The sequence below is a fragment of the Thermocrispum municipale DSM 44069 genome (assembly GCF_000427825.1).
In the GTDB taxonomy this organism is placed as follows: domain Bacteria; phylum Actinomycetota; class Actinomycetes; order Mycobacteriales; family Pseudonocardiaceae; genus Thermocrispum; species Thermocrispum municipale.
The window spans coordinates 1-115,343 of the sequence record NZ_ATYT01000003.1; the positions used below are offsets into that span (position 1 = coordinate 1).

General features: G+C 69.4%; 105 protein-coding genes (1 of these 105 running past the window's edge). 74 read left to right on the forward strand and 31 right to left on the reverse strand.

What is annotated here, in order from left to right:
- Positions 1-61: 61 nt before the first annotated feature.
- Together YWM_RS0100005 and YWM_RS0100010 are read right to left on the reverse strand one after the other, a co-directional pair.
- A complete protein-coding gene (locus YWM_RS0100005; RefSeq protein WP_028848974.1) occupies positions 62-784 on the reverse strand; it encodes an ABC transporter ATP-binding protein in 723 nt (240 codons plus the stop codon).
- 227 nt (positions 785-1,011) lie between these two features.
- Positions 1,012-1,605 (reverse strand): TetR/AcrR family transcriptional regulator, encoded by a 594-nt coding sequence (locus YWM_RS0100010; RefSeq protein ID WP_028848975.1) that lies wholly within the window; start codon positions 1,603-1,605, stop codon positions 1,012-1,014.
- Positions 1,606-1,623: 18 nt separating this feature from the next.
- Here YWM_RS0100010 and hisF point away from each other — a divergent pair, with 18 nt between their 5' ends.
- The gene (gene hisF / locus YWM_RS0100015; RefSeq protein WP_028848976.1) at positions 1,624-2,385 is read left to right on the forward strand and encodes an imidazole glycerol phosphate synthase subunit HisF; all 762 of its coding nucleotides are present in this window, start codon (positions 1,624-1,626) and stop codon (positions 2,383-2,385) included.
- Positions 2,382-2,735: a phosphoribosyl-AMP cyclohydrolase gene (gene hisI / locus YWM_RS0100020; protein ID WP_028848977.1), complete on the forward strand. Its 354-nt coding sequence runs from the start codon at positions 2,382-2,384 to the stop codon at positions 2,733-2,735. Before hisF ends, hisI begins: the two co-directional genes overlap by 4 nt.
- Before the next feature lie 2 nt (positions 2,736-2,737).
- Here hisI and YWM_RS0100025 read toward each other — a convergent pair whose 3' ends face one another.
- Positions 2,738-3,343 carry a TetR/AcrR family transcriptional regulator gene (locus YWM_RS0100025; RefSeq protein ID WP_028848978.1) on the reverse strand — a complete coding sequence of 202 codons (606 nt, stop codon included), beginning with the start codon at positions 3,341-3,343 and terminating at the stop codon, positions 2,738-2,740.
- A gap of 97 nt (positions 3,344-3,440) precedes the next feature.
- Here YWM_RS0100025 and YWM_RS0100030 point away from each other — a divergent pair, with 97 nt between their 5' ends.
- The 6 genes from YWM_RS0100030 (at position 3,441) to lgt (ending at position 9,479) form a co-directional block, all read left to right on the forward strand.
- Positions 3,441-4,973, forward strand: coding sequence for an anthranilate synthase component I (locus YWM_RS0100030; protein WP_028848979.1), 1,533 nt, complete (start codon positions 3,441-3,443; stop codon positions 4,971-4,973).
- Positions 4,970-5,431 carry a Trp biosynthesis-associated membrane protein gene (locus tag YWM_RS0100035; protein ID WP_028848980.1) on the forward strand — a complete coding sequence of 154 codons (462 nt, stop codon included), beginning with the start codon at positions 4,970-4,972 and terminating at the stop codon, positions 5,429-5,431. Before YWM_RS0100030 ends, YWM_RS0100035 begins: the two co-directional genes overlap by 4 nt.
- Positions 5,432-5,590: 159 nt before the next feature.
- Entirely contained in the window at positions 5,591-6,400 is an 810-nt protein-coding gene (gene trpC / locus YWM_RS0100040) for an indole-3-glycerol phosphate synthase TrpC (protein ID WP_028848981.1), read from the forward strand.
- Positions 6,401-6,447: 47 nt separating this feature from the next.
- Positions 6,448-7,653: a tryptophan synthase subunit beta gene (gene trpB / locus YWM_RS0100045; protein ID WP_028848982.1), complete on the forward strand. Its 1,206-nt coding sequence runs from the start codon at positions 6,448-6,450 to the stop codon at positions 7,651-7,653.
- Positions 7,650-8,435: a tryptophan synthase subunit alpha gene (gene trpA / locus YWM_RS0100050; protein WP_028848983.1), complete on the forward strand. Its 786-nt coding sequence runs from the start codon at positions 7,650-7,652 to the stop codon at positions 8,433-8,435. The genes trpB and trpA overlap by 4 nt, the downstream gene beginning before the upstream one ends.
- A gap of 48 nt (positions 8,436-8,483) precedes the next feature.
- Positions 8,484-9,479 (forward strand): prolipoprotein diacylglyceryl transferase, encoded by a 996-nt coding sequence (gene lgt / locus YWM_RS0100055; protein ID WP_028848984.1) that lies wholly within the window; start codon positions 8,484-8,486, stop codon positions 9,477-9,479.
- Positions 9,480-9,482: 3 nt separating this feature from the next.
- Here lgt and YWM_RS0100060 read toward each other — a convergent pair whose 3' ends face one another.
- The 3 genes from YWM_RS0100060 to YWM_RS0100070 form a co-directional block, all read right to left on the reverse strand.
- Positions 9,483-10,265 (reverse strand): ABC transporter ATP-binding protein, encoded by a 783-nt coding sequence (locus tag YWM_RS0100060; protein WP_028848985.1) that lies wholly within the window; start codon positions 10,263-10,265, stop codon positions 9,483-9,485.
- Complete coding sequence (locus YWM_RS0100065; RefSeq protein ID WP_084612153.1) at positions 10,262-11,224, reverse strand: FecCD family ABC transporter permease; 963 nt, start codon at positions 11,222-11,224, stop codon at positions 10,262-10,264. Before YWM_RS0100065 ends, YWM_RS0100060 begins: the two co-directional genes overlap by 4 nt.
- 68 nt (positions 11,225-11,292) lie before the next feature.
- Positions 11,293-12,237, reverse strand: a complete 945-nt coding sequence (locus tag YWM_RS0100070; RefSeq protein WP_043658996.1) for an ABC transporter substrate-binding protein — start codon at positions 12,235-12,237, stop codon at positions 11,293-11,295.
- 383 nt (positions 12,238-12,620) lie between these two features.
- Between YWM_RS0100070 and YWM_RS0100075 the strand changes: the two genes are divergently transcribed.
- Complete coding sequence (locus YWM_RS0100075; RefSeq protein ID WP_052344392.1) at positions 12,621-13,988, forward strand: class II 3-deoxy-7-phosphoheptulonate synthase; 1,368 nt, start codon at positions 12,621-12,623, stop codon at positions 13,986-13,988.
- A gap of 111 nt (positions 13,989-14,099) precedes the next feature.
- Entirely contained in the window at positions 14,100-14,618 is a 519-nt protein-coding gene (locus tag YWM_RS0100080) for a gamma carbonic anhydrase family protein (protein WP_028848989.1), read from the forward strand.
- An 85-nt stretch (positions 14,619-14,703) separates the two neighbouring features.
- Here the strand turns inward: YWM_RS0100080 and YWM_RS24985 are convergent, their stop codons facing one another.
- Both YWM_RS24985 and pknB read right to left on the reverse strand, forming a co-directional pair.
- Positions 14,704-15,324 (reverse strand): SPFH domain-containing protein, encoded by a 621-nt coding sequence (locus YWM_RS24985; protein ID WP_028848990.1) that lies wholly within the window; start codon positions 15,322-15,324, stop codon positions 14,704-14,706.
- A 61-nt stretch (positions 15,325-15,385) separates the two neighbouring features.
- Positions 15,386-17,311, reverse strand: coding sequence for a Stk1 family PASTA domain-containing Ser/Thr kinase (gene pknB, locus YWM_RS0100090; protein WP_028848991.1), 1,926 nt, complete (start codon positions 17,309-17,311; stop codon positions 15,386-15,388).
- Positions 17,312-17,355: 44 nt separating this feature from the next.
- Here pknB and YWM_RS0100095 point away from each other — a divergent pair, with 44 nt between their 5' ends.
- Entirely contained in the window at positions 17,356-17,724 is a 369-nt protein-coding gene (locus YWM_RS0100095; protein ID WP_028848992.1) for an Rv2175c family DNA-binding protein, read from the forward strand.
- 80 nt (positions 17,725-17,804) lie between these two features.
- Here the strand turns inward: YWM_RS0100095 and YWM_RS0100100 are convergent, their stop codons facing one another.
- Positions 17,805-18,593, reverse strand: coding sequence for an LLM class F420-dependent oxidoreductase (locus YWM_RS0100100; RefSeq protein WP_028848993.1), 789 nt, complete (start codon positions 18,591-18,593; stop codon positions 17,805-17,807).
- Positions 18,594-18,638: 45 nt separating this feature from the next.
- Positions 18,639-19,781, reverse strand: a complete 1,143-nt coding sequence (locus tag YWM_RS0100105; RefSeq protein WP_084612097.1) for a polyprenyl synthetase family protein — start codon at positions 19,779-19,781, stop codon at positions 18,639-18,641.
- A 42-nt stretch (positions 19,782-19,823) separates the two neighbouring features.
- Here YWM_RS0100105 and YWM_RS0100110 point away from each other — a divergent pair, with 42 nt between their 5' ends.
- Positions 19,824-20,708, forward strand: a complete 885-nt coding sequence (locus YWM_RS0100110; protein WP_028848995.1) for a methylenetetrahydrofolate reductase — start codon at positions 19,824-19,826, stop codon at positions 20,706-20,708.
- 42 nt (positions 20,709-20,750) lie between these two features.
- A complete protein-coding gene (locus YWM_RS0100115) occupies positions 20,751-22,430 on the forward strand; it encodes a DUF885 domain-containing protein (protein WP_043659001.1) in 1,680 nt (559 codons plus the stop codon).
- A 482-nt stretch (positions 22,431-22,912) separates the two neighbouring features.
- Here YWM_RS0100115 and YWM_RS0100120 read toward each other — a convergent pair whose 3' ends face one another.
- Entirely contained in the window at positions 22,913-23,470 is a 558-nt protein-coding gene (locus YWM_RS0100120) for a GNAT family N-acetyltransferase (RefSeq protein WP_028848997.1), read from the reverse strand.
- Positions 23,471-23,700: 230 nt separating this feature from the next.
- Here YWM_RS0100120 and YWM_RS25480 point away from each other — a divergent pair, with 230 nt between their 5' ends.
- The 3 genes from YWM_RS25480 (at position 23,701) to YWM_RS0100135 (ending at position 26,492) form a co-directional block, all read left to right on the forward strand.
- Positions 23,701-24,561 carry an SAV_6107 family HEPN domain-containing protein gene (locus tag YWM_RS25480; RefSeq protein WP_156914565.1) on the forward strand — a complete coding sequence of 287 codons (861 nt, stop codon included), beginning with the start codon at positions 23,701-23,703 and terminating at the stop codon, positions 24,559-24,561.
- Positions 24,561-25,325, forward strand: a complete 765-nt coding sequence (locus YWM_RS0100130) for a maleylpyruvate isomerase N-terminal domain-containing protein (RefSeq protein ID WP_028848998.1) — start codon at positions 24,561-24,563, stop codon at positions 25,323-25,325. The genes YWM_RS25480 and YWM_RS0100130 overlap by 1 nt, the downstream gene beginning before the upstream one ends.
- A gap of 774 nt (positions 25,326-26,099) precedes the next feature.
- Positions 26,100-26,492: a hypothetical protein gene (locus tag YWM_RS0100135; RefSeq protein WP_156914566.1), complete on the forward strand. Its 393-nt coding sequence runs from the start codon at positions 26,100-26,102 to the stop codon at positions 26,490-26,492.
- Positions 26,493-26,789: 297 nt separating this feature from the next.
- Here the strand turns inward: YWM_RS0100135 and def are convergent, their stop codons facing one another.
- Positions 26,790-27,290: a peptide deformylase gene (def, locus tag YWM_RS0100140; protein ID WP_028849000.1), complete on the reverse strand. Its 501-nt coding sequence runs from the start codon at positions 27,288-27,290 to the stop codon at positions 26,790-26,792.
- 36 nt (positions 27,291-27,326) lie between these two features.
- On the reverse strand, positions 27,327-31,922 hold the full coding sequence (locus tag YWM_RS0100145; protein WP_043659198.1) for an ATP-dependent helicase: 4,596 nt from the start codon (positions 31,920-31,922) through the stop codon (positions 27,327-27,329).
- 115 nt (positions 31,923-32,037) lie between these two features.
- Between YWM_RS0100145 and YWM_RS0100150 the strand changes: the two genes are divergently transcribed.
- The 9 genes from YWM_RS0100150 to YWM_RS0100195 all read left to right on the forward strand — a co-directional run bounded on the left by YWM_RS0100150 (position 32,038) and on the right by YWM_RS0100195 (position 40,668).
- A complete protein-coding gene (locus tag YWM_RS0100150; protein WP_028849002.1) occupies positions 32,038-33,939 on the forward strand; it encodes an Hsp70 family protein in 1,902 nt (633 codons plus the stop codon).
- A gap of 136 nt (positions 33,940-34,075) precedes the next feature.
- On the forward strand, positions 34,076-34,270 hold the full coding sequence (locus tag YWM_RS0100160; RefSeq protein WP_028849003.1) for a DUF3046 domain-containing protein: 195 nt from the start codon (positions 34,076-34,078) through the stop codon (positions 34,268-34,270).
- A 163-nt stretch (positions 34,271-34,433) separates the two neighbouring features.
- A complete protein-coding gene (recA, locus tag YWM_RS0100165) occupies positions 34,434-35,471 on the forward strand; it encodes a recombinase RecA (RefSeq protein WP_043659004.1) in 1,038 nt (345 codons plus the stop codon).
- A 3-nt stretch (positions 35,472-35,474) separates the two neighbouring features.
- Complete coding sequence (locus YWM_RS0100170) at positions 35,475-35,999, forward strand: regulatory protein RecX (protein ID WP_028849005.1); 525 nt, start codon at positions 35,475-35,477, stop codon at positions 35,997-35,999.
- Between the two features lie 363 nt (positions 36,000-36,362).
- Positions 36,363-36,656, forward strand: coding sequence for a hypothetical protein (locus YWM_RS0100175; RefSeq protein WP_028849006.1), 294 nt, complete (start codon positions 36,363-36,365; stop codon positions 36,654-36,656).
- Positions 36,653-37,456 (forward strand): hypothetical protein, encoded by an 804-nt coding sequence (locus YWM_RS0100180; protein WP_028849007.1) that lies wholly within the window; start codon positions 36,653-36,655, stop codon positions 37,454-37,456. The genes YWM_RS0100175 and YWM_RS0100180 overlap by 4 nt, the downstream gene beginning before the upstream one ends.
- Before the next feature lie 81 nt (positions 37,457-37,537).
- Positions 37,538-39,499, forward strand: a complete 1,962-nt coding sequence (locus tag YWM_RS21470; protein WP_052344394.1) for a fumarate reductase/succinate dehydrogenase flavoprotein subunit — start codon at positions 37,538-37,540, stop codon at positions 39,497-39,499.
- Complete coding sequence (locus YWM_RS0100190; protein WP_028849008.1) at positions 39,496-40,251, forward strand: succinate dehydrogenase/fumarate reductase iron-sulfur subunit; 756 nt, start codon at positions 39,496-39,498, stop codon at positions 40,249-40,251. Before YWM_RS21470 ends, YWM_RS0100190 begins: the two co-directional genes overlap by 4 nt.
- A 45-nt stretch (positions 40,252-40,296) precedes the next feature.
- Complete coding sequence (locus YWM_RS0100195; RefSeq protein ID WP_028849009.1) at positions 40,297-40,668, forward strand: hypothetical protein; 372 nt, start codon at positions 40,297-40,299, stop codon at positions 40,666-40,668.
- Positions 40,669-41,072: 404 nt separating this feature from the next.
- On the opposite strand, the gene YWM_RS21475 is transcribed toward YWM_RS0100195, so the two are convergent.
- From YWM_RS21475 to YWM_RS0100215, 4 genes are all read right to left on the reverse strand, one after another.
- On the reverse strand, positions 41,073-42,002 hold the full coding sequence (locus tag YWM_RS21475; protein WP_052344396.1) for an amino acid ABC transporter permease: 930 nt from the start codon (positions 42,000-42,002) through the stop codon (positions 41,073-41,075).
- A complete protein-coding gene (locus YWM_RS0100205; protein ID WP_028849010.1) occupies positions 41,999-42,685 on the reverse strand; it encodes an ABC transporter permease subunit in 687 nt (228 codons plus the stop codon). The genes YWM_RS21475 and YWM_RS0100205 overlap by 4 nt, the downstream gene beginning before the upstream one ends.
- Positions 42,686-42,777: 92 nt before the next feature.
- A complete protein-coding gene (locus tag YWM_RS0100210; protein WP_028849011.1) occupies positions 42,778-43,608 on the reverse strand; it encodes a glutamate ABC transporter substrate-binding protein in 831 nt (276 codons plus the stop codon).
- A gap of 64 nt (positions 43,609-43,672) precedes the next feature.
- A complete protein-coding gene (locus YWM_RS0100215) occupies positions 43,673-44,401 on the reverse strand; it encodes an amino acid ABC transporter ATP-binding protein (protein ID WP_156914601.1) in 729 nt (242 codons plus the stop codon).
- 323 nt (positions 44,402-44,724) lie between these two features.
- On the opposite strand from YWM_RS0100215, the gene YWM_RS0100220 reads away from it, so the two are divergent.
- The 4 genes from YWM_RS0100220 to YWM_RS0100235 are packed head-to-tail and all read left to right on the forward strand — an operon-like array spanning position 44,725 to position 47,354.
- Positions 44,725-44,958, forward strand: coding sequence for a ribbon-helix-helix domain-containing protein (locus tag YWM_RS0100220; RefSeq protein ID WP_028849013.1), 234 nt, complete (start codon positions 44,725-44,727; stop codon positions 44,956-44,958).
- Positions 44,958-45,305 (forward strand): type II toxin-antitoxin system PemK/MazF family toxin, encoded by a 348-nt coding sequence (locus tag YWM_RS0100225; protein WP_028849014.1) that lies wholly within the window; start codon positions 44,958-44,960, stop codon positions 45,303-45,305. The genes YWM_RS0100220 and YWM_RS0100225 overlap by 1 nt, the downstream gene beginning before the upstream one ends.
- Before the next feature lie 22 nt (positions 45,306-45,327).
- The gene (gene miaB / locus YWM_RS0100230) at positions 45,328-46,803 is read left to right on the forward strand and encodes a tRNA (N6-isopentenyl adenosine(37)-C2)-methylthiotransferase MiaB (RefSeq protein WP_028849015.1); all 1,476 of its coding nucleotides are present in this window, start codon (positions 45,328-45,330) and stop codon (positions 46,801-46,803) included.
- Positions 46,797-47,354, forward strand: coding sequence for an Rv2732c family membrane protein (locus tag YWM_RS0100235; RefSeq protein ID WP_245565864.1), 558 nt, complete (start codon positions 46,797-46,799; stop codon positions 47,352-47,354). Before miaB ends, YWM_RS0100235 begins: the two co-directional genes overlap by 7 nt.
- A gap of 46 nt (positions 47,355-47,400) precedes the next feature.
- Here the strand turns inward: YWM_RS0100235 and YWM_RS0100240 are convergent, their stop codons facing one another.
- Positions 47,401-48,732, reverse strand: coding sequence for a DUF349 domain-containing protein (locus YWM_RS0100240; RefSeq protein WP_028849017.1), 1,332 nt, complete (start codon positions 48,730-48,732; stop codon positions 47,401-47,403).
- A 229-nt stretch (positions 48,733-48,961) separates the two neighbouring features.
- Between YWM_RS0100240 and YWM_RS0100245 the strand changes: the two genes are divergently transcribed.
- Genes YWM_RS0100245 through YWM_RS0100265 form a run of 5 tightly spaced genes read left to right on the forward strand, consistent with a single transcriptional unit; the run spans position 48,962 to position 53,974 of the window.
- Positions 48,962-49,669: a class III extradiol ring-cleavage dioxygenase family protein gene (locus YWM_RS0100245; protein WP_028849018.1), complete on the forward strand. Its 708-nt coding sequence runs from the start codon at positions 48,962-48,964 to the stop codon at positions 49,667-49,669.
- A complete protein-coding gene (miaA, locus tag YWM_RS0100250) occupies positions 49,666-50,601 on the forward strand; it encodes a tRNA (adenosine(37)-N6)-dimethylallyltransferase MiaA (RefSeq protein WP_425426446.1) in 936 nt (311 codons plus the stop codon). Before YWM_RS0100245 ends, miaA begins: the two co-directional genes overlap by 4 nt.
- Positions 50,602-50,607: 6 nt before the next feature.
- The gene (gene dapF / locus YWM_RS0100255) at positions 50,608-51,432 is read left to right on the forward strand and encodes a diaminopimelate epimerase (protein ID WP_084612099.1); all 825 of its coding nucleotides are present in this window, start codon (positions 50,608-50,610) and stop codon (positions 51,430-51,432) included.
- A 42-nt stretch (positions 51,433-51,474) separates the two neighbouring features.
- Positions 51,475-52,944, forward strand: a complete 1,470-nt coding sequence (gene hflX / locus YWM_RS0100260; protein WP_028849021.1) for a GTPase HflX — start codon at positions 51,475-51,477, stop codon at positions 52,942-52,944.
- A complete protein-coding gene (locus YWM_RS0100265) occupies positions 52,925-53,974 on the forward strand; it encodes a hypothetical protein (RefSeq protein WP_245565865.1) in 1,050 nt (349 codons plus the stop codon). The genes hflX and YWM_RS0100265 overlap by 20 nt, the downstream gene beginning before the upstream one ends.
- Positions 53,975-53,981: 7 nt before the next feature.
- On the opposite strand, the gene lexA is transcribed toward YWM_RS0100265, so the two are convergent.
- Positions 53,982-54,716 carry a transcriptional repressor LexA gene (gene lexA / locus YWM_RS0100270; RefSeq protein WP_028849023.1) on the reverse strand — a complete coding sequence of 245 codons (735 nt, stop codon included), beginning with the start codon at positions 54,714-54,716 and terminating at the stop codon, positions 53,982-53,984.
- 209 nt (positions 54,717-54,925) lie between these two features.
- On the opposite strand from lexA, the gene YWM_RS25485 reads away from it, so the two are divergent.
- From YWM_RS25485 to YWM_RS21480, 5 genes are all read left to right on the forward strand, one after another.
- Complete coding sequence (locus tag YWM_RS25485) at positions 54,926-55,405, forward strand: LysM peptidoglycan-binding domain-containing protein (RefSeq protein ID WP_028849024.1); 480 nt, start codon at positions 54,926-54,928, stop codon at positions 55,403-55,405.
- Positions 55,406-55,966: 561 nt separating this feature from the next.
- Positions 55,967-56,470, forward strand: a complete 504-nt coding sequence (gene nrdR, locus YWM_RS0100280) for a transcriptional regulator NrdR (protein ID WP_028849025.1) — start codon at positions 55,967-55,969, stop codon at positions 56,468-56,470.
- Positions 56,471-56,518: 48 nt separating this feature from the next.
- Entirely contained in the window at positions 56,519-59,353 is a 2,835-nt protein-coding gene (locus tag YWM_RS0100285) for a vitamin B12-dependent ribonucleotide reductase (protein ID WP_028849026.1), read from the forward strand.
- Between the two features lie 620 nt (positions 59,354-59,973).
- Positions 59,974-60,402, forward strand: coding sequence for a CBS domain-containing protein (locus YWM_RS0100290; protein WP_028849027.1), 429 nt, complete (start codon positions 59,974-59,976; stop codon positions 60,400-60,402).
- Between the two features lie 315 nt (positions 60,403-60,717).
- Positions 60,718-61,764: a DUF4192 domain-containing protein gene (locus YWM_RS21480; protein ID WP_084612100.1), complete on the forward strand. Its 1,047-nt coding sequence runs from the start codon at positions 60,718-60,720 to the stop codon at positions 61,762-61,764.
- Positions 61,765-61,984: 220 nt separating this feature from the next.
- On the opposite strand, the gene galE is transcribed toward YWM_RS21480, so the two are convergent.
- Genes galE through YWM_RS0100310 form a run of 3 tightly spaced genes read right to left on the reverse strand, consistent with a single transcriptional unit; the run spans position 61,985 to position 64,858 of the window.
- On the reverse strand, positions 61,985-62,974 hold the full coding sequence (gene galE, locus YWM_RS0100300; protein WP_043659009.1) for a UDP-glucose 4-epimerase GalE: 990 nt from the start codon (positions 62,972-62,974) through the stop codon (positions 61,985-61,987).
- A 16-nt stretch (positions 62,975-62,990) separates the two neighbouring features.
- Positions 62,991-64,151: a galactokinase gene (galK, locus tag YWM_RS0100305; RefSeq protein WP_028849029.1), complete on the reverse strand. Its 1,161-nt coding sequence runs from the start codon at positions 64,149-64,151 to the stop codon at positions 62,991-62,993.
- A gap of 5 nt (positions 64,152-64,156) precedes the next feature.
- A complete protein-coding gene (locus YWM_RS0100310) occupies positions 64,157-64,858 on the reverse strand; it encodes an iron-dependent transcriptional repressor DtxR (RefSeq protein WP_028849030.1) in 702 nt (233 codons plus the stop codon).
- 322 nt (positions 64,859-65,180) lie between these two features.
- On the opposite strand from YWM_RS0100310, the gene YWM_RS0100315 reads away from it, so the two are divergent.
- The 5 genes from YWM_RS0100315 (at position 65,181) to YWM_RS21490 (ending at position 72,351) form a co-directional block, all read left to right on the forward strand.
- On the forward strand, positions 65,181-66,023 hold the full coding sequence (locus YWM_RS0100315; protein WP_028849031.1) for a sulfurtransferase: 843 nt from the start codon (positions 65,181-65,183) through the stop codon (positions 66,021-66,023).
- Between the two features lie 230 nt (positions 66,024-66,253).
- Entirely contained in the window at positions 66,254-67,456 is a 1,203-nt protein-coding gene (locus YWM_RS0100320) for an acetoin utilization protein AcuC (RefSeq protein ID WP_052344403.1), read from the forward strand.
- A 4-nt stretch (positions 67,457-67,460) separates the two neighbouring features.
- The gene (locus YWM_RS0100325) at positions 67,461-70,643 is read left to right on the forward strand and encodes a bifunctional GNAT family N-acetyltransferase/acetate--CoA ligase family protein (protein WP_084612101.1); all 3,183 of its coding nucleotides are present in this window, start codon (positions 67,461-67,463) and stop codon (positions 70,641-70,643) included.
- A gap of 55 nt (positions 70,644-70,698) precedes the next feature.
- Positions 70,699-71,238 carry a hypothetical protein gene (locus YWM_RS24995; RefSeq protein WP_156914567.1) on the forward strand — a complete coding sequence of 180 codons (540 nt, stop codon included), beginning with the start codon at positions 70,699-70,701 and terminating at the stop codon, positions 71,236-71,238.
- A 375-nt stretch (positions 71,239-71,613) separates the two neighbouring features.
- Complete coding sequence (locus YWM_RS21490) at positions 71,614-72,351, forward strand: M23 family metallopeptidase (RefSeq protein WP_052344405.1); 738 nt, start codon at positions 71,614-71,616, stop codon at positions 72,349-72,351.
- 404 nt (positions 72,352-72,755) lie between these two features.
- Here the strand turns inward: YWM_RS21490 and YWM_RS0100340 are convergent, their stop codons facing one another.
- From YWM_RS0100340 to YWM_RS0100355, 4 genes are all read right to left on the reverse strand, one after another.
- On the reverse strand, positions 72,756-74,417 hold the full coding sequence (locus tag YWM_RS0100340) for a fumarate hydratase (protein ID WP_028849034.1): 1,662 nt from the start codon (positions 74,415-74,417) through the stop codon (positions 72,756-72,758).
- Between the two features lie 249 nt (positions 74,418-74,666).
- The gene (locus tag YWM_RS0100345) at positions 74,667-75,629 is read right to left on the reverse strand and encodes a sigma-70 family RNA polymerase sigma factor (RefSeq protein ID WP_156914602.1); all 963 of its coding nucleotides are present in this window, start codon (positions 75,627-75,629) and stop codon (positions 74,667-74,669) included.
- Positions 75,630-75,887: 258 nt separating this feature from the next.
- Entirely contained in the window at positions 75,888-76,313 is a 426-nt protein-coding gene (dtd, locus tag YWM_RS0100350) for a D-aminoacyl-tRNA deacylase (RefSeq protein ID WP_028849036.1), read from the reverse strand.
- Positions 76,310-77,821, reverse strand: coding sequence for a DUF7782 domain-containing protein (locus YWM_RS0100355; protein ID WP_245565866.1), 1,512 nt, complete (start codon positions 77,819-77,821; stop codon positions 76,310-76,312). The genes dtd and YWM_RS0100355 overlap by 4 nt, the downstream gene beginning before the upstream one ends.
- Before the next feature lie 190 nt (positions 77,822-78,011).
- Between YWM_RS0100355 and YWM_RS0100360 the strand changes: the two genes are divergently transcribed.
- Positions 78,012-78,326 (forward strand): DUF3099 domain-containing protein, encoded by a 315-nt coding sequence (locus tag YWM_RS0100360; RefSeq protein ID WP_028849038.1) that lies wholly within the window; start codon positions 78,012-78,014, stop codon positions 78,324-78,326.
- Here the strand turns inward: YWM_RS0100360 and YWM_RS0100365 are convergent.
- Both YWM_RS0100365 and YWM_RS0100370 read right to left on the reverse strand, forming a co-directional pair.
- Positions 78,313-79,470 (reverse strand): glutamate--cysteine ligase, encoded by a 1,158-nt coding sequence (locus YWM_RS0100365; protein ID WP_028849039.1) that lies wholly within the window; start codon positions 79,468-79,470, stop codon positions 78,313-78,315. The genes YWM_RS0100360 and YWM_RS0100365 overlap by 14 nt on opposite strands.
- A 5-nt stretch (positions 79,471-79,475) precedes the next feature.
- Positions 79,476-79,958: a hypothetical protein gene (locus YWM_RS0100370; protein ID WP_028849040.1), complete on the reverse strand. Its 483-nt coding sequence runs from the start codon at positions 79,956-79,958 to the stop codon at positions 79,476-79,478.
- A gap of 150 nt (positions 79,959-80,108) precedes the next feature.
- Between YWM_RS0100370 and YWM_RS21495 the strand changes: the two genes are divergently transcribed.
- The 21 genes from YWM_RS21495 to YWM_RS0100475 all read left to right on the forward strand — a co-directional run bounded on the left by YWM_RS21495 (position 80,109) and on the right by YWM_RS0100475 (position 104,002).
- Positions 80,109-80,870, forward strand: a complete 762-nt coding sequence (locus tag YWM_RS21495) for a lysophospholipid acyltransferase family protein (protein WP_084612102.1) — start codon at positions 80,109-80,111, stop codon at positions 80,868-80,870.
- 75 nt (positions 80,871-80,945) lie between these two features.
- Entirely contained in the window at positions 80,946-81,449 is a 504-nt protein-coding gene (locus YWM_RS0100380) for a polyadenylate-specific 3'-exoribonuclease AS (protein ID WP_028849041.1), read from the forward strand.
- 180 nt (positions 81,450-81,629) lie between these two features.
- Positions 81,630-82,652, forward strand: a complete 1,023-nt coding sequence (locus YWM_RS0100385; protein WP_028849042.1) for a 6-phosphofructokinase — start codon at positions 81,630-81,632, stop codon at positions 82,650-82,652.
- 222 nt (positions 82,653-82,874) lie between these two features.
- Positions 82,875-84,362 (forward strand): UDP-N-acetylmuramoyl-L-alanyl-D-glutamate--2,6-diaminopimelate ligase, encoded by a 1,488-nt coding sequence (locus YWM_RS0100390; RefSeq protein ID WP_028849043.1) that lies wholly within the window; start codon positions 82,875-82,877, stop codon positions 84,360-84,362.
- Positions 84,359-85,840, forward strand: a complete 1,482-nt coding sequence (locus tag YWM_RS0100395; protein WP_028849044.1) for a UDP-N-acetylmuramoyl-tripeptide--D-alanyl-D-alanine ligase — start codon at positions 84,359-84,361, stop codon at positions 85,838-85,840. Before YWM_RS0100390 ends, YWM_RS0100395 begins: the two co-directional genes overlap by 4 nt.
- Entirely contained in the window at positions 85,837-86,919 is a 1,083-nt protein-coding gene (gene mraY, locus YWM_RS0100400) for a phospho-N-acetylmuramoyl-pentapeptide-transferase (protein ID WP_028849045.1), read from the forward strand. The genes YWM_RS0100395 and mraY overlap by 4 nt, the downstream gene beginning before the upstream one ends.
- A 1-nt stretch (position 86,920) precedes the next feature.
- The gene (murD, locus tag YWM_RS0100405) at positions 86,921-88,339 is read left to right on the forward strand and encodes a UDP-N-acetylmuramoyl-L-alanine--D-glutamate ligase (RefSeq protein ID WP_028849046.1); all 1,419 of its coding nucleotides are present in this window, start codon (positions 86,921-86,923) and stop codon (positions 88,337-88,339) included.
- The gene (gene ftsW / locus YWM_RS21500; RefSeq protein WP_084612103.1) at positions 88,326-89,753 is read left to right on the forward strand and encodes a putative lipid II flippase FtsW; all 1,428 of its coding nucleotides are present in this window, start codon (positions 88,326-88,328) and stop codon (positions 89,751-89,753) included. The genes murD and ftsW overlap by 14 nt, the downstream gene beginning before the upstream one ends.
- A gap of 91 nt (positions 89,754-89,844) precedes the next feature.
- Complete coding sequence (gene murG / locus YWM_RS0100415; RefSeq protein WP_028849047.1) at positions 89,845-90,915, forward strand: undecaprenyldiphospho-muramoylpentapeptide beta-N-acetylglucosaminyltransferase; 1,071 nt, start codon at positions 89,845-89,847, stop codon at positions 90,913-90,915.
- Entirely contained in the window at positions 90,908-92,389 is a 1,482-nt protein-coding gene (murC, locus tag YWM_RS0100420) for a UDP-N-acetylmuramate--L-alanine ligase (RefSeq protein WP_425426447.1), read from the forward strand. The genes murG and murC overlap by 8 nt, the downstream gene beginning before the upstream one ends.
- Positions 92,386-93,120 carry a cell division protein FtsQ/DivIB gene (locus YWM_RS21505; protein ID WP_043659015.1) on the forward strand — a complete coding sequence of 245 codons (735 nt, stop codon included), beginning with the start codon at positions 92,386-92,388 and terminating at the stop codon, positions 93,118-93,120. Before murC ends, YWM_RS21505 begins: the two co-directional genes overlap by 4 nt.
- A gap of 210 nt (positions 93,121-93,330) precedes the next feature.
- Positions 93,331-94,671 carry a cell division protein FtsZ gene (ftsZ, locus tag YWM_RS0100430; RefSeq protein ID WP_028849049.1) on the forward strand — a complete coding sequence of 447 codons (1,341 nt, stop codon included), beginning with the start codon at positions 93,331-93,333 and terminating at the stop codon, positions 94,669-94,671.
- 42 nt (positions 94,672-94,713) lie between these two features.
- Positions 94,714-95,421: a peptidoglycan editing factor PgeF gene (pgeF, locus tag YWM_RS0100435; RefSeq protein WP_028849050.1), complete on the forward strand. Its 708-nt coding sequence runs from the start codon at positions 94,714-94,716 to the stop codon at positions 95,419-95,421.
- Complete coding sequence (locus YWM_RS0100440) at positions 95,418-96,152, forward strand: YggS family pyridoxal phosphate-dependent enzyme (RefSeq protein WP_028849051.1); 735 nt, start codon at positions 95,418-95,420, stop codon at positions 96,150-96,152. Before pgeF ends, YWM_RS0100440 begins: the two co-directional genes overlap by 4 nt.
- 61 nt (positions 96,153-96,213) lie before the next feature.
- Positions 96,214-96,864, forward strand: coding sequence for a cell division protein SepF (locus tag YWM_RS0100445; RefSeq protein ID WP_028849052.1), 651 nt, complete (start codon positions 96,214-96,216; stop codon positions 96,862-96,864).
- A gap of 47 nt (positions 96,865-96,911) precedes the next feature.
- Entirely contained in the window at positions 96,912-97,196 is a 285-nt protein-coding gene (locus tag YWM_RS0100450) for a YggT family protein (RefSeq protein WP_028849053.1), read from the forward strand.
- 42 nt (positions 97,197-97,238) lie between these two features.
- Positions 97,239-98,072, forward strand: a complete 834-nt coding sequence (wag31, locus tag YWM_RS0100455; RefSeq protein WP_028849054.1) for a DivIVA-like cell division protein Wag31 — start codon at positions 97,239-97,241, stop codon at positions 98,070-98,072.
- A gap of 107 nt (positions 98,073-98,179) precedes the next feature.
- Positions 98,180-98,731 carry a hypothetical protein gene (locus YWM_RS0100460; RefSeq protein ID WP_028849055.1) on the forward strand — a complete coding sequence of 184 codons (552 nt, stop codon included), beginning with the start codon at positions 98,180-98,182 and terminating at the stop codon, positions 98,729-98,731.
- Between the two features lie 240 nt (positions 98,732-98,971).
- Entirely contained in the window at positions 98,972-102,148 is a 3,177-nt protein-coding gene (ileS, locus tag YWM_RS21510) for an isoleucine--tRNA ligase (RefSeq protein ID WP_052344407.1), read from the forward strand.
- A 120-nt stretch (positions 102,149-102,268) separates the two neighbouring features.
- Positions 102,269-103,702 (forward strand): penicillin-binding transpeptidase domain-containing protein, encoded by a 1,434-nt coding sequence (locus YWM_RS0100470; RefSeq protein WP_169720944.1) that lies wholly within the window; start codon positions 102,269-102,271, stop codon positions 103,700-103,702.
- Positions 103,703-103,723: 21 nt separating this feature from the next.
- Entirely contained in the window at positions 103,724-104,002 is a 279-nt protein-coding gene (locus YWM_RS0100475) for a DUF167 domain-containing protein (protein WP_211232396.1), read from the forward strand.
- Positions 104,003-104,451: 449 nt separating this feature from the next.
- Here YWM_RS0100475 and YWM_RS0100480 read toward each other — a convergent pair whose 3' ends face one another.
- Positions 104,452-105,423: a M28 family metallopeptidase gene (locus YWM_RS0100480; RefSeq protein WP_028849058.1), complete on the reverse strand. Its 972-nt coding sequence runs from the start codon at positions 105,421-105,423 to the stop codon at positions 104,452-104,454.
- A 155-nt stretch (positions 105,424-105,578) separates the two neighbouring features.
- On the opposite strand from YWM_RS0100480, the gene lspA reads away from it, so the two are divergent.
- Positions 105,579-106,148 carry a signal peptidase II gene (gene lspA, locus YWM_RS21515; RefSeq protein ID WP_052344408.1) on the forward strand — a complete coding sequence of 190 codons (570 nt, stop codon included), beginning with the start codon at positions 105,579-105,581 and terminating at the stop codon, positions 106,146-106,148.
- A 26-nt stretch (positions 106,149-106,174) separates the two neighbouring features.
- Entirely contained in the window at positions 106,175-107,089 is a 915-nt protein-coding gene (locus YWM_RS0100490) for an RluA family pseudouridine synthase (protein ID WP_028849059.1), read from the forward strand.
- 4 nt (positions 107,090-107,093) lie between these two features.
- Here YWM_RS0100490 and YWM_RS0100495 read toward each other — a convergent pair whose 3' ends face one another.
- Positions 107,094-108,095 (reverse strand): AsnC family protein, encoded by a 1,002-nt coding sequence (locus tag YWM_RS0100495; protein WP_028849060.1) that lies wholly within the window; start codon positions 108,093-108,095, stop codon positions 107,094-107,096.
- Positions 108,096-108,187: 92 nt separating this feature from the next.
- Between YWM_RS0100495 and YWM_RS0100500 the strand changes: the two genes are divergently transcribed.
- Both YWM_RS0100500 and YWM_RS0100505 read left to right on the forward strand, forming a co-directional pair.
- Complete coding sequence (locus YWM_RS0100500) at positions 108,188-109,885, forward strand: DUF885 domain-containing protein (RefSeq protein WP_052344409.1); 1,698 nt, start codon at positions 108,188-108,190, stop codon at positions 109,883-109,885.
- Positions 109,882-111,564: a DUF885 domain-containing protein gene (locus tag YWM_RS0100505; protein WP_043659231.1), complete on the forward strand. Its 1,683-nt coding sequence runs from the start codon at positions 109,882-109,884 to the stop codon at positions 111,562-111,564. The genes YWM_RS0100500 and YWM_RS0100505 overlap by 4 nt, the downstream gene beginning before the upstream one ends.
- A 112-nt stretch (positions 111,565-111,676) precedes the next feature.
- Here the strand turns inward: YWM_RS0100505 and YWM_RS0100510 are convergent, their stop codons facing one another.
- On the reverse strand, positions 111,677-112,306 hold the full coding sequence (locus YWM_RS0100510; protein WP_028849063.1) for an LmeA family phospholipid-binding protein: 630 nt from the start codon (positions 112,304-112,306) through the stop codon (positions 111,677-111,679).
- Positions 112,307-112,415: 109 nt separating this feature from the next.
- On the opposite strand from YWM_RS0100510, the gene YWM_RS0100515 reads away from it, so the two are divergent.
- The 4 genes from YWM_RS0100515 to YWM_RS0100530 all read left to right on the forward strand — a co-directional run.
- Positions 112,416-112,823, forward strand: coding sequence for a hypothetical protein (locus YWM_RS0100515; RefSeq protein WP_028849064.1), 408 nt, complete (start codon positions 112,416-112,418; stop codon positions 112,821-112,823).
- A 13-nt stretch (positions 112,824-112,836) separates the two neighbouring features.
- Positions 112,837-113,634 carry a metallophosphoesterase family protein gene (locus YWM_RS0100520; protein ID WP_028849065.1) on the forward strand — a complete coding sequence of 266 codons (798 nt, stop codon included), beginning with the start codon at positions 112,837-112,839 and terminating at the stop codon, positions 113,632-113,634.
- A gap of 135 nt (positions 113,635-113,769) precedes the next feature.
- Positions 113,770-114,213: an SRPBCC family protein gene (locus tag YWM_RS0100525; protein WP_028849066.1), complete on the forward strand. Its 444-nt coding sequence runs from the start codon at positions 113,770-113,772 to the stop codon at positions 114,211-114,213.
- Positions 114,214-114,227: 14 nt separating this feature from the next.
- On the forward strand, positions 114,228-115,343 hold the 5' portion of the coding sequence (locus YWM_RS0100530) for an ArsA family ATPase (protein ID WP_028849067.1). The gene runs 63 nt beyond the window's last position; the window shows 1,116 of its 1,179 coding nt (coding positions 1-1,116); it begins with the start codon at positions 114,228-114,230; the stop codon falls past the right edge of the window.

The following is a 115,343-nucleotide window of genomic DNA, read 5'->3' on the forward strand; positions in this document are numbered from 1 at the left end:
CCCGCCAGCCCTACCAACCCGACTACCGGCGAAACACGGCTACCGCTGCTTGACAAACACATTAGGCAGCCACCTCGCTTTCTCGGATGAGTCGCAGGAAGGCCTGCCCGAGGTCCTCCGCCTGGGTGCGGGTGCGCAGCGCTTCCGGGGTGTCGGTGGCCAGCAGTCGCCCGTCCCGCATCAACAGCAGGTGGTCGCACCGGCTCGCCTCGTCCATCACATGGCTGGACACCAGCAACGTGACGCCGTTGCCGGCCAGCGAGCGGAACAGGGCCCACAGCTCGTCCCGCAGCACCGGGTCCAACCCGACCGTCGGCTCGTCCAGCACCAGCAGCTCGGGCTTGCCGAGCAGAGCGACCGCCAGGTTCGCTCGGCTGAGCTGACCGCCGGAGAGCTCGCCGACCATGGCGTTCGCGTGCGAGGTCAGCCCGACCTCGTCGATCACCCGCCGGACGTCATCGGCCGGCGCGCCCAGCACCGCGGCGAAGTACCGCAGGGCCTCGGAGACTCGCAGGTCGGGATAGATCGCCGGGTTCTGGGTCGCGTATCCGATGCGGCGGCGCAGGTGCTTGTGCCCGGCGGGCAGGCCGAGCACCGTGACGTCTCCGCCGGCGACGATCTGGACCCCGACGATGGCGCGCAGCAACGTCGACTTGCCGCAGCCGCTCGGCCCGAGCAGGCCGGTCACCGAGCCTCGGTCGAGCGTGAAGCTGACGCCCTTGATCACCTCGCGGCCACCTCGTCGCACGTGGAGGTCGTTCACCGCGACGGCTGAATTAGTCATGTGTTTAATTTTGCGCGCGTGCGGGAGGGCGTGTCAACCGCGGAGTTCCGGGGCGGGACGGTCGTGCCGGATTGCCGGGGGGTTGTACTGGGGCGGCGGCGCCGGGCATCGACGAGCGGGACGACCGCGCCGAGCACTGAGTAGAACGCGGGTCGGCCGCGGCGCGCCTGGCGGCGTCAAGGCGGCGGCATCGGGCCCCGCGTGCGGGCGTGGGGCGCGCCGAGCCCTCAGGTGTCGGCCGCTTGGCGCCCAGCGTCGATGTGCTGCTGGATCGACGGTGCGACCAGCGCGATCACGTCCTCCGGCGTGGCCGACGCAAGCGGTTCGAGCTGCACGATGTAGCGCAGCAGCGCCACCCCCATCAGCTGCGAGCCGATCGCGGTCATCCGCAGCTCGCCGACCCCCAGCGCAGGCCCGAGTCGGTCGACGATCACCCGGTGGAGGAATTCCCGCATCATCCGGGCCGCTTGCTCGGACGAGGCGACCGAGCGCTGCAACGCGAGGAACGGACTGCGCGAGTCCGGCCCCTCCCACACCCCGATGAACAGTCGCAACAGCCGCTCACCGGCCTGCTCGGGCGGTCCGTCGGCGACGACGTCGGCGATCGCGTACGGGTTGACCGGCAAGTGCAGCGATTCGGTGAACACCCGGTCCTTCGAGCCGAAGAAGTGGTGGATCAGCGCCGGGTTCACACCCGCTTCGGCGGCGATCGCGCGGATCGTCGTGCCCTCGTATCCCCGTTCGGCGAACAGCTTCCGCGCCGCCGCCATGATCTGTTCCCGTGTCTCGGTCTGTCCCGGCCTCCGGCCCGCGCGCGCCATGCTCGTAGGCTAAACGGCGTGGGTGTAGCTGTGCGGGTCATACCGTGTCTGGACGTCGACGCCGGCCGCGTGGTCAAGGGCGTCAACTTCGAGAACCTGCGGGACGCGGGTGATCCCGTCGAGCTCGCGGCTCGCTACGACGCCGAAGGCGCGGACGAGCTGACGTTCCTCGACGTCACGGCGTCGTCCGGCGACCGCGAGACGACCTACGACGTCGTCCGGCGTACCGCCGAGCAGGTGTTCATCCCGCTGACCGTCGGCGGAGGCGTCCGCACCTGCGACGACGTCGACCGGCTGCTGCGGGCCGGTGCCGACAAGGTCTCCGTGAACACCGCAGCGATCGCCCGGCCCGAGCTGTTGCGGGAGGCCGCCCAGCGGTTCGGGTCGCAGTGCGTCGTGCTGTCCGTCGATGCCCGCCGGGCAGAAGGCACGCCGTCCGGCTTCGAGGTGACCACGCACGGCGGCCGCCGCGGCACGGGCATCGACGCCGTCGAGTGGGCCGCGCGTGGCGAAGAGCTCGGCGTGGGGGAGATCCTGCTCAACTCGATGGACGCCGACGGCACGAAAGCGGGCTTCGACCTGGAACTGATCCGCAAGGTCCGGGCCGCCGTCCGGGTTCCGGTGATCGCCAGCGGGGGAGCGGGCGAACTCGAACACTTCCCGCCTGCGGTGCACGCAGGCGCCGACGCCGTGCTGGCCGCGAGCGTGTTCCACTTCGGTCACCTGTCCATCCCGGACGTCAAGAAGACGCTGCGTGCCGCAGGGATCGAGGTTCGATGAGCACGCTCGACCCGGCGATCGCCGACCGGCTCAAGCGCAACGCGGACGGCCTGGTCGCCGCGGTCACCGTGGATGCCACGTCCGGTGCGGTCCTGATGCAGGCGTGGATGAACGACGAGGCGTTGGCGCGCACGCTGGAAACCCGGCGCGCGACGTACTTCTCCCGGAGCCGCGGTCGGCTGTGGGTGAAGGGCGAGGAGTCCGGCCACACACAACACGTGCGGGAAGTGCGGATCGACTGCGACGGGGACACCGTGCTCCTGCGCGTCGACCAGGTCGGACCGGCATGCCACACCGGGACGCCCACCTGCTTCGACGGGGCTGACCGGGTGCTGCTTGCCGACGAGTGACGTCAGTCCAACGGGCCGGTGATGTAGCGCTGCAGGGTCGGGCCGATCGCGGCGGCGACCCGCGGGATGTCCGCCGACGCCAGCGGTTCGAACTGAGCGACATAACGCACCATGCCCAGGCCGATGATCTGCGAAGCACACAGCGTCGCGCGCAACTCGATGTCGTCCGCTCCGGCCTTCTTGGCCAAGCGGCCGAACAGGTGGCGCAGGAACAGGTCGCGCAGGGCGTGGATCGCCTGTTCGTGGGCGGTGACGCTGCGCACCAGGGCGGCGAACACGCCACCGCCCGCGCTGTCCCACACCGTCAGGAACCGGGTGACGGCGCGCTTGCCGATGTCGTCGATGCCGCCGCTGGCCAGTTCGTCGGCGATGGTCTTGGGGTTGAACGGCAGCTGCAGCACCGCTTCCCCGAACAAGCCCTCCTTGCCGCCGAACCAGTGGTTGACCATGGCCGGGTCGACGCCTGCACGCTGGGCGATGCCGCGCACGGTCGCGCCGTCGTAGCCCGACTCGGCGAAGACTTCCCGCGCGGCCGTGATCAGGGCGGCACGGGTGTCCTCGCCGCCGGGGCGGCGGCCACGGCGTTTGCGCGATTCGGGTCCGGACACACCGCCATCATGGCGCTTCGGGCCCGGATATTTCCACCAGGGTTGAATTCTGTCGCGATGTGAGGCGGTGCACGCCGCGGAAGACGTCACCGGCAGAATGGCCGACGTGGCCAACAGCAACTCAGTCCGCACACCGCTCGGCGCGGTGGGCTTGACCAGGGACGAGTTCCGCGAGCTTGCGCAGGGCCGCCGGGTCATCCCGGTGACGCGCAAGCTGCTCGCCGACGCGGAAACCCCCGTCTCGCTGTACCGCAAGCTCGCCGCGAACCGCCCGGGAACGTTCCTGTTCGAATCGGCCGAGAACGGGCAGTCCTGGTCGCGATGGTCGTTCGTCGGTGTGCGCAGCCCGGCCGCGCTGACCGTGCAGGACGGGCGTCCGGTGTGGCTGGGTACGCCACCGGTCGGGTTGCCCACCGAAGGCAACCCGCTCGAGGTGCTGCGCGAGACGCTGATCGCGCTGCGCACCGAGCCGCTGCCTGACCTCCCGCCGCTGACCGGTGGGCTGGTCGGCTATCTGGCCTACGACGCGGTCCGCTGGCTGGAACGACTGCCGGAGCTGGCCGAGGACGACCTGCGGCTGCCCGAGCTGATCATGCTGCTGGCCACCGACTTGGCCGCCTACGACCACCACGAGGGCACGGTCACGCTCATCGCCAACGCGGTGAACTGGGACAACTCGCCGAAGCGCGTCGACGCCGCGTACGACGACTGCGTGCGCAGGCTGGACGAGATGACCCGGGAGCTGGACACGCACGCCCCGCCGACCGCGGTGTCGTTCCACCGTCCGGAGCCGGAGTTCACCCGGCGCCGCGACAAGGCCGAGTTCCACAAGGTGGTACACGAGGTCGTCGAGGCGGTGCATGCCGGTGAGACGTTCCAGGTCGTGCCGTCCCAGCGGTTCGAGATGCGTACCGAGGCGGACGCGCTGGACGTCTACCGCGTGCTGCGCAACACCAACCCGAGCCCGTACATGTACCTGCTCCGGCTCGACGGGTTCGACATCGTCGGCTCGAGTCCGGAGGCCCTGGTGACGGTCCGCGACGGCCGGGCCACGACGCACCCGATCGCCGGGACGCGGTGGCGCGGCGCGGACGAGGAAGAAGACGCGTTGCTGGCCAAGGATCTGCTGGCCGACGACAAAGAGCGTGCCGAGCACCTGATGCTGGTCGACCTGGCCCGCAACGACCTGGGCCGGGTGTGCCGCCCCGGCTCGGTGCACGTCGTCGACTTCTTCACCGTGGAGAAGTACTCGCACGTCATGCACATCGTGTCGACCGTGACCGGGTTGCTCGCCGACGACAAGACGGCGTTCGACGCCGTGGCGGCGTGCTTCCCGGCGGGCACGCTGACCGGGGCGCCGAAGGTGCGCGCGATGGAGCTGATCGAGAGCCTCGAACCGACCCGGCGTGGGCTCTACGGCGGTGTCGTCGGCTACCTGGACTTCGCCGGTGACGCCGACACCGCCATCGCGATCCGCACCGCGTTGATGCGGGACGGTGTCGCGTACGTGCAAGCGGGCGCGGGCGTGGTCGCGGACTCGGACCCGGACTACGAGGACAACGAGACGCTCAACAAGGCGCGGACCGTGCTGTCGGCCGTGGCCGCCGCGGAGACGATGCGAGAGCCGTGAAACGCCTGATGTGGACGGTGACCGTCGCGCTGGTGCTCGGCGCGGCGGCGCTGTGGGGTGCGGGCAGGCTGGTGTGGTCGGACGACGAGCAGGACCTGGCGTGGCCCACTCCGCTGGCTCTGCTCGTTCTGGCCTCCGTCGGCGCCATGTTCGCGCTGCGCGCGGTCGGCAGACGACTGCTGGGCGGTGTGCTGGTCGTGGTCGGTGTCGCCGCGTGCGTGCTGGCCGTCGTCGACGCGGAACTGTTCGGTATGGGACCAGTGATCGCCCTGCTCGGCGGCCTGCTGACCGGGGGCGCGGGCGGGCTGCTGGTTGCGCGCGGACACCGGCTGCCGCGGCTGGGCAGCCGGTATGAGGCCCCCGCTGCGCAGCGTGCCGAGCAGAGGAAGGACACTGGCCGGACCGACGATCTTTGGACGGCGTTGTCCGAGGGCAAAGACCCGACCGACGACGATTGACGGCACACCCAGCTGCTCGGTTCGAGGCTTGAGGCGGGGGCGACCCCGGACCCGGGAGCGCCCACCCTCGCGGGTAGCATTCTGGGCGCGGGAAGGGAAGGTTTTGGTGATCGTGCTTGCGAGCGACGGACGACAGCTGCTAGTGCGGGTGGCCTGCCGGTGAGCGTGCTCGAGGACATCATCGCCGGCGTGCGTGCCGACCTCGCCGAGCGTGAGGTTGCGATGCCGCTGGAGGAGCTGAAGAAGCGAGCAGCCAAGGCGCCGGAGCCGCGCAACGCGATGGCCGCGCTGAAGGAGCCCGGCATCGGCGTCATCGCCGAAGTGAAGCGGCGCAGTCCGTCCAAGGGAAAGCTGGCCGACATCCCCGACCCGGCGGCGCTGGCCGCGGACTACGCCGCCGCGGGTGCGCGCGCCATCAGCGTGCTGACCGAGCAGCGGCGGTTCGGCGGATCGCTGTCCGACCTGGCCGCGGTGCGCCAAGCGGTCGACGTCCCGATCCTGCGCAAGGACTTCATCGTCAGCCCGTACCAGGTGCACGAGGCGCGGCTGTACGGCGCCGACATGGTGCTGCTCATCGTGGCGGCACTGGACCAGAACGCGTTGGTGTCGCTGCTGGACCGGGTCGAGTCGCTCGGCATGACCGCCCTGGTCGAGGTGCACAACGCCGAAGAGTGCGACCGTGCGCTGGAGGCCGGTGCCGAGCTCATCGGTGTCAACGCGCGCAACCTGCACACGCTCGAGGTCGACCGCGACGTGTTCGCGCGGCTCGCGCCCGGCCTGCCGCCCCAGGTGCTCAAGGTGGCCGAGTCCGGCGTGCGCGGCCCCGGTGACCTGATGACGTACGCCGGTCACGGCGCGGACGCCGTGCTGGTCGGCGAAGGCTTGGTCGCCAGCGGCGACCCGAAGGCGGCACTGGTGCAGCTGGTGACCGCGGGATCGCACCCGGCGTGTCCGAGGCCGGCACGGTGACCACGCGGCGTGACCCGGCCGCGGTCGACCCGCCGGAGAAGGTCGACCTGCACGCGCCCGGCAAGCACGATCCGGACGAGACCGGTCACTTCGGTCCGTACGGTGGCCGGTTCATGCCGGAGGCACTGGTCGACGCACTGGACGAGCTGCGGGATTCCTACGACAAGGCCCGCGTGGACCCGGACTTCGTCGACGAGTTCAAGCGGCTGCTGCGGGACTACGCCGGGCGTCCGTCGCTGCTGACCGAGGCGCCGCGGTTCGCGCAGCACTGCGGCGGTGCGCAGGTGTGGCTCAAGCGCGAGGACCTCAACCACACCGGGTCCCACAAGATCAACAACGTGCTGGGCCAGGCCCTGCTGACCAAGCGCATGGGCAAGACCCGGGTGATCGCCGAGACCGGCGCGGGCCAGCACGGTGTGGCGACCGCGACGGCGTGTGCGCTGCTCGACCTCGACTGCGTGATCTACATGGGTGAGGTCGACACGCAGCGCCAGGCGTTGAACGTGGCCCGCATGCGGCTGCTCGGCGCGGAGGTCGTCCCGGTCAAGACCGGGTCGCGCACGCTGAAGGACGCCATCAACGAGGCGCTGCGCGACTGGGTCACCAACGTCGACACCACGCACTACCTGCTGGGCACCGCGGCGGGACCGCACCCGTTCCCGACCATGGTGCGCAACTTCCACAAGGTGATCGGTGCCGAGGCCCGGGCGCAGATGCTGGAGAAGGCGGGCAGGTTGCCGGACGTGGTGACGGCGTGCGTCGGCGGCGGGTCGAACGCCATCGGCATCTTCCACGGCTTCATCGACGACCCCGAGGTGCGCCTGGTCGGCATCGAGCCGGGCGGTCACGGGCTGGACTCCGGCGAGCACGGAGCCACCTTGACCGAAGGCATCCCCGGGATGCTGCACGGCGCGTTCTCCTACCTGCTGCAGGACGAGGACGGCCAGACGATCGAGGCGTACTCCATCTCGGCGGGCCTGGACTACCCGGGCGTCGGGCCGGAGCACTCGTGGCTGAAGGACACCGGGCGCGCCGAGTACACCGCCGTCACCGACGACGAGGCGATGCACGCGTTCCAGCTGCTGTCCCGGACGGAGGGCATCATCCCGGCGATCGAGTCGGCGCACGCGCTGGCGGGCGCCATCAAGCTGGGCAAGGAACTGGGCGAGGACGGCGTGATCCTGGTGAACCTGTCGGGCCGCGGCGACAAGGACATGGACACCGCAGCCAAGTACTTCGGGTACGCCTCATGACCGGCCTGGAATCGGTGTTCGCCCGCGCGAGAACGGAGGGTCGTGCCGCGCTGATCGGCTACCTGCCCGCCGGCTACCCGACGCTCGAGGGCTCGCAGGAGCTGCTGGCCGCGATGATCGACGGCGGCTGCGACATCGTCGAGGTCGGCGTGCCGTATTCCGATCCGGTGATGGACGGCCCGACGGTGCAGGCGGCGTCCGACAAGGCGCTGCGCGCGGGTTTCCGGCTGCGGCAGCTGTTCGAGGTGGTCGAGCGGATCAGTTCCCACGGCGGCCAGGCGGTCGTGATGACCTACTGGAACCCGGTGCACCGCTACGGCGTGGACGCCTTCGCCCGCGACCTGGCGGCCGCGGGGGGTCAGGGCATCATCACGCCGGACCTCATTCCCGACGAAGCCGCCACCTGGATGAAGGCCTCCGACGAGCACGGCCTGCACCGCATCTTCCTGGTCGCTCCGTCGTCGACGGATCAGCGGCTGGAGATGACGGCCAAGGCGTCGTCCGGTTTCATCTACGCCACCGCGGTCATGGGTGTGACGGGCACGCGCGACAAGGTCGGTGCCGGTGCCGCGGAGCTGGTGCGTCGCACGCGCGAGCACACGTCGCTGCCCATCGGTGTCGGGCTCGGTGTGCGCAACGGTGAGCAGGCCGCCGAGGTAGCCGGCTTCGCCGACGCGGTGATCGTAGGCTCGGCGTTCATCCAGGCGGCCGAAGCCGACGGTACGGACGGTGTCCGACGACTGGCCGCCGAACTGGCCGAAGGCGTGCGCTCGCCGCGCTGAGGTGCCCCTGGTCACAAGCCCGTTCCGGGGCCTGACTACGGTGTGCGTGTGACCAGCCTGATGACGGCCCTGCCGCTGTTCCCCGCCGAGATCCCCAGCCCGCCGCGTGGCGTGTGGGAGATCGGCCCGGTCCCGATTCGTGCCTACGCGCTGTGCATCATCGCAGGCATCATCGTCGCCATCTGGTGGGGCGACAAGCGCTGGCAGGCCCGCGGTGGCCGCGCCGGCTTCGTCGTCGACGTCGCGGTGTGGGCGGTGCCGTTCGGCCTGATCGGTGGCCGGCTCTACCACGTGATCACCGACGCACATCGCTACTTCGGCGAGGGCAAGAACCCGCTGGACGCGTTGAAGATCTGGGACGGCGGCCTGGGCATCTGGGGCGCCATCGCGCTGGGTGGGGTCGGTGCGTGGATCGCCTGCCGCCGCCGGGGCATCCCGCTGTCGGCGTTCGCCGACGCGATCGCGCCCGGCATCGTGGTGGCGCAGGCGATCGGCAGGTTGGGCAACTACTTCAACCAGGAGCTCTACGGCGGCCCGACCGACCTGCCGTGGGGCCTGGTCATCTACGAACGAGTGGACCCGGACAACCCGCTGATCACCGACCGGCTGGGTGGCGTGTCCAACGGCGTCGTCGAGGCCGTGGTGCACCCGACGTTCCTGTACGAGCTGCTGTGGAACCTGGCGGTGGCCGCCGTCATCGTGTGGGCCGACCGCAAGCTGCGGCTGGGCCACGGCCGGGTGTTCGCGCTCTACGTGGCCGGCTACACGCTCGGCCGGACCTGGATCGAGATGATGCGCACCGACCCGGCCACGCACGTGTTCGGTGTGCGCGTCAACGTGTGGGTCTCCATCCTGGTGTTCCTCGGCGCGGTCGTGTACTTCGTCCTGGCACGCAAGCGCGGCGACCGCGAACCGCCCGAGTTGCTGCGCGGCACCGAGCCGGGTGAGAAGGCCGAGGACGACGACTCTGCGGAGGCCGAGGCGGAACCGGTCAACCACGGCGCGAACTCGGGCACCGACGGGGACGAGCCCAAGCAGGAGTGACGGCTAGCTCGCGTCCGAGCGGACGGGGACGACGACCTGGCGCCCGCCCACGGTGACGACGTCGACGTCGGCGTCGTAGTAGCGGGCTACCCGCTCCGGTGTGAGCACCTCCGCGGGTGGGCCAGCGGCCACCATCTCGCCGCCGTCGAGCAGCAGCACCCGGTCGGCGTACTGGCCGGCGAGCGTCAGGTCGTGCAGCGTCGAGATCACCGTCGTGCCGTCCTCCCGGCGCAACCGGTCGACCAGGGCGAGCAGCGCCTGCGCGTGCCCGAGATCCAGCCCGGTCGTCGGCTCGTCCAGCACCAGCACCTCGGCCTGCTGCGCCAGTGCCCTGGCCAGCACCACGCGCTGCCGTTCGCCGCCGGACAACGTCGAGATCCGACGCGCGGCCAGCTGATCGAGGTCCAGCCTGCGCAGCACGTCGGCGACCACGTTCTCGTCCGCCGAACTTTCGCGGGCCAGCAACCCGAGGTGCGGGGTGCGGCCGAGCAGCACGTAGTCGGTGACCGTGAGCCCGCCCGGCAGCGCGGGCTGTTGCGGCGCGTAGCCGATGATGCGGGCGGCTTCGCGAGCCGAGAGGGTCCGGCGGTCCCGGCCGTCCAGCAGGACCTCGCCGCCCAGTCGCGTCAGCCCGAGGACGGCTTTCACCAGCGTCGACTTGCCCGCACCGTTCGGGCCGATCACCGCCAGCCATTCGCCGGCGGACACGGTCAACGAGACACCGTCGAGCACCAGCCGGTCCCGGTATCCGGCACGCACCGTGCGCAGTTCGACGGCCGGGCTCACCACAGCTTCTCCGCGTTGCGTCGCAGCACGATGATGAAGAACGGTGCGCCGGCGAACGCCGTGACCACACCGATGGGCAGCTCGCCCGGCATGGCCGTGCGCGCGATCTGGTCCGCCACGATGAGGAACGACGCCCCGCCCAGCAGCGACAACGGCACGATCACCCGGTAGCTCGCGCCGACGGTCAACCGGATGAAGTGCGGCACGATGATGCCGACGAAACCGATCAGCCCACTGACCGACACCGCGGCCGCGGTGGCCAGCGAGGCCGCGCTGATCAGCAGCAGCCGCAGGCGGCCCGGACGTATGCCGAGCGAGCTGGCCTCGGCGTCACCCAGCGCAAGCACGTCGAGCAGTCGCCCGCAGACCAGCAGCACCACCGCGGCCGCGGCGATGTACGGGATGACGCGGACGAAGTCGGTCCAGCCCGTGATGGCGAGGCCGCCGAGCATCCAGCCGTAGACCTGGCGGATGGTGTCGGCGTTGAGCTGCTGCACGAACGTCTGCACGGCGGTCAGGAAGGCCGACACCGCCACGCCCGCCAGCAGCAGTGTCGTCGGACTCACGCTGCCGTAGGAGGTACTCAGCAGCCAGCTCAGGGCGACACCGCCGACCGCACCGGCGAACGCGGCGACCGGGAGGGTGGACCCGGCCCACGCGGTCAGCGCGGGGGCGAAGACCACCACGATGGTGGCGGCCATCCCGGCGCCTGCGGCCGCGCCCAACAGGAACGGGTCCGCCAGCGGGTTGCGGAACACGCCCTGGAACGCGGCACCGGACGAAGCCAGGGCGGCGCCGACCGCCCCGGCGAGCATCACCCGCGGCACGCGCAGCTGCCACAGGATCGCCGCCTCCCGCTCACTCAGCGGTGACATGCCGCCGGTCAGCTGCGCCCAGATCTCGGCGAGCACCCGCTGCCAGCCGAGTTCGGCGGCGCCGATCAGGACGGCCACCAGCATGGTGGCCAGCAAGACGACGATCCCGCCCACGAGCGTGCGTGCGCGCAAGCGGGTCACCGGCTGGGTTTTCACCCAGCGCCCTCGACCTTCTCCACCGCGTCGGCGACGGTGCGGACCAGGTCGACGACGCGCGGACTCCAGCGTGACGCGATGTTGTCGTCCATCTCGAACACGTGGTTGTTCTTCACCGCGGTCAACGTGTCCCAGCCCGGGCGCTTACGCACCGTTTCCGCGCTCTGCCCGCAGCAGATGGTGTCGGCCAGGAAGATCAGGTCCGGATCGGCCTCGATGATCTTCTCCGCGGACAGCTGCGGATATCCGCCGTGCGCGGACGGGTCCTTCCCGTCGGCGATGTTGCGCAGGTCGAACAGTCCGTAGACCTGCCCGATGAACGTCTCCGACGTCGCGGTGTAGAGCGTTTCGTCCAGCTCGTGGAAGTAGGTCAGTGGCTTGTCCGGCTTCGGCGTGTCCTTGACGATCTTGGTGATCTCGTCCTCGACCCGCTTGGCCAGGTCCTTGCCCTCGTCCGCGTGACCGGTGACCTTGCCGACCAGCTCGAACTGGCGGTACGCGTCGTCGAGTGTCTTCGCAGCGGGCAGCACCAGCATCTTGATGCCGACCTTGTCCAGCGCGGCGGACAAGTTGTTCACATCGTCGGCAGCCACCACCAGATCCGGTGCGTAGTCGCTGATCTTCTCCGGGCTCGGCGTCAGGCCGCTGAGCTTGGTGCGTGGCGCGTCCTCGGGGTAGTTCGACTGGTCGTCGACGGCGACCACTTGCTTACCCGCGCCGACGGCGTACAGCACCTCGGTCGCCGTGGGAGACAGCGACACGATCTTCTCGGGCTTGCGGTCCAGCGTCAGCTTGTCACCGGTCGGTGTGGTGACCGTGATCGGGAATCCGGAGCCGGAGCCCGCTTTCGCCTCGGGCTCCCTGTCGGCACAACCGGTGATGGTCAGAGCGAGAACGGAAAAGGCCGCGGCAACGCGGCGAAGAGACCGTGATGAGTTCACTCGTGTGGCCCTCGTGCTCGGCCGGGCGAGCTGCGGAGTCCTGCGCTTCGCGTTGCAGGTGTCACCGCACCCCTGCGCCGGGGGTGGGATCTTGCCCCGAGATGGCCAGGCGACCTGGCTGACGGCAGCTCGGGCGAGCCGCCGAACACAGTTGCGGCACAGCGCCGGATTCGCACCGGCTTCGCTGACCACCCCGGTGGTCGCGGATGCGACCGGTTCGGACATTACCAGCGCGGACGAGGAAAACAGATGGCCGCGACCGTGTGGCGTCGTTCACACGACGCCGCACGTGCCTGTCCACTGTCTGGGATAGGCGGCTGGGCGGCGGGCCGTTTCCCACGGACCGATACGATGGTCCCGTGAACTGGACTGTTGACGTCCCGATGGAGCACCTCCCGTCGCTGCCGCCGCTGCCCGCTGAGCTGCGCGAGAAGCTGGACGAGGCGCTGGCCAAGCCAGCCGCGCAGCAGCCGGAGTGGCCCGACCCGGAGGCCGTCCGTCGGGTACGGACCGTGTTGGAGTCGGTACCGCCCATCACCGTGCCCCAGGAGATCGACAGGCTGCGTCAGCGCCTGGCCCTGGTTGCGCGTGGCGAAGCGTTTCTGCTTCAGGGTGGTGACTGCGCCGAGACGTTCGAGTCCAACACCGAGCCGCACATCAGGGCGAACCTGCGCACGCTGCTGCAGATGGCGGTGGTGCTGACCTACGGTGCGAGTCTGCCGGTGGTCAAGGTCGGCCGCATCGCGGGCCAGTACGCCAAGCCGCGGTCGAACGCCACCGATGCGCTCGGCCTTCCGGTCTACCGCGGCGACATCGTCAACTCTTTGGTCGCCGACGCGAAGCTGCGCGTGCCCGACCCGGGCAGGATGATCCGCGCCTACGCCAACTCGGGTGCGGCGATGAACCTGGTGCGCGCGCTCACCGGCGCGGGAATGGCCGACCTGGCCCAGGTGCACAACTGGAACAAGGACTTCGTGCGCACGTCGCCTGCGGGGGAGCGCTACGAGGCACTGGCCGACGAGATCGACCGCGGCCTGCGGTTCATGGACGCGTGCGGCGTGCAGGACACGTCGCTGCATTCCACCGAGATCTTCGCCAGCCACGAGGCGTTGCTGCTGGACTACGAGCGGGCGATGCTGCGGCTGGACCGGCCGGGCGATCCGGACGCCAAGCTGTACAACCTCTCGTCGCACTTCCTGTGGATCGGTGAGCGCACCCGCCAGCTGGACGGCGCGCACATCGCGTTCGCCGAGATCATGGCCAACCCGATCGGGGTGAAGATCGGCCCGACGACCACACCCGAGCAGGCGGTGGAGTACGTCGAGCGGCTCGACCCGTACAACGAGCCCGGTCGGTTGACGCTGATCTCCCGTATGGGCAACGGCAAGGTGCGCGAGGTGCTGCCGGCGATCGTGGAGAAGGTCGAGGCGTCCGGCCACAAGGTGGTTTGGCAGTGCGACCCGATGCACGGCAACACGCACGAGTCGTCCAACGGCTACAAGACCCGCCACTTCGACCGGATCGTCGACGAGGTCCAGGGCTTCTTCGAGGTGCACCGCGCGCTGGGCAGCTACCCGGGCGGCATCCACGTCGAGCTGACCGGCGAGGACGTGACCGAGTGCCTCGGCGGCGCGCAGGACATCTCCGACCTGGACCTGTCCGGCCGCTACGAGACGGCGTGCGACCCGCGGCTGAACACGCAGCAGTCGCTGGAGCTGGCGTTCCTCGTCGCGGAGATGCTGCGTAACTAGCCGGAGCGGCCGAGCCACGCGCGATCGTTTCAGTGGTTCTACTCGCGTCGTCGGGGCCGCTCTTGTGCGGTCGCGGACCGCGGGCTGTGCCGCGACCGGACAGGGGAGGGCATGAACGTTTCCTTCGGCGATCATCAGCCGTCGATCGATCCCGGTGCCTGGGTCGCCCCGAACGCCACGGTGATCGGGGCGGCCGGCATCGCGGCAGGGGCCAGCCTGTGGTTCGGCTGCGTGATCCGTGCGGACGCGGACCGCATCGACATCGGTCGTGGCTCCAACGTGCAGGACAATTGCGTCCTGCACGCCGACCCCGGTTTTCCGTGCCGGGTGGGCGAGGGGGTCAGCATCGGGCACGGTGCGGTGGTGCACGGGTGCACGATCGAGGACCACGTGTTGATCGGCATGAACGCCACCGTGATGAACGGAGCCGTGGTCGGATCGGGTTCGATCGTCGCGGCAGGGGCTCTCGTGACGCAGGGGACCGTCGTGCCGCCTGGCTCTCTGGTCGCCGGGGTACCCGGCAAGGTGCGCAGGCCGACCACCGACCAGGAGCGAGAGCAGATCAAGCGCAACGCCGCGAACTACCTGGAACGGATGCGGGCGTACCTGGACAAGGCCGAGCGGGCCTGACCGGGCCGAGAGCAGAACTGTCCGCAGCTACGCGTGGTAGCTGCGGACAGCTTCGTTTCTGCAGGTAGTCGACGGCTGGAGACCGTCAACGGGTGTGCCGGCCAGGGGGTCCTGCTTGTTCTGGCGGCACGGCTTCCGGTGTCACCTGTGGGGTGCCTTGCGGAACCGTGCGCGGGTCCGGGTCGTAGGCCTGCTGCTGGGGCGGCTGGTGCCCTGGCATTCCCGCGCCGGGTGCGGCCGCCCCGCCGGCATGCGTGCCCGGGTCCCCGGCGGGCGCAGCCGTGTTCGGCGGCGGCTGCGGGTCGTGCCAGTCCCTGTTCGGTGTCGGCTCCGGCCGATTCGCCGAGTGGTCGTCCGGCAGCACCTTACGGGCTTTGGCTTCCTGTTCGGCGGCCGCTTTCCGTTCCGCCTCGGCTTCGGCGGCGTGCTGCTCGGACACCGCGAGGTTCTGCTGGGCGCGCTGCCGCATGGCGTCGGCGTCCGCTTGTTCCCGCAGCGCCTTGGCGCGCAGTTCGGCTGCGTCGGCGTCCCTGCGACGGGCCTCGACCGCGCGCTCCTCGGCTTCGCGCTGTTGCCGCACGGCTTCTTCCTGCCGTTGCTGCGTCTTCCGCTCCCGGGAACGACGGGCCAGCATGGCCAGTAGCGCGGCAATGGCCAGTACGACCAGCACCGCCACGATGATCCAAACGACGGTTGATGTGTCCATCACGGCCTCCTTGTCACGCCAGGCATACCCGTACCTGGCGCGAGGAAAACGCGACGGACGGTTACGGGATGGTCTTCACCCGGACGGTTCCGCCCGGCTCGACCCGGCCGCCGGCGCCGGGCTCCTGCGCGAAGACGATGGACAATCGCTTGTTGCCGCGGCCCTTCTCCACCTTCAGCTTGAGTCCCAGCCCACCGACGATCTGCTGAGCCTGCTTCACCGGCTTGGCCACCAGGTTCGGCACCGTCACGGCATTGGACACGATCACCTTCACCGTGGTGTCCGTCGGTGTCTCGTTCGGCCCTGGCTCGGTGCGGATCACCTTGCCGCCATCGACGTCAGGGGAGAACTCGGTGCCGCCGTCGACCGGCTGGAAACCGGCCGCTTGCAGGCGCGCGAACGCTTCCTCCTTGGTCAACCCGGTCACGTCCGGTACCGGATCCGGCGGCGGACCTTTCGACAGCACCAGGTTGACCTCTTCGCCGATGTCGAGCTTGGTGCCCGGTTCCGGCTGCACGCGGATCACCGCGCCCTCGGGCACCGACGGGTGGTACTCGTCGGCCGAGGAGTTGTGCACCGGCTTCAGATCGACCGCCGCGATGGCCTGTTCGGCCTCGGCCCGCGGGGTGCCTTCCGCGATGTCGGGCACGGTCGGTTTGCCCGCCGACACCAGCACGGTGACGGTGTCGCCGGTACTGACTTCCGCGCCCGCCGCAGGTTCGGTCTCGATGACCAGACCGGTCGCGATGCTGTTGTGCCGCTTCTCGACGAACTTCGCCTTCAAGTCGGCGGTCTGCAGCATCTCCAGCGCACGGTTGCGGTCCACGCCGGCGAGGTCGGGCACGGTGACCGCGCCCGCTTGCATGAAGACCCAGATGCCGACCCCGACCAGCCCGGCGACCAGCAGGGACACCGCGGCCCAGAACGCCATCCGCAGGCGGGAGGAACCGCGGGGTTGCTCGTCGACCGGCGGCCGGGCGTCGTGCACCACCGACGACTGGAGCAGGGTGTCGTTGCGGGACCCCGTGCGGATCGGATTCATCGCCGGGACGGTGGCCTCCACGGACGGATCACCGGTGTCCGGCGGCGGAACCGCGGGCACCGGCACCGCGGGAAGTCCGGTCTCGTCGCGGACTGCGCGCAGCTCCGTCAGGAATTCCGCGGCGTCCTTCGGTCGCAGGCGGGGATCGCGGCGGGTCGCCCGGATGACCAGCTCGTCCAGGGCCTGGGGGACGTCCGGGTTCATCGACCGCGGGCTCGGGACGTCCGCGTTGACGTGCTGGTACGCCACCGACAGGGCGGTGTCCCCGGAGAACGCCGGCTTGCCGGTCAGCATCTCGTACAGCAGCAGACCGGCCGAGTAGACGTCGCTGCGCTCGGTGGCTTCACCGGTCTCCACCTGCTCGGGAGACAAGTAGGCCACCGTGCCGAGGATGACGCTGGAGCTGGTGGTTCCCGCGCCTGCGATCGCTCTGACCAGGCCGAAGTCGGCGACCTTCACCGTGCCGTACTGCGGATCCTCCTGTTGCCCCAACAGCACGTTCTCGGGCTTGACGTCGCGGTGCACCAGCCCGGCGCGGTGGGCGGCGGCCAGCGCGGCCAGCAGCTGTTCGGTGATCGACACGGCCAGCGCGGGGGACAGGACACCACGCTGCTCCAACAGGTCGCGCAGCGTGCCACCGTCGACCAGCTCCATCACCAGGAACGCGTGCGCCTGGTCACCGCGGTGGTCGACACCTTGGTCGTAGACGCCGACGACGTTCGGGTGGTGCACCTTGGCGGCGGCGAGGGCCTCACGCTGGAAGCGTTGCGCCCAACTGCGGTCGGCCGCGTACTGCTGGTGCATGACCTTGATGGCGACCGGCCGCTCCAGCCGCGTGTCCAGGCCGCGATAGACGGTGGACATGCCACCGCGAGCCAGCACTCCGGTCACCAGGTAGCGATGATCGAGGAGTGCTCCAACCAGGGTGGCGTCCCGTCCAGTCACAGCTGCCGATGGTATCCGGGGGCCGTCTGTGGCACGCTGACACCGTGGGAGCGATACCAATCGCCGATGACGTATTGGGTCCGGAAGTTGGCGTCATCGGGTTTGACGATGCGGCCGCGAAACTCGGAATCTCCACCGGCAAGCTGCGCCAGTTGTTACGGGACGGCCAGCTGATCGCCGTCAAACGCGACGGGGAAATACTGATCCCTGCGGATTTCATCGGCGACAACGGTCCGGTCAAGGGTTTGGCAGGCACGCTGACCGTGCTCGCGGACGCCGGCTTCACCCCGACCGAGATGCTGCGCTGGCTGTTCGCCGCGGACGACAGCCTGCCGGGGGTCACGCCGATCAACGCGCTGCGCACCAACCACGGCACCGAGGTCAAGCGGCGCGCCCAGGCGCTGGCCTTCTAGCAGCGATTCCCATTCCCGCGGCCGTCGGACACGACAACGCCGCCGGGCATTGATCGACGCCCGGCGGCGTGTCGCGGTGCTCAGGCGGAGAGGCTGTCGCGCCACTTCAGCCAGGCCCGCAGGCTCGACAGGTCCATGTCCGGCCCGGTCGTCGAGGGCACGAACTGAGTGACGCCCAGCTCCAACAGCCGCTCGGCGTTGTCACCGGGCTCGCCGCGAACGAAGACCGCGCGTTCGATCTCGTTCGGGTCCCTGCCGACCGCGGCGCAGTGCTCGTCGAGGATGCGGCTCTTGCGTTCCACCACGTCCACGTCGCCGATGACGTGCCAGATGTCGGCTCGCTCGGCGACCATGCGCAGCGTCTTGCGCTCGCCACCGCCCGCGATGAGCAGCGGGATGTGCCTGGTCGGCGGCGGGTTCAGCTTGCTGAGCCGCTTCTCGATGCGCGGCAGCGCGTCACGCAGGTCGTTCAGCCTGCTGCCCGCGGTGCCGAACTCGTAGCCGTACTCGTCGTAGTCCTTCTGGAACCAGCCTGCGCCGATGCCCAGGATGAGCCGGCCGCCGCTGATGTGGTCGACGGTGCGGGCCATGTCGGCGAGCAGCTCGGGGTTGCGGTAGCTGTTGCACGTGACCAGCGCCCCGATCTCGGCCCGCGACGTGCTCTCGGCCCAGGCGGCGAGCATGGTCCAGCACTCGAAGTGCTTGCCGTCCGGGTCGCCGGTGAGCGGATAGAAGTGATCCCAGGTGTAGACGATGTCGGCGCCCAGGTCCTCGGCCTCGCTCGCCGTGCGGCGGATGTCGGCGTACTCGGCGTGCTGCGGTTGCAGCTGCAGTGCGATGCGAATGGGCTTGTTCGCGGTAGGCGTCATGTTTTCACCGTACGCCCGCGGTGTGTGATGGTGATCAACTCACGGTTACTTGCGACGCTGGGTGGCCGCGTGCGCGAGCTTGATCAGTTCGGACGCCGCAGGCTCGTCGATGTCGGCCCGGCGCAGGGTGGCCAGGGCGCGTTCGGTGAGCTCGGTGATGCGTTGTTCGACCGCGTCCACGGCCCCGACGTCGACGAGCGCCCGCCGTGCCGCCTGGACGGCTTCCTCGGTCAGCTCGGCGTTGCCGACGGCGTGGGCGATGGCTCGTTCCTCGCCGGATCGGCCCTGCTCGCGAGCTCGTTCGATGCCGAGCGCCACCAGCAGCGTCCGCTTGCCCTCGCGCAGGTCGTCACCAGCGGGTTTGCCGGTGACGTCGGGATCGCCGAACACCCCGAGCAGGTCGTCCCGCAATTGGAAGGCCACGCCGATGTCGGTGCCGAACGATCGCAGCGCCGCGGTCAGTTCGTCGTCGGCGCCGGCCAGCCGCGCCCCGAGTTCCAGCGGCCGCGCGACCGTGTAGGCCGCCGTCTTCAGCTCACTGACGCGGAGGGCAGCCTCCGGGCTGGCGTCGCCCGTGGCTTGCGTGTGTACGTCGAGATATTGGCCGGCCAGGACCTCGGTGCGCATCGCTCGCCAGACCGGGCGGGCGGCTTCGAGAGCGGACACGGGCAGGTCGGCCGAGGCGAACATGTCGTCGGCCCACACCAGGGCCAGATCGCCGATCAGCACCGCGGCCGAGAGCCCGAAGCCTTCCGGCGTACCGATCCAGCCCTCCTGCTCGTGCTTGGTGGCGAATGCTACGTGGACCGTCGGCGCGCCACGCCGGATCGCCGAGGCGTCCATGAGGTCGTCGTGGATCAGCGCACACGCTTGGATCAGTTCCAGGGACGCGGCGACGTGCAGCGCGCCGGCCGCCTTCGCGCCGCCGGCTTCACCTCCCGCGGCCCGCCAACCCCACCACGCGAACGTCGGGCGCAGCCGCTTGCCTCCGTTGAGGACGAACGCGCGAAGGGCGGCTACGGCTTCGGCGAACGGTTCCACTCGCTCGGCGAGTCCGCCGCCCGCGCGCTGGAGAAAATGCTCGAGAACGCGCTGAACCGCGGCGGGCAGATCTGTGTCGGTCACGCGCCTATCGTCCGTCGTCACCGGCACGCGCTCGCGCGCGGGGTAAATCTTTTCTCGGATCATGGGAACAATTCCCGGTCCGCGGACGATTGTTACTCTGTGTACATGACCTCGGTACTGTCGCGGATCTCCGGCTCGGCGCCCACGTTCTCGGTGGAATTCTTTCCCCCGCGGGACGCCGTGGAGGAGGGAGTTCTGTGGCGGTCGATTCGTGAGCTCGAGCCGTTCGACCCGGCGTACATGTCGATCACCTACGGTGCGGGCGGCAGTAACCGGGACGGCACCATTCGCAGCATCGCGCGGGTCGCGCAGGAAACGACCCTGGTGCCGATGGGCCATCTGACCGCGGTGAACCACTCGGTGGCCGAGTTACGGAACGTGATCGGACATTTCGCTGCCGTCGGGGTGCGCAACATCCTCGCGCTGCGCGGTGACCCGCCGGGTGATGTGCACGGCGAATGGATTCCGCACCCCGAGGGGCTGACGTACGCCTACGAGCTGGTCGAGCTGGTGCGCTCGCTCGGCGACTTCTGCGTGGGAGTGTCCGCGTTCCCGTACGGTCACCCGCGTTCGCCGGATCTGGAGACGGACACCAAGCACCTGGTGCGCAAGTTCCAAGCCGGCGCGGACTTCGCCATCGCGCAGCTGTTCCACGAAGCCGACGACTTCCTGCGGTTGCGCGACCGGCTGGCGGCTGCCGGTGTCGACGCCCCGGTGCTGCCCGGAATCATGCCGCTGACCACGCCGCGGACGCTGCACAAGACGATCGAGTTGTCCGGTGCGCCCGCGCCGGAGTGGCTGCTGCGGCGGCTGGAGCCGTTGGCGGACGACAAGCAGGCGTTTCGGGCCGCCGGGCTGGACGTGAGCGCCGAACTGTGTGAGCGGCTGCTGGCCGAAGGGGTGCCGAACCTGCACTTCTACACGTTCAACCGGTCCAAGGCCACGCGGGAATTGATCACGCGGCTCGGGCTGGTGCCGGTGCGAGCCTGAAATCAGGCGCGGGCGTCATCCGACGCAGGTAGCCTGCCGTGCATGGCAGAGGGTATTCACGACATCTGCAACAACTACGTCGCCGAGTTCGCCGCCGCACACCCGGTGGAGGCAACGTCGCTGGGCATCCCCGGGTACGACGACAAGCTGACGGACTACTCGCCCGACGGTGTGGCGCAGCGCGCCGAGCTCGCGCGCCGCGCCCTGGCCAAGGTGAATGCCGCTGAGCCTGCGGATGATTCGGAGCGGGTGGCCAAGGCCGTGTTCACCGAGCGCGTGGGGCTGACCCTCGAGCTGCACGAGGCGAACCTGGATCTCGCGCAGCTGAACAACATCGCCAGCCCGGCGCACGAGATCCGCATGGTGTTCGACCTGATGCCTCGCCGGACGGCGGACGACTGGCGGGCCGTCGCCGAGCGGCTGAAAGCCGTTCCCGGGGCGCTGGCCGGTTATCGGGCGTCGCTGCTGACGGCGGTGGATCGCGGTCAGCGACCCGCGCTGCGGCAGGTCGCCAAGGTTGCCGAACAGTGCGAGGTGTGGGCGGGCCTGCACGGATCGGACGGCTTCTTCCAGCAGCTGACGTCCTCCGCGGCCGATGCCTCGCTCGACGAGTCGTTGCGTCGTGAGCTCGAGCAGCACAGCACCGCTGCTCAGGAGGCGTACGCGGAGTTCGCCGGTTTCCTGCGTGCCGAGCTGGCGCCGCTGGCCAGAAGCACCGACGCGGTCGGCGCGGAGGAGTACGCGCTGTGGTCGCGGCTGTTCCTCGGCTCGTCGCTGGACCTGCGGGAGGCCTACGAGTGGGGTTGGCACGAGTTCGCCGAGCTCGAACGGGAGATGAAGGAGGTCGGGCAGCGGATCAAGCCGGGTGCGTCGCTGGCCGAGGTGGCCGCCGCGCTCGATGCCGACCCGCGCTACCAGGTGACCGGCCGGGATGCGTTCCAGGACTGGATGCAGCGGCACTCCGACGAGGCGGTGCGCGCGCTGCAGGGTAAGCACTTCGAGATCCCGGAGGAGCTGACGCGACTGGAGTGCCTGATCGCCCCGCCCGGTGGCGCCGTCGGCGCGTACTACACGCATCCGGCGGAGGATTTCAGCCGCCCCGGCCGCATGTGGTGGTCCATCCCGGCCGATCGGGAGGAGTTCAGCACGTGGCGTGAGCTGAGCGTGGTCTACCACGAAGGTGTGCCGGGGCATCACCTGCAGATCGGCACGAGCGTGTACGAGAAGTCGCTGAACCGGTTCCAGCGGTTGTTGGGCAACACGTCGGGCTTGGCCGAGGGTTGGGCGCTGTACGCCGAGCTGCTGATGCGCGAGCTCGGATTCCTCACCGACGACGGGAACCTGATGGGCATGCTCGACGGGCAGCTGTTCCGGGCCGCGCGGGTCATCGTGGACATCGGCATGCACCTGGAGCTGGAGATCCCGCGGGGAACGGGATTCCACGAAGGGGAGCGGTGGACCCCGGAGCTGGGCCTGGAGTTCATGCTGACCCGCACGATCACCGACCCGGACCACGTGCGCGACGAGATCGACCGGTATCTGGGCTGGCCGGGGCAGGCGCCTGCGTACAAGATCGGCGAGCGGTTGTGGCTGGCCGCCCGGGAGGACGCCCGGCGCCGGGCTGGGGACGCGTTCGACGTGAAGGACTTCCACACCAAGGCGTTGCGGCTCGGTGGCATGGGGTTGGACACGCTGCGGGAGCAGCTCGCCGCGCTGTACTAGTGGAAACACCCTGGGCACGTTCGCGGCGACCGCATGCGCAGGTCAGCGACACGACGGGGCCGAGGATCGAACCGGCCGGAACCACCGGGCCAACTGGGGTCCTCACCGACTGATCACGGTCCCGCGGGTCGCTGTCCTACGCCGGTCTCGCCACGGCCGAAGGGTGCTGTCCTGTCGGGTTGATCAGGCCGAGGGTCGCTGTTTGTCGTCGGGGTCGGTCACGGCCAAGGGGTGTCTTGTCGGGTTGATCGCGGCCAAGGGGCGTCTTGTCGAATTGATCACGACCCGAGTTCCTTCCGGGAATTGCTCGCAGGCCGCTGGCCGCACGTTCCCGCTGGACTGCTCGCGGAGGCTCTCGCTGGTGCGTTTCCGCCGAACCTGCTCGGGAGGGTTCTCGCCGCCCGCGTCGCGGATCTGTCCGGAGTCGTCGGTGACCGCGGGCAGACCGCTCGCCCGCGCCTTGTTGCGCGGGACGCAAGCTCCTAGTCGAGGGGCAGCGTGCGGCTGAGGATGGCGAACGGCCGCGGGTCGCCGGCGAAGCGGTAGTGCCGCAACACGTCGGTGAAGCCGAGCCTGCGGTACAGCCGCCACGCCCTGCTCGGCCCCTCCGGCGTGGACAGCAGGACCCGGGGCAGCTGTTGTCCGTCGAGCAGGCTGCGGAGCAATTCCTCGCCGATGCCGCTGCCTTGGCTGTCCGGGCGCACGTGCAGTTCGGTGAGTTCGAAGTAGTCGTGCAGCGCGTCGGTCGGCTCGCCGCGCGCGACCAGACCCGCGCGTACTTGTTCGTGCCACCACTGGCCGGGTTGGCCGCGGTAGCCGTAAGCGAGGCCGATCATGGTGCCGTCGGCGTCGAGAGCGGTGACATTGCGCCAGCCGTCCCGCAGCATGTGCGCCAGCCACATCGGCGCGCGTTGCTCCGCGGTGCCTGCCGGATAGCGCATGGCCTGCACATACAGGTTGAGCGATTCGGGCAGTCGCTGCCGGAACTCGGCGGGCGTCAGCTCGACGTACCGGATGGTCCCGGAGGGCATCGCTGTCACGTCGGCCTCCTCCCTCGCTCTCGGGAAGAAGTCTAATCGCGGTTCCGCCATGACCGACACTTTCGCGTCCCACGAGGGTTGCCTCGATTCGAACATATGAGCTACTGTTGACCGTGTTCGAACATGTGTTCGGAATATGGTGGTCCGGGGTGCGGCCCGGCGGCGAGCGGGAAGCGCCGCCGGGCATTCGCTTCGCGGTAAACGCCCCATGGAGGAGTGAGGAGAGCAGCATGGCTGGCACCATGACTCGGCATTCGGCCACCGGCGCCCCGGTTGCTCCGATGGCGCGTTCGTTGCTGGCGCAGGCGCGGCGGATGCTGGTGGACGCCGAGTGGGCGACCAAGCCCACCGAGCGGTTCTCGGGTGCCTACGCCGCGGCTTTGCGGGCGTCCGCCGCCGTGCTGGTGGCGCGTGGCAGGCCGCATCGGGGGCGCGCGAAGCCGACCAGTAGTTGGGTGCTGCTGGAGGTCGCCGTGCCCGAGTTGGGTGAGTGGGCGCGGTTCTTCGCGGCGCATTCCGGCATGCACGAGGCAGTGCAGGCGGGTATCAGCGGACGGATCGGTCAGCGCACGGCCGATGATCTGCTGCGCCAGGCGGCGCAGTTCGTCGAGCTCGCCGCGCGTGCGGTGTATTCGGAGCCGGCCGCTGCACCACGACGGCCGCGGGTGCGGCGCAGTGCGGCAGTCGGGTCGACCGGTCACTCCGCGCAGCGGGAGGGAACGGCAGCGATCGGCCGCGGCGCCGAAGGCCGGCAGCAGGATCAGTCGAAGCGCGGTCACGGAACCTCGCCGGTCCGCCGTGGCGCTGCGGATCGGCAAGCGGAGCAGTCCGAGCAGCGGCCCGGAACGTCTGGGTTCCGGCGTGGTGCGGCGGAGCAGCCGTCCCCGCTGCCGTACGAAACCCTCGGGTACCGGCACGGCGCGGCGGATCAGCCCGAGCAGCAGTACGGCACGTCGACGGATGAACGCGGCGCGGCGCGGTCGACGGACCGGTTCGGGCAGTCCGACGAAACGCCAACGGTTCGTGGTGGTGCGGCGGAGCAGCCTGCGCCGGTCAGCATTCCGGCGCAGAGAGGGCTCTGGTCGGCCTGATGTCGGAGAAGGTCCTCATCGACCACGGGCGGCTCCTGGACGTGCTGGGGCTCGAGGTCGAGTTGCTGGTGGACGCATCCTCTCGCGCGCGGCCCGATGCGCGGGTGCCTGCGGTCCCCGGATTGACCCTTGCCGAGACGGTCCGGCACGTCGGCTCGGTGTATCGCCTGGTTCTGGGGTGGTTGCAGTCCGGTGACCGGCCCACAGACTGGCAGCGCGAGCCGGCTCAGGGTGAGTCGGTGCAGCAGTACCTGCTGGATGGCTACGCGCAGCTGGCGGAAGAGTTGGCCAAGCGTGATCCCTACGCAGCGGCAGGAACGTGGTGGCCGGAGGACCAGACGTCCGGTTTCTGGCGCAGGCGGATGGTGCACGAGACGACGGTGCACCGCACGGATGTGCAGAGCGCGGCCTCGCTCGAGGTCACCGATGTCGCCGACGACGTCGCGACCGACGGCATCGACGAGGTGCTCACGCTGTGGTACGGGCATCGCCTCGGTGTGCTGGGAGTGTCGGGCACGCGGACGGGCACGGTCGGCATCACCGTGGGGGATCGGCACTGGCTGACCAAAGCAGGCCCCTCGATCACCGCTGCGTGGCGGGTCGACGAGCACGAGGTGATGACGGCCGACGCCCAGGTCACCGGCACACCGATGCGGCTCTACCTGTGGTTGTGGGGTCGGGTACCCACCGGCGCGGTGACCACAGACGGAGACGAGGACGCCGTCGCTCAGCTCTGGGCGCTGCTCCGCCTCGCCACGCGCTGACATCGAGGCGCGCCGACGCCTCGCTACGTGCTGACATCGAGGCGCGTCGACGTTTCGTTGCGTGCGGACTGCGAGGTGCGCTGATGTTTCGTTGCGTGCGGACTGCGAGGTGCGCTGATGTTTCGTTGCGTGCGGACTGCGAGGTGCGCTGACGCTTCTACGCGCGGACATCGAGCGGCTGCATTCGTGCAGAAGCGGGTGACAGCGCGCGGCCGCATCTATGCACGCGGCGGCGTGGACAAGCTGGCCGTCTTCGTGGCGGCGTCGACTGGCTGCGTCCGTGTTCGCGGTACCGGCTGCGTCCGTGTTCGCGGCGGCGTCGACAAGCTGTGGCCGAGCACAGTCGTGACATCGAGCAGTTCCATCCGTGCAAGCGCATCGTCGAAGCCCGAAGTCAGCGGTGCGCAGTGCGCCTTTGAAGGCGTCCGCGAACAGCGGGCCGGCAACTGGTTCCACAGCCGGTTGTTGTGCTGCAGGTTGACGGCTCGACAGGGCGATCGTGGGGCCAGACGGCCGTCGGCCGCTCGCCAGAGCAGGTCGGTGCGCTGCTGGTGGGGAGACCAAAGTTGAGCGAAGATCGACCTGGGCCAGATCGCTGGCGCGTCCTATTCCGCTGTCGGTCGCGATTTGCCTTATCGGGCAATGTGGCGCGACCGAAGGACACCAAGTGAGAATCCGCGGCAGGTGCGTTGAACGCCGAGATGGGTTAGTTCGTCGTGCCGTTTGTCGAACAGAAAACCGAATGTTCGACTACGTCGACGAACGGAGAGTGACATGCGTTCTCGAAAGGTCGCCAAGCGTGCTGGCGTAGTAGCGACTGCCGGTGCGATCGCTGCCGGTGGGATGCTGGCCGGTGCCACCCCGGCGATGGCTGCCGAACTTCCCGGACCAGGCGTCATGCGAGTCTGTGAATTCGTCGACTTCGACGTGTGGGTGAGGTGGGAGACGCCGGCCTACCTACCCTGGAACTTCCGGTTCCTCGAGAGGTGGGGTGACGGGTGCCAGGACCTGCACTTCCATCTGAACGATCCCGCGACCATCACGGTGTTCAAGGACAGCGTGACCGGCCCTGTACTTGCCAAGTCGGACGACTATGACCCGACGCGCGGAGCCACAGTCGTGGTCAAAGGGGATCGACACCACCCCGTAGTCCGCATCTACACCTGATTCACGCGGCGACGTTCCGGGATCCACGGGCGGGGTTATCTGCCCGTGGATCCCTGTCTCCGACGGTTACCGCATATCTCGCGGCGGGCTCCGCCAGGTTCGGCCCGTCCGGTCAGTCAGCCCGCCTACCGTCTCGTGAAACACAAGCGTGCGGCCATGTCATCGGACTAATCGCCGGTGACTTGAGTGTGAACTCCTGCTCGGACTTCACCGAACCTGTTCGGACTTCACCGAATGCGCGGCACTCCTGTTCCGGCGAAGTGCGCGAAGGCGGCTCAAGAGACATCGGACAAGATTTCACCGCTGCCAGAACCACGACGATTCACGGCACAGCCGGAAAGCCTTCTTCTTTCTTTCCGGCTCGAGCCGGTCCAAGTACAGCATGCCGTCCAAGTGATCGGTCTCGTGCTGCAGGCATTGCGCCAGCACGTCCTCTCCGGCGACGGTCACCGGCTCGTTGCGAATGTTCACCCCGCGAACCACCGCTCGCTTGGCACGGACGACGGGGAACCACAACTCGGGCACGGACAGGCAGCCTTCGTCGATCTCGTGTACCTCGTCGGAGACCTCGACCAGCTCAGGGTTGAGCACGTAACCGATTTGCTTGCCGACCCGGTAGCTGAACGCTCGGAGTCCGACCCCGATCTGCGGCGCCGCCAGCCCGGCGCGGCCAGGCTGGTCGACGGTGTCCAGCAAGTCGCGAACCAACCGTTCGGTGGCGGCATCGAGCCGGGTGACGGGCTCACAAGGAGTCTTCAACACCGGGTCGCCGAAATACCGCAGCTCCTTGACCGCCACCGCTCCTCCGTTCCGCGATCGACGCGACGAACAAGATCAGCGCAACCGTAAACCCTGGGGAGTGGCGCGGAACCCGGCGCCCCGCAGCACACTCGCCAACTCGGACGTGAGCGCCTGCGCGCCGTCGGCCCGCCGCACCGTCACCGGCTCCAGCCTGCCGGCACGAACCAGCTCGGCCACGGCATGCGCCGCTGCGGCCAGTGCCTCTTCGTCGGTGGTGAAGGAGAGCAACGACTTCCCGCCCCGCTCCAGGTACAGCGCCGGTCTGCCGCCGACCAGCGCCACGAGCGCCCCTGCTTTCCGGCCCGGCCGGTGCGGTGGATCGCCGACCGGAGCAGGCCAGGGCAAAGCCGCACCGTACGGCTGCGCCGGATCAGCTGCCGCCAGCACGACAGCCTCCTTGCCGAACGGGTCCTCCGCGCGCAGCCGGTCGATGGCGCCATGCGCGGCGAACTGCGCACCGCCGAGGCCGTCCACCACGTAGCCGCGGATGACGTGCCCGGCTTCGGCCATCTGCCGCAGCACCTGATAAATGCCGGCGAACCCACCGCTGACACGCTCGGCGTCCAGCGAACCGCGCGTGAGCACTCCGTGGCGTTCAAGGAACGACTCGGTACGCGCGTGTGCGCGCCGTGTCGGGTCTGGCTCGCGCTGTGGCACCAACGCCCACCGACCGGCAACCGTGGGCGGGCCGGTGATCGACGGCATACGAGGGCGTGCGGGCAGCTGGGCGCCAAGCGTTCGTGCCCGCAGGCGCGCGTAGCGACCGCGGGGTGCGGAGCGCCGCGGACGAGGCGCCGTCCCACCACCGGACAGCGTCGCGCGCAAACCTCCGATGCTGTCACCGGTCACCACCCCCGCCCACACCAGATCCCACAGCGCGGTGACCACTTCGGTGTCGGTCGGCGCGGGATCGACCTGCTGATGAAGCCGGTCGACCAGCTCGCGGAAGAAGAGCGCGCCACTACCCAGGGCCGCCACGATGGCCGCATGCACCTGACCCTCGGGCACATCGACCGGATCAGGCAGCAGCAGATCCGCAACGTCCGACGGCGCCAGCGCTATCCACCCGTCACCACCGGGCAGCGCACCGCAACCACACCAGGTGACCTCTCCGCTGGTGGTCAGCTCGTCCAACAGGGCCGGGCGGTAGCCGGGGAGCCGCGCGGGCAACACCAGGGACTCCAGCGCACTGGCCGGAATCGGCGCTCCGGCCAGCTGCTCGACACAGGACAGCAGCTCGTCCGCGGTCGCGGTGCGGCTCGACGACCTGCCGATGCCATGCCAAGCAGGCAGGAACGTGCCCAACGTCTGCGGGTCGACCGGCTCGACCTCCGCGCGCATCCGAGCCAGGCACGCCCGCCGGATCCGCCGCAGCACCTCGGAATCGCAGTAGTCGACGGCACTGCTGGTCGGCGCGGGCTGCAATTGTCCGCGCACGAGCACACCGTCGGCTGTGAGCTTGTCCAGGACCTGTTCCACGACCGCCACGCCGAGCCCGAACCGCTCCGCGGCATGCTGCGCGGTGAACGGACCACGACGCCGAGCGAAGCGCGCGAGCAACTCCCGCACCGGGTCATCCACCGGCTCCAGGAACGCCGTAGGCACCCCGGACGGCAGCTCGACGCCGAGACCGTCTCGCAGGCGGGCGGCGTCTTCGACCGCGGCAATGCGCTCCTGCCCGGCGACGGTGACCCGGATCGCCCGCCCCGACTCCTCGAGCTCGTCGATCCACTCCCGGGCGACGCCACGCGCGCCCAACTCGTCCGGCGTGAGGTCGCCGAGCGTGCGCAACAGATCCGCAGCCGCCTCGGCGTCCTGCGCATGCCGCTGCTCGGACACGTGCTGCAGGTCGGCTTCGACATCGGCGATCACGTCCGCGTCCAGCAACTCGCGCAGCGACTCCGACCCCAGCAACTCCGCCAACAGCGTCGAGTCCAACGCCAGCGCGGCAGCCCGCCGCTCGGCCAGCGGCGCGTCGGTGTTGTAGAGGAACTCGCCGACATACCCGAACAGCAGGCTGCGAGCGAACGGCGAAGGCGACTGTGTCTGGACCTCGACGACCCGAACGGTGCGAGCGGCGATGTCGCGCATCAGAGACCGCAGGCCCGCGACGTCGTAGACGTCCTGCAGGCATTCGCGCATGGACTCCAACACCACCGGAAATCGGTCGTAGTCCGCGGCCACGCTGAGCAACTGGCCCGCACGCTGGCGCTGCTGCCACAACGGCTGCCTGCGCCGCGGATCCCGCCGAGGGAGCAACAACGCCCGCGCCGCGCATTCCCGGAACCGTGCCGCGAACAACGCACTCGAGCTGACCTCGGTGCGCAAGATGTCGTCGACCAGCTCCGGATCGAGTACGACGTCCTGAGCACGCAACACGGCCGACTCCGCGACATCCGGCAACCGGAGCACGATGCCGTCGTCGGAGTGCATGACCTGCGCGTCAAGCCTCTTGCGCCGGTGCAGTTCCGCGGAGATCGCCAGCGCCCACGGCGCGTTCACCTGGGCGCCGAACGGGGAGTGCACCACCACCCGCCAGTCACCCAGCTCGTCCCGGTAGCGCTCGATGACGATCGTGTGGTCGTCCGGCACGTGGCCGGTGGCGGCCCGCTGCTCGGCCAGGTAGGCCAGCAGGTTGTCGACCGCCCAGTCGTCCAGCCCGGCCGCGGCGGCCCGCTCGCGCGCCTCCGCGGGCTCCATGCTCCCCAGCTCGCGCACGAACGCTCCGATGGCCTTGCCCAGCTCCATCGGCCTGCCGACGGTCTCGCCCTTCCAGAACGGCATCCGCGCCGGCTGCCCCGGCGCGGGCGCGACGATGACCTGGTCATGCGTGATGTCGGTGATCCGCCACGTCGACGTGCCCAGCAGGATCGTGTCACCGACCCGCGACTCGTGGACCATCTCCTCGTCCAGTTCGCCGACCCTGGTGCGCCGCTCACCCTCCCCGGACGCGGTCACCACGGTGTAGAGCCCCCGATCCGGAATCGTGCCGCCCGACGTCACGGCCAGGCGCCGCGCTCCCGGCCGCGCTCGCAGTTCACCGGTGGGGCGATCCCACGTGATCCGTGGCCGCAGCTCCGCGAAGTCCGTGCTCGGATAACGGCCCGACAGCATGTCCAGCACGGCGTGCAGGGCATCGTCGGGCAGCTCGCGATACGGCGCCGCGCGCCGCACCACCTCGGCCACATGCGACACGGTCAGCGGGTGATCCTGCTCGGCGGCCACCATCGCCACGATCTGCTGCGCGAGCACGTCCAGCGGATTGCGCGGACAGCGGATCGACTCGATCCGGCCGGCCGCCATCCGTTCGGCGACCACCGCGCACCCGGGAAGCTCGCCGCGCTGCTTGGGGAACATGACCCCGGTCGAGATCGCGCCGACGTGATGCCCGGCCCGACCGATCCGCTGCAACCCGGACGCCACGGTCGGCGGCGGCTCCACCTGGATCACCAGGTCGACGGCCCCCATGTCGATGCCCAGCTCCAGCGACGAGGTGGCGACGACGCACGGCAGCGTGCCCGCCTTCAGCTCCTCCTCGGCGATGAGCCGCTGTTCGCGGGACATCGAGCCGTGGTGGGCCTTGGCGATCACCGGCGGCGGCACCGTCGACACACCGGACTGGCCGGGCGCCTGAGCGGGGAAGCTCGTCAGCTCCGGCTCGCCGGCGTGCAACTCGTTCAACCGGGTCGTCAGCCGCTCCGACAGCCGCCGCGAGTTGGTGAACACGATGGTCGACCGGTGCGTGGTCACCAGCTCGTAGATCCGGCGTTCGACCAACGGCCAGATGGACGGACGGCGTACCGGCGCGCCGACCGTCTCCTCCGGGTAGCCCAGGTCCGAGCCCATCGGCCGGCCAGGCTCGTCCTGCTCCGGAACCGGCAGGTCGGTCATGTCCTCGACCGGGACCTCGACCGTCACCTGAACCGTCTTGGGTGTCGGCGGCTGCACCACCTCCACCGGTCGTCCGCCGGACAGGAACGTCGCGACCTCGTCCACCGGACGCACGGTCGCGGACAGCCCGATGCGCTGAGCGGGCTTCGGCAGCAGATCGTCCAGCCGCTCCAAGGACAACGCCAGGTGCACGCCACGCTTGCTGCCGGCGACCGCATGCACCTCGTCGACGATCACCGTGTGGACGCCGCGCAGCGACTCCCGGGCGTTCGACGTCAACAGCAGATACAACGACTCCGGTGTGGTGACCAGGATGTCCGGTGGGGAACGGGTGAACCGAGCGCGTTCGGACGACGGTGTGTCCCCCGTCCGCATCCCCACGGTGACGTCCGGCGCCGGTGCCCCCAACTGCCGTGCCGCGCCGGCGATACCGTCCAGCGGCTCGCGAAGGTTGCGCTGCACGTCCACCGCCAGCGCCTTCAGCGGCGACACATAGAGCACCCGGCAACGGTGCCTGCGATCCTGCGGCGGCTCACTGGTGGCCAGCTGGTCGATCGCCAGCAGGAACGCCGCGAGCGTCTTACCCGAACCGGTCGGCGCGATCACCAGCGCGTCGCTGCCGGTCGCCGCCGCACGCCAGGCACCTTCCTGCGCGGCCGTCGGGCCGCTGAAGGCAGCGCTGAACCACGCCCTGGTCGGGGCGGAGAACAGCTCGAGTACCTGGCTCACAAGTCCCATCTTGACGGACGGGACCGACGATCCCGACACGGTTTGCCGGGTATTGCCTCGCGCCGGGCGCCGACATGGCAGCATTCAAGCTGCTTTGACCGTCGAAGCGGATGAAGGGAGTGCCGTGCGGGTCCTGTCCATCGACTTGGGCACGTCGAACACCGTCGCGGTGCTGGCGGAGGACGGCCGCTCGCCACGCGTGGTCGACGTCGACGGTTCGGCCACCATGCCATCGGCGGTCTACGCAGGGGAGGACGGCACGCTGCTGGTCGGCCGGGATGCCGAGCGACGGGCGCGGCTCGACCCGTCCCGGTTCGAACCCAACCCGAAGCGGCGCATCGACGACCAGACGCTGTTGCTGGGTACCGACGTGATCCCGGTCAGCGAGGCGCTCGCCGCCGTGCTGCGTCGCGTGTTGTCCGAAGTGACGCGCCAACTCGGCGGCACCCAGCCGGACGAGGTTCGGCTGACCCACCCGGCGCAGTGGGGCCCGACGAGGCGAGCGGTGCTGATGTCGGCGGCCAAACAGGCAGGCATCACCGGCGCGATCACGCTGGTGCCCGAACCGGTCGCGGCAGCGGCACACTTCGCGTCGTTCCCCGGCCATGCCCTGGCGCCCGGGCAGGCGCTGGCGGTCTACGACCTGGGCGCGGGCACGTTCGACGCCGCGGTGGTCGGCGCGACGCAGGACGGTGGCTTCACCGTGCTGGCCGAGGACGGGCTGTCCGACCTCGGCGGTCTCGATGTCGACCAGGCGCTGCTGGTGCACGTGGGCCGTTCGGTGTCGCACAAGGACCCGCAACGGTGGCAGCGCTTGCTGCGCCCGGAGACGACCGCCGATCGCCGCGCGCGCCGCGCACTGCAGGAGGACGTGAAAGCTGCCAAGGAGGCGCTGTCCCGGCACCCGCAGACCGAGGTGCCGATGCCGGAGCCGTTCACCGACGTGCTGGTCACGCGGGGTGAGCTGGAGGCGCTGGTGCGGCCCGCGATGTTGCGCAGTGTCGAGCTGATGTCCCGCACGCTGCGCGCCGCCCAGCTGACGCCGCAGCACTTGGCAGGCATCTATCTGGTCGGTGGTTCGAGCCGGTTGCCGCTGGTCGGCAGCATGATCTCGGAGAAGCTCGGCGTGGTGCCGTCCAGCCTGGACCAGCCGGAGACGGCCGTCGCGCTCGGCGCCCACCATGTCACGGTGGACGGCATCAACGTGCGGACCCAAGGGGTCAGCAACCCCAGCGGCTCCGGCCCGCACCAGGTGGCCGGTGCCACGGATCCGGCACAGGCGACCGGGCCGGTGGCGGGAAGCCAGGTGAGTCCGCTCAGCGGCACACCGAGCGGCCCGTACCAGGCCGGTGGCTACGCATACTCGTCGGCCGCCCAGCCGACGCTGCCGAGCAACTTCCCGCAGTTCCCGGTCGTCGAGCGCAAGCGCAGCAAACACACCAAGATCATTGCTCTCGTCGCGGCGATCGTGGTGCTCGCCGGCCTCGGTGTCGGCGGATGGCTGCTGTGGGGGCAGGAGGAAGGGCCGAAGACGTTCACCGCGGAGGAGTGCCGTGAGCCGGGCAAGCCGGACGGCAAGGGGTTCACCGGATGTCTTCGGCAACTGGCCGGCAAGGTGGCCGACGAACAGGCCTACAACTGCGACAACGAGGTCTCCGGGTCGTTCATGCCACCGGAGGATCTCGGGGTGCGCGTGGAATGCGTGCCACCCAAGCTGCCGGGCGGTCACCTGTACTACATCCACGCGCGCTCGGCCGACGAACTCGATGCCTACGCGATGAACATCCTCAGCACGCCGGCGGGCGGCGACCAGGTGCAGGCCGACTGGGCCGGCAACGGTCTCAAGGGGCGCTACGCCGCGGTGACCGGCCCGGCGATGTCGGTGCTGACGTTCCAGGTCGAGGACCGGCCACTGCTCGGCGTGCTGCTCCAGGAGCCGTCGGTGTCGCCGCAGGAGTTGAAGACGCCGGACGAGCTGGCCGACTACTTCGAGCAGCGCGTCCAGCCCGGCACGGTGGAGGGTTGACTCAGCGCCGCCGGAAGTACCTCAGCAGCGCGATGAGCGACCCGCCGACGACGATGATGCCCGCGACGGACAATGCGGTCGGCGCCCACGAGGGGACGTCAAGCTGAGCCAGCAGCACGGCCTCTACGGTACTGGTATGCGCATCACGGTGTTCCGGCGGTTGATGGCCGACGAGTTCGGGGCGGTGCGGGCCGCTACGCTTGCCGCCGATCACGTGCTCAGCGCGCTGGGTGGGCGTACCGCGGACCAGGCGTTGGCCGACGGCGTCGAAGCCAAGCGGGTCTGGGTGGCCATCTGCGAGGAGTTCGACATCCCGCCGGAACGCCGGTGACACACCGGCGTGTCCGTGCACGCCTCGAACGGATGTTCGCCTAGGATTGTCCACAACGGGCCGGTTGTCCACACCTTCGAGCGCGAGTTCGGCGGATTGTCGGCCGTGAACCGTACTGTCGGCCCCGTACAAGCACAGTCGTGAGATCAGCGAGGTGGAACCCATGGCGGCTCTGGACCGGGAAAAGGCGCTCGAACTGGCCCTTGCCCAGGTGGAGAAGCAATACGGCAAGGGCTCGGTGATGCGCCTCGGTGACGAGGAGCGCGCCCCGATCCAAGCGATCCCGACCGGCGCCATCGCGCTGGACGTGGCGTTGGGCATCGGCGGTCTGCCGCGCGGCCGGGTGGTGGAGATCTACGGCCCGGAGTCTTCGGGTAAGACCACGGTGGCCCTGCACGCGGTGGCCAACGCCCAGGCCGACGGCGGGATCGCGGCGTTCATCGACGCCGAGCACGCGCTGGACCCCGAATACGCCAAGAAGCTGGGTGTGGACACCGACGCGCTGCTGGTGTCCCAGCCGGACACCGGCGAGCAGGCGCTGGAGATCGCCGACATGCTGATCCGGTCCGGTGCGCTGGACATCGTGGTGATCGACTCGGTCGCCGCGCTGGTGCCGCGGGCCGAGATCGAAGGCGAGATGGGCGACAACCACGTCGGTCTGCAGGCCCGGTTGATGAGCCAGGCGCTGCGTAAGCTCACCGCGGCGCTGCACAACTCGAACACCACGGCGATCTTCATCAACCAGCTGCGCGAGAAGGTCGGCGTCATGTTCGGGTCGCCGGAGACCACCACGGGTGGCAAGGCGCTGAAGTTCTACGCCTCGGTGCGGCTGGACGTCCGCCGGATCGAGACGCTCAAGGACGGCGGCGAGCCGGTCGGTAACCGCACCAGGGTGAAGGTGGTCAAGAACAAGGTCGCCCCGCCGTTCAAGCAGGCGGAGTTCGACATCCTCTACGGCCAAGGCATCTCTCGCGAGGGTTCGCTCATCGACATGGGCGTGGCGCAGGGCATCGTGCGCAAGTCCGGTGCCTGGTACACCTACGAGGGCGACCAGCTGGGCCAGGGCAAGGAGAACGCGCGCAAGTTCTTGTCCGACAACCCGGACATCGCCAACGAGATCGAGAAGAAGATCAAGGAGAAGCTGGGGATCGGCCCGGTGGTGGACGCCGACGCCGTCGTCCCGGCCCCGGTCGACTTCTGATCCATGGCCGCGGGCGAGCAGGCAGCCGAGGATCCGGCCCGTAAGGCCAAGGCGGCGGCGCTGCGGCTGCTGGCCGTCAAGCCGCGCACCAGGGCGGATCTGGCTCGCGCGCTCGCGCGTAAGGGCTTCGAGCCGGAGGTCGTCGACTCAGTCCTGGACAGGCTCGAGCGCGCGCGGCTGATCGATGACGCCGAGTACGCGGAGATGATGGTGCGCTCGCGCCACGCCTACCAGGGGCTCGGACGTCGTGCGTTGAAGTCCCAGCTGCTGCGGGACGGCGTCGAAGGGGAGATCGCGCAAGAAGCGGTCGACATGATCGACGCCGAAGCGGAGGAGACGCGCGCGCGAGAGCTGGTGCGTAAGAGGTTGCGGGCGATGGCGAGGGTGGCTGACGACGTGGCCACCCGGCGGCTGGTCGGGATGCTGGCGCGCAAAGGCTACCCGCAAGAGCTGGCCTACCGCGTGGTCCGGGAAGAACTCGCCGAAGCGGGCAGGGAGACCGAGCTGCTGGACCTGCCCACCGATTGACGTGGCGCGGTGGCGGCAGTGAGTGCCCCGGCGTCGCGGTACCGGTGCGGCCGTTCGGACGACGTCGGGCGCGGCCGAGTGCTGACAGTGCTTCGCGTGGTCCGACGTGGTCGACCGAACGAGTGATCATCAGTCGTGGTGGCCGAACTCGGCTTTGTGCTGGGTGACCGCTGATTTCGGCAAGCACGGCCGGCGTCGGTTGTCAAGATCAGACCCCCCGATCGTGTCGCGCGCCGACCCGCTACAGTGCCCGGCACACACACCGGCGTGTGGGCCTTGTCACTTTGACTCGATCACGGCAGAGTCGTCGGTGTTGTCCACCACATGTGAATACGGACGTCCCGAACTGGCCTGGAGGAGTCGATGACGACTACCGAGATCGCCGCGCTCAAGAGAAGCATCGGCCAGCTGCGACAGTGTCTCGGCGCATTGCGAACTCAGTACGGTGACGCGCCCGCGCTCCGGCGATTGGCCAACGACGTCGATCGACTCGACATCGACGCCGACGAACTCGCCGGCACGCCACCGGCGCCGGTGCGAGCGGGCCAGGCGGGCAAGGAGGGCGTCATCCCGGTGCCCGACACCCCGTACGACGACTCGTTGTGGTCCGAAGCGGACGACGAGGGCGTCGGCGGCTACCGAGGGGAGCGCCGATGACCGCTAACGACACCGGAGTGAACGCGCCGCTGCGGGCCCGCCTGCCAGTTTCGACGCTGAGGGTCGACCGCTGGTGGATGGGGCCCGCGCTGACCGTGGCGGGTCTGACCGTCTTCGTCGTGTACGCGACCTTCCGAGCGTTCCAGCAGGCGCACTACTTCGTCGAGGACTACCACTACCTGACGCCGTTCTACTCGCCGTGCGTGTCGGAAGGCTGCGTCGAGGCCTCCTCGCTGTTCGGGCGCTTCCTGCCCGACCATCCGCTGATCCCGTACGCGGCGCTGAGCTTGCCGTTCCTGCTGCTGTTCCGGTTGACCTGCTACTACTACCGCAAGGCCTACTACCGGTCGTTCTGGTTGTCACCGCCTGCGTGTGCGGTCCCGGAGCCACACCGCAAGTACACCGGCGAGACGCGGTTCCCGCTGATCCTGCAGAACATCCACCGGTACTTCTTCTACGCCGCCGCGATCGTCTCGGTGATCAACACCTACGACGCGATCATCGCGTTCCAGTCGCCGGAAGGCTTCGGGTTCGGGCTGGGCAACGTGATCCTGGTGGTCAACGTGGCGCTGTTGTGGTCGTACACCATTTCGTGCCACTCCTGCAGGCACGTCATCGGCGGCAGGCTGAAGCACTTCTCGAAGCATCCGATCCGCTACTGGATGTGGACGAAGGTGTCGCTGCTCAACGCCAGGCACATGCAGCTGGCGTGGATCACGCTGGGCACGTTGATGCTGACCGACTTCTACATCGCGTTGGTCGCCGGCGGGGTCATTTCCGATCTGCGGTTCATCGGTTGACGCGGCGATGTCGCACCCGCCGCGCGGCGCAGCGACCGGCGGCGCACCCGAGAACGCATCCGAGCTTGAAGAGGTGAAGTCGTGACCGAGGTAGAGCGGCACAACTACGACGTCGTGGTGATCGGTGCCGGCGGCGCGGGCCTGCGGGCGGCCATCGAGGCGCGCGAGCGCGGCCTGCGCACCGCGGTGGTGTGCAAGTCGTTGTTCGGTAAAGCGCACACCGTGATGGCCGAAGGTGGCTGCGCCGCGTCGATGGGCAACGTCAACTCCAACGACAACTGGCAGGTTCACTTCCGTGACACCATGCGCGGCGGCAAGTTCCTGAACAACTGGCGGATGGCCGAGCTGCACGCCAAAGAAGCCCCGGACCGGGTCTGGGAGCTGGAGACCTACGGCGCACTGTTCGACCGCACGCCGGACGGCAAGATCAGCCAGCGCAACTTCGGCGGGCACACCTACCCGCGGCTGGCCCACGTCGGTGACCGCACCGGCCTGGAGCTCATCCGCACGATGCAGCAGAAGATCGTCTCGCTGCAGCAGGAGGACTACGCCGAGACCGGTGACTACGAGGCCAAGCTGAAGGTCTTCGCCGAGTGCACCATCACCGAGCTGCTGACCGACGACTCGTCGGGCGCCATCTCCGGCGCGTTCGGCTACTGGCGGGAGTCCGGCCGGTTCGTGCTGTTCGAGGCGCCCGCCGTGGTGATGGCCACCGGCGGCATCGGCAAGTCGTTCAAGGTCACGTCGAACTCCTGGGAGTACACCGGCGACGGGCACGCGTTGGCGCTGCGCGCGGGCGCGACGCTGATCAATATGGAGTTCGTCCAGTTCCACCCGACCGGCATGGTCTGGCCCCCGTCGGTGAAGGGAATCCTGGTCACCGAGGGCGTGCGGGGCGACGGTGGCGTGCTGAAGAACTCCGAGGGCAAGCGGTTCATGTTCGACTACGTGCCCGACGTGTTCAAAGGCCAGTACGCCGAGACGCCGGAAGAAGCCGACCGGTGGTACACCGACCAGGAGAACAACCGCCGCACACCCGACCTGCTGCCGCGGGACGAGGTGGCCAGGGCGATCAACAGCGAGGTCAAGGAAGGCCGGGGCTCCCCGCACGGCGGCGTGTTCCTGGACATCGCCAGCCGTATGTCGGCCGAGGAGATCAAACGGCGGCTGCCGTCGATGTATCACCAGTTCAAGGAGCTGGCGGACGTCGACATCACCAAGGAGCCGATGGAGGTCGGCCCGACCTGCCACTACGTGATGGGTGGTATCGAGGTCGACCCGGACAGCGCGCAGTCGGTCGTGCCGGGTCTGTTCGCGGCAGGCGAGTGCTCCGGTGGCATGCACGGCTCCAACCGGCTGGGCGGCAACTCGCTGTCCGACCTGCTGGTGTTCGGCCGGCGGGCAGGGCAAGGCGCGGCCGACTACGTGGCGGGCCTGGACCGCCGCCCGGTGGTACTGCAGTCCGATGTGGACGCGGCCGCCCGGATGGCGTTGCTGCCGTTCGACCCGCCGGAGTCCGGTGAGCCGGAGAACCCGTACACGTTGCACCAGGATCTCCAGCAGACGATGAACGACCTGGTCGGCATCATCCGTAAGGCCGACGAGATCGAGCAGGCGCTGGAGCGGCTGGCCGAGTTGAAGACGCGCATGCGTCGCGTGGTCGTCGAGGGCCACCGGCAGTACAACCCGGGCTGGCACCTGGCGATCGACCTGCGCAACATGTTCATGGTCTCCGAGGCGGTGGCCAAGGCCGCGCTGATGCGGACCGAGTCGCGCGGTGGTCACACTCGCGACGACTATCCGCAGCTGGACGCCGAATGGCGCAAGACCCTGCTGGTGTGCAGCGCGACCGACGACGACGAGCTGGTGCCCGGCATCAAGGTCGAGCGCAAGGAGCAGGAACCGATGCGCCAGGACCTGTTCGAGCTGTTCGACGTCGAGGAACTGAGCAAGTACTACACCGAGGAGGAGTTGGCCGCCCACCCGGATTACCAGTCCCTGGCCGCGAAGGGTAACGCTGAGGCCGGCAAGGAGGAGGCGTGAGCTACATCGGACAGTTCCGCGTCTGGCGCGGCGACTCGAACGGCGGTTCGCTCGAGGACTTCGAGGTGGAGGTCAACGAGGGAGAGGTCATCCTCGACGTCATCCACCGGTTGCAGGCCACCCAGGCGCCGGACCTCGCGGTGCGGTGGAACTGCAAGGCGGGCAAGTGTGGCTCGTGCTCGGCGGAGATCAACGGCAAGCCACGGCTGATGTGCATGACGCGCATGTCGACCTTCTCGGAAGGGGAGACGATCACCATCACGCCGATGCGGGCCTTCACCGTGGTGCGTGACCTGGTCACCGACGTCTCGTACAACTACGAGAAGGCGCGGCAGGTGCCGTCGTTCCAGCCGCCGGAGGGGCTGGCGCCCGGCGAGTACCGGATGCAGCAGGTCGACGTGGAGCGCTCGCAGGAATTCCGCAAGTGCATCGAGTGCTTCCTGTGCCAGAACACCTGCCACGTGGTGCGTGACCACGAGGAGAACAAGCCGGCGTTCTCCGGCCCGCGATTCTTGATGCGGATCGCCGAGCTGGAGATGCACCCGCTGGACACCGCCGATCGTCGGGACATGGCGCAGGACGAGCACGGCCTCGGGTACTGCAACATCACCAAGTGCTGCACCGAAGTGTGCCCGGAGGGCATTCACATCACCGACAACGCGCTGATCCCGATGAAGGAGCGAGTCGCGGGCCGTCGCTACGACCCGGTGGTCTGGCTCGGTAACAAGCTGTTCCGACGCAATCGTTCCTGACCGCCCGGCGTCCTACCATGGACGCACGGGGCGAGGAGCGGCGGCATGTTGATCAACATCGCGCTGTACCTGGCGGTGGTCTTCGGGACGCCCGCGCTGTTCGCGCTGGCCTTCTATCTGGCCCGCAAAGCGCAGCAGTACCGGGCGCGCAAACGCGCGCCGCAGCCCGCTTACCCGCCTATCGAGCAGCTGTCGAAGAACCTGCGCCGAGTGCATCGGTATCTGGTGGAGCTGCCGGAGAACGCTCCGATGGCGCGCCGCAGGGCCGCCGAGGAGGCGTACGACTCGCTGCTGATCTCGGCGTGCGAGGCGCTGGAGGTCGAGCAGCAGCTGGCCAAGACCTCCCAGCTGGACCACGACCTCGAGCGGCTGCGAGTCGAGGAGGCACTGCGGGAGGCTGGCCTACGTATCCGCTAGACGGGCGGTGAGCACTCGCTGTCGGCGGCCGAGGAGCAGGCATACTCGTCCGCCAGACGCGGGTGTGCGCGTTCGTCAGGACCAAGCACGGCCGCCGCGAGGCGCCGGCGCGCATCCGCTGGTGCAGATCAGTGGAAGCGAGGGAACGCCCGCGGCACCGATCACCCCAGACGACACGGCGGCCCGCACGGACCGTGTCACTCGACAACTGTCGAGCCGGTCCAGCGAGCCGCCGCGGGGCCTGGAGAACGAACCGCCGCCGGGGTGTCCGGGGAACGACCCCCGTCGGGGTGCCTAGGAAAGGAACCCTCGCTTGGGAGCCCGGGAAACGAGCCGCCGCGGGGCGCCCAGAAACGACCAGCCGCCGAGAGCCCAGGAAGGAACCAGCCGGGGAGCCCGGGAAACTAACCGTCGTCCTTGCGCCCGGCAACGTCGGCTTCGGTGTCCTCGAGCCGAACTCCGGGGGCCTGCTCCTCCACCATGTCCGTGGTGACGACCGCCCCGGTGCCCTTCTTCCGCCTGCGCAGCCACCGCTCCAGCCAGTTGGCGAATGCGGTCAGGATGAAATTCAGGATGATGAAGATGATCGCGATCGCGGTCAGCGTGGCGATCACGCTCGGCCGGTAGTCCGACGTCGGCAACGGCCGCAGCTGCGCGATGACCTCCTCGAACCGGACCACCGCACCACCGATCGCGGTGTCCTTCACGATCACCACCAGCTGGCTGACGATCGCGGGCAGCATCGCCGTGACGGCCTGGGGGAGCAGGACCGACGTCATCACCTGGCTTCTGCGCATCCCGAGCGCGTCGGCGGCTTCCGACTGGCCACGCGGCAGCGACAGGATGCCCGCGCGCACCACCTCGGCCAGCACCGACCCGTTGTACAGCACCAGGCCGGTGACCACTGCGTACAGCGGCAGGATCTCCGAGTCCACGCCGGCCATGCGGTACAGCTCGCGGCTGAACAGCATCAGGATCAGCACCGGAGTGGCACGGAAGAACTCCACCCACACCGCGGCCGGCCAGCGGATCCACGCGTGCTCGGACAACCGTGCGATGCCCAGCAGCGCGCCGATGGGCAGCGCGATCAGGATCGACAGGAACGCCGCCTGCAGGGTGTTCAGCAAACCGGGGATGAAGAAGTCGGTCCAGACGCCGGCTTCCAGCAGGGGAGTCCAGCTTTCCGCTTCCAGCTGGTTGCGAGCGTCCAGCTCGCTGATGAACCACCACGCGGCGAGCGCCAGCGCCGCGACGAACAAGACGGTGTAGATGGCGTTGCGCTGTTTGGCCCGCGGACCGGGAGCGTCGTAGAGAACGGAAGCCTGCTGGCTCATCGCTTCACACTCACCTTCTTGGCGACCCAGCCGAGGAACATGCCCATCGGCAGGGTCAGGATCACGAAGCCGACCGCGAAGATGCCGAACACCAGCAGCACCTTGTCGCTTTCCCGCTCGATCATGGCGGCCATCAGCGCGGCGGCTTCGATACCTGCGATGGCCGCGGTCACCGTGGTGTTCTTGGTCAGCGCGATCAGCACCGAAGCCAGCGGCGCGACCACGGACCGGAACGCCTGCGGCAGCACCACGATGCGCAGCACCTGGAAGAACGTCAGGCCGAGCGCCCTGGCCGCCTCCGCCTGGCCGATGGGCACCGTGTTGATGCCGGAACGCAGCGACTCGCACACGAAGCAGCTGGTGTAGAGCGTGAAGCCGAGCACGGCGAGCCGGAAGCTGATCTCGCGGGTGTCGCTGCCGCCCAGCGTCCACAGCAACTGGTCGGCCAGCACCACCGAGCTACCGACGATGATGACGGTCAGCGGGACGTTCCGGACGATGTTGACGTACGCGGTGGCGAACCAGCGCATGATCGGCACGGGGCCGACGCGCATCGCGGCGAGGACGGTGCCCCAGATCAACGATCCGATGGCCGAGAAGAACGTCAGCTGGATCGTGACCCAGAAGGCGCCCAGGATGCCGCCGTACTCGGCGTAGAGCGGCTTGTCGAGAAAGTCGAACACGGTGTCTCCCAGACCCAATGAGCAAGCGTGGGCACAGCCGGCGTGCCGCCGAAGGGCTCAGCGGCACGCCGGGCTGTGATCGCGGAAGATCCTCAGTCCTCCAGCGTCGGCGGCTCGGGAATCTCGTAGCCTGCCGGGCCGAGGTACTTCTTGGCGGCCTCCTCCCAGTGGCCGTCGTCGATCCACTTCTGGACGGCGGCCTTGACCTTGTCCTTGATGTCGCTGTCCTTGGGCAGGCCGACACCGTAGTGCTCATCGGTCAGCTTCAGGCCGAGCAGCTTGAACTTGCCTTCGTTCTGCGCGGCGTAGCCGGCCAGGATGGTGTCGTCGGTGGTCAGCGCGTCGACCGCCTTGCTCTCCAACGCACCGACGCACTGCGAGTAGCCCTTGTACTCCTTCAGGTCGGCGTTCTTGGCCAGCTCCTGCTTGACGTTGGCCGCGGACGTGGACCCGGTCACCGAGCACAGCTTGATCTTGGCCTTGGCCAGCTCTTCCTTGGTCAGGTCCGGGTAGTCCTTGCGGACCAACAGGTCCTGGTGCGCGATGAAGTACGGACCGACGAAGTCGACGACCTCTTTGCGCTCGTCGGTGATCGAGTAGGTGCCGACGATGTACTCGACGTCGCCGTTCTTCAGCATCGTCTCGCGGTCGTCGGAGACGGCTTCCTTGAACTCGATCTGGTTCTCTTCGTACCCCAGTTCCTTGGCGATGAACTTGGCCAGTTCGACGTCGAAGCCGGTGTAGTTGTTCTCGCCCTGCTTCTGGCCCATGCCCGGCTGGTCGAACTTGATACCGACCCTGATGGTGCCTTCGCCGCCGCTGTCGCCGCTGTCGCCACCGCCACCGGGGTTGGCGCACGCGGCGAGCGCGAGGGACGCTGCGGCGATAGCCGCACCTGCTCGCAGTACTCGACTGAACCGCATAACTGTTGTCTTCCTTCCAGTTGGCCACCGCCCGCCGGTTCTTTCGACGGTGCCGCGGTGGGGTCTAGTGGGTCAGGATTTTGCCGAGGAAGTCCTTGGCGCGGGCGGATTTCGGGTTGGTGAAGAAGTCGTCGGGGGTGGTGTCCTCGACGATCTCGCCGTCGGCCATGAACATGACGCGGTTGGCGGCTTTGCGCGCGAACCCCATCTCGTGGGTGACCACGAACATCGTCATGCCCTCCCGGGCCAGGGTGGTCATGACGTCGAGGACCTCTTGCACCATTTCCGGGTCCAGCGCCGAGGTGGGTTCGTCGAACATCATCACCTTCGGTTTCATCGCCAGCGCCCGGGCGATCGCGGCACGCTGCTGTTGCCCACCCGACAGCTGCGCCGGGTACTTGTTCGCCTGGTTGGCGATGCCCACCCGCTCCAGCAGCTCCATCGCGGTCTTGCGGGCGGTGGCCTTGTCCTGCTTGCGCACTTTCATCGGCGCCAGCGTGATGTTGTCCAGGATCGTCTTGTGGGCGAACAGGTTGAACGACTGGAACACCATGCCCACGTCGGCCCGCAACTGCGCCAACGCCCGCCCTTCCGCGGGCAGCGGCTGACCGTCGACCTCGATCGTGCCGGAGTCGATCGGTTCCAACCGGTTGATCGCCCGGCACAACGTCGACTTACCCGAACCCGACGGCCCGAGCACCACCACGACCTGACCACGCGGAACCTCGAAGTTGATGTCCTTCAGCACATGCAAATCACCGAAGTGCTTGTTCACCGCCGTGGCCTTGATCATCGGCGTGGCTGATGATGTCTGCTCGGTCATCTACCCTCCTGCGGGTCCGCGGACAGCCCGCGCCCTCACATCTCTTGTGACTTCACGCGATCTAACACCCCGTGACGGGGTTTAACGCCATATTGGCGACAAACCGAAACCGACGTGTCATCTTCGCGCCTGGTCACCGTCGGCCGTTCGGAGTACCGCCGAGGTCACTCTAGTGACGTAACGGCCCCTGTCACATCGTTGGTTCATATCGTCACCCTGCGTGCGGCGGTCGGTTTTGGCATTGACCGGCAGTGTGGTAGCACGCGGGTAGTACCGCAAGTAGCATGGTGAGTATGAAGCTGAGCGTGAGCCTCCCGGACGACGACGTCGCGTTCATCGACCGGTACGTGCGGCGGTCGGGTGCGGCGACGCGTTCGGCGGCGCTGCGGCAAGCCATCGAGCTGCTCCGCGCCGCGGAATTGGAGGATTCCTACGCCGAGGCGTTCGACGAGTGGCACGAAAGCGGTGACGCCGCGGCGTGGGACGTGACGGTCGCCGACGGTGATCCCGGCGCCGAGGCCCGGTAGTGCGGCGCGGGGAGATTCGCCTGGTCGACCTGGAACCGGTGCGTGGGGCGGAAAGCAACAAGCGCAGGCCTGGTGTCGTCGTCAGCAACGACGGCGCGAATGCGGCCGCCGCGCGCCACGGACGCGGCGTGGTCACCATCGTGCCGATCACGTCGAACGTGCAGAAGGTGTTCCCGTTCCAAGTGCTGTTGCCCGCCGAGGAGTGCGGATTGAAACACGACTCGAAGGCGCAGGCCGAGCAGGTTCGCTCGGTCGCGGTGGAGCGAGTCGGGCGAAGAGTCGGCCGGGTCCCGGCGCGCCTGCTGTCCGCGCTGGACGAAGCATTGAGGCTGCATCTGGCGCTGTGAGCTCAGGGCCTACCCTGGATGCGTGGCGCTCAAGTACCAAATTCGCACGTTCGGCTGCCAGATGAACGTGCACGACTCGGAACGGCTGGCCGGTCAGCTCGAGGACGCGGGCTACGAGCCCGCGGGCGAGGAGGAGCCGGACGTCGTCGTGCTGAACACGTGCGCGGTCCGGGAGAACGCCGACAACAAGCTGTACGGCAACCTGGGGCATCTTGCGGCCACCAAGAAGCAGCGCCCGCACCTGCAGATCGCGGTGGGTGGTTGCCTGGCGCAGAAGGATCGCGGCGAGATCGTCAAGCGAGCGCCGTGGGTCGACGTGGTGTTCGGCACGCACAACATCGGCTCGTTGCCGGTGCTGCTGGAGCGTGCCCGGCACAACAAGGAAGCCCAGGTGGAGATCCTGGAGTCGCTGGAGACGTTCCCGTCGACGCTGCCCGCGCGCCGCGAATCCGCCTACTCCGGCTGGGTCTCGATCTCCGTCGGTTGCAACAACACCTGCACCTTCTGCATCGTGCCGTCGCTGCGCGGCAAGGAGCGCGACCGCAGGCCCGGCGAGGTGCTCGCCGAGGTCGAGGCGCTGGTCGCCGAGGGCGTGCTGGAGGTGACCCTGCTGGGGCAGAACGTCAACTCCTACGGTGTGGAGTTCGGCGACCGGCACGCGTTCGGCAAGCTGTTGCGCGCGTGCGGCTCCATCGACGGGCTGGAGCGCGTGCGGTTCACCTCGCCGCACCCGGCCGCGTTCACCGACGACGTCATCGATGCGATGGCCGAGACGCCGAACGTCTGCCCGCAGCTGCACATGCCGTTGCAGTCCGGGTCGGACACCATCCTGCGCGCGATGCGCCGGTCCTACCGATCCGCGCGTTTCCTGCGCATTCTCGAGTCGGTCCGGGAGCGGATCCCGCACGCCGCCATCACCACCGACATCATCGTGGGCTTCCCCGGCGAGACCGAGGAGGACTTCCAGGCCACGCTTGACGTGGTACGGCAGGCCCGGTTCGCCGGTGCGTTCACCTTCCAGTACTCCAAGCGTCCCGGCACTCCCGCCGCGGAGATGCCCGACCAGGTGCCCAAGGAGGTCGTGCAGGAGCGCTACGACCGGCTGGTCGCGCTGCAGGACGAGATCTCCTGGGAGGAGAACCGCGCGCTGGTCGGTCAGAAGGTCGAGCTGCTGGTCGCCACCGGCGAAGGTCGCAAGGACGCCGAAACGCACCGGATGAGCGGCCGCGCGCGCGATGGCCGCCTGGTGCACTTCACCCCGGAAGGCTCGGCGATCGACCGCGCCGTCCGTCCGGGAGACATCGTCGAGACCACGATCACCTACGCCGCGCCGCATCACCTGGTCGCCGAAGGACCGGTACTGTCGCACCGCCGCACGCGGGCGGGCGACAATCACGAAGCGGGCCAGCGGCCGCACACCAAGGGCATCAGCCTCGGCCTGCCGACGATCGGCAAGCCGAAGCCGGTGCCCGCGACGGGAGGCTGCTCGGCATGCTGACGGACGAGAATTCCGGGTTCGACTCGCGCTCCCAGGGCGGATCGGACAACGCGCCCGATGCGGGAGCCGACCCGAAGTCGGGCAAGCCGGATCCGGAGGTTGCCGAGCTGGCCAGCGAGATCGACGAGATCGGTCGCAGCGCGGCGAAGCGGATCGACCCGGGGCCGCGCGGATTCTTCATCGCGGTTCTGGTGTTCGTCGTGATGATCGCCCAGCTGCTGCCGTGGGTGGGCGACTCGACAGGCTGGGAAGTGCTCGTCTACGGCGAGGACGGCGCGATCCCGCGCCTGTTCGCGTTCACCTCGACCGGCGCAGGCATCGTGGCCTCGGCGCTGACGTTGCTGGCTCGCCGTTGGTGGCTGGCCTGGGTCAGCGCGGTCGGTAGCTGCATCGCGACCGTCGACGGCGTGCTGGGCATCTGGTCGCAGCAGTCCGCGGGGGCGTCCGGCGAGGTGGGCTCCGGACCGGGCATCGGCATGGTGATCGCCGTGGTGGCGATGCTGCTGCTGGCCGGTGCCTGGCTGCGCACCGCGTGGTCGCGCGTGGACTGAACGGACGACGAGGGCCCGGGAACCCCGGGCCCTCGAGCGTCGACCGTCACCGGTCGGCGAGCGCCTGCTCCGCGGTGGCCAGCCACTCCCGCCACTGCGCTGCCTGCTGCTCCGCCTGCTCGGCCCGCCGGGTGTCGCCCGCACCGCGCGCTTTCGCCGCCTGTTCCTCGAACTGCTGCACCCGCTCGCGGAACTGCTCCACCCTGGCCTGCGCCTCGGGGTCGGTCTTGCGCCAGCGCGACTCCTCGGCGGCGCGGACCTTGTCCTGGACCGCCTTGAGCCTGCCGTCCAGCTCCCGGATGCGGTTCTTCGGTACCTTGCCGATCTCGTCCCACTGATCCTGCAGCTTGCGCAGCTGTGCCTTGGCCGCCTCGAGGTTGACCGAGGGGTCGATCTTCTCCGCTTCCGCCAGCAGCTCCTCCTTGCGCTTGGCGTTCTCGGCGAACTCGGCGTCCCGCTCGGAGAAGACCGCTGCCCTGCGGGAGAAGAAGGCGTCCTGCGCGGCGCGGAACCGTTGCCACAGGGCGTCGTCGGTGTCCTTCGGCGCTCGCCCGGCCGCCTTCCACTCCGACATCAGTTCGCGGAAGCGCGCGGCCGTGGCGCCCCAGTCGGTCGAGTCGGACAGCTGTTCGGCCTCGGCGATCAGCTCTTCCTTGCGTGCCTTGGCCGCCGCCCGCTGCCGGTCCAGCTCCGCGAAGTGCGAGCCGCGCCTGCGGTTGAACGCGTCCCTGGCCTTGGCGAACCGACGCCACAGCTCGTCGTCGGTCTTGCGGTCGATGCCTTTGATCGTCTTCCACTCGTCCAAGATGGCGCGCAGCCGGTCCCCGGCCGCCTTCCACTGCATGGAGTTCTCCGCGATGTCCTCGGCTTCGGCCACCAGCGCCTGTTTCCGCTCGATGGCCGCCGCGCGGGCCGCTTCCTTCTCCTGCTTGGCTTGGCCGAGCGACTTCTCGGCATGCTCGATGACCTGGTCGAGCCGGGCCCGCAGCGCTTCGATGTCCCCGACGACGGCAGCCTCGTTCAGGCCGTCCCGCAGGTGAGTGGCCGACTGCAGCGCGTGCTTGGGGTTGCCGCTTCCGGAGGACAACCGCGCCTCCAGCAGCTCGACTTCCGTACGCAGGTCGTCGAACCGGCGCGCGTAGTGCTGGAGGCCTTCCTCCGCTGAACCCGCCTGCCACACACCGACCGCGCGTTCACCGTCCGGGGTGCGCACGTACACGGTGCCGTCCTCGTCGATGCGCCCCCAGCGGCGCGGATCGGTCTCGGCATGCGGTACCGGTGGCGCTGCGTGTGCGATGCTCACGTGCCCGTGCTGCAGCACCTCGCTGGGCGCAGGGGCGGTGCTGGACTGCTGATCGATCGCCTTGTCGTCGGCCATGGCCGGCTCCCTTGTCTGACTGCGTGCCGTACGGGTTCACCCCGCCGGCGCCCCGCCGTGCGGCGGGGCCGGACTCTGCTGCACCGCTTTTTCCGGTGCCAAGTCCGAATTGAAGCAGGTCAGTGGCGAACGCGGTACTCGGAACCGTCGATCCGCGCGCCCGGTAGCCTCGAGCTGACGCCGGCACCAGCCGTGGTGTGCCGAGAAAATGCCGGCGCGGAGGAGTTCGATGATCACGCGGGTGGCGGTGGTGCCGAACCCCCCGCTGCTGGTTCCGGACCTGGTTCCCGGCTCGGTGGCGGACACTGCGGACGTGCGCGATGCGGTGCTGGAGGCGGCCGCATGGCTGGCCGAGGGATGCCCGAGGTGGCACGCGGTGGGCGTCTGGCCGGGCCCGCGCCGGACCGTGCCACCGTCGGCGCGCAGCACGTTCGCGGGCTACGGCGTCGATGTGCCGGTGGCGTTGTCCAGCGCGGCGCAGGGTCGGCTCGAGCCGGATGCGCCTCTTCCGGTCCTGGTTGCGGGTTGGCTGCGTGCGCAGGTCGGCGCCGAGTCGGTGCAGGTCGAGTTGGTGCCGCCGGCGCTGTCGCCGCAAGAGTGCATGGCGTTGGGTGCGCAGCTCGACGACACGGCGGAGCCTGCCGTGCTCCTTGTTCTCGGTGACGGTTCGATCCGCCACGGTGAGCGTGCACCGGCGCGTCCGGACGACCGAGCGCCCGAGTTCGACGCGCGCGCGGCCGCCGCCCTGGCTTCTCCCGACGCCGCCGCGATCGCCGAGATCGACTCCCGGCTGGCCACCGAACTGGGCGCGATGGGACGCGCCGCGTGGCAGGTTGCCGCCGGAGTTCTCGGTGAGGATCGCTGGGTCGGCAAGCTGTTGTACTCGGACACGCCATTCGGAGTGGGCTACCACGTTGCGACTTGGGAACGAACGTGACGACACCGGCAAGCGGTGATGCGGATCTGCGTCCGGTCGCCGTCGTCGGCCCGACGGCGACGGGCAAGTCGGACCTGGCCATCGAGCTGGCGCTGCGCCTCGGCGGTGAGGTCGTCAACGCCGACGCGATGCAGCTGTACCGCGGCATGGACATCGGCACGGCGAAGGTGCCGATACCCGAACGCCGCGGCGTTCCGCACCATTTGCTGGACGTCCTCGACGTGACCGAAACGGCCTCGGTGGCTGCGTTCCAACGCGATGCCCGGGCCGTCGTCGAACAGCTGTTGGCGCGCGGTGTCGTGCCGGTTCTGTGCGGCGGCTCCGGGCTGTATGTCCAGGCTGTCGTCGACGACCTGCGATTTCCCGGTACCGATCCGGAAATCCGTCGGCGGCTGGAACGCGAGGCCGACCGGGTCGGTGCGGAGGCGATGCACGCCAGACTCGCCGAACGGGACCCGGCCGCCGCCGAGGCGATCCTGCCGAGTAACGCTCGCCGGATCGTGCGCGCGCTGGAAGTCATCGAGCTGACCGGCAGGCCGTTCTCCGCCACCATGCCCAAGCCGGGGCCGCCGCGGTACGGCACCGTGCTGATCGGCCTGGACCGGGAGCCGGAGGAACTCGATGCCCGCGTCGACACCCGGGTGGAGCGCATGTTCGAGCAGGGCTTGGTGGACGAGGTCCGGCAGCTGCTGGACAAGGGGCTGCGCGAAGGGAGGACGGCGTCCCAGGCGCTGGGCTACAAGCAGGTCATCGAAGCGCTCGACGGCGACGGTGACTTCGCCGCGGCGGCTGCGGAAACGGCCCGCGCGACCCGCCGGTTCGTCCGCAGGCAGCGGTCCTGGTTCCGCCGGGACAAGCGCATCACCTGGCTCGACGCGGGCGATCCGGATCTGGTCACCCGCGCGATGAAGCAACTGGCCGAAACCCCGTAGCCTGACGTGGTGGGCATCAGTTTTCGCAAAGGCCACGGCACACAGAACGATTTCGTGCTGCTCCCCGACGCGGACGGCAGTCTCGACCTGACGCCTGCGCGGGTGCGCGCGTTGTGCGACCGCCGGCGTGGGCTGGGCGCCGACGGCGTGCTGCGGGTGGTGCGTGCGTCCGTCGCCGGCCTCGAGGGCACCGCGGCCGAGTGGTTCATGGACTACCGCAACGCGGACGGCTCGATCGCCGAGATGTGCGGCAACGGGGTCCGGGTGTTCGCGCGCTACCTCGTCGAAGCCGGGCTGACGTCGAACAGGGCGTTCACCGTGGCCACGCGTGCGGGCGACCGGGCGGTGCAGGTACACGACGACATGTCGGTGACCGTGCGGATGGGCTCGGTCCGTGTCACCGGGGAGTCGTCCGCGGTGGTCGGCGGCGTTGCGGTGCGCGGGCTGGCCGTCGACGTCGGGAATCCCCACCTGGTCTGCGTTGTTGACAAGGACGTCAGCACATTCGATTTGCGTGATCAACCCCAGTACGACGAGGCGGACTTTCCGCACGGCGTGAACGTCGAGCTGGTCAACCGGGTCGACGGGGCGCTCCGCATGCGGGTGCACGAACGTGGCGTGGGCGAGACCCGCGCGTGCGGCACCGGGACAGTGGCCGTCACCGCCGCGGACTTGCACTTGCTCGGTGCGAGCGAGGGCTCCCGGGCCGTCCACATGCCGGGCGGGCGCGTCGACGTTCGCGTGGCGACCGGAGAAGCCACCATGACCGGCCCCGCCGAGTTCGTCGCGTCCGGTGAATTGACCGACGCCTGGTGGGCCGCGCAGCAGTAAAGAACTCGTCGTCGCGGCGCTGCCGTGCGACGATGGAGGTATATGACAGAGACGACGAACCGGCGCGAAGTGCCGGACAGCAAGGACAAGCGACTCGGCGAGGGTGAATCCGACTTGTCGGTCGGTGAGTGGGAGCTGGAGGGCCGCGCCGCGCTCCGCCGAGTCGCCGGCTTGTCCACTGAGCTCACCGACATCACCGAGGTCGAGTACCGCCAGCTGCGGCTGGAGCGGGTCGTGCTGGTCGGGGTGTGGACCGAGGGCACGGCCGCGCAGTCCGAGGCGTCCCTTGCCGAGCTCGCTCGGTTGGCGGAGACGGCGGGCTCGCAGGTCCTCGAAGGTCTCGTGCAGCGTCGCGATCGGCCGGACCCGGCGACCTACATCGGCTCCGGCAAGGTGGCGGAACTGGCCGACGTGGTGCGCTCGACCGGCGCCGACACCGTGATCGTCGACGGTGAGCTCTCGCCCGGTCAGCTGCGGCAGCTGGAGGCCAAGCTCAAGGTCAAGGTCATCGACCGGACCGCGCTCATCCTGGACATCTTCGCGCAGCACGCCCGCTCGCGGGAGGGCAAGGCGCAGGTCGAACTGGCGCAGCTGCAGTACCTGCTGCCGCGCTTGCGCGGTTGGGGCGAGTCGCTGTCCCGGCAGGCTGGCGGGCGCGCAGGTGGCGCGACCGGTGGTGTCGGTCTGCGTGGCCCCGGTGAGACGAAGTTGGAGACGGATCGCAGGCGCATCAACAAGCGGATCGCGAAGCTGCGCAGGGAGATCGCGTCGATGGAGACGGTGCGCAGGACCAAGCGCAGCCGCCGGGAGGCCAACGAGGTGCCCAGCGTCGCGATCGTCGGTTACACCAACGCGGGCAAGTCCAGCTTGCTGAACGCGATCACCGGAGCCGGTGTCCTGGTGGAGGACGCGCTGTTCGCCACGTTGGATCCCACCACGCGGCGCGCGCAGACACCGGACGGCCGGACGTTCACGTTGACCGACACGGTCGGGTTCGTGCGTCACCTGCCGCACCAGTTGGTCGACGCGTTCCGCTCCACGTTGGAAGAGGCGACGGGCGCGGACCTGTTGTTGCACGTCGTGGACGGCGCCGATGGCGCTCCGGAGGAGCAGGTCGCGGCCGTGCGCGAGGTGCTCAGGGAGATCTCCGAGCATCAGGGCGTGGCGTTGCCGCCGGAGTTGCTGGTGATCAACAAGGCCGATCTGGCGGACGCGATGAGCCTGGCGCGGTTGCGGCACCTGCTCCCGGAGGCGTTGGTGGTGTCGGCCCGCACCGGCGAAGGCGTCGACAAGCTGATCGACGCGATCGCGGGCAGGTTGCCGCGGCCCACAATGATGGTCGAGGTGCTCGTCCCGTACGCGCGCAGTGAGCTGGTGGCTCGGGCGCACGCCGAAGGCGAAGTGTTGATCGAGGAGCATCGCCCCGAGGGCACCAGGTTGAGCGCCCGGGTCAATCCCGACCTGGCCGCGGCGCTGAAAGAGTTCTCCGTCGATGGCGCCACCGCGCGGTGATCGACGCAGACGGCGGGCGGTCCTGGCATCGTGCGGAGCTGTCGCCGTAGCATTGAGCTGGCCGGCGACCGCGGAGGCTTCCGCGCCGAGAACCGTGTGTACGGTGCAGGACGAGCGGCTGGCCGAGTTGTCCGGGCTGGCTTCGAACGGGCAGGAGCTGTTCGCCGTCAACGACGGCGGGACGCAGGTCGAAGTCTTCGTCCTCGACCGTAACTGCCGGGTGCAGCGCACGATCACCGCCGGCATCGACCCGTATGACGTGGAGGACCTCGCGCTTGCGCCCGACGGGGTCCTCTGGCTGTCCGACACCGGCGACAACGGCAAGTCGCGCGACACCGTGGCCGTGATCAAGGTGCGCCAGGACGGCAGCGCCAGCTTGCACCGTATGACCTATCCGGACGGGCAACACGACACCGAAGCGATTGTGCTCGACCGGCGCGGCGTGCCCCACCTGATCACCAAGAACGTGTTGGGCACGTCGGAGATCTATCGGCCGACCGGCAAGCTCCGCAGTCCTGGCCCGACCCCGTTGGAGAAGGTCGGCACGGTCGGGTTCGGTGTCAGCAACACGCCGGGCGGTCCGGAAGAGGTGGGCGTTGTCGGGTCGATCCTGGTCACCGGTGGCGCGGTGAGCCACGACGGCAAGGTCGTCGCGCTGCGCACCTACACCGATGCGTACCTCTACCCGGCACCGGACGGGGACGTCGTCGCCGCGCTCGGGCGAGAGCCGGTGCGCATCCCGCTACCGAACGAGCCGCAAGGTGAGGCGATCGCGTTCGATCCGGACGGCACGTTGCTGTCGGCGAGTGAGGGTGTGGGGGAGCCGATTCGGGCCGTTCCGAAGGCCGTGGAGAAGGTCGCGTCCGTGACCCCTGGCGACGCTGGAAAAGCTGCCTCCGACGCGCGGGACGGCCGAACCGAGCACACTGACGAGCAGCAACGGTCGAAGCTGCCGGCGCTGGCCGTCGCGGCGATCGCGGTCGCCGTGCTGTGGTTCGGGCTCGGCAGGCTACGTCGTCGCCGTCGCTAGCGACCGCTCACAGCCGCCGCAGCACCGCAACGACCTTGCCCAGGATCGACGCCTCGTCGCCGGGGATCGGGTCGTACGCGTCGTTCTGCGGCATGAGCCAGACGTGGCCGTCCTTGCGCTTGAACGTCTTCACCGTGGCTTCGCCGTCGATCATGGCGGCGACGATCTCCCCGTTGTCGGCCGTCGGCTGCTGACGGACGACCACCAGGTCGCCGTTCGCGATCGCCGCGTCGATCATCGAGTCACCGGTGACGGTCAGCAGGAACAGCTCGCCCTCGCCGACCAGATCCTTCGGCAGCGGGTAGATCTCTTCCACGGCTTGCTCGGCCAGCACCGGACCACCGGCGGCGATGCGGCCGACGAGCGGGACGTACGCCGGCTGCGGCCGGGACTGCTCCTCGGCGACTTCATCTTCCATGCTGCGCGCGGCGGGAGCGTCGGCGGGCACGATGCCGACCGCGCGCGGGCGATTCGGGTCCCGACGCAGGTAGCCCTTGCGCTGCAGGGCCAGCAGCTGGTGCTGGACCGACGACGTGGAGTTCAGGCCGACGGCGTCGCCGATCTCCCGCACGCTCGGCGGGTAGCCGAGGCGGTCCACCCAGGATCGGATGACCTCCAGGATCTGGCCCTGGCGCACGGTGAGGTCGCCGTGCTTGGCGGGCTTGGGCAACTCGCGCACGTTCTCCGCGTCCTTGTTCGCGCCCCCGCGCTGCCGTGCGCCTTCCTTCGGCTGCTGTGCCACCGCTGTCCTCCCAGGCTGATCCCGCGACATCCGGGTACGTCGCGTCACCGACAGTAACGCGTGATCCGGCCAACTTCAAACACGCGTTCGAACGACACGCCGGTCATCTCTCGATTTTGTCGGACCCCCGTGGTACACATCGATCAGGTGTTCGGCGAACGGATGTTCGAGTCGCTGCCGGCCGCGGGCCGACGGCACGAGGAGGAAGCATGGCGGTCCTTGCGAGCGAGGGATACACGCGCAGCTCGGTGTCGCGAGGGAGCCGGCGGCATGTCGCTGTGCAGCGAGCCACCCGTCCACGGCGTACGGCCGAGGAGGCATTGCGGCGACCGCCGCGGGCAGGCCGGGTGGCTGCCGGGCTCCGGCTCGGTGTTGCGGCGTGCACCCCTCGGCGGATGGTGCGCCAGTGGCCGTTGTTCGTCGCGGTCGCCGTTGCCGTGGCGGGCGTGGTCGTGGCGTTCGGGATGCTGCTGGGAAGTCTGTCGCACGGCGTGTCCGCAGAAGTGCCGGCCGACACGGCGGTCGTGTCGGTCGCGCCGGGGGAGACGTTGTGGGATGTCGCCGCGAAGTACGCGCCGGAGAGTGACCCGCGTGCGGTGGTCGAGCGCATCAAGGAGCTGAACGGGGTGACCGCGGCGGACGTGGCTCCCGGTTATGCGCTGACTGTGCCCGTTCAGTCGCGGGGCTGAGCGGCGTGGATCGGTGATCGCGAACAAGATCAGCGAGATCAGGCAAACCGCAACCCCGCTCGAATGAGCGGGTACACGCCTCATCGCGGAGTTCGTTCGCCGGCTCGGCGCGTTCCGTTGCGGGCCGAGTGGCTGGCGGATGTTCCGGTTGTGGGCGGTGCGGCCGGGTGTGGGGCGGTCCGGCCGGCGGAGCGTGTCCCGATGTGGGCTGAGAGTTGGCTGTGCCGTTCGGTTGACAGGTCCGAGAGGGGCGATTCGGGCGGTTTTCACCGCCGTTGTCGACGGAGGGTGAGGGGTCGATTCCGTAGCGGACTTCACCCGTGTGAGAGTTGCGAACCGGCTTGCGGCGTTCTAGTGTCGACCCCAACATGTAGTAGTTACATGCGTGTAGTTGTTCCACAACTTGGGTTAAGATAGCTGAAGTAGTTGTCCACAGCTGGGCGGCGGATATCCACCGTCCATCCACAGAACGATCACCAATTCCGCGTTCGGGGAGTCCAACGGAGGCTGGACGTGAGGGTTGGTGTGGTCTGCCATCGTTGAGGTCCCGGAGGTCGCGAGATGCGGTGCCCGTTCTGCAGGCACGAGGATTCGCGGGTCGTCGATTCCCGGGAAGTGGACGACGGTCAGGCGATCCGGCGGCGCCGGTCCTGCTCGCGATGCGGGCGCCGGTTCACCACGTCCGAGACGGTGGTGCTCGCGGTGGTGAAACGGTCCGGCGTGACCGAGCAGTTCAGCCGGGAGAAGGTCGTCAACGGCGTTCGCCGGGCGTGCCAGGGGCGTCCGGTGAGCGAGGACGACCTGCAGCAGCTGGCGCACAAGGTCGAGGAGACCATCCGGTCGGCCGGGTTGGCGGAGGTGCCGAGCCACGAGGTCGGGCTGGCCATCCTCGGGCCGTTGCGTGAGCTGGACGGGGTGGCGTACCTGCGGTTCGCCAGCGTGTACCGCTCCTTCTCGTCCATCGAGGACTTCGAGAAGGAGATCGCGGAGTTGCGGGCAGCGATGGCCGAGTCGCAGCAGGACGAAGCGGATGGCGGCGCGTCGTCCGGCGACAGCAGGAAATGAGCAAGGGCGCGATGCGTGGGCGCGCAGCGCTGGAGTGAGGGAGTTGGCATGACGGAGACCGTGGGGACGAGCCACGCGTCGGGCAGGTCCGGCAAGGCGAAGGGGGCCAAGCGAGCCGGATTGAAGCTCGAGCGGGTCTTCACCACCGAGGGCGTGCACCCGTACGACGAGGTCGAGTGGGAGCAGCGCGATGTGGTGATGACCAACTGGCGGGACGGCTCGGTGAATTTCGAGCAGCGCGGTGTGGAGTTCCCGTCGTTCTGGTCGGTCAACGCCACCAACATCGTCACCAGCAAGTACTTCCGCGGCGCGGTGGGCTCGCCGTCCCGGGAACGCAGCCTCAAGCAGCTGATCGACCGGGTGGTGAAGACCTACACCAAGGCAGGCATCGAGCACGGTTACTTCCACTCGGAGTCCGATGCCGAGATCTTCGAGCACGAGCTGACCTGGATGCTGCTGCACCAGGTGTTCAGCTTTAACTCGCCGGTCTGGTTCAACGTCGGCACGTCGTCGAAGCAGCAGGTCAGCGCCTGCTTCATCCTCTCGGTCGACGACAACATGGAGTCGATCCTCAACTGGTACAAGGAAGAGGGCCTGATCTTCAAGGGCGGCTCCGGCGCGGGCCTGAACCTGTCCAGGATCCGGTCGTCGCGTGAGCTGCTCAGCTCCGGCGGTACCGCGTCCGGCCCGGTCTCCTTCATGCGTGGCGCGGACGCGTCCGCGGGGACCATCAAGTCGGGTGGCGCGACCAGGCGGGCCGCCAAGATGGTGGTGTTGGACGTCGACCACCCGGACATCGAGGAGTTCATCGAGACCAAGGCCCGCGAGGAGCTGAAGATCAAGGCCCTGCGGGACGCCGGGTTCGACATGGACCTGGGTGGCGCGGACATCTCGTCGGTGCAGTACCAGAACGCCAACAACTCGGTGCGCGTCTCCGACGAGTTCATGCGCGCGGTGGAGTCGGGCGGCAAGTTCGGCCTGCGGGCCCGCACCACCGGCGAGGTCGTCGAAGAGGTCGACGCCCGTGAGCTGTTCGAGAAGATGGCGCGGGCGGCATGGGAATGCGCCGACCCCGGTCTGCAGTACGACGACACGATCAACGACTGGCACACGTGCCCGGAGTCCGGTCGGATCACCGCGTCGAACCCGTGCTCGGAGTACATGCACCTGGACAACTCCAGCTGCAACCTGGCCTCGCTGAACCTGATGAAGTTCCTGCGCGAGGACGGCACGTTCGACGCGGAGCTGTTCGTCAAGGCGGTCGAGTTCGTCATCACCGCGATGGACATCTCGATCTGCTTCGCGGACTTCCCGACCGAGGCGATCGCCGACACCACCCGCAAGTTCCGTCAGCTGGGTATCGGCTACGCGAACCTGGGTGCCTTGCTGATGGCGACGGGGCATGCGTACGACTCGGAGGGTGGTCGTTCGCTCGCGGCAGCCATCACGTCGCTGATGACGGGTACGTCGTACCGGCGCTCCGCGGAGCTCGCCGCGGTGGTCGGGCCGTACGAGGGTTACGCCCGCAATGCGGAGGCGCACCAGCGTGTCATGCGCAAGCACGCCGCGGCCAACGACGCGATCCGCACGCTGCACACCAACGACTCGGCGATCCGCAAGCTGGCCACCCGTGAGTGGCAGCGCGGCATCGAACTGGGCATGAAGCACGGCTGGCGTAACTCGCAGGCGTCGGTGCTGGCGCCGACGGGCACGATCGGCTTCATGATGGACTGCGACACGACCGGCATCGAGCCGGACTTCTCGCTGGTCAAGTTCAAGAAGCTGGTCGGCGGCGGGTCGATGCAGATCGTGAACCAGACGGTCGGACTGGCCTTGAAGTCGCTGGGCTACCAGCAGGAACAGATCGAGGCGATCGTCGAGTACATCGCCGAGCATGGGCACGTCGTCGACGCGCCGGGTCTGAAGCCGGAGCACTACGAGGTGTTCGACTGCGCGGTGGGTGAGCGGTCCATCGCGCCGATGGGGCACGTGCGGATGATGGCGGCGGTGCAGCCGTTCCTGTCCGGTGCGATCTCCAAGACGGTGAACATGCCGGAGTCGGCCACGATCGACGACGTCAAGGAGATCTACTTCCAGGGCTGGAAGCTCGGCCTGAAGGCGCTGGCGATCTACCGGGACAACTGCAAGGTCGGTCAGCCGCTGTCGACGGCCAAGAAGGACTCGGCGGAGGAGAAGGAGAAGGTCGTCGAGTACCGGCCGGTGCGCAAGCGCCTGCCGAAGAAGCGTCCGTCGCAGACCGTGTCGTTCACCGTCGGTGGCGCCGAGGGCTATCTGACCGCGGGTTCGTACCCCGACGACGGCCTTGGCGAGATCTTCGTCAAGCTCGGCAAGCAGGGGTCGACCCTGGCGGGTGTCATGGACGCGTTCGCGACCTCGATCTCGGTGGGTCTGCAGTACGGCATCCCGCTGGAGTTCTACGTCTCGAAGTTCCAGAACCTGCGCTTCGAGCCCGCCGGCATGACCGACGACCCGGACATCCGGATGGCCACCAGCGTGTTGGACTACCTGTTCCGCAGGCTGGCGCTGGACTACCTGCCGTACGAGAAGCGGGCGTCGCTGGGCATCTTCACCGCCGAGGAGCGGGCCGCGATGGTCGCCAAGGAGCAGGGTCACGCGCCGGACGAGGAGGAAGTCGACCTGGAGGCGCTGCGCAGCGGGGTCGAGGCTTCGGCCAAGCCGCAGCCCAAGGAGCAGGAGTCGACTCCGGATGTCAGTGGTGCCCACACCACGACCGAGTTGATGGAGCTGCGGCTGGGCAAGGCTGCGGATGCTCCGCTGTGCATGACGTGCGGCACGAAGATGCGGCCTGCTGGGTCTTGCTACGTGTGTGAGGGTTGCGGCGCCACGTCGGGCTGCAGCTGATCACTTTCTGCGCTCCCCGCGCATCGAAGGGCGTCGACCACGGTCGGCGCCCTTCGCGCTGTGCGGGGCGGTTCCCGCGGTGGAGGTTTCGATGCCGAGGCTGCCACGTTGTCCGGCGAGTCGTGGTTTCGGTCCTTGGGCCACGGTTTGCGAGCCTGACACCGCGTGGCCAGGAACTGTTGGTGGCGGGCGGCATGGCTGCCAGTTCGGCCCTCGTCGGCGCGCTGGGCTTCAGCACCGCTGGCCGGCCCGAGCACCCTGAGCGGGTCTTGCGCCGCTGGACGGGTCTCGCACGGCGGAGCGGTCGTTGCGCCGCGGGGCGAGTTTTGCAGGGCTGACCGGTCCCTGACACCCTGAGCGGCTTTCGCGCCGCTGGGCGCACCCATGTCGGCGTGCCGCTGGGTGCGGCTTGCACGGCTGGGCGGCCGTCGCTGTGTGTCCGAACTCCGGCGCTGTTCGGGGCAATCCGCGCCGTCCGCGCGGCTGCCCCCTGGGGGTTTATGGGCGATTTGGTACGGAAAGTGGCGGAAAGGTCCACTCGCTTGTGGCTATCCGTGGCGCGCCGACCGGGTTAGCCTTCTGGGAATGTCGCTGTTGACCCTTACCGGGGAGGGTGTGCGATGCGGATCGCCGAAGTGTTACGGAAGAAGGGCACCGAGGTCGCCACGATAGCTCCTGACGCGACCGTCACCGAGCTTTTGGCCGTGCTGGCCGAGAAGAACGTCGGTGCGCTTGTGGTTGTCGAGAACGAGCGCATCGTCGGTATCGTTTCCGAGCGCGACGTGGTGCGGCGTGCGCACGAGCGGGGCGCAGCGATCTTGAGTGCCGGCGTTTCCGACATCATGACGACGGACGTCGCGACATGCGATCCGAACGAGACCGTCGATCACCTGACCGTGCTGATGACGCAGCGGCGCATCCGTCACGTCCCGGTGGTCCAGGACGGCCGTCTGGTCGGCATCGTCAGCATCGGCGACGTGGTGAAGAACCGGATGGACGAGCTCGAGCAGGCCCAGGAGCAGCTCCAGGCCTACATCGTGCAAGGCTGAGCCAAGCGCTTAGCGCTATCGAGCTCGAGGGAACGTGGGCGCGGGGGATACGCCCAGAGTCGCGCTCCGCTGGTGAATCTCGTGAGCCCGCCGGTGACGTTCGAGTCGCACCCAGCTGGTGATGTCTTGAGTCGCCGCGGGCATACGTCCTGAGCCCCGCTTCGCCGCATGTGAGGAGTCGCTGGGCTTCCAGCTCCCACCCCGGTTCCGGCCTGCCTGCAGTACTGAACGGAGTTGTCCACAGCAGGGGTAGCTATCCACAGATTTCCCGACGGCCGATTCTTTCGCCCCGCATTTCCGTGCAGGCTTGAAGGCATGGAAAGCAACAAAGCCCGGAGGACGAAGCCGGTCGTCAGCTTGCGTGGCCCAGCCGAATTGCTCGCCGCGGTTCCTGGGTTGCTCGGCTATGTGCCCGAGGAGTCGATAGTTCTGATAGCCGTGGGGCCTTCCGGCAAACATGTCACGCAATGTGTTCGCAGCGACATTCCGCCACCGTCGCACGTCGCCGCGGTGGCAGAACAACTGGCGGCGACGGTCGTCGACGCGCAGCCCACGTTCGTCGACCTCGTCGTTGTCGGGGGAGGTCCAGCCGCGGCGGACGGGTCGCCACCGCGGCGTGACGTGGCGGAAGCGGTTCGGCGGAGCCTCCGTGCTGCAGGTGTGGCTCAGCCAGGAGCGTTCTGGGTCGCCGAGCTCGCCGCAGACAGGCGGTGGCAGAGCTATGACGACCCGAAGGTCGGCGGATCGCTCCCGGATCCGGCGGACAGCGTGCTGAGCGCGGAGCTTGCCGGCCTCGGGCATGTGACATTCAGCAGTCGCGCGGAAATGGAAGCGTTGTTCGAGCCGGATGCCGAGGCAGCCGTGGAAAGACGCTCGAAGCTCATCGACCAGCGCATCGACACCCTCAAGGAATGGACGCCGGAAAAGGGCGCCGAAGCCATCGCCGATGCGCTGCGAAAAAGCGCGGAAAAGGAGTTCTCACTCTCCGACGAGCAGATCGCCGAGCTGGGGATCGCATTGTCGGACGGCAAGATCCGCGACGCCTGTTTGGCGACCGCATCGCCGCCGAACACACCGCTGGCTCACCAGGCCGCCCGCTTATGGCAATGCCTGGCGCGTGCACTGCCGGACCCGGAGCGTGCCGAGGCGGCGTGCCTGGCTGCGTTCGCCGCCTATCAGGCAGGGGATGGGACGTTGGCGCGAATCGCGCTCGACGTCGCTTTACAGGCAAATCCGAGCCACGTGCTGGCCGGGCTGCTGGATCGGGCCCTGCAGCACGGCTTCCATCCGCGGGAACTACGCGCGTTGGCTGAGCACGACGAGGTCGGCCTGAGCGATCGAGCCCGGGCGGCCGCCGCATGATCGGCTGCGTGGAGGCCGGTGACGTTCGCGACCTCGGAAAGGGGGAATGCCGGATGTGAGGCGTGCTTAAGGGGTTTCTGCGCGGGACAGGTGCGGCGCCTACCTTCGGGCACACACCGTCTGTCGTTGTTCACGCATCGACGGCCGGCGAGGCCGGTCCCAGCGTCCTCGGCGGCCTGTCATCGCCGGGGTCCTCACGGGGCTGCCGGGCCTGGCGTGGTCAGCGAGCGGTGTGCTCCTGGGTGAACTTCCAGGCATCGGAGACGATGTTCGCCAGGTCGGCCAGGCGCGGGGTCCACCCGAGCTCGGCTTGCGCCCGCTCGCTGGAGGAGACGAGGACAGCGGGGTCGCCTGCCCGCCGCGATGCGACGACAGCAGGAATCTCGTGACCCGTGACGGCGCGGCATGTCTCGATCACCTGCTTGACCGAGAATCCGGTGCCGTTACCGAGGTTGTAGATCCGGTGCTGGCCGGCGGTCGCCCGCAGCAGGGCGGCCTCGTGTGCATCGGCGAGGTCGACCACGTGGATGTAGTCCCTGATCGCCGTGCCGTCCGGGGTCGGGTAGTCACCGCCGAAAATCTGCACCTGGTCACGCTGGCCTGCGGCGACCTGCAGCACGATCGGGATCAGGTGGGTCTCCGACGTGTGTCGCTCGCCGAACTGCCCGTAGGCACCCGCGACGTTGAAGTAGCGCAGGCTGACCGCCGCCAGGCCGTGCGCGGTGGCATAGCTGCTGATCAGGTGGTCGACCGCCAGCTTGGTCGCGCCGTAGGTGTTGGTCGGGTTGGTCGCCGCCGCCTCGGTGATGGGGATCGTTGCGGGCTCGCCGTAGGTCGCCGCCGTGGAGGAGAAGACCAGCCGTGGCGTGCGATGCCTGCGCATCGCGTCGAGCAGCCGCAGCGTGGTGACGACGTTACCGTGCCAGTACTTGTCCGGCACCTGCATCGACTCGCCGACCAGCGACTTGCCTGCGAAGTGCAGCACGCCGTCGTAGCCATCCGCCAAGAGGCTGTCCGCTACCTCGGCCACGTCACCTTCGACGAATGTCGCGCCGGACGGGACTGCGTCGCGGTGCCCGGTGGACAGGTCGTCGACGACGGTCACCTGGTGGCCCGACTCCAGCAGTCGAGCAGCGCACACGCTTCCGACGTAACCGGCTCCGCCGGTGACGACCACGTTCAACTTCGAGTCGGAGGTTGACGACGACATACCTTGCCTTCCGGGGTCAGCGATCTCGTCCCGCGCCGGCCGACGGTACCGCGGAGAAAATTCGAGGTTCGCGGAGGTTCCGCTCACGGAACGCGGCACGCGCCGCGTGCGCGACAGCCTCCCGGGCGTCGGCCTCGGCCAGCGCGATCGCGGAGCCGCCGAAGCCTCCGCCGGTCATCCGTGCGCCGATGGCTCCCGCCTGCCGCGCGGCTTCCACCGCGAGGTCGAGCTCGGCGCACGACACGCGATAGTCGTCGCGCAAGCTTTCGTGGGAAGCGTTCAGGAACGTGCCGATCGAGCGGAGTTCGCCGGCCCGCAGGTGTCGGACGGTGGCCAGGACGCGCTCGTTCTCGGTGACGACGTGGCGTACCAAGGGGGCCAGCTCCGCAGGCAATTCCTCCTCGGCCTGGGCAAGGTCCGCGGGTGACACGTCCCGCAGCGATTCGACGCCCAGGGCCTTGGCCGCGCGCTCACAGCCGAACCGGCGGTCGGCGTACTCCGACTCGGCCAATGCATGGCTGACCCTGGTGTCGATGACGAGAACCTCGAGGCCGTTCGCCATGGCATCGAACGGCACGTGGTCCGCTTCACTACTGCAGACGTCGAGGAAGAGCGCGTGGCCGGCTGTGCAGCGCAGGGAGGCCGTTTGGTCGAGGATGCCGCACGGCATGCCGACGAAGTCGTTCTCGGCTTGCTGGGCGACGCGGGCGACCTCGGGAAGGGGCAGGTCCGTGCCTGCGAGGCCCAGCAGGGCGATCGCGGTCGCGCATTCGATTGCAGCAGACGACGACAACCCCGCGCCGGTGGGAACGTTCGACGTGAAGATCAGGTCGGCGCCGGGAACGTCGATGCCCCTTTCCCGCAGGGCCCAGGCAACACCTGCGGGGTAGGCCGACCAGTCGTCGACGGTTTTCGGCTGCAGGTCTGCCACGCGGCGTTCAGCGGTGCTGTTCACGGCCTGGCCGTCCCGCACCGTGCCGAAGGTCAGGACGTCATCAGCTCGGCGGGATGCCGCGACCGCTACTCGCTGGGGCAGTGCGAATGGGAGAACCAGCCCGTCGTTGTAATCGGTGTGCTCACCGATCAGGTTCACGCGTCCGGGTGCGGACCAGACGCCGTCTGGCTCCTTGCCGTGCGTTGCCCGGAATGCCGCTGCTGCCTGGCCCGCAGGGTCCATTCGGCTCAGTTCGCGGTGACCGTGGCGAGCACGGAGTGCAGCACGGTGGGCTCAAGCGTCAACTCGGCGCCTTCACCGCTGATCGCGGCCTTCTTGCCGTCGGTGTACTGGCTGACCGCGACGGTGCCACCGGGCACCAGGCCGATCTTGCGCAGATCCGCCATCAGCGACTCGTTGATCTGCACATGCTCGGCGATCCGGCGGATCTGCACCGTCCCGCCACCACTGCGCGCTACTTCGTCCAGCCGCACCAAGTCGGGCTCGGCAGGCGGAGCAGGCTCCCCGCCGACCCCCAGCTTGTCCAGACCGGGGATCGGGTTGCCGTACGGCGAGGTGGTGGGGTAGTTCAGCAGCTTGACCAGTTTGCGCTCGACGGCCTCGCTCATCACGTGTTCCCAGCGGCAGGCCTCGGCGTGTACGTGCTCCCACTCCAGCCCGATGACGTCGACCAGGAGGCGTTCGGCCAGCCGGTGCTTGCGCATCACGGCGATCGCCAGTTCTCTGCCGTGTTCGGTGAGCTCCAAGTGTCGGTCACCGGCGACGACAACGAGGTTGTCCCGCTCCATCCGCGCAACCGTCTGGCTCACGGTCGGTCCGCTTTGCTGCAGCCGCTCGGCGATGCGGGCACGCAAGGGAACGACACCTTCTTCTTCGAGCTCGAAGATGGTGCGCAAGTACATCTCAGTGGTGTCGATCAGCTCGTTCACCTGGCCGCCTTTCCCTCAGAACCCCATGGTAGTCGCCGGTAATGACAGTGTCTCGCAGCCGCTTCCCGGGCCGGCGAGGGGTGGGGGCGCCGCTCACCTGCTTGATTCCGGTATGGGCCGTGGAGCGTGAACCGACGACGGGGGTGGGGTCGCGGCCCGTTCGGGCGGCGCGGACAACCCCTGAGTACTCGGGCGCCCTCAGTACTAGCGCGTGCCAACACCCTTGAGCGCTCCGGTGCCCTCGACCCCACGCTCCGCACGAGAACCTGACGTTCTCGATGGGTCCGCATGTCTGTTGACGCGACTAGGGCACGATGACGCTATGCAGCCTTTGATCAGCCCCGAGGAGTTGGCCGAGCAGCTGAACAGTCCCGAGCCCCCTGTCGTGCTCGACGTGCGGTGGCGGCTGACCGGGCCGCCGGGTTCGGAGTCCTACGCCGAGGGCCACATTCCCGGTGCCGTTTTCCTCGACATCGACGGGGATCTGGCCGGTGAACCGGGCGACGGCGGCAGGCACCCGTTGCCTGAGCCGGACGCGCTGCAGGGCAAGCTTCGCGCTGCCGGTGTCCGGGCGTCTCGCCCCGTCGTGGCGTACGACGATGCGGACGGCTCGGTCGCAGCTCGCGCGTGGTGGCTGCTGCGGTGGGCCGGCCACACTGCGGTCCGCGTGCTCGACGGCGGGTTCGCCGCATGGGAGGCCGCCGGGCTGCCGGTGGAGTCCACGGTGCCGCAGCCGGAGCCAGGGGACTTCGTCGTGCGACCGGGGCAGATGCCGGTCCTCGATGCCGACGACGCCGGAAAGCTCGCTCGCGAAGGTGTCTTGCTCGACGCTCGCGCTCACCCGCGCTACACCGGTGAGACCGAACCGGTCGATCCGCGGGCAGGTCACATCCCGGGGGCGATCAATGCACCGTTCAGCGCGCACGTCGGGTCCGATGGCCGCTGGCGCACGCCGGAAGAGCTGGCCGCGCACTTCACCGAGCTCGGCGTCACCGCGGCCACTCCCGTCGGGGCCTATTGCGGGTCCGGGGTCACTGCGAGCTCGATCGTCCTGGCGCTCGAGGTCGTCGGCCGGGACGAGCCCGCCGCCTTGTACGCCGGCTCCTGGTCGCACTGGTGCCGCGACCCGCAACGTCCGGTGGCCACGGGCGAGCAGCCGGGCTGACCGGCGGCGGGGACCTCGGCAGGGGAGACCGGCCGAACCGACGGACCTCGGCACGGGAGATCGGCCGAACCGACGGACCTCGGCACGGGAGATCGGCCGAACCGACGGACCTCGGCAGGGGAGCGAACCCGGAACTGGTGGACAGGCCGCGCTCGTTCGCGACCGGATGAGAGAGGCCGGGCGCAGTTCGCAGCGCGACAGATGGGGGCATGCCGGGAATAATCGCCGGTATGTCGGCCAGCGAAGCCCCCCGCCCTGATTTGGTACCGGCCTCGGTCGTGTGGACGTCGGAGTTGCTCGAATACGACTTGGGTGGCGAGCATCCGCTGCATCCCATTCGGCTCGATCTCACCATCCGGCTGGCCGCCGAGCTCGGCGTACTCGACGGGGTGCCGCTGCTCGTCCCGGAGCAAGCATCGGACAGCGAGATCGAGCGCGCGCACAAACCCGACTACCTGGAGGCGGTGAAGGCGGCGCCGGACGACGGCCCCAATCCGGCTCGTGGCCTGGGCACCGAGGACAACCCGGTGTTCGACAACATGCACCAGTCGTCCGCCCTGGTCGTGGGCTCCTCGTTGCTGGCGGCCCGGCAGATCGCGGAAGGCCGGAGCAAGCGCGCGGTCAACATCGCAGGCGGCCTGCACCATGCGATGGCAGGCAACGCCGCGGGATTCTGCATCTACAACGACTGCGTGGTGGCGATCTCGTGGCTGCTGGACAACGGGTTCGACCGGATCGCCTACATCGACACCGACGTGCACCACGGCGACGGGGTGCAAGCTGCCTTCTACGGCGACCCGCGGGTGTTGACCGTGTCCATGCATCAGCACCCGCTGACCCTGTGGCCCGGCACCGGATACTCCTCCGAGCTCGGTGAAGGCGAGGGGGAGGGCTACGCGGTCAACGTGCCGCTGATGCCGATGACCCGTGACGGCGACTGGCTCCGCGCATTCGAGGCGATCGTGCCCGCGTTGCTGGCCGAGTTCCGCCCGCAGTTGATCGTCAGCCAGTGCGGGGTTGACTCGCACGTCGACGACCCGCTCGCCGAGTTGGCACTGACCGTGGACGGACACCGGCAGATCTATCGCAGGGTGCGCGAGCTCGCCGAGGAGTACGCCGACGGCCACTGGCTGGCGCTCGGCGGTGGCGGCTACCAGCTGGTCCGTGTCGTGCCGCGGTCCTGGACGCACTTGCTCGCCACGGCATTGGACCGCGACCTCGCGCCCGACACCCCGCTCCCTCAGGGTTGGATGCGAACGGCGCGGAAGATAGCTCCGCACACACCTTTGCCCAGTTCGATGTCCGACGGGGCCGACACCTCGTTCGAGCGGTGGGGTGGTGACGCCGACCGTCAGGTCGACGCGGCGATCATTCAGGCGCGCAGGGCGGTGTTCCCACTCCACGGCCTCGACCCCGACGACCCGAGGGATTGAGCGGATGACCGAGACACCGAAAGAGCCCGAGGACGCCGGTGCCGACACCCCGATCGGCACGGAAGAGGAAACCGGTACCGAGACTTCGGCCGCCGCGGAGAGCGCTGACGAGGGTGACGGGCGCGCTGATGGTGACGCACAGGAGGCGATCCAGCGGCGCGGGGCCGAGAGCGCTGACAGCGGCGCGGGGACTGCGGCACCCGACGCCGCGGAAAGCGGAGCATCCGACCGTGCCGCCAGCGGGGTCTCCGAATCTGCTGGCAGCGAAGCATCCGAACCTGTCGGCAGAGGCGTATCCGAACCCGCCGACAGTGGAGCATCCGACCCCGCTGGCAGCGGGGTATCCGAACCTGCCGGCAGCGGAACAGCCGAACGCGACGGACGGGGCGCCGAGTCGGGTGCAGCCGCCGGTGGCACCGACACCTCGGCAGACGAGAACCCCCAGGAGGGCGCTTCAGCCCAGCGCCGTAATCCCCCGCGCGCGACCCAAGCCGAACGCCCGGGTCCTCGCGACCCCTACGACTACCCACGCGGCTGGGAAGCCGACGTCGTCCTCAGCGACGGCGGAACGGTACACCTCCGGCCGATCGTGCCGTCGGACGCCGACGCCATCGTCGCGCTGCACGGCCGCCTGTCCGAGCAAACGCGATACCTGCGCTATTTCGGCGCCTACCCCCGCATCCCTCCGAAGGACCTCGAGCGGTTCACCGTCGTCGACCACTACAACCGGGTCGCCCTGGTCGCCGTGCTCGGCGACGACGTGGTCGGCGTCGGGCGCTACGAGCGCATCGGTGACAACGCACCCAGCGCCGAGGTCGCCTTCGTCGTCGACGACGCCCACCAGGGTCGCGGGCTCGGCTCGATCCTGCTGGAACACCTCGCGGCCGCCGCGGCCGAGTGCGGCGTGGAACGGTTCGAGGCCGAGGTGCTCAGCGAGAACCGCGTGATGACCCGGGTGTTCACCGACGCCGGCTACCACGTCACCAAGGAATTCGACCACGGCACGCTGCATCTCGAATTCGACATCGACCCGACCGAGGAGTCGCTGGCGGTGGCGCGGGCCAGGGAACAGGCCGCGGAAGCCCGCAGCGTCTACAACCTGCTCCACCCGCGTTCGGTCGCGGTCATCGGCGCTTCGGCCGATCCCGGCAAGATCGGCTACGTCGTGCTGTCGAACCTGGTCAGCGCGGACTTCGCCGGAACCGTCTACCCGGTCAACGACGCACGCGAGTCGGTACGCGGAGTCAAGGCATACCCGAGCGTGGTGGACATCCCCGACGAAGTGGACCTGGCGATCGTCGCCGTCCCGGCGGAGAAGGTGTTCGACGTCCTGGACGGCGCGCTGGAGAAGGGCGTCAAGGCGCTGGTGATCGTGTCGGCGGGTTTCGCCGAAGCCGGCCCACACGGTTTGCACGCCGAGCTGCAACTGGTCGGGGAGGCCCGTGCGCACGGCATGCGCGTGGTCGGGCCCAGCGCGCTCGGCGTCGTCAACACCGACCCGTCCGTTCGGCTCAACGGCACGCTGGCGCCGTGGCTGCCTGGCCGCGGACGCACCGGCTTCTTCTGCCAATCGGGCGCACTCGGCGTGGCCATCCTGGCCGACACCGCCAAGCGCGGCCTCGGCCTGTCCACGTTCGTGTCCGCCGGGAACCGCGCTGACGTCTCGGTCAACGACCTGCTCCAGTACTGGGAGACCGACCCGGCGACCGACACCGTGTTGCTCTACCTGGAATCGTTCGGTAACCCGCGCAAGTTCGCTCGGTTGGCGCGACGCCTGGCGCGCAGCAAACCGGTCGTGGTGGTCCGCGCCGGGCGGCACGCCGTCAGCCGCGAGCTGGCCGCGGCATCAGCGCAGGTCGACGATGCGGCCGTGCAAGCCCTGTTCGAGCAGTCGGGTGTCATCCGGGTCGACTCGCTGGCTCAGCTGTTCGACGTTGCCCTGCTGTTGGCCCACCAGCCGCTGCCGAAGGGGCCCAGCGTGGCGATCGTCGGCAACTCCACCGCGGTCGGGCAGCTGGCTGCGGACACCGCCATGGCCCTCGGCCTGACGGTGGCGTTCGACCCGGTGGATGTCGGACCGCAGGCAGGACCGGACGAGTTCGGCGCCGCCGTCCGCGAGGCGGTCAGCAACCCGGATGTGGACGCGCTGGTGGTCTTGTGGGCGCCGCCGGTGGCGCAGGACGCTGCGCCGTACGCGGAAGCGGTGCGCCAAGTCGTGGGGGAGGGCGAGGACCAGACGAAACCGGTTGTCTCGACATTCCTTGCGGTGGAAGGTGTGCCCGAGTCCTTGGCCGTCCGGTCGGAGGACGGTACGCCGACGCGCGGATCGATCCCGTCGTACCCGAGCCCGGAACGCGCGGTCACGGCGTTGGCCCGGGTGACGCGCTACGCCGCGTGGCGCCAGCGTCCGGCCGGGACGTTCGTGCGGCCCGACGGCTTGCACCCGGAGCGCGCCCAGCAGATCGTCCGCGAGGTGCAGGCCGAGTCCGGCCGCGAGGGTTGGCTCAGCGACGACCAGTGCCTCCAGCTGCTGGCCTGCTACGGCATCGAGATCCTGCCGTTCGAGCGCGCCGACTCGGCCGACGAAGCGGCCCAGGCCGCCGAGCGTCTCGGCTACCCGGTGGCGGTGAAATCGGTCGACGAGCGCCTCAGCCGCCGTCCCGACCTGTCCGGGGCGCGCCTGAACCTGATCGACGAGCGCCAGGTCCGGGCCGCGTACGCGGACCTGCTGGAGATCTCCGGCGAGGCCGGCGTGGTGGTGCAGGAAATGGCGCCGCGGGGGAGTTCGTGCGCGATCGGGCTGCAGGACGATCCGTCGTTCGGTTCGCTGGTCACGTTCGGGTTGTCCGGGATGCTGGGCGACTTGATCGGTGACCGTTCCTACCGAGCCGTTCCGTTGAGCGACACCGACGCGGCAGACCTGGTGCGAGAGCCGCGATCGGCGGCCCTGCTGTCCGGTTACACCGGTGACGACCCCGCCGACTTCGGGGCCCTGGCGGATCTGGCTCTCCGGGTCGGTGCGCTGGCCGAGGACATCCCCGAGGTGCGCGAATTGAGCCTGGACCCGGTCATCGCCACCTCCGACGGCGTCGTCGTGGTCGCGGCCAAACTGCGTATCGGTGACCCACCTGCGCGACCGGACACCGGCCCGCGACGCTTGCCGTCGATCGCCGAGCAGGTGAGGTAGCCGCGTGGGAAAACGGCCATGCAACCCCGTGGTGCACTCGTTCCGTCCAGGTGACATGAGGCACACGAAGTGGTTGAACGCAATTGCTGGATCGGCCGTGCTCGCCATGGTGCTGGCCGGATGTGGTGGCGGCGACTCCGCGCAGCCCGCCGCGGGCGACGGGGCGGAGAATGGCACGTCGGCGCCTGCCGAGCCACCGAGCGGCAAGCCGAACGACCAGTCGGCGAACCAGCCCGACCAGAAGCCGGGAGCGGATGGCCAGGACCGGCCGAACGTCGGCCAGCCGCCGAAGGGCGCGGAGCCGGTGCCGGACAAGCAGGTCGAGGCCAAGAACCTGCCGCAGGGGCACCCCACGAAGGTTCTGGTGAAGGGCACCACGCTGGCGGTGACCGCACAGGAGTCCGGGTGCGACAAGGCGACCGCCGAGCTGGGTAAGCAGAGCGCGTCGCAGGTGGAAGTGACGGTCGTGATCACCCAGCCCAAGCAGCCGAGGATGTGCACGATGGACATCCGCTACCCGGTCCTGACCGTCGAGCTGGACAAGCCGCTGGCCGATCGCACCGTCGTGCTGACCGTCGAGAAGCAGAAGAAGTAGGGATACCCGCCGGCCGGCGGACACTACCCGCGACCCGCATCACAGCGAGCCGGTGGTGTCCGTCACCGTGAGCTACCGGATCGATTGAGAACGATCAGCGGTTGTCGATGCCGTTGATCAGGCCGGAATCGCTTTCTGAGCTGGGAATCAACCGAAGGAGCAGGGCAGCGGCGCCAATTCTGCGGTGATCTTCGACGCCACACGTTCGTGTGAATGCGACCACGATGCGTGTTTGCTGGCGTCTGTCGCGCCTGGTTACGGTCGCCTGGAACGTCACGGTTCGGTCACGACATGAGCGCGTCCCTTGCGCTCGCCGGGATCCCCCGCCCGGTGTGGTCGGGCCTTCCCCGAGACGTACAGGAAGGCACATCCCCCATGCGACGAAGGCGCGTTGTCGCCGCGGTCATTGCCGCGTGCGCACTAGCCCCCCTCGCCCAGCAAGCAATCAGCGCGGAGCCGGCCGATTCGGTAGCACTGCAGTCTCGCGCCACCCCACAACCGGACACCTCGGCCGCGATCAAGCGCGAAGAGCAACTACGGAAACATTTCGAGGCCCAGCAGGCACACCTGGAGTGGGTCAAGAAGCGCAAGGAGGCCAAGGAACGCGCCAAGGAGAAGGCGCGGGAAGAGGCCCGTGAGGCCGCTCTGGCCAAGAAGCGCGCCAAGGAGCGCGCCGAGGAGCGCGCTCGGCAGAAGCGGGCCGAGGCTCGCCAGGCTGCCACGTCCGCCGAATTCGTCAAGCCCACCGAGGGTCGGCTGACGTCGCAGTTCGGTGCGCGTGGCGGCGAGCAGCACGGCGGCATCGACATCGCCAACTCGCTCGGCACGCCGATCTACTCGGTCGCCGACGGCACCGTGGTCGAGGCAGGCCCGGCCAGCGGGTTCGGCAACTGGGTGCGCATCAAGCACGACGACGGCACGATCACCGTCTACGGCCACATGTTCGAGTACTCGGTGCAGGCCGGCCAGCGTGTCGAGGCCGGTGAGCAGATCGCCGAGATCGGCAACAACGGCCAGTCGACCGGCCCGCACCTGCACTTCGAGGTGTGGCAGAACGGTTCGCAGAAGATCGATCCGCTGGCGTGGCTCGGCCAGCACATCGTCGCGCTGTAACCGGAGCGCGGACCTCGCGCCAGTACGCTGCCCGCCCGGCCATGTGCCGGGCGGGCAGCGTGGCGTTCACGAGCGGTCGGCCCCGCGCACACCGCGGGGGAGCCTGGGTCGCTTGCCGACAGGCGCCGACGGGCTCGAGGCCCGCCAGCCTGGAGCCCGCGCCGCGGTGAATGCGGCACATGCCCTCACCGGTACGCGGCACATGCCCCGATCAGGCCGCGGCCCGCATCCAACCGGCACGCGGCCCGCATCCAGCCGGTACATGGCCGATGCCCCATCGGTTTGCGGCCGATGCCTCTCGCCAGCACGCGGCCGACGCCTCTCGCCAGCACGCGGCCCGGTCCCTGTCGAGCTCGATCCGCTCCGTCGGGAGCGAAAGCCCGGGCTCGGGCGAGCCTGCGCCGTCAGGTCCGGAACGAGATCTGCAGCACCGGCTCCGACGTGTCGGCGAAGAAGTCGTTTCCTTTGTCGTCGACCACGATGAACGCCGGGAAGTCCTCGACCTCGATCTTCCAGACCGCTTCCATGCCGAGCTCGGGGTACTCGAGCACCTCGACCTTCTTGATGCAGTCCTGCGCCAGCCGGGCGGCCGGGCCACCGATCGAGCCCAGATAGAACCCGCCGTACTTCTGGCAGGCCTGCACCACCTGCTTGGAGCGGTTGCCCTTGGCCAGCATCACCAGCGAGCCACCCGCGGCCTGGAACTGTTCGACGTAGGAGTCCATCCGTCCCGCCGTGGTCGGGCCGAACGAGCCCGACGGGTAGCCGTCGGGCGTCTTGGCCGGGCCCGCGTAGTACACCGGATGGTCCCGCATGTACTGCGGCATCGGCTCGCCGGCTTCCAGCCGCTCGGCGATCTTCGCGTGCGCGATGTCCCGTGCGACCACCAGCGGACCGGTCAACGACAGCCGGGTCTTCACCGGCAGGGCCGACAGCGTCTCGCGGATGGTGTCCATCGGCTGCGTCAGGTCGATCCGGACCACCTCGTCGGACAGCTCGTCCTCGGTGACGTCCGGCAGGAACCGCGCCGGGTCGCGTTCCAGTTGCTCGATGAACAACCCGTCCGGCGTGATCTTGGCCTTGGCCTGCCGGTCCGCCGAGCACGACACCGCGATGCCGACCGGGCAGGACGCGCCGTGCCGCGGCAACCGGATGACCCGCACGTCGTGGCAGAAGTACTTCCCGCCGAACTGCGCGCCGATGCCGAACTGCCGGGTCATCTCCAGCACCTGCTGCTCCAGGTCGACGTCCCGGAAACCGTGGCCCAGCGGGGACCCTTCGCGCGGCAGGTCGTCCAGGTAGCGGGCGCTGGCGAGCTTGGCGACCTTGAGGTTGTACTCGGCCGACATGCCGCCGACCACGATCGCCAGGTGGTACGGCGGGCAGGCGGCGGTGCCCAGCGACCGCAGCTTGGCGTCCAGGAACGACGCCAGCCGCTTCGGGTTCAGCAGCGCCTTCGTCTCCTGGTAGAGGAACGTCTTGTTGGCGCTGCCGCCACCCTTGGCCATGAACAGGAATTCGTATTTCGGCTCGGCGCCCGGCTTGTGGTAGAGCTCGATCTGCGCAGGCAGGTTGGTGCCGGTGTTCCGCTCGTCCCAGAACGTCACCGGAGCCATCTGCGAGTAGCGCAGGTTCAGCTCCTGGTAGGCCTCGAAGATGCCTCTGGTCAACGCCCGCTCGTCGTCCCCGCCGGTCAGCACGGACTCGGTGCGCTTGCCGATGACGATCGCCGTGCCGGTGTCCTGGCACATCGGGAGCACCCCGCCCGCGGAGATCGCCGCGTTCCGCAGCAGATCCATCGCCACGAACCGGTCGTTACCGCTGGCCTCCGGGTCGTCCACGATCGCACGCAACTGCGACAGGTGCGACGTGCGCAGCAAATGCTGGATGTCGGTGATCGCCGTCTTCGCCAGCGTCGTCAGCGCCTGCGGCTCGACCTCGAGGAACGTACGGCCGGCGGCCTGCACGGTGCGAACACCCTCGGCACTGACCAGGCGGTACTCGGTGGTGTCCTCGCCGAGCGGCAGGACATCGGTGTACTCGAATGCGGTGGGAGAAGCAGTCACACGCCGACCTTAACGTGAAAAGTCGGAAGGCCGGGCCCACCCCGACCGGACCCGACCTTCCGGAGAACGCGAACCGGCTCATGCGCCGGACGCGAGGCTCATGAGTCGCCGCCGACAACCTCCATCTCCAAGGACGTCACGTCCCGGCGGGAGGTTGCTTGCGATGACGAGCCTGCCGCGAGCGCCCCGGCGGAGTCAACGCCGCCGTTCGAGTTCTCGGGATCTTCTCAGCTTCACCCTGTGTGATTCTCAGCTGGCGTAAGCGCGCAGCCGCTCGGCCCGCTCGCCCTGCCGCAGCTTCGACATGACTTCGCGCTCGATCTGCCGCACCCGCTCCCTGGACAGGCCGAAGTGCTTGCCGATCTGGTCCAGCGTGCGCGGCTGGCCGTCGTCGATGCCGTAGCGCAGGCGGATCACGTTCTGCTCACGCTCGTCCAGCGTGGCCAGCACGCGACGCAGGTCGTCCTGGAGGATGCCGGAGATCACCGCCGACTCGGCGTCGGTGGCCTCCGAGTCCTCGATGAAGTCGCCCAGCGGGGCGTCCTCCTCGGAGCCGACCGGCATGTCCAGGCTGACCGGGTCACGCGCGTGGTCGAGCAGCTTGGCGACCTTCTCCGCCGGGATGCCGGATTCGGCGGCCAGCTCCTCGTGCGTGGCCTCGCGGCCCAGCTTCTGGTGCAGATCACGCTTGATCCGCGACAGCTTGTTCACCTGCTCCACCAAGTGGACGGGCAGACGGATGGTGCGGCCCTGATCGGCCATACCACGGGTGATCGCCTGACGAATCCACCACGTCGCGTAGGTGGAGAACTTGAACCCCTTGGTGTAGTCGAACTTCTCCACCGCGCGAATCAGGCCGAGGTTGCCCTCCTGGATCAGGTCCAGCAGCGGCATGCCGCGGCCGGTGTAGCGCTTGGCCAGCGAGACGACGAGGCGCAGATTGGCCTCCAGCAGGTGGTTCTTGGCCCGCTGACCGTCCCGCACCAGCGCCCGCAGCTCCGCGCGGCGCTCGGCGCTCAGGTCCTCCTCGGTGTCCAGCACATGCTGGGCGAACACGCCTGCTTCGATCCGCTTGGCCAGCTCGACCTCGTCGGCGGCGGTCAGCAACGCCGTTTTTCCGATACCGTTGAGGTAGACACGCACCAGGTCGGCCGACGGGCCCTGGGCGTCCAGGTCGGGCTCCTGCCCGCGCGCGTCCTGGGTGGGAAGCATGGCGATCTGGGCGTCGGAGTCCGAGTGTGCGTTGCTCCGGCGCTCGAGTGTCGGTGCGGACATCACTGCCTCCCCTTGGCTGGCTCACGTCCCCGCGGTCCGTGCCCGCGGGAGAAAATCTGCCGGCGGTAGCCGGACACTCATCTCAACGTCGGCGCCCGCCGAAATAGTTCCCGAGGCAAACGGTTTCTGCGTGCGTGGGCTGTGGTTTGCCGCACGCACGTTCGAGCAAACTTCACCGATGGCAGTGGCGTGTGGTCACGTCTCGACCAGCACCGTGAACGGCCCGTCGTTGACGCTGCTGACCTGCATCATCGCGCCGAACCGGCCGGTCTCCACGGTCGCGCCGCGGTGCCGCAGTTGGTCCACCACCACGCCGACGAGGTGCTCGGCGTGTTCCGGCCGGGCGGCCGCGACCCATGACGGACGGCGTCCTTTGCGGGTGTCGCCGTACAGCGTGAATTGGCTCACGACCAGCAGGGGAGCGCCCGCCGTCGCACACGACTGCTCGTCCCGCAACACGCGCAACTCGTGCAACTTGCGCGCCATCCGCGCCGCGTTCTCCTCGGTGTCGTCGGTGTGCACCCCGAGCAGGACCAGCAGTCCCGGCTCGCGGATCTCCCCGACGACCTCGCCGTCCACCGTCACGCTGGCTTCCGTGACCCGGGCAGCCACCGCCCTCATGCCGCATCCTCCGTAGCCGGCTCGAGCATGCCGTGCAGGACCAGTTGTCGTGCCATCGTCCGGACGCCCGTGGCCAGCTGCTGGGGTTGCTCGTCGAACGCGTGCGCCAGCAACGCGACGAGGTCGCCGAGGGGGAGCAGGCCGCGGCAGCCGGCGATCAGGGCGGCCGCCAGCTCGTCGATGTCGTGCTGCCAACCCGGGCCGTCCATACGATGCAGGCGCCGGATCTGCTCCGACCACCCCTCGTCGCCGGGCTGGGAAATCGTCTCCAGCACCACCGAGTCCGCCACGCGGAGCCGTTCGGTCAACAGATCGGGGTGGTCGCGCAGCCACTGCACGCGGTCCAGCCATGCGGCCGCCTCGGGGCCGAGCGGGTCGTCGTAGGCCTGCCGCAGGTCCTCGCAGACGACGGTCGCCTCGCCGTCGGTCCGCCGCAGGGTCACGAAACCGAACCCGACGCCCTCGACGCGCTGGGACTCGAAGAAGTCCAGCCAGGCCGACGCCTTTCGGCTGCCTTCCGGTGACCGCGGATCGATCCCGGCGTCGCGCAGCCACGTGCCGACATACAGCGCGGGATCGGCCACGTCACGCTGCACGAACCAGGCGTCGACCCCGCCTGGCAGCCAGGACGAGACACGCTCGGCCCAGTCCTCGCCCTCACGGTGCAGCCAGGAAGCCAGCAGATGGCCGGTCCCGCCGGGGGAGAGGTGCCGCGGCAGCGACCGGACCACCAGCTCACTGGCCGCGTCACCGCCCAGCCCGGAGTCGCGATAGGTGTAGTCGACCGTCGGCGGGCCGACCACGAACGGCGGGTTGCACACGATCTGGTCGAACTCCCGCCCGCTGACCGGCTCGAACCACGCCCCCCGCAGGACCTCGACCTCGAGCTGGTTCAGCCGGAACGTGGCTTCGGCGAGTGCGACGGCCCGTGGCGACACATCAGTGGCCGTGAGCCGTTCGGCGTGCGTGCTGGCATACAGCGTCTGCACGCCGTTGCCTGCTCCCACGTCCAGCACGCTGCCGACGGGCCGACGACTGGTCGCCCGCACCAGGCTCAGCGACGCCTGGCCGACGCCGACCACGTGGTCCACTCGCGTGCTGCGGTTGCGGCCGCGCTGCACCTGATCGACGTCGGAGATCACCCACCACGAGTGCTCGTCGTCCCCGTGGGGCCGGATGTCGAGCCCGGCCCGCAGCCCGTTGCCGGAGCGCTCGAGAACCTCCAACTCCACGGCCCGGTCGACACCGAGAGGCGCGAACACCCGCTCGACCTCGGTCACCGGTTCGGTGTCGCCGAGCAGGAAGAGGCGGATCAGCGTGCCGAGGTCCCCCGCGTCGCGGCTGGCTCGACGCGCGGGCTCCGGCTCGTCCCGGCTCAGCGCGGCGTGCGCCTGCCCGCCCAGGGCCGCCAGGACACCGTCGGTGTCGAAACCGCAGCGTTGGAACACCTCGCGCAGGCGGTCGCAATCGGCAGGGGAGAAGGAAGGGGGTTGGTGGGTGGGCTCCACGAGCCTCATCGTGCCATGGCGCCCTCGCCGGGCCGGTTGCTCGTGCGGGTGGTGTCGCGGCGGTTACCCCGAGCGCGGCAGGGGTAAGACCCGGGTGCAGGATCGTGTGGGCTTGGTTCGCATCGAGTTGCCCGGTAAGGGTGACGTCCACACCCATCGGTGGGACGATGGCACGAGGAGGTGGTTTGCCGTGAGCAACACCGACCCCACAGAACGTCCGGTGTTGATCACCGCAGCCGCCCGATCCCTCGACGAGGAGTTCGCCGACCGGAAGCGCAAGTACATCATCATGATGTCGTGCCGTTTCCCGTGCCTCATCCTGGCCGGAGTCTTCTATCACACGTGGTGGCTGGCGCTGGCGCTCATCCTGTTGTCCGTGCCGCTGCCCTGGGTGGCCGTGCTCGTCGCCAACGACCGTCCACCGCGGAAAGCCGAGAAGGTCAGCCGCTTCCGCCGCAACCCGAAGGCCATCGAGGCAGGCGACCACCGGGTCATCGACGGCTGACGCCCTCGTCCTTGGCGATGCCTTCCCGCATCTCCGCGATCAGCGACGCCACGACCGCCTTCAGGCTGCCGTTGTGTTCCCGTGCCACGGCGCGCTGCCGTTGATAGCTCGCGCCGTAGGTCAGGATCGTCTCGATGCCGGCGAGTTCGTTCTGGCAGCCCAGCCGCCGCGCGGTCGGTTCGAGCCGATTGAGCAGGTCCACGATCGATTCGGTGACCAGCTGCTCGTCGCCCGCAGCGTTGAGGATGACGATCGCGTCCATTCCGTAGCGCGCGGCGCGCCACTTGTTCTCCTGCACGTGCCACGGCGGCATCGTGGGGATCTCCTCGCCGTTGTCCAGCCGGGTGCTCAGGTCCTCGACCAGGCACTGGGTCAGCGCGGCGATGGCGGTGACCTCCTCCAGCGTGGGAACGCCGTCGCAGACGCGCTGCTCGACGGTGCCCAAGCGCGGTGACGGCCGGATGTCCCAGCGGATCTCGGTCAGGTCGTCGATCACGCCGGTGACGAACATGTCGTCGACGTAGGACTCGAACTCCGACCACTTGTCGAACTGGAACGGCAGGCCGGCGGTCGGCAGCTGCTGGAACATCAACGCCCGGTTGGAGGCGTATCCGGTTTCCTCGCCGCCCCACCACGGCGAGGACGCCGACAGCGCCTGCAGGTGCGGGGCGTAGTTGAGCAGCCCGTCCAGGATCGGCAGTGCTTTCTCCCGGTGCTCGATCCCGACGTGCACGTGCACGCCGTAGATCAGCATCTGCCTGCCCCACCACTGGGTGCGCTCGATCAGCTTGGCGTAGCGCTCCTTGTTGGTGACCTTCTGCTGGTACCAGGTGGCGAACGGGTGCGTGCCCGCGCAGAACACCTCGACGCCGAGCGGATCGGTGACCTTGCGGACCAGATCGAGCGACTCGGCCAGGTCGTCGGCCACTTCGCCGACCGTGTCGCACACGCCGGTGATGATCTCGACCGTGTTGAGCAGCAGCTCCTGCTTGATCTTGGGGTGCTCCTCAGCGCCCGGTTCGGCGACCTCGGTGAGGATCTGTTCGGCGACCGAGGCGAGTTCTCCGGTACGCCGCTCCACCAGGGCCAGCTCCCACTCGGCTCCCACGGTGGATCGGCGGGACGGGGCGAATTCGATCCGCATGACTCCTACACCTGCGCACCGGTGGATGGATCGGAACCCGGCGGGCGATTGTCGTCACGGGCGCGCAGCAGTGCCAGGCCGAGGCCGACGGCCAGCGCCAGGATGCCCAGCGGCGTGGCCAGTACCGGCCCCATCCCGATCACCCCTGGGGCGATCAGCAGCACCAGGCCGATGGCGAAGAACAACGCGATGATCACCATCGCCCGCGTGGGCCGGGGAAGCGGGGGCGGCTCAGGGGGGACGAAGTGCTCGTCGGCGTCATCGTCGTCGGCCTGGTCGGACAGCATGGCCTCGTCCCAGCCGACGGCGCTGGTGCGCCACTCGGACGACGGCCGGGCGGCGGGCTCGTCCTGCTCGCGCTCGCGCGGGCGGGGCGACTCGGCGGTCTCCTGGGTGCCGAATCCCTCCGCGCGCAACTCGGCCACGAGTTCGTCGAAGATGGCGTCGACGTCGTCCTGGCCGTCCGGGCTGTTCCCCGTCTTGCTCACCCCACCATCGTCGCACGGCCACGCGGGTGATGGGACCATGATTGACGGTGCGGTGGCTTCGTCGGCAGGTCTGAGTCTGTCACCTGCCGCGCACCGCGCGTTATCGTCCTCTACGTTGATCGCCGGCGACATTCGGAAGGCGGGTGGGCGGTGTTCTACTGGCTGCTGAAGTATGTGTTGCTCGGTCCGATTCTCTGGACGTTCTGGCCGACCAAGGTGATCGGCCGCGAGAACATCCCGGAAGCAGGCGGAGCGATACTCGCCAGCAACCACTTGGCCGTCGTCGACTCGTTCTTCTTGCCCGCGCGCATCCGCAGGCGCGTCTACTTCCTGGCCAAGAAGGAGTACTTCACCGAGAAGGGCCTCAAGGGCCGGTTCAAGCGCTGGTTCATGCTGTCCACCGGGCAGCACCCGGTCGACCGCTCCGGCGGGTCGGCCAGCCGTGCGGCGCTGGACACCGGCGTGCGGTTGCTGCGCGAAGGCAAGCTGCTCGGCGTCTACCCGGAGGGCACCCGCTCGCCGGACGGGCGGCTGTACAAGGGCAAGACCGGGGTGGCGCGCATGGCGCTGGAGGCCAAGGTGCCGATCATCCCGGTCGCGATGATCGGCACGGAGAAGGTCAACCCGATCGGTTCGCGCATGTGGTGGCCGCGGCGCATCGAGATCCGCATCGGCAAGCCGCTGGACTTCTCGCGCTACTACGGTCTGGCCGGTGACCCGTTCATCGAGCGGTCCATGACCGACGAGTTGATGTACGCCTTGATGGAGCTGTCCGGTCAGGAGTATGTGGACGTCTATGCTGCGACCGTCAAAGGGCTCACCCAGTCCTCCGGAGTGGGCTCGAGCGCGGGCGCGCCACGTGCGGCCGAGAGCCGGCAGCGCGAGCAGAGCGAGCCGGTGCGGCAAGGCTGAGCGTTTCGGCGCGGGGCGGCGGGGTATGTTGCTACGTCCGGTCCGTGCCGCCGATCGACCTGGGTGAGTGCTGTCATGCGGTTCTTCTACGACACCGAGTTCATCGAGGACGGGGTCACCATCGACCTCGTCTCCATCGGTGTGGTGGACGAGCGTGGCCGCGAGTTCTACGCGGTCTCCACCCAGTTCGACCCGACCCGCGCGGGCCCGTGGGTGCGCGAGAACGTGCTGCCCAAGCTGCCGCCGCCGAACCACGAGGCGTGGCGCAGCCGCGAGCAGATCAAGGCGGATCTGCTGGCGTTCATCGGCACGCCGCGCGACGGCGTGCAGCTGTGGGCCTGGTACGCCGCGTACGACCATGTCGCGCTCGCCCAGTTGTGGGGCGCCATGCCGCAGCTGCCCAGGGTGCTGCCGCGGTTCACCAGGGACTTGCGGCAACGCTGGGAGGACCTGGGCAAGCCGGATCTGCCCGCGCCGCCGGAGAACGCGCACGACGCACTCGCCGATGCGCGCCACAATCTGGCACGCTGGAAGCGAATGGAGGAAGTCCGCAGCCGTCGCGGACTGGGCATCTGCTGATCGGGTCGCGGGCAGGCGGCTGAGTCGTCGGAGCTGCCCGATCGTCCCTCACACCAAGTCCGCCCGATTCTGCTGCGGCGGGTCAGTGAATCGGTTCAGCTCGGTCTCGGTACGCTGGCGGCTGCAACGATGCAGTGATGGATGTCACGGCCGCGGTCGCGGCGGATTTTCGGAGGACAGATGCGTGTTGGTGTGCTGACCGGCGGCGGTGACTGCCCGGGTTTGAACGCGGTGATTCGCGCTGTGGTCCGCAAGGGGATCGAGAAGCACGGGTGGGACGTCGTCGGGTTCCGTAACGGCTGGGCGGGTCCGGTCACCGGCGACAGCCGGCCGCTGGGACTGAACGACGTGGAGGACATCCTCGCCCGCGGCGGCACCATCCTCGGGTCGTCGCGAACCAACCCGTACAAGGACGACAGCGTCGACAAGATTCGCGCCACGCTGTCCGAGCAAGGTGTGGACGCGCTGGTCGCGATCGGTGGCGAGGACACCCTCGGCGTGGCCAAGCGCCTGGTCGACGACGGGATCAACGTCGTCGGCGTGCCCAAGACGATCGACAACGACCTGGACGCCACCGACTACACGTTCGGCTTCGACACCGCGGTGCACATCGCGACCGAGGCCATCGACCGGCTGCGCACCACCGCGGAGTCGCATCACCGGGCGCTGGTGGTCGAGGTGATGGGCAGGCACGCCGGGTGGATCGCGTTGCACTCCGGGCTGGCGGGTGGCGCGAACGTGATCCTGGTGCCGGAGCGTCCGTTCAGCGTCGACAAGGTCGTCGAATGGGTGCTGCGCCGGTTCGAGGCGGAGTACGCGCCGATCATCGTGGTGGCCGAAGGCGCCGTGCCGGAAGGCGGCAAGGAAGTGCTGCATTCGGGCGAGCGGGACGCGTTCGGGCACGTCCGGCTGGGCGGCGTCGGCCAGTGGCTGGCCGAGGAGATCGCCGACCGCACCGGCAAGGAGTCGCGTGCGGTGGTGCTGGGCCACACCCAGCGCGGGGGCACCCCGACCGCCTACGACCGGGTGCTGGCCACCCGCTTCGGGCTGCACGCGGTGGACGCGGTCGCCGAGGGCGACTGGGGCACCATGGTCGCCCTGCGTGGCACCGACATCGTCCGCGTGAAGCTGTCCGAAGCCACCGCCAAGCTGAAGACGGTTCCGCTGGATCGCTACCAGGAGGCGGAAGTCTTCTTCGGCTGATTCGTTCCGCCCGAAGGCCCGGCCGAGCACAGCGCTCGGCCGGGCTTTCGTGCCTACCCACCGTGACGACACGACCGCGGTGCGGATGCGCAGCGTTGTTGCGCGAATCGCCGGAGGGGGCGGCCCGGGCGGGCTCGCTCGCGCGCCACGGGTAACCTTCCGGCCGTGTCGCGCAGCACTCCCGGCTCCTCGCCCGGCCGTCGTCCGAGCAAGACGACGCCGATGCCGTTGACGACCCTGGTGGCCAGGGCGGACGGCAGGCTGATCGCTGACCAGGAAGCGATGGACACCGCCGTGACCGGGACGACGCTGCGGGCTCACGAGGTCCGCCCCGGCGACCTGTTCGCCGCCGTGCCGGGGTCGCGCGCGCACGGCGCGGATTTCGCCGACCAGGCGTTGGCCGCGGGCGCGGTCGCGATCCTGACCGACGAGGAGGGCGCGAGCCGCCCGCAGGTCGCCGAGGCGGGAGTGCCGATCTTGGTCCACTCCGCTCCCCGCGCCGTGCTCGGTGAGGTGGCGGCGTGGATCTACGGTGAGCCGTCGCTGCAGCTGGCCGTCATGGGCATCACCGGGACCTCGGGCAAGACCACCACGGCCTACCTGGTCGAGTCCGGACTTCGGGCCGCCGGGCACACCACCGGGCTGATCGGCACGGTGGAGACGCGCGTGGCAGGCACCGTGCTCTCCAGTGCGTTCACCACACCGGAGGCGCCCGACCTGCAGGCGTTGTTCGCGGTGATGGTCGAGGAAGGCGTCACGCACTGCCCGATGGAGGTCTCCAGCCACGCACTGGCCATGGGCCGGGTCAACGGCACCCGGTTCACCGTCGGCGCGTTCACCAACCTGTCGCAGGACCACCTGGACTTCCACCACAACATGGCCGACTACTTCGCGGCCAAGGCGAAGTTGTTCGACGGCCGCTCGACCACCGAGGTCGTCGTGGTGGACAGCGAGTGGGGGCAGACGCTGGTCACGCCGCAGACGGTCACCGTGGCGCTCGACGCCGGCGCCGGGGCGATGTGGACCGCCACCGACCTGGTGGCCACGCCCACCGGGCAGCAGACGTTCACCATCCACGGCCCGGACGGCTTGCAGCTGGCCGGACGGCTGCCGCTGCCCGGCGAGTTCAACGTGGCCAACGCCCTGGTCGCCGCGGCGATGCTGTACGCGGTCGGGGTCGAGCCGCAGCACATTCAGCGCGGCCTCGCCCAGGTCCAGGTCCCCGGCCGGATGGAGCGCATCGACGTCGGCCAGTCGTTCACCGCCGTGGTGGACTACGCGCACAAACCGGCCGCCGTGGCACTGGCGCTGGATGCGCTGCGCGCCCAGGTCACCGGCCGGGTGATCACCGTGCTGGGCTGCGGCGGTGACCGCGACCGAGGCAAGCGGCCACTGATGGGCGAGGCGGCGGCGCGGCGCAGCGACGTGTTGATCGTGACGGACGACAACCCACGCAGTGAGGATGCGGCGGCCATCCGCGCGGCGATGCTCGACGGAGCGCGCGCGGTGCCCGCCCAACATCGTGGTGAGATCACCGAGATCGCCGATCGGGCGAAGGCCATCGAGCACGCGGTGTCGCTGGCCCGCCCTGGTGATGTGGTGTTCGTCGGGGGCAAGGGCCACGAGACCGGGCAGGAGATCGCCGGTGAGATCCACCCGTTCTCCGACCGGGACGAACTCACCGCGGCATTGCGAGGAGTAGTGCAGTGATCCCGTTGACCTTGGCCGCCGTCGCGGAGATCGCCGGCGGCCGGCTTCACCACGCCACCGGGGACGAACTCGTCACCGGCGGCGTGGAGTTCGATTCGCGCAAGGTGGCCGACGGCGGCCTGTTCGTGGCGCTGCCCGGCGAGCGGGTGGACGGCCACGATTTCGCCGCGCAGGCGGTGGCGGACGGCGCGGCGGGGGTGCTGGCCGCCCGCGAGGTGGACGCGCCCGCGGTGATCGTGCCGCCCGCCGACCCCGAGACGCACAGCGGATCCGTCGCCCTGGCCGGGGACACCGACGGGTCCGGCGCCGCGGTGCTGCAGGCGCTCGGCGCGCTGGCCCGCCACGTCGTGCAGACGCTGGCGCCCGGCGGTCTGACCGTCGTCGGCGTGACCGGCTCGTCCGGCAAGACCTCCACCAAGGACCTGATCGCCCAGCTGCTCGAGCCGATGGGGGACACCGTCGCCCCGCCCGGCTCGTTCAACAACGAGCTGGGGCACCCGTGGACCGTGCTCAAGGCCGATCGGTCGACCAAGCACCTGGTGCTGGAGTTGTCCGCGCGCGGGCCGGGCCACATCGCCCACCTGGCCGCGATCGCGCCGCCGCGGATCGGTGTGGTGCTCAACGTGGGCAGCGCGCACGTCGGCGAGTTCGGCTCGCGGGACGGCATCGCCAAGGCCAAGGGCGAGTTGCCGGAGGCGCTGCCGTCGGCGGCGGACGGTGGTGTCGCGGTCCTCAACGCCGACGATCCGCTGGTCGCCGCGATGGCCGAGCGGACGAACGCCCGCGTGGTGTTGGTGGGCGAGTCGCCGTCCGCGCAGGTGCGGGCCGAGTCCGTGCGCCTCGACGAGCTGGCCCGGCCGTCGTTCCACCTGGTGACGCCGCGCGGGAAGGCGGACGTCCAGCTCCCGCTGCACGGCGAGCACCAGGTCGGCAACGCGCTGGCCGGAGCGGCCGTGGCGCTCGAGCTGGGCGCGTCGGTGGACGAGGTGGCGCAGCGGCTGAACGGCCTGCAGCGCCGCTCGCAGCAGCGGATGGCGGTCACCACCCGCGACGACGGTGTGGTGATCCTCAACGACTCCTACAACGCCAACCCGGAGTCGATGCGGGCGGCGTTGAAGGCATTGGCGTCGATGAGCAGGGGCCGACGCTCCTGGGCGGTCCTCGGTGAGATGGCCGAACTCGGGGACGCTAGCGTGTCCGCGCACGACGAGATCGGCAGGCTCGCGGTGCGGCTGAACATCTCCCGGCTGGTCGTGGTCGGTGAGCGGGCAGCGGCGATGCATCACGGCGCCAGCCACGAGGGATCGTGGGGCGAGGAGTCGACGCTGGTGCCCGACACCGCGGCGGCCGTCGAGCTGCTCCGCCGGGAGCTCGAGCCGGGCGACGTCGTGCTGGTGAAAGCGTCCAATGCGGCGGGTCTCGGCGTCGTGGCCGACGCGTTGCTGGACCCGGCAGGTGCGAAAGGTGCAACCGCGTGATCAGCATCCTGATAGCGGCCTCGATCGGCTTGCTGGTGTCGATCATGGTCACGCCGTATCTGATCCGTGTCTTCGCCAAGCAAGGCTTCGGGCAGGAGATCCGTGAGGAGGGCCCGGAAGGGCACAAGTCCAAGCGCGGCACCCCGACCATGGGCGGAGTCGCGATCATCCTGGCGATGCTCGCCGGCTACTTCGCCGCGCACGGCATCCGCTGGGTCACCGGCTCCGGTCCTGGACCGTCGGTGTCCGGCCTGCTGGTGCTGTTTCTGGCCACCGGTCTCGGGCTGGTCGGCTTCCTGGACGACTTCATCAAGATCCGCAGACAGCGCAACCTGGGCCTGAACAAGACCTCGAAGCTGATCGGGCAGTTCGTGGTCGCGGTCGCCTTCGCCGTGCTGGCGATTCAGTTCCCGGACGAACAAGGGCTGACCCCGGCGTCTCAGCACTTGTCCGACGTGCGGGACATCGCGCTGATCATCTTCCCGATCCCGGTGTTCATCGTGTTCTGCTACCTGCTGATCTCGGCATGGTCGAACGCGGTGAACTTCACCGACGGCCTGGACGGTCTCGCCGGTGGCGCTTCGGCCATGGTGCTGGGTACGTACGTGGTGATCTCGTTCTGGCAGGCACGGCTGTCCTGCACGGCCGAGCCGCAGGTGGGCTGCTACGACGTGCGTGACCCGCTGGACCTGGCCGTGGTGGCCGCCGCGGCGGCCGGTGCGTGCATCGGTTTCCTGTGGTGGAACGCCGCGCCGGCGAAGATCTTCATGGGCGACACCGGTTCGCTCGCACTCGGTGGTCTCATCGCGGGCCTGTCCATGACCACCAAGACCGAACTGCTGGCCATCGTCATCGGCGGCCTGTTCGTGGTCGAGATGGTCTCGGTGGTCATGCAGATCGCGGTGTTCCGCACCACCGGGCGGCGGTTGTTCCGCATGGCGCCGTTCCACCACCACTTCGAGCTGGCAGGGTGGGCGGAAACCACGGTGATCATCCGCTTCTGGCTGCTCGCGGGCATTTGCTGCGGACTGGGCCTCGGGCTGTTCTACAGCGAACAGCTGACCGTGCTGGGCGGTTGACGTGGCCGACGCCGTGACCAGCAAACTCGCCGGCCGCAACGTCCTGGTGGCGGGCGCCGGAGTCACCGGGCGCTCGGTCATCAGCGCGTTGACCGACGCCGGAGCCCGGGTGACGGTGACCGACGCGAACGCCGAACGGCTGGAGCAGCTGGCGGACACCGGCGCCGAACTGGCCACCGCGCTCACCGAGCCGCCCGCGGGGACCGAACTGGTGGTGACCAGCCCGGGATGGCGTCCGGACTCGCCGTTGCTCGTGGCCGCCGCGCGCGCCGGTGTCGAAGTGATCGGTGACGTCGAACTGGCCTGGCGCATCGGGCAGCAGCTCGACCGGCCGCCGGTGTGGCTCGCGGTGACCGGTACGAACGGCAAGACCACCACGGTGGGCATGCTCGAAGCGATGCTGGAAGCCGCCGGGCTGCACGCGGTGGCGTGCGGCAACGTCGGCTTCGCCGTGCTCGACGCGGTGCGCGAGGGCTACCACGTGCTGGCCGTCGAGCTGTCCAGCTTCCAGTTGCACTGGTCGTCGACCCTGGCGCCGCACGCGTCGGTGGTGCTCAACGTCGCCGAGGACCACATCGACTGGCACGGCGGCATGGCCGACTACGCGGCCGCGAAGGGCAAGATCCATCAGCGGTCTTCTGTCGTGGTCTACAACGCGCAGGACCCCATGTCGGTGTCGGTGGCCGTCGACCACGCCGGGCCCGACGCGCGCCGAGTGGGCTTCAGTCTGCACAGCCCGCGTCCGTACGAAGTCGGTCTGGTCGAGGACCTGCTGGTCGACCGGGCGTTCGTCGCGGACCCGCTGCGCACCGCGGAAGAGCTGGCCACGCTCGCCGACATCCGCCCACCCGGCCCGCACAACGTCGCCAACGCCCTGGCGGCCGCCACCTTGGCGCGGGCTCACGGCGTGCCAGGCGAGGCCGTCCGGGACGGTCTGCGGTCGTTCCGGCCCGGAGCCCACCGTGCGGTCGAGGTGGCCGAGATCGACGGCGTGCGCTACGTCAACGACTCCAAGGCGACCAACCCGCACGCGGCCGCGTTCTCGCTGCGGGCACACCGCAACGTGGTCTGGATCGCGGGCGGGCTGCTCAAAGGCGCGTCGGTGGACCAGCTGGTCGCGGACGTCGCAGAACGGCTGCGCGCCGTGGTGTTGCTGGGTGCCGATGCCGACGTGATCGCCACTGCTCTTTCCCGACACGCGCCGGATGTCCCGGTCAGCAGGGTCTCTTCGGGTCACGATGAGCCCATGACCGCTGCGGTGCAGGCTGCGCGCGGACTGGCGCGCTCCGGTGATGTCGTGTTGCTTGCTCCCGCTGCGGCGTCGATGGACATGTTCCGCGACTACGCCGCGCGCGGTGAGGCGTTCGCCGCCGCCGTGCGCGCTTTGCCGCAGGGGGAGCAGGGCGATGGTGACGGCTGAGTCGAGCACGCGCACGACTCGTGCCGCCGGCAAGGGCGGTACCGGCAAGAAGGCTCGCGGCAAGCAGCGCCGCGGCAAGGGTGGGCGCCTGGCCGGTGCGCTCACCGCGCTCACCGCGTGGCTGTCGCGGCCGCTGGCCTCGTTCCACCTGGTGCTGGCGATCTGCGGTCTGCTGACCGTCCTCGGCATCGTGATGGTGCTGTCCGCCTCGTCGGTGGAGTCGGTTGCCAGCGGGTCGTCGCCGTACTCGGTGTTCTCCAAACACATGATGTTCGTCTGCCTCGGCATGGTCGCCTTCTACGCCGGCCTGCGCCTGCCGCTGGCTGTGATCCGCCGGTTCGCGCCCGCGCTGATGTTCGTCGCGGTCGGTCTGCTGGTGCTGGTGCTGACGCCGCTGGGATCCGAGCAAGGCGGCACGCAGGGGTGGCTGAAGTTCGGCGGCTTCCAGCTGCAGCCGGTCGAGGTGGCCAAGATCGCGCTGGCGTTGTGGGGCGCCCACATCCTCGTGCTCAAGTCGCGCTACACGTCGTCGTGGCGGCAGTTGCTGGTGCCGCTGGTGCCGGTGTCGTTGGTGATGTTCGCCTTGGTCATCGCCCAACCGGACCTGGGAGGTGCGGTCAGCCTCGGCATCGTGCTCGTCGCGTTGCTGTGGTTCGCCGGGGCTCCGCGCGGTCTGTTCGCCGGGATGATCGCCGGTGGCACGATCGGCGTCGTCGCCCTGGCCCTGATGTCCGACTACCGGCTGGCCCGCGTGCTGTCGTTCCTTTCCCCGGGGTCGGACGCCTCCGGGGCCGGGTATCAGGCGAATCAGGCGCTGTATGCGCTCGCCGACGGCGGCCTGTTCGGTGTCGGCCTCGGCCAGGGCGGGTCGAAGTGGCGCTACCTGCCCAACGTGCAGCACGACTTCATCTTCGCGCTGATCGGGGAGGAGCTCGGGTTCGTCGGGTGCTTCGTGGTCATCGGCCTGTTCGCCGGGCTGGCCATCGTCGGTCTGCGGATCGCCACCCGCAACGTCGACCCGTGGATCAGCATCGTGGCGGGCACGCTCACCGCGTGGCTGGTGTCCCAGGCGTGCATCAACATCGGCTACGTCGTCGGTTTGCTGCCGGTCACCGGCGTGACGCTGCCACTGGTGTCCTACGGCGGGACGTCGCTGGTGATCACGTTGGGACTGTTCGGCATCCTGGCCAATTGCGGGCGGCACGAACCCACCGCGGTGGCCGCGCTGCGCAGTCAGGGACCGGGTAAATTCGGACGTCTACTCCGGTTGCCCGCGCCCCCGGCGTATCGCAAGCCGGCGACGGGACGACCGCAGGTCGGACGTCCCCGGCGCCCCACGCGGCAGGCAACCAGGCGTACCCCGGCCAGGCCGGCCAGGCAAGCGCGCCATGCGCCGGCACGACGTGGAAGGTAGGAACTACGTGACCGAGTCGTCACCGCAGGATGACGCCCGTTCGGACGCCACCGCCGAGCGCCGGAAGGACCCTGCGGCCACCGGGCCGACCGTGGTGGTGGCCGGAGGCGGGACGGCAGGACACATCGAGCCCGCCCTCGCCGTGGCGGACGCGGTACGGCGGCTGCGGCCGGACGCGAAGGTCGTCGCACTCGGCACCCCGCGCGGCCTGGAGACCGAACTGGTTCCGGCGCGTGGCTACCAGCTGGAGCTGGTCCCGCCGGTGCCGTTGCCGCGCAAGCTGACCCTCGAGCTGCTGCGCATGCCCGCCAAGGTGCGCGACTCGGTGCGGCGGACCCGCGAGGTGCTCGAGCGGGTCGGCGCCGACGTGGTGGTGGGCTTCGGCGGCTACGTGTCGCTGTCGGCCTACCTGGGCGCCCGCGGCCGGATGCCGATCTTCGTGCACGAGGCCAACCTGCACGCCGGGTTGGCCAACAAGGTCGGGGCCCGCTTCGCCGAGCGGGTGTTCACCGCGGTGCCGGGCACCCCGTTGCCCAAGGCCGAGGTGATCGGGATCCCGCTGCGGCAGTCGATCACCACGCTGGACCGGGCGGCGCTGCGGGCCGAGGCGCGCAAGGAGTTCGGGCTCGACCCGGACGCGCCGACGCTGCTGGTGTTCGGTGGCTCCCAGGGCGCCCAGTCGATCAACAAGGCCGTTTCCGCCGCCGCGCAGGCGTTCGCCGACGCCGGTGTCGGCGTACTGCATGCCCACGGCCCGAAGAACACGCTGGTGGTGCGCGAGTTCCCCGGCCGCCCGCCGTACGTCCCGGTGCCATATCTGGACCGGATGGACCTGGCGTATGCGGCCGCGGACGCGGTGCTGTGCCGCTCCGGTGCCATGACCGTCGCCGAGGTCTCCGCGGTCGGGTTGCCCGCGATCTTCGTTCCGTTGCCGCACGGCAACGGCGAGCAGGCGCTCAACGCCAAGCCCGCGGTCGACGCCGGGTCGGCGCTGATGATCGAGGACGCGAAGCTGACCCCGGAGTGGATCGCCGACCAGGTCATCCCGCTGATCACCGACGAAGAGCGGTTGGCGACAATGTCTGCAGCGAGCAAGGGACTCGGCCACCGGGAGGCCGACGAGGTGCTCGCGCGGATCGTTCTGGAGGCTTGCGGTGGCTGACGGTTCAGACGGGGTGGCACAGGCCGCTGACGGTCTCGCCGAGCGCGCACTGCCCGATGTGCTGACGCGCGCACACCTGATCGGCATCGGCGGCGCGGGCATGAGCGGCATCGCGCGCATCCTGCTGGCTCGCGGCGCCGCGGTGTCGGGTTCGGACGCCAAGGAGTCGCGCGCGTTCCTGACGCTGCGCGCGCAGGGCGCCAGGATCGCCATCGGTCAGCGTGCCGAGAACATCGAGCAGCTGACCGAGCCGCCGACCGCGGTGATCGTGTCGACCGCGATCAAGGACAGCAACCCGGAGCTGGTCGCCGCCCGCGAGCGCGGAATCCCGGTGCTGCACCGGGCACAGGCTCTGGCGAAGCTGATGGAGGGCTACCAGGTCGCCTGCATCGCGGGCACGCACGGCAAGACCTCGACCACGTCGATGCTGACCGTCGCGCTGCAGCACTGCAGGCTGGATCCGTCGTTCGCCATCGGTGGGGACCTGAACGAGTCGGGCGCGAACGCGCACCACGGCACCGGGTCGGTGTTCGTCGCCGAGGCGGACGAGAGCGACGGCTCGTTCCTGGTCTACTCGCCACGCGTGGCGGTGGTGACCAACATCGAGCCGGATCACCTGGACCACCACGGCACGGCCGAGGCGTACTCGGCGGTGTTCGACGAGTTCGTGGACCGCATCGAGCCCGGCGGCGCGCTGATCGTGTGCGCCGACGACGAGCCCGCGGCCGAGCTGGGCCGCCGGGCCGAGTCGCGCGGCGTGCGGGTGCGCCGCTACGGCCGGTCGGCCACGGGCGAGCTGGACGCACAGGTGCTCGACTATCAGCCGAAGACCGACGACGGGGGAGTGGTCCGGGTCCGGCTGGGTGACCAGGAGCTCGACGTGACCGTGGCCGTGCCGGGCGAGCACATGGCGTACAACTCGGTGGCCGCGCTGCTGGCGGGCGTGGAGCTGCAGGCACCGGCCGATCAGCTGGCCGAGGGGCTTGCCGCGTTCGGCGGTGTCCGCCGCCGCTTCGAGTTCAAGGGCCGCTCGCAGGACGTGCGGGTCTACGACGACTACGCACACCACCCCACCGAGGTGGCCGCGCAGCTGCGTGCGGTGCGCCAGGCCGCCGGGTCGGGCCGCGTCGTCGTGGTGTTCCAGCCACACCTGTACTCGCGGACCAGGACGTTCGCCGCGGAGTTCGCCGAGGCGCTCGGGCTGGCCGACGAGGTCGTGGTGCTGGACGTCTTCGGCGCGCGCGAGGAGCCGGAGCCCGGAGTGTCCGGCAACCTGATCGCCGAGCGGATCACCGGTGCCACGGTGCACTACGAACCCGCGTTCGACCGTGCCGCCACGCTGGCCGCGCAGCTGGTGCGGCCGGGCGACGTGCTGGTGACCATGGGGGCGGGGGACGTGACCCAGCTCGGCCCGGAGATTCTGCGTGAGCTGGACGCCCGATCGGCCACCGGGACGCCGACCACAGGGGGATGACGGTGACGACCACGCGGCAGCGAACCGGGTCCCGAACGCGGAAACCTGCCCGTAGGCGTCCCCGGCGCAGCACCGGCCAGCGCAACGCGATCGTCGTGTTGTCCGTCGTCACCGTGGTGGCGATCGGCTACCTGCTGTTCTTCAGCTCGCTGCTGGGCGTGTCCGCGGTCGAGGTCAGCGGCCTGCACCGGGTCTCGAAGGCCTCCGTGCTGCGGTTGGCGGGGGTGACGGAAGGCGCTCCGCTGCTCCGCGTCGACACCGCGGCGGCCGAACGCCGCATCGCCGCGCTTCCGCAGGTGGCGGACGTGACGGTCGGCCGCTCGTTGCCGTCGACCATCACCATCGAGGTGGTCGAGCGCGAGCCGCTGGCGTTCGTGCGCACCGCGACCGGCACGCACCTGGTGGACCGCACCGGCAAGGCCTTCCACCGGGTCGGCAAGAAGCCCGCCAAGCTGCCCGAGCTGAAAGTGACCAAGCCGGGACCGGACGATCCCGTGACGAAGGCGGCGATGGCGGTGCTGGACGGCATGCCGGACAAGCTGCGCGACAAGGTCCGGGTCATCCGCGCCACCACCCCCGGTGACGTGGAGTTCACCTTGGCGGGCGGCAAGCAGGTTCAGTGGGGTGACCAGCGGCAGGGCGACCGCAAGGCACAGGTGCTCGCCGCGCTGCTGTCGCGGCCGGGCAGCGTGTACGACGTGTCCAGCCCCGAGCTACCCACGGTGCGCTAGTCGCGGCGCGCGGAAATCACAGTCGGGAAATCACAGCGGACACGCGGCGTGGCTGCTGGATTCGACGCTGCGTGATGCCTACCGTCCAGGACGACGTCGGAAGTTGACATAACTCTCGACCTCATGTAGAGGTTTAGGGTTTTCCCAGGGGTGGGGTCGCTTCCGGCGGTTTGCGAGACCGAGTGTTGGAAGACCAGGAAGGCGGACCCGATGACGCCCCCGCACAACTACCTCGCGGTGATCAAGGTCGTCGGCATCGGCGGCGGCGGCGTGAACGCCGTGAACCGCATGATCGAGGTCGGCCTCAAGGGGGTCGAGTTCATCGCGGTGAACACCGACGCCCAGGCACTGCTGATGTCCGACGCCGACGTGAAACTGGACATCGGACGGGAACTGACTCGCGGACTGGGTGCCGGTGCGGCGCCCGAGGTCGGCCAGAAGGCGGCCGAAGACCACCGCGAGGAGATCGAAGAGGTGCTCAAGGGCGCCGACATGGTGTTCGTGACCGCGGGCGAGGGCGGCGGCACCGGCACCGGCGGCGCGCCGGTGGTGGCCTCGATCGCGCGCAAGCTGGGCGCACTGACCATCGGTGTGGTCACCCGGCCGTTCTCGTTCGAGGGCAAGCGCAGGGCCAAGCAGGCCGAGGAAGGCATCCAGGCGCTGCGCAACGAGTGCGACACGCTGATCGTGATCCCGAACGACCGGCTGCTGCAGCTCGGCGACATCGGCGTGAGCCTGATGGACGCCTTCCGCAGCGCGGACGAGGTGCTGCTGTCCGGTGTCCAGGGCATCACCGACCTGATCACCACGCCCGGCCTGATCAACCTCGACTTCGCCGACGTCAAGAGCGTGATGTCCGGCGCGGGCAGCGCGCTGATGGGCATCGGCTCCGCGCGCGGCGAGGGCCGTGCGGTGCAGGCGGCCGAGAAGGCGATCAACTCGCCGCTGCTGGAGGCTTCGATGGACGGGGCGCACGGCGCGCTGTTGTCCATCGCGGGCGGCTCCGACCTCGGCCTGTTCGAGATCAACGAGGCGGCCACGCTGGTGCAGGAGGCCGCGCACCCGGATGCCAACATCATCTTCGGCACGATCATCGACGACTCGCTCGGTGACGAGGTGCGGGTGACGGTGATCGCGGCGGGCTTCGACTCCGGCGCACCGACCCACAAGAAGCTCGAGCCGCCGACGGTGGGGTCGCGCAACTCGACGGCGACCGCGCAGGCGGGGACGCTCGGTGGCTCGTCGGACGGCACGAGCGGGTCCACCGGCTCTGCCTCCTCGGGCGGCTCAGGCGGGTCCACCGCGTCGCCTCCGTCGCGGCCGCAGGCGTCCGGCCCGGTCGGCCGGCCGGCGTCGAACGGTCAGCAGTCGGCCCGCCCGGAGAGCGGCAGTGCGCAGCCGTCCGGAGGGCAGCGTGGTGGTCTTCCCCAGTCGCCGTCCACCCGCGGCATCGGTCAGCCGGCTGGTCGGGGAAGCTTGCCGTCCCGCGCGGTTCCGGTGACCGACACGATGGACGACGAGGTGGATGTCCCGCCGTTCATGCGTCGCTGACCGGGAGCGGGCCCGCCGCGCCTCGCGGGTTAGGCTCGCGGAGTGCGTATTCGCCGCGTCGTGACCACTCGGGCGGGCGGCAGTTCCGCCCCGCCGTATGACAGCTTCAACCTCGGCGACCGCGTGGGTGACGATCCCCGCGCGGTCGCGGCCAACCGCACGAGGCTGGCCACCGAACTGGGGCTCGACCCGCGCAACGTCGCCTGGATGGAGCAGGTCCACGGGCGCACGGTGGCCGTCGTGGACGGTCCGCAGGACAGTCCGGCCGAAGCCACCGATGCGCTGGTCACCGCCAAGCCAGGCCTGGCGGTCGCTGCCCTGGTGGCCGACTGCGTCCCGGTGCTGCTCGGTGATCCGCAGGCCGGAGTGGTGGCCGCCGTGCACGCCGGCCGGGTCGGGGCTCGAGTCGGCGTCGTGCCCGCCACGCTGCGCACGATGCTCGAACTCGGTGCCCGGCTCGAGCGGATCGAGGCGCTGCTGGGGCCGGCGATCTGCGGCGAGTGCTACGAGGTCCCCGCGGACATGGCCGAGGACGTCGACAAGCATCTGCCGGGCAGCAAGGCGACGAGCAGGCGTGGCACCCCGAGCCTCGACCTGCGCGCCGGGCTGTGGGAGCAGCTGGCGGCCGCGGGCGTCGGTCGCATCGGCGTCGACCCGCGGTGCACGATGGAGGACGAGACGTTGTTCAGTCACCGCAGGCAAGGCACGACCGGTAGGCAGGCGGCTGTGACGTGGCTGGAGCAGGAGTGACGGAGTTCTCGCAGCGGCACGCCGAACTGGAGAGCGCGCTGCAGCGCGTGCGCGAGCGCATCGCGGCCGCCGTGGCCGCCGCGGGGCGCGAGCCGGGCAGCGTCGAGCTGCTCGCGGTGACCAAGACCTTCCCGGCGAGCGACGTCGCCGCGTTGATCGACCTCGGGCTGCGCGAGTTCGGCGAGAACCGGGACCAGGAGGCCTCGGCGAAGGTCGCCGAAGTCGCCGAACTGCGGCCGGACGTGCCGGTCCGCTGGCACATGGTCGGCAGGTTGCAGCGCAACAAGGCTCGCAGTGTGGCGCGCTGGGCGAGCGTGGTGCAGTCGGTGGACTCGGTCCGCTTGGCCCAGGCGCTCGCCAAGGCCGTGGCCCGCGCGCGCTCGGAAGGTCAGCGACCCGACGAACCGATGGACGTGCAGCTTCAGGTCAGCATCGACGGTGACCCCGCACGGGGTGGCTGCCCGCTGGACGAGCTTGATCGACTGGCCGACGAGGTCGCTCGGTCGAGTGACCTACGGTTGCGTGGCCTGATGGCGGTCGCGCCGCTCGACTGGGCACCCGAGAAGGCGTTCGCCGTGCTGCAGAAAACCCATGATCGCCTGCGTAAGGACCATCCTGAGCTGGTCGAACTGTCCGCAGGGATGAGTGGCGACCTGGAAGTGGCGGTGGCACACGGATCCACCCGGGTGCGTGTCGGAACCGCGTTGCTCGGTCACCGCGCGTTAGCGTGACAACAGTGGCCGGTGTGACCGCTGGGAGCCCGGCCGACACGGCGCGACGGCGAGGAGTGGCATGGGCACGCTGGAGAAGCTGAAGGCCTACTTCGGGATGGTCCCGGCCGACGACGAGTTGGACGACTACCGACCCGAAGATCGTTACGACCCCGCCGACGAGGAGTACCGGCGTCAGCCGCGCGGCTACCGCGCCGCGCCGGCGCGTGAGGAGCGCTACGCCGACGACTATCCGGAGCCGCCCATGCGTCGGCCCCGCAGGCGCCCCGCGCGCCCGGTGGAGGACCTGGACGAGATGGAGATCCCGGTGCGAGGGCGGGCGCGCGCCGTGCCCGCCAACCCGCCGGTGGCTGCCGGCTCGCTGGCCGTCGACCGGGCGGCCGAGCCGGTTGCCCGTTTGCGCCAGGTCGAGCAGCCGGTGACCCGTGACCCGCTGAGCCGGATCGTCACGCTGCACCCCACCAACTACGCCGAGGCGCGCGACGTCGGCGAGGCGTTCCGGGACGGCAACCCGGTGATCATGAACCTCACCGAGATGGACAACGCCGACGCCAAGCGGCTGGTGGATTTCGCCGCGGGCCTGGCGTTCGCGCTGCGCGGAACCATGGACAAGGTGACCAACAAGGTGTTCCTGTTGTCGCCGCCGGATTCCGACGTCACCGCGGAGGATCGGCAGCGTATCGCCGAGGACGGCCTGTTCCTGCGACGCTGACCACCTGACGCTGAGCGAACCGTCCGGGTTATGGCAGAGTGGAACACGTGGAGCTCGTCGGGATCATCATCTACTGGCCGCTGTTCGTGCTGTGGCTGTTGATCCTGGCCAGGCTGGTCGTGGAGCTCGTTCGGTCGTTTGCACGCGAATGGCGCCCGGCCGGTGGAGTTGCGGTAACGCTCGAGACCATCTACACAGTGACGGACCCGCCAGTACGATTGTTCCGAAGGATCATCCCGACGGTGCGAATCGGCAACGTGGGGCTGGACTTATCCATTATGGTTCTGCTGTTGGTGGTGTTCGTCCTGATGAACATCTCCTACCCCGGGTGACGGGCTCGGGTACGGCAGTCCTGGAGTGCGTGAGGTGATCAGATGTCCTTGACCCCCGCTGACGTGCACAACGTCGCGTTCAGCAAACCGCCGATAGGCAAACGGGGCTACAACGAGGACGAGGTGGACGCGTTCCTCGACCTGGTGGAAACGGAGCTCGCTCGCCTGATCGAGGAGAACAACGAGCTTCGGCAGCAGGTCGAGCAGCTCGACGCCGAGCTGGAGGCGGCACGGAGCGAGGCCGCAGCGGCCGCCCAGGCCGCGCCACCCGGGCGGGACGAGCGCCGACTGACCGCGGTGCCTGCGCCGTCGCCCGCCGAGCAGACGCAGGCGACCGCAGCGGGCCTGATGGCCGACGGCAGCGAGCCGAACGTGCAGGCGGCCAAGGTGCTCGGCCTGGCGCAGGAGATGGCCGACCGGCTGACCGGTGAGGCGAAGGCCGAGTCCGACGGCATGCTGGCCGAGGCCCGCACGAAGGCCGAGCAGCTGCTGTCCGAGGCCCGGTCGAAGGCCGACGCGATGGTCAACGAGGCGCGCGGCAGGGCCGAGACGATGCTCAACGACGCGCGTACCAGGGCTGAGACGATCGAACGCCAGTCCCGCGACAAGGCCACGGCGCTGGAGCGTGAAGCGCAGCGCAAGTACACCGAGTCGATGAACAACCTCAACGCCGAGAAGGACGTGCTCAGCAAGAAGATCGAGGAGCTGCGCACGATCGAGCGGGAGTACCGGACCAGACTGCGTGGATTCCTCGAGTCGCAACTGCGCGAACTGGACGACAGAGGCTCGGCGGCGCCCGCGTCAGCGGCGGGCAAGAGCGATCCCGGCCAAGGTGGACAGGGATACAACTTCGGGCCGCGCGCCGAAGCGGGTTAGCCGCGCGGGTAGCGGCCGCGTTCGTACGGCTTGAGCGATGGGGACGGCGTGCGTGCCACGCCGCCCCCGTCGCGGTACCCACCGACGGTCTCGTGATGTAATTCATCGTGCTGTTTTTCGTCCTGATCCTGGTCCTGGCGGCGCTGGGCGCGCTGGTCGCGGCGTTGGTCACCAGCAAGGCACTGTTCGCCTGGATCTCGATCGGTTTCTCCGTCGCCGCCGCGGTGGGCCTGTTCGCCGACTGGGTCAAGCGACGCCGGGCCGAACGACGAGCGGCCGCGGAGCCCGCGGCCGACGAGGCGTCCACAGACCAGGAAGACGCCACACGATCGAGTGATTCTGATCAGCCCGCCGATGACCAGTCGGCCGAAGCGGCGGGCACCACCGAGCAGGCCGAGTTGCCGGAGGACCTGCCCGGTGAGGAGGAGACCGACGCGGCCGATCTGCTGATCGTCTGCGAGCTGTCCGACGAAGTCCTCGTGATCGACGAGCAACCGCGGTATCACTTGGCCACCTGCGCCTGGCTGAAGGGCAACGAGACCATTCCGATCGCCGTGTCGGAGGCACGCGAGCTCGGGTTCACCCCGTGCGCGCGCTGTGGGCCGGACGCGACGCTGGCGGAGCGGGCCCGGCGCAAACGCGTTGCGGACACGAGCTAATCTGGATTCATCGGCGACGATCCGGCCATCACCGGGGAGCTTCCGGAAGAACGGGCTGCTTGGCCTCAGTAGAACCGGACGGGTACGGCCCGTCACAGCCGTGCAATGAGGGGTCCGGGCGATCTTGGTGCCCGGGCAAGCGGGGTGGTACCGCGGAGCGCACGAGTGCGCGCCGTCCCTGCGTGACCGTAGCCGGCGATCATCGCCGGAATGCGACGCAGCGAACCGCGAGGAGCACCCGTGCCGTACCCGAAGAACTCCGACGTCAGCAAGGCCACCACGAGCAGCGACGCCGCCGGTGTTCCGGTGCAGCCGTCGTTCCCCGACCTCGAACGCGAGGTGCTGGACTACTGGGCCGCTGACGGCACGTTCGAGGCCAGCGTGCAGGCGCGCGAGGCGGGGGAGAACGGCAGCAACGAGTACGTCTTCTACGACGGCCCGCCGTTCGCCAACGGCCTGCCGCACTACGGCCACCTGCTGACCGGCTACGTCAAGGACGTCGTGCCGCGCTACCAGACCATGCGCGGCCGCCGGGTGGAGCGCCGCTTCGGCTGGGACTGCCACGGTCTGCCCGCCGAGGTGGAGGCGGAGAAGCAGCTGGGCATCAAGCACAAGAACGAGATCGAACGGATGGGCATCGCGGAGTTCAACGATGCCTGTCGCACCAGCGTGCTGCGCTACACCTCGGAGTGGGAGGAGTACGTCACCCGCCAGGCCCGCTGGGTCGACTTCGCCAACGACTACAAGACGCTCGACCTGGACTACATGGAGAGCGTCATGTGGGCGTTCAAGACCCTGTGGGACAAGGGTCTGGTGTACGAGGGCTTCCGGGTGCTCTGGTACTGCTGGCGCTGCGAGACGCCGCTGTCCAACACCGAGACCAAGATGGACGACGTCTATCTGGACCGGCAGGACCCGGCGGTCACGGTCGGGCTGACGGTGAACTCGGACGACGAGCGACTGGACGGCGTGCGGGCGCTGGTCTGGACGACGACCCCGTGGACGCTGCCGTCGAACCTGGCCGCCGCGGTGCACCCGGACGTGACGTATGTCGTGGTGCGTGGCCAGGACGGGCAGCGGTACCTGCTGGCCGAGGCGAGGGTGGCTGCCTACACCCGCGAGCTGGGTGAGGAGCCGGAGGTGCTGGCCACATTCACCGGCCGGGAGCTGGCAGGCACGCGCTACACCCCGGTGTTCGACTTCTTCGCCGGACAGCAGCCGAACGCCCACCAGGTGCTGCTGGCCGACTACGTCACCACCGAGGACGGCACCGGCATCGTGCACATCGCGCCCGCCTACGGTGAGGAGGACAAGGAGGTCACCGACGCCGCCGGGATCGAGGTGGTGACCCCGGTCAACGAGCGCGGTGAGTTCGACTCCCAGGTGCCGCCGTACGAAGGCATGCAGATCTTCGACGCCAACCCGCACATCATCGCGGACCTGAAGAAGCGCGGTGTGGTGCTGCGGCACGAGACCTACGACCACCCGTACCCGCACTGCTGGCGCTGCGACAGCCCGCTGATCCAGCGGGCGGTGTCGTCCTGGTTCGTCGCCGTGACGAAGTTCCGTGACCGGATGGTCGAGCTGAACAAGCAGATCAACTGGGTGCCCGCGCACATCAAGGACGGCCAGTTCGGCAAGTGGCTGGAGAACGCCCGCGACTGGTCGATCTCGCGCAACCGGTTCTGGGGTTCGCCGATCCCGGTGTGGAAGTCCGACGACCCGAACTATCCGCGGGTGGACGTCTACGGCTCGCTGGACGAGCTGGAGCGTGACTTCGGTGTGCGGCCGGACGACCTGCACCGTCCGATGATCGACCAGCTGACCCGGCCGAACCCGGACGACCCCACCGGCAAGTCGATGATGCGCCGAGTTCCGGAGGTGCTGGACTGCTGGTTCGAGTCCGGCTCGATGCCGTTCGCCCAGGTGCACTACCCGTTCGAGAACGCCGACTGGTTCGAGCACCACTACCCGGGCGACTTCATCGTCGAGTACAACGGCCAGACCCGCGGCTGGTTCTACACGCTGCACGTGCTGGCCACCGCGCTGTTCGACCGGCCCGCGTTCCGTGACTGCATCGCGCACGGCATCGTGCTGGGCGACGACGGGCAGAAGATGTCCAAGTCCCGCAAGAACTACCCGGACGTCAACGAGGTGTTCAACCGGGACGGCTCGGACGCCATGCGCTGGTTCTTGATGTCGTCGCCGATCCTGCGCGGCGGCGACCTGATCGTCACCGAGCGAGGTATCCGGGACGCGGTGCGCCAAGCCGTGCTGCCGCTGTGGAACTCGTACTACTTCCTGGTGCTCTACGCCAACGCCGAAGGCATCGAGGGTCGGTTCCGCACCGACAGCGAGCACGTCCTGGACCGCTACATCCTGGCCAAGACGCACGAGCTGGTGACCGACATCCAGGGCCAGATGGACGCGCACGACCTGGCCGGGGCGTGCCAGACGCTGCGGGAGTTCCTCGAGGTGCTCACCAACTGGTACGTGCGGCGCTCGCGAGATCGGTTCTGGGCGGGCGAGCAGGCGGCCGTGGACACGCTGCACACCGTCCTCGAGGTCACCTGCCGGGTGGCCGCGCCGCTGCTGCCGCTGACCACCGAGGCGGTGTGGCGCGGGCTGACCGGTGGCCGGTCGGTGCACCTGACCGACTGGCCGATGGTCGACGAGCTGCCACGCGACGCCGCCCTGGTCGGCGCGATGGACCGGGTGCGGCAGGTTTGCTCGACCGCGTCCGCGCTGCGCAAGGCGAACAAGCTGCGCGTTCGGCTGCCGTTGGCCAAGCTGCTGGTCGCCGCCGAGGATGTCGAGCGGCTGGAGCCGTTCGTCGACATCATCCGCAGCGAGATCAACGTCAAGCAGGTCGAGCTGACCACGGACGTGGCTTCGCACGGCGCGTTCGAGGTGGCGGTGAACGCCCGCGTGGCCGGCCCGCGGCTCGGCCGGGACGTGCAGCGCGCGATCAAGGCGGTCAAGGCGGGCAACTGGTCGGAGACGCCGAACGGCATCGTGGCCGACGGTGTCGAGCTGCGCGAGGACGAGATCGAGCGGCGGCTGGTGTCCACCGACCCCGGCGCGGCGGGCGCGCTGCCGAACAGCTCCGGTCTGGTCGTGCTGGACACCGAGGTCACCCCGGAGCTGGCCGCCGAGGGGGTGGCCCGCGACCTGGTGCGCGTGGTGCAGCAGGCGCGCAGGGACGCGGGCCTGGAGGTCACCGACCGGATCACCCTCACCGTCGATGCGCCCGACGAGGTGCGCAGCGCAGCCCAGACGCACGAGGAGTTCGTGCGGGGCGAGACGCTCAGCCAACAGGTCACCTACGGCCAGGTTGAGGGCGGCTTCTCCGGCTCGGTCGGCGACGGAGTGGACGTCCGGGTGGCGGTCGCCAAGGTCGCCACGGCACACGGATAACGCTTTCGACCGCGATAACGACTCGAGGTCGTGCCGCTCGCCGGCTGACCGGGCCGGTGGTGGCACACTGACCGCACTTCGCTCGAGCGGCGCGCAGGCGCCGAGGAGGTGAATGGCGTCGTGCAGTCCGACCGCCGCTGGGCCATCATCGCCATCGTTGCGCTGGTGGCCGGGTTCGTGGGTGCGGGCGTCTGGGTGCTGCGCAACGAGCTCAGCCCGGACGATGACGCACGCCCTCCCGGCGCGTGGGAGACGGCCTGGGAGTACGTGACCGCGTTCGACGAGCGGAAGGCCGGCGCGGCCGCGGAGCTCACCACGGACCCGAAGGCGGCCGCGGAGACGTTGCGGCGGGTGTTCCGCAAACTGCCGGACGCGACGGTGTCGTCGGCGCTTGGCGAAGTGAAGACCGCGGGGGACAAGGGGTCCGCGACGGTTGCCGTCGAGTGGACGTTCGGCGACGGCCGCACGTTCAGCTACCCGACCAAGGTGCCGCTGGTCCAGCGCAGCGGTACGTGGCTGGTCGACTTCTCGCCTGCGGTGGTGCACCCCGAGCTGGAGGAGGGCCAGTACATCGCGGTCGCCGACAAGGTGCGCGTGCCCGCGGTGGTCGACTCGTCCGGCGAACCGCTGCTGGTGTGGGGCGACGTCGGCCCGCAACCGGTCAAGGAGAACCGGGCGAAGGTCGTGCTGCCCGCCATGTTGACCGCCGCCCAGGAGCGCAAGCCACCCGAGCGGTGGGCGGTGGTGGCGATGAAGGGCAAGAACACGCGGGTGCGGATCCTCTCCGGCGACGGACCGCAAGGCGCCAAGCCGCTGCCCACCACGCTGAGCATCCCGCTGCAGGACGCGGCCCAGGCGGCCGTGGACACCCAGCGCAAACCCGCCGCGCTGATCGCGTTCCGCCCCTCCACCGGCGCGCTGGTGGCGGTCGCGCAGAACAAGCATGTCGACCAGGGGCCCATTTCGCTGAGCGGCCTGTATCCACCGGGATCGACGTTCTCGCTGGTCAGGGCGGCCGCGGAGAACGAGTCGGCGGGCGCGATCGCGCGGGCGGCCAGCAGCCTCGGGTGGAACGCGGACTTCGACATCCCGGGCATCGGCACCGAAGCCGGTGCGGTGCGCAAGGCGGGCGATTCCTTCCAGCTGGCCGACCAACTGAAGGGTCAGGGCGATGTGGTCGTCAGCCCGTTCGGGCTCGCACTGGTGGTGTCGACCGTGGCGAAAGGCGAGGCGGTCACCCCGCAGTTCTGGAAGGCACATCCGACCAAGGTGCTGACCGGTTACCAGGCGCCGGACGAGGAAACGTTGGCCGCGGTGCGGGAGCACATGCGGACCACGGTCACCGAGGGAGAGGCTTCTTCACTGAAGTCACTCAGCTCCGGTGAGGCCGAGCTGCACGCGGTGACCGGGACGGCCCGCGCAGGCGGAGGCAAGCGGCACAGTTGGTTCGCCGGCTACGCCGGTGACCTCGCCTTCGCCGTGCTGGTCGAGGACGGCGGCTCGGAGAAGGCCGCACTGTCGGTGGCCGGGAAGTTCTTGCGCGAGCGGCCCTGAGCGACTGGGTACGGTGCAGCCATGACAAGCAGCGTGCGGTTCGCCGTCCGCGTCAAGCCCAACGCCAAGCGCACCCATGTCGGGGGCGCTCGCGGTGACGCGCTGATCGTCGCGGTCGCCGCGCCCGCCGTGGACGGGAAGGCCAACGAAGCGGTCATCCGGGCGCTGGCGGGCGCGTTCGACGTGCGGCGTCAGCACGTGCACATCGTCACCGGCCAGCGCGGCAGGGACAAGGTCGTCGAACTCGACCCCGCCCCGCCGGACGCGGAGAACCGGTTGGCGGAGCTCCTGCGGGACTGACGTCGCAAGCGCGGAAGATGCCTCGAAACCCTGGGCGTCGGTAGCCCGGCCGAGCCGTACGTCACTGACGCCGGCGTGGGGGAGTCGTCGGCGCGTCGGGCGCGGACAGTTGTCCGGTCGAGTTTGTGCGTGACTGACTCCAGCGTGGGGGAGTCGTCGGCGCGTCGGGCGCGGACAGTTGTCCGGTCGAGTTTGTGCGTGACTGACCCCGGCGTGGGGGAGTCGTCGGCGCGTCGGGCGCGGACAGTTGTCCGGTCGAGTTTGTGCGTGACTGACTCCCGTGCGGGGAGCCGTCGGCGCGTCGGACGCGGACAGCCTCCTGGCCGAGCCCGTGCGGAACCAACCCCGCGCAGCCGGTCCGGGCCCGGTGTGGCGTGAGGGCGTCGGCCCGCCAAGAACCGATCCCGGGGCGGGATGCGTCCGGCCACCCACGAGCGAGGCGTCAGCCGCTAACCCCCGACGTGTGTCCACACCGCGTACGCGATGGCGTCCGCGTTCCGGTCCAGAGCTTCGGTGTTGACGTTGTCCAGGTCGTCGCAGCTGCGGTGGTAGCAGGGGTCGAACGCGTCGCCTGCGGTGCCGCCCCACTTCTCCGCCTGCTCAGCGGTCTTGGTCTCCTCGGCGCCGGTGAACGTGCCCGCCGTCGGGATACCGGCGTCCGCGAACGCCGCATGGTCGGACCGGCCGCCGATCTCGACCTCCTCGGTCGCCACGCCGAGGCCGTCGAAGTAGTCGTTCAGCGGCTGCTGCAGCTCCGCGGACCCGTCGGGCTGGCCGTCCGGCGAGTACACGAAGTACCCGGCGTTCGGCGAGCCGACCATGTCGAAATTCAGGTAACCGGTGATGGCCGCCTTCTCCTCGTCGGACAAGCTGTCCACGTAGTGGGTCGAGCCGACCAGCCCGAGCTCCTCGGCGCCCCACCAGGCGAACCGCAGCTTCTTCGACGGCTGCAGGTCCTGCTCCGCGACGGTCAGGGCCACCTCGAGCAGGGCCGCGCTGCCGGAGCCGTTGTCGTTGATGCCGGGCCCGTTGGGCACCCCGTCCAGGTGCGCTCCGAGCATCAACACCTCGCTCGCCTCACCCGCGGGCCACTCGGCGACCAGGTTGTACCCGGTCTGCCCGAAGAAGTCGAACTCCTGCACGGTCGTGGTGAAGCCTGCCGCGTCGAGCTGACCCTGGAGGTAGTCGATCGAGGCCTTGAAGCCCGGTTCGCCGTGCGCCCGGTTGCCGTGCGTGTCGGCGATCGACTGCAGTTCCTGCAGGTGGGCCTGCACGTCCTCAACGGAGATGTCCGGAGCGGCGACCGCTGCCGGTGCGGCCGTGCTCGGCTCGGCGGCGACCGCTGCCGTGGCCCCGCTGAACAGGATGCCTGCGATGGCGAGAACGTGGCCGGTGCGGGTGAGCGTTGAGCGCCTGGTCATGGGTCCCCCTGATCGATCTGGCGGATCACGCGACCATGGCAGACCCCGTCGGGTGCCGGTACCACCTTTCGTTCCGAGCCGGCTCGGCTACCCCCACCTGGCGTAGACCGACCGTCGGAGGTCGGGCCGATCCACCGCGACGATAGTGTTAGGTGGTGGGCGAGAAGCAGGTTCGGAGGCGACGAGTAGGCCTGGTAGCGGCCGTTGCCCTCGTGGTGCTGGTGCTCGACGTCGTCACCAAGGTGCTCGCCGTCGACGCGCTGGAAGGGCGCGAGCCGGTGCGGATACTCGGCGGCCTGGTCTACCTCCAGCTGCTGCGTAACCCCGGCGCGGCGTTCTCCATGGCGACCGGGATGACGTGGGTACTGGCGCTGGTGGCGATCGCCGTGGTCATCGCCATCATCTGGTTGGCACGCAAACTGCGGTCGACCGGCTGGGCGATCGGTCTCGGGCTGGTCCTGGCGGGCGCGCTCGGCAACCTGGTCGACCGGATCTTCCGCGCGCCCGGCCCGCTGCAGGGGCACGTGGTGGACTTCGTGTCGGTGTTCGCCCCGAACGGCGAGGTGTGGCCGGTGTTCAATGTCGCGGACTCGAGCATCGTCGTCGGAGGAATCCTGATCGTGCTCCTCACGCTGCTCGGTCACGAGTACGACGGAACGAACAGCAGGCGCAAGCCGCGCGAGGAGCGGCCCGCCGAGGTCCCCGAAGCCCCGGAGGCGCAGTGACGGTGCCGTCGTCGAACCGCACGCGCATGCTTCCGGTTCCGGATGGGCTCGACGGTATGCGCGTGGACGCCGGACTCGCTCGGCTGCTGGGACTGTCCCGCACCGTGGTCGCCGAACTGGCGGCCAACGGTGACGTGTTGCTGGACGGCAAGCCTGCGGGGAAGTCGGATCGCCTGTACGCGGGCGGTCTGCTCGAGGTCACCATGCCCGAGCCGGAGCGGCCGCTCACCGCGGCACCGGTCCCGGTCGAGGGTCTGCGCGTGCTGCACGAGGACGACGACATCGTGGTCGTCGACAAGCCGGTCGGGGTCGCCGTGCACCCCAGCCCGGGCTGGACCGGGCCGACGGTGGTCGGCGGACTGGCCGCGGCCGGGATCCGCATCGCCACCTCCGGCGCGGCCGAGCGGCAGGGGGTCGTACACCGCCTGGACGCGGGCACGACCGGGGTCATGGTGGTCGCCAAGAGCGAGCACGCCTACACCGTGTTGAAGCGAGCGTTCAAGGAACGAACGGTCGACAAGGGCTACCACGCGCTGGTGCAGGGGCATCCCGACCCCACACAAGGCACCATCGACGCGCCGATCGACCGGCATCCGCGCCATGACTACAAGTTCGCGGTGGTGGCGGGTGGACGGCCCAGCGTCACCCACTACGAGGTGATCGAGGCGTTCCGGTCCGCGTCGCTGGTGTCGGTGCGCTTGGAGACCGGTCGTACCCACCAGATCCGCGTGCACTTCTCCGCGTTGCGCCACCCCTGCGTGGGCGACCTGACGTACGGCGCCGATCCGGTGCTGGCTCGCAAGCTCAACCTCAGCAGGCAGTGGCTGCATGCGCGCAGCCTCGGGTTCGCGCATCCGGCGGACGGCCGGTACGTGGAGTTCCGCTCGGAGTACCCACCGGACCTCGCCGCCGCGCTGCAAACGTTGCGCGACGAGTCCTGACGCGTCAGTCCTCGATGGTCCAGGTCAGCGTGCGGTGGTCCGGCTCAGGACGCGGGCTCCACCGGACTGCGGTCACCCTGGTCGATTCCGGCAGCACGTACACCGTGTGCCCACCCAGCGTCTCACCCGGCTGCACCCCGATCTTGTGCGGTGGCCGGGAGGTCAGTGCCACCGGCGCCTTGGCGATCGCCGAGCCGTCGGCGGTGATCAGCTCCAGGTAGTTGTCCGGCAGCGACACATACGGGATCGAGCCGTTGTTGGTGATCTCGGTGTGCACGACGACGGCGCGCTCACCGGGTTCGAGCCGATAGCCTGCCGCACCGAACAGGTAATCCGCCGGGTCCTGCACCTCGATCAACTGCACGGTCAGTTGCTCTCCCTCGAGGCCTTCGCTCCGCAGCGCGTCACCGATGCGGCCGGTGCGGGGCCCACTCGCTGCTTGCGCGGCCAACGAGTCCTGATCACCGCGCGCCCATGCGGCGGTCTGCGGCGGCCCCCACGTGCTGATCACCGGATCGGCGGGCGCCGGAGAAGGCGGCGCCTGCACCGGATGCGCCTGGGAGACGCCGGGGTGTTGGTAACCAGGAGGCTGCTGCGGCTGGTAGCTCGCGGGGACTTGGTACGGGCCGGACGGGACTTGGTGCGGGCCGGACGGGACCTGGTGCGGGCCGGACGGGACCCGGTGGGGACCGGACGGCACCCGGTGCGGGCCCGAGCCCTGCTGCGGCTGTGCGGGAAAGCCACCGCTCGGCGGCTGATACGGCTGAGCCGGCTGCGCGCCGGACGGGGGGCCATGCCACGCACCGGCGACGGCGGCGCGGATGCCCCGCGGATCGCACTCCACCCCGACCAGCAGCGGCAGTCCGCTGCCGGACAGCGCGATCAACCGGGAGGCGGCCTCCCGCGGGTCCATCCCGACTTTGGCCGCCAATTCGTGCACAGCGGCTTTGCCCATGTCCGCCAGCATCGCCAGCAGACGGGCGTCCATCGGATCGGTCACGGCCACAGTGAAGACGCTACAGCAGCGTTCGCGGGTACGTGGGATGCCACGGTACGGCGATAAGCTCGCGGCAGGCCTACGACGATCCGAGGAGGACGATGAGCGAGTCGAGCCCCGCTCGTTCGGTGCAGGACGGCGAGCAAACCCGCGCGCTGGCCGAGGAAATGCTGCAACTGGAATTCGACCTCAACCCGGTGTGGCCCGCGCTGCTCGGCGTCGACGTGCATCGCCCCGGCCTCGGCCCGATCACCGAGGAGGACGAACAGCGCGGCATCGCGGCGATGGCGGACATCCTGCGTCGCGCCCGGGAGCTGGACCCGGACGACCGCGAGGACCGGGTCACCCGTGACGTGCTGGTGTCGCTGGCCCAGGCGCATCTGGACCGGGTGGCCGCACGCGAGGTCGAGTACACCGTCTCGGACATCTTCGTCGCGCCGGCCGCGGGCCTGCTCACCTCGCTCCCGATGCTGCAGGTCACCAGCGCCGAGCACGCCGAGTCGTACCTCGGGCGGCTGCGCGACGTGCCGCGCTACCTGCGGGGTGCGCTGGAGCGGCATCGCGCGGGTGTGGCGGCCGGCCGGGTACCGGTCGCGCACCTCGTCGAGGCCGCCGTTCGCCACCTGGACCGCCACCTTGCCGACCCGGACAACGACCCGCTGGCCCGCCCGACGCCGCCGGAAGGAACCGACGTCGGAGACTTCGCCGAGCAGCGGGAGCAGATTCTGCGCGATGTCGTGCGTCCCGCGCTCCAGGAGTACCGCGACGGGTTGGCCGAGCACGTCGCGCCAGAAGCTCGTCCGGCCGACAAGCCCGGTTTGACCTGGTTGCCCGACGGTGACCAGGCGTATCGGTTGCTGGCCAGGGTGCACACCACCACCGACCGGGACCCGGAGGAGCTGCACCAGGTCGGGCTGGACCTCGTCGCACAGCTCGCCGACGAGTACGCCGAGATCGGTTCGCGGGCGTTCGGCACCAGCGATCTCGCCGAGATCTTCCACCGGCTCCGCACCGATCCGGCGCTGCGCTGGTCGTCGGCCGAAGAACTGCTCGCGCACGCCAATGCCGCGATCCGTCGCGCCGAGGAGGCCGCGCCGCGATGGTTCGGACGCATCCCGACCCAGCCATGGGTGGTGGAGGAGGTCCCCGCCGCGGCCGCGCCGGGCGCACCGGCGGCCTACTACATGGCCCCGTCCACCGACGGCAGCAGGCCCGGGACGTATTTCGCCAACACCTACCAGGTCACCGAGCGGTTCAAACACACCGCGGAAGTCACCGCGTTCCACGAGGCCATCCCCGGGCACCACTTCCAGATCAGCCTCGCCCAGGGGCTGGCGGACATCCCGCTGCTGCGCCGGGTCAGCGGCTTCAACGCCTACGTCGAAGGCTGGGGCCTCTACACCGAGCGCTTGGCTCAGGAGATGGGGTTGTACTCCGACGACGTGGCCTTGCTCGGCATGCTGAGCATGGATTCCCTGCGTGCCGGGCGGCTGGTGGTGGACACCGGCCTGCACGCCAAGGGTTGGAGCAGACAACAGGCGATCGACTACCTGCGCGAGAACAGCCCGATGCCGGTGGTGGAGATCGAGGCGGAGGTCGATCGCTACATCGCCTACCCGGGCCAGGCGCTGTCCTACATGGTCGGCCGCCTGGAGATCCTGCGGATGCGCAAGGCAGCGCAGGAACGCATGGGCGAACGGTTCGACATCGGCCAGTTCCACGACGTGGTGCTGGGCAGCGGAGCCGTTCCGCTGGGCGTGCTGGACGCCCTGGTCAGCGAGTGGTCCAGCCGATCATGAGCGGCGACTGGGGTCCGCGCGAGGAGATCGCCTCGCTCGCCGACGAGCTGGTGGCCGCCCGGTTCGAGGCCTACCCGATCGAGGCGTCACTGCTGGGCTTGCCCGGTCCGCACCACCGGCTCACCGACTACTCCGAGCAGGCACGGCAACGGACCAAGAACGCGGTGCTGGCCATCGCGCGGGCGGCCACGGCGGTGGATCCGACCGTGCTGACCGAGCAGGAGCGGATCACCCGCGAACTGATCGTGCAGCAGGCGGTGGCGCTTGCCGCGGAGATCGAGGTCCGCAGTGAGGAGTTCTCGGTCAGCGACGGCCTGTCCTCGCCCGCGTTGTGGCCGCTGGTGGCCCTGCCGATCATCACGGTGACCGACGGCGAGCTGGCCGAGGGGTATCTCGAGCGGCTGGCGGCGCTGCCGCGCTACCTGGAGACGATGGCCGAGCGCCAGCGCGCCGGGGTCGAGCACGGGCTGGCGCCGCCGGGATTCCTGGTACGGGGCGGGATCGCCTACGTCGAGCGCTACCTGAACGCGCATCACGACCCGCTGCGCGCGGTGACTCCCCAGGTCGAGGTCAGCGGCTTCGAGCAGCGTCGCGACGCGCTGGTCACCGACGTGGTGCGGCCGGCGTATGCCCGCTACCGCCAGTTCCTGGTGGATGAGCTGCTTCCTGCGGCGCGGCCGGACGGGCAATCGGGTCTGTGGTGGCAGCCGGAGGGCGAAACGCGCTATGCGGCGCTGATCCGCGTGTACACCACGACGGACCGGCCAGCCGAGGAGCTGCACCAGTCCGGTCTGGACATCCTGGACAAGCTCAACGCCGAATATGCCGCGCTGGGCAAGAAGGTGTTCGGCACGACGTCGATCGACGAGATCTTCCAGCGCCTCCGCACTGATCCGGGGCTGCGCTGGACCGACGGCGACGAGATGTTGCGAGCCGCCAGGGACGCGATCGTGCGGGCGGAGAAGGCCGTGCCGTCGTGGTTCGGCCACGTCCCGACGAACCACATCGAGGTTCGCCCGGTACCTCCGGCCGAGGCGAGCGGCGGATCGACGGCTTTCTACACGCCACCACCGTTGGACGGCTCCCGCCCGGGCATCTACAACCTCAACGTGACCGATGCCCAGCAGCGCTATCGGTACCTGTCCGAGGCCATCGCGTTCCACGAGGCGATCCCGGGGCACCACTTCCAGGTCACCACCGCACGTGGTCTTCGTGACCTCCCGTTGCTGCGGCGGATCGCCACCGTGGACGCCTACGACGAAGGCTGGGCGGTCTACGCCGAGCGGCTCGCGGACGAGATGGGGCTGTACACCGACGACCTGGCCAGGCTGGGCATGTTGGTGCAGGACTCGATGCGCGCCGCTCGCCTGGTGGTCGACACCGGTCTGCATGCGCAGGGCTGGAGCCGCGAGCGAGCGGTCACCTTCCTGCGCGAGCGCACACCGATGGCGCCGTTGGAGATCGAGGCTGAGGTGGACCGGTACGCCGCGGTACCCGCCCAGGCGCTGTCGTACATGGTCGGGCGCCTGGAGATCCAACGCCTCCGGGCAGGCGCGCAGGCGCGACTGGGCGAGCGGTTCGACATCAGGGAGTTCCACGACGTCCTGCTGAGCGCCGGTCCGCTGCCGATGTCGATCCTCGAACAGGTGGTGCAGGACTGGGTGACCGGCCTGGCGTGACGGCGTCCGGGAACGGGACTGGACGATCGACGTCCTGTCGGCGGGGGCAGACGATCGCCCTGGCGTGATGTGCCGCGAACATTGCGGCACCGGACACACCGACCGCGGTGTTTCACACCGGGAGCAGGTCGACCGTGCCGGAGAAGCGCATGGCGCCGTCCAACGGCTCGATCTCCTCCACCAGCGCGCCCGCGGGCAGTTCGGGCAACTCGAACGTGCGGCCGACGCGGACGAGTTGGTCGAGTAGCGGGCTGGGGGTCAGCTTCGGCAGTGCGATGTCGATGCCGAACCGGTCCAACAACGGCACCTTCGGGGGCGCCGTCGGGGCCACGTGCACCTTGTGCGGGCCTTCCATGCGGACCACCGTCGCGATCGGCAGGCCCGCGATGGTGTGCAGGGTGACGCCGTCCTCGGTGATCGTCAGCCGATCCACCCCGGGCGGCAGCGGGATCAGCGCGGTGAGCTGTCGTTCGCTGAGCTGGGCGGTGAACCGTGCTTCGCCGATGGACACGGTCGGTTTCCGCCAGGAGAGCCGCAGCCGTACGTCGTGCGCGACGACGTGCAGAACCTCGATCTTGCCGCCGTCGTCGTCGATCGGAACTCCTTCCGCGCGCAGTTCGACGCGGTCCACGTGCCGCTTGACGGCGTGTTTGGCCAACGTGCGCGGCGGCGGGTCCACCTCGACCCGGTCGGCCCGCAGCACGGTCATCAACGCTTGGCGCGTGGTCTCGAACAGGTTCACGGGACATCCGGCAGGAAGGGATCGGCGAGCCAGGCGAGTATACGAGCCCGTTCGGTGATCCTGCCGCGCTTGCTGATGCCGCTCACCTCGGTTGTGGGATGCTGCACACGTGGCTGAGCAGTCAGACGCTGTGCCGGAGACGCCCGCGATCGACCTGGTGGACGAGACGTTCATCGCGGTGCCCCCGGCCACTGTGGCGGCGGTGTTCAAGGATCCGCGTGCGTGGCGGCGGTACTGGCCCGACCTGCAGCTGACCGTCTACGCCGACCGGGGCGACGAAGGCCTGCGGTGGACCGTCACCGGGGCGTTGGTCGGCACCATGGAGGTGTGGTGCGAGCAGGTGCTGGACGGGACGGTGCTGCACTACTTCCTGCGCGCCAGCCCGCCCGGCAAGTACACCCGGCGCCAGCTGGCCCGCGCCGCCGATCGGCGCGCCAGGGCCGCCAAACAGCTGGCGTTGAGCCTGAAGCAGACCCTGGAAGACGGCAGGCGCCCCGGGGTGCCGCCGAAGCTGTAGCGAGAGGATCCGCGTGCGAGTCCACATCGTGTCCGACGTTCATGGCAACGCCAAGGCCTTGGCGCGCGCCGCCGACCGGGCGGACGCGCTGGTCGTCCTGGGCGACCTGCTGGACTTCGTCGACTACCACGACCATTCGCGGGGGATCCTGGGCATGCTGTTCGGCGCGGAGAAGGTCGCCGTGTTCGCCCAGCTACGGGCGAAAGGTGACCGGGAGCGAACGGTGGCGTACTCCCGCTCGTTGTGGGACAGTCTGCGCGACCCGGCCGGCGCGGTCGAGGAGGCCATTCGCGCTCAATACGAGGAGATGTTCGGCGTGCTCAACGCGTGCCCGGTGCCGGTGTACGCCACGCCGGGCAATGTCGACCTGCCGTCGCTGTGGCCGGAGTACGCGGGGGAGAACGTGCAGGTGATCGACGGCGGCGTGGCGACCATCGGCGGGCTCCGTTTCGGCTTCGTCGGCGGGACGTTGCGGCCGCCGGGCTATCGCCCGCGGTCGAAGGCTGCCTGGCGGCCGTACATGCGCAGCGCCGACGAGTTCGCCGCCGGCCTGGAGTCGATGGGCGAGGTCGACGTGTTGTGCACGCACATCCCGCCGCACGTGCCGGAGTTGACCTACGACGTGGTGGCGCGCCGCGTGGAGCCGGGCTCGGCCGGCGTGGCCGAAGCGATCCGGCGGCACCAGCCGCGGTGGTCGGTGTTCGGGCATGTCCATCAGCCGCTGGCTGCCCGCATGCGTATCGGCCGCACCGAGTGCTGCAACGTGGGGCACTTCCGGCAGCGCGAGCAGCCGTTCGTGCTCAGGTGGTAGCGCCGCGGGCCGCCCGCCGGCGGGCCCGAGCGGCTCATCGGCGGCCAGTGGGTTGACGTTTCGTCGGCGTAACTGCTCGCGCCGCGAGCCCCTGCCTGTCATCGCAGTCGCCCGACGCACAGTACGCTGCTGTACATGCCCGATGAGTCGACCCAGTCGATCGTGGTCGACGCGCCTGCCGAGCGGATCATGGCGGTGATCGCCGACCTGGAGTCCTACCCCGAGTGGGCCAAGGCGGTGCGCCGGACCGAGGTGCTGGAGCGTGATGACCAAGGCCGGGCGTCCCGGGTGAAATTCACCCTCGACGCGGGCCCGGTTCAAGACGTGTACACGCTGGTCTACGACTGGGCGCCGGATGGCCTGCGGGTCAACTGGCACCTGGTGCAAGGCCAGATGCAGCGCGCGCAGAGCGGCGAGTACGCGCTGCGCCCGCTGGGGGACGGTACGTCCACCGAGGTCACCTACACATTGTCGGTCGAGCTGGCGCTGCCGATGATCGGTCTGCTGCGCCGCAAGGCGGAGAAGGTGATCATGGACATCGCGCTGAAGGAGCTCAAGCGCCGAGCAGAGTCGAGCTGAGGGGGCGGCGAGACGTGCGGTTGTTGCTGTTCACCGGGAAGGGCGGCGTCGGGAAGACGACGTTGGCCGCGGCGACGGGTGCCACGCTCGCCTCACACGGACGCCGGACGTTGGTGATCTCCACCGATCCGGCGCATTCGCTGGCCGACGCCTACGGTGTGCCGCTCGGGCCGGAGCCGAAAGAGGTCACCCGGCGCCTGGACGGCGTGCAGATCGACTCCCGCCATCTGGTCGACGCGGCGTGGGAGGAGCTGCGGCGGCAGCTGCGGGACGCCCTGGCGGGCGCGGGTCTGGACGCGCTGGACGCCGAAGAGCTGACCGTGCTGCCCGGCATCGACGAACTGCTGGCGTTGACCGAGGTCCGCAGGCTGGCGATGACCAAGCACTGGCACAGCGTGGTGGTGGACTGCGGCCCGACGGCCGAGACACTGCGGCTGCTGGCGCTGCCCGAGGCCATCGCGGCCTACTTGCGCCGCCTCTACGGCTGGCAGCCGTGGCAGGGCTCGTCCAGTCGCACCAAGCGCGGCGTGGCGAGCTCGGTGGCCCAGCTCGGCAGACATCTGGAAAGCCTGCGCGATCTGCTCACCGACCACGAGATCACCTCGGTCCGCCTGGTGCTCACCCCGGAGCGCGTCGTGGTGGCCGAAACCCGCCGGACCCTGACCGCGCTGGCGCTGCGCGGCATCAAGGTGGACGGCCTGATCGCCAACCGGCTGATGCCCGCGCCGGGCATGTGGCGCGGTGGCGCGGCCAGTTGGCTGCGGGCCCGGCGCAAGCAGCAGGACGAAGTGCTCGCCGAGCTGCGCGGCGTCGGCATGCCCGAGCTGACCCTCGTCGAGCATCGGGCCGAGGAACCGGTCGGCCTGGACGCGCTGGCGGACATCTCGCAGCAGCTCTACCGCGGCGGCGACCCACTGGCCCCGATGGGCGAGGCCAAGGACCACGGCGAAGCCGCGATGATGCACATCACCGCCAACCCCCGCGGCGGTTACCGGCTGCGGATCGCGGTGCCGCTGGATCCCGGCACCGACGTCGATCTGGCCAGGGTGGACGATGATTTGGCCATCACAATCGACGGTTTCCGCCGGTTGGTGGCTCTGCCCAGGCTGTTACGATCCTGCGCGGTCGTG

Coding starts and splice junctions, on each gene's coding strand:
- YWM_RS0100005 (WP_028848974.1), bottom strand. CDS start 784: ATGACTAATTCAGCCGTCGCGGTGAACGACCTCCACGTGCGACGAGGT.
- YWM_RS0100010 (WP_028848975.1), bottom strand. CDS start 1,605: ATGGCGCGCGCGGGCCGGAGGCCGGGACAGACCGAGACACGGGAACAG.
- hisI (WP_028848977.1), top strand. CDS start 2,382: ATGAGCACGCTCGACCCGGCGATCGCCGACCGGCTCAAGCGCAACGCG.
- YWM_RS0100030 (WP_028848979.1), top strand. CDS start 3,441: ATGGCCGACGTGGCCAACAGCAACTCAGTCCGCACACCGCTCGGCGCG.
- trpA (WP_028848983.1), top strand. CDS start 7,650: ATGACCGGCCTGGAATCGGTGTTCGCCCGCGCGAGAACGGAGGGTCGT.
- YWM_RS0100065 (WP_084612153.1), bottom strand. CDS start 11,224: ATGCTGGTGGCCGTCCTGATCGGCGCCGCCGAACTCGGCTGGCAGCGG.
- YWM_RS0100075 (WP_052344392.1), top strand. CDS start 12,621: ATGGAGCACCTCCCGTCGCTGCCGCCGCTGCCCGCTGAGCTGCGCGAG.
- YWM_RS0100080 (WP_028848989.1), top strand. CDS start 14,100: ATGAACGTTTCCTTCGGCGATCATCAGCCGTCGATCGATCCCGGTGCC.
- YWM_RS24985 (WP_028848990.1), bottom strand. CDS start 15,324: ATGGACACATCAACCGTCGTTTGGATCATCGTGGCGGTGCTGGTCGTA.
- YWM_RS0100100 (WP_028848993.1), bottom strand. CDS start 18,593: ATGACGCCTACCGCGAACAAGCCCATTCGCATCGCACTGCAGCTGCAA.
- YWM_RS0100105 (WP_084612097.1), bottom strand. CDS start 19,781: ATGATCCGAGAAAAGATTTACCCCGCGCGCGAGCGCGTGCCGGTGACG.
- YWM_RS0100110 (WP_028848995.1), top strand. CDS start 19,824: ATGACCTCGGTACTGTCGCGGATCTCCGGCTCGGCGCCCACGTTCTCG.
- YWM_RS0100115 (WP_043659001.1), top strand. CDS start 20,751: ATGGCAGAGGGTATTCACGACATCTGCAACAACTACGTCGCCGAGTTC.
- YWM_RS25480 (WP_156914565.1), top strand. CDS start 23,701: ATGGCTGGCACCATGACTCGGCATTCGGCCACCGGCGCCCCGGTTGCT.
- YWM_RS0100130 (WP_028848998.1), top strand. CDS start 24,561: ATGTCGGAGAAGGTCCTCATCGACCACGGGCGGCTCCTGGACGTGCTG.
- YWM_RS0100135 (WP_156914566.1), top strand. CDS start 26,100: ATGCGTTCTCGAAAGGTCGCCAAGCGTGCTGGCGTAGTAGCGACTGCC.
- YWM_RS0100145 (WP_043659198.1), bottom strand. CDS start 31,922: ATGGGACTTGTGAGCCAGGTACTCGAGCTGTTCTCCGCCCCGACCAGG.
- YWM_RS0100160 (WP_028849003.1), top strand. CDS start 34,076: ATGCGCATCACGGTGTTCCGGCGGTTGATGGCCGACGAGTTCGGGGCG.
- recA (WP_043659004.1), top strand. CDS start 34,434: ATGGCGGCTCTGGACCGGGAAAAGGCGCTCGAACTGGCCCTTGCCCAG.
- YWM_RS0100170 (WP_028849005.1), top strand. CDS start 35,475: ATGGCCGCGGGCGAGCAGGCAGCCGAGGATCCGGCCCGTAAGGCCAAG.
- YWM_RS0100175 (WP_028849006.1), top strand. CDS start 36,363: ATGACGACTACCGAGATCGCCGCGCTCAAGAGAAGCATCGGCCAGCTG.
- YWM_RS0100180 (WP_028849007.1), top strand. CDS start 36,653: ATGACCGCTAACGACACCGGAGTGAACGCGCCGCTGCGGGCCCGCCTG.
- YWM_RS0100195 (WP_028849009.1), top strand. CDS start 40,297: ATGTTGATCAACATCGCGCTGTACCTGGCGGTGGTCTTCGGGACGCCC.
- YWM_RS21475 (WP_052344396.1), bottom strand. CDS start 42,002: ATGAGCCAGCAGGCTTCCGTTCTCTACGACGCTCCCGGTCCGCGGGCC.
- YWM_RS0100210 (WP_028849011.1), bottom strand. CDS start 43,608: ATGCGGTTCAGTCGAGTACTGCGAGCAGGTGCGGCTATCGCCGCAGCG.
- YWM_RS0100215 (WP_156914601.1), bottom strand. CDS start 44,401: ATGATCAAGGCCACGGCGGTGAACAAGCACTTCGGTGATTTGCATGTG.
- YWM_RS0100220 (WP_028849013.1), top strand. CDS start 44,725: ATGAAGCTGAGCGTGAGCCTCCCGGACGACGACGTCGCGTTCATCGAC.
- YWM_RS0100235 (WP_245565864.1), top strand. CDS start 46,797: ATGCTGACGGACGAGAATTCCGGGTTCGACTCGCGCTCCCAGGGCGGA.
- YWM_RS0100240 (WP_028849017.1), bottom strand. CDS start 48,732: ATGGCCGACGACAAGGCGATCGATCAGCAGTCCAGCACCGCCCCTGCG.
- YWM_RS0100245 (WP_028849018.1), top strand. CDS start 48,962: ATGATCACGCGGGTGGCGGTGGTGCCGAACCCCCCGCTGCTGGTTCCG.
- hflX (WP_028849021.1), top strand. CDS start 51,475: ATGACAGAGACGACGAACCGGCGCGAAGTGCCGGACAGCAAGGACAAG.
- YWM_RS0100265 (WP_245565865.1), top strand. CDS start 52,925: ATGGCGCCACCGCGCGGTGATCGACGCAGACGGCGGGCGGTCCTGGCA.
- YWM_RS25485 (WP_028849024.1), top strand. CDS start 54,926: ATGGCGGTCCTTGCGAGCGAGGGATACACGCGCAGCTCGGTGTCGCGA.
- nrdR (WP_028849025.1), top strand. CDS start 55,967: ATGCGGTGCCCGTTCTGCAGGCACGAGGATTCGCGGGTCGTCGATTCC.
- YWM_RS0100285 (WP_028849026.1), top strand. CDS start 56,519: ATGACGGAGACCGTGGGGACGAGCCACGCGTCGGGCAGGTCCGGCAAG.
- YWM_RS0100290 (WP_028849027.1), top strand. CDS start 59,974: ATGCGGATCGCCGAAGTGTTACGGAAGAAGGGCACCGAGGTCGCCACG.
- YWM_RS21480 (WP_084612100.1), top strand. CDS start 60,718: ATGGAAAGCAACAAAGCCCGGAGGACGAAGCCGGTCGTCAGCTTGCGT.
- galE (WP_043659009.1), bottom strand. CDS start 62,974: ATGTCGTCGTCAACCTCCGACTCGAAGTTGAACGTGGTCGTCACCGGC.
- galK (WP_028849029.1), bottom strand. CDS start 64,151: ATGGACCCTGCGGGCCAGGCAGCAGCGGCATTCCGGGCAACGCACGGC.
- YWM_RS0100315 (WP_028849031.1), top strand. CDS start 65,181: ATGCAGCCTTTGATCAGCCCCGAGGAGTTGGCCGAGCAGCTGAACAGT.
- YWM_RS0100320 (WP_052344403.1), top strand. CDS start 66,254: ATGTCGGCCAGCGAAGCCCCCCGCCCTGATTTGGTACCGGCCTCGGTC.
- YWM_RS0100325 (WP_084612101.1), top strand. CDS start 67,461: ATGACCGAGACACCGAAAGAGCCCGAGGACGCCGGTGCCGACACCCCG.
- YWM_RS24995 (WP_156914567.1), top strand. CDS start 70,699: ATGAGGCACACGAAGTGGTTGAACGCAATTGCTGGATCGGCCGTGCTC.
- YWM_RS21490 (WP_052344405.1), top strand. CDS start 71,614: ATGCGACGAAGGCGCGTTGTCGCCGCGGTCATTGCCGCGTGCGCACTA.
- YWM_RS0100345 (WP_156914602.1), bottom strand. CDS start 75,629: ATGCTTCCCACCCAGGACGCGCGCGGGCAGGAGCCCGACCTGGACGCC.
- dtd (WP_028849036.1), bottom strand. CDS start 76,313: ATGAGGGCGGTGGCTGCCCGGGTCACGGAAGCCAGCGTGACGGTGGAC.
- YWM_RS0100365 (WP_028849039.1), bottom strand. CDS start 79,470: ATGCGGATCGAATTCGCCCCGTCCCGCCGATCCACCGTGGGAGCCGAG.
- YWM_RS0100380 (WP_028849041.1), top strand. CDS start 80,946: ATGCGGTTCTTCTACGACACCGAGTTCATCGAGGACGGGGTCACCATC.
- YWM_RS0100385 (WP_028849042.1), top strand. CDS start 81,630: ATGCGTGTTGGTGTGCTGACCGGCGGCGGTGACTGCCCGGGTTTGAAC.
- YWM_RS0100390 (WP_028849043.1), top strand. CDS start 82,875: ATGCCGTTGACGACCCTGGTGGCCAGGGCGGACGGCAGGCTGATCGCT.
- ftsW (WP_084612103.1), top strand. CDS start 88,326: ATGGTGACGGCTGAGTCGAGCACGCGCACGACTCGTGCCGCCGGCAAG.
- YWM_RS21505 (WP_043659015.1), top strand. CDS start 92,386: ATGACGGTGACGACCACGCGGCAGCGAACCGGGTCCCGAACGCGGAAA.
- ftsZ (WP_028849049.1), top strand. CDS start 93,331: ATGACGCCCCCGCACAACTACCTCGCGGTGATCAAGGTCGTCGGCATC.
- YWM_RS0100445 (WP_028849052.1), top strand. CDS start 96,214: ATGGGCACGCTGGAGAAGCTGAAGGCCTACTTCGGGATGGTCCCGGCC.
- wag31 (WP_028849054.1), top strand. CDS start 97,239: ATGTCCTTGACCCCCGCTGACGTGCACAACGTCGCGTTCAGCAAACCG.
- YWM_RS0100475 (WP_211232396.1), top strand. CDS start 103,724: ATGACAAGCAGCGTGCGGTTCGCCGTCCGCGTCAAGCCCAACGCCAAG.
- YWM_RS0100480 (WP_028849058.1), bottom strand. CDS start 105,423: ATGACCAGGCGCTCAACGCTCACCCGCACCGGCCACGTTCTCGCCATC.
- YWM_RS0100490 (WP_028849059.1), top strand. CDS start 106,175: ATGCTTCCGGTTCCGGATGGGCTCGACGGTATGCGCGTGGACGCCGGA.
- YWM_RS0100500 (WP_052344409.1), top strand. CDS start 108,188: ATGAGCGAGTCGAGCCCCGCTCGTTCGGTGCAGGACGGCGAGCAAACC.
- YWM_RS0100505 (WP_043659231.1), top strand. CDS start 109,882: ATGAGCGGCGACTGGGGTCCGCGCGAGGAGATCGCCTCGCTCGCCGAC.
- YWM_RS0100525 (WP_028849066.1), top strand. CDS start 113,770: ATGCCCGATGAGTCGACCCAGTCGATCGTGGTCGACGCGCCTGCCGAG.